Annotated in this window: 105 protein-coding genes (2 of these 105 only partly in view); 56 read left to right on the forward strand and 49 right to left on the reverse strand. The window is 70.7% G+C overall.

What is annotated here, in order from left to right; all coding sequences use genetic code 11:
• Positions 1-203, reverse strand: partial view of a patatin-like phospholipase family protein gene (locus GY170_RS16085; RefSeq protein WP_328801122.1) — the 5' end (the start) only. The gene continues 631 nt to the left of window position 1, outside the view; the window shows 203 of its 834 coding nt (coding positions 1-203); its start codon is at positions 201-203; the stop codon falls past the left edge of the window.
• A 10-nt stretch (positions 204-213) separates the two neighbouring features.
• Positions 214-1,386, reverse strand: coding sequence for an acetyl-CoA C-acetyltransferase (locus tag GY170_RS16090; protein ID WP_163895517.1), 1,173 nt, complete (start codon positions 1,384-1,386; stop codon positions 214-216).
• A 405-nt stretch (positions 1,387-1,791) separates the two neighbouring features.
• Between GY170_RS16090 and GY170_RS16095 the strand changes: the two genes are divergently transcribed.
• Entirely contained in the window at positions 1,792-2,001 is a 210-nt protein-coding gene (locus tag GY170_RS16095; protein WP_328801125.1) for a DUF1801 domain-containing protein, read from the forward strand.
• A 28-nt stretch (positions 2,002-2,029) separates the two neighbouring features.
• Here the strand turns inward: GY170_RS16095 and GY170_RS16100 are convergent, their stop codons facing one another.
• The 4 genes from GY170_RS16100 to GY170_RS16115 form a co-directional block, all read right to left on the reverse strand.
• Positions 2,030-2,509: a hypothetical protein gene (locus GY170_RS16100; RefSeq protein WP_163895519.1), complete on the reverse strand. Its 480-nt coding sequence runs from the start codon at positions 2,507-2,509 to the stop codon at positions 2,030-2,032.
• A 127-nt stretch (positions 2,510-2,636) separates the two neighbouring features.
• The gene (locus GY170_RS16105; RefSeq protein WP_163895521.1) at positions 2,637-3,587 is read right to left on the reverse strand and encodes a 1-phosphofructokinase family hexose kinase; all 951 of its coding nucleotides are present in this window, start codon (positions 3,585-3,587) and stop codon (positions 2,637-2,639) included.
• Between the two features lie 163 nt (positions 3,588-3,750).
• Complete coding sequence (locus GY170_RS16110) at positions 3,751-4,554, reverse strand: MBL fold metallo-hydrolase (protein ID WP_163895523.1); 804 nt, start codon at positions 4,552-4,554, stop codon at positions 3,751-3,753.
• Between the two features lie 455 nt (positions 4,555-5,009).
• Positions 5,010-5,402, reverse strand: coding sequence for a metallopeptidase family protein (locus tag GY170_RS16115; protein WP_163895525.1), 393 nt, complete (start codon positions 5,400-5,402; stop codon positions 5,010-5,012).
• Between the two features lie 47 nt (positions 5,403-5,449).
• Between GY170_RS16115 and gltX the strand changes: the two genes are divergently transcribed.
• Entirely contained in the window at positions 5,450-6,778 is a 1,329-nt protein-coding gene (gene gltX, locus GY170_RS16120) for a glutamate--tRNA ligase (protein WP_163895527.1), read from the forward strand.
• A gap of 382 nt (positions 6,779-7,160) precedes the next feature.
• On the opposite strand, the gene GY170_RS16125 is transcribed toward gltX, so the two are convergent.
• Positions 7,161-8,195, reverse strand: a complete 1,035-nt coding sequence (locus tag GY170_RS16125) for a sodium:calcium antiporter (protein ID WP_163895529.1) — start codon at positions 8,193-8,195, stop codon at positions 7,161-7,163.
• Between the two features lie 135 nt (positions 8,196-8,330).
• On the opposite strand from GY170_RS16125, the gene GY170_RS16130 reads away from it, so the two are divergent.
• Complete coding sequence (locus GY170_RS16130; RefSeq protein WP_163895531.1) at positions 8,331-8,666, forward strand: hypothetical protein; 336 nt, start codon at positions 8,331-8,333, stop codon at positions 8,664-8,666.
• A 138-nt stretch (positions 8,667-8,804) separates the two neighbouring features.
• Here the strand turns inward: GY170_RS16130 and GY170_RS16135 are convergent, their stop codons facing one another.
• Genes GY170_RS16135 through GY170_RS16145 form a run of 3 tightly spaced genes read right to left on the reverse strand, consistent with a single transcriptional unit; the run spans position 8,805 to position 12,564 of the window.
• Positions 8,805-9,338, reverse strand: coding sequence for a gamma-glutamylcyclotransferase family protein (locus tag GY170_RS16135; protein ID WP_163895533.1), 534 nt, complete (start codon positions 9,336-9,338; stop codon positions 8,805-8,807).
• A complete protein-coding gene (locus tag GY170_RS16140) occupies positions 9,335-11,854 on the reverse strand; it encodes an ABC transporter permease (RefSeq protein ID WP_163895535.1) in 2,520 nt (839 codons plus the stop codon). The genes GY170_RS16135 and GY170_RS16140 overlap by 4 nt, the downstream gene beginning before the upstream one ends.
• Positions 11,851-12,564, reverse strand: coding sequence for an ABC transporter ATP-binding protein (locus GY170_RS16145; RefSeq protein WP_163895537.1), 714 nt, complete (start codon positions 12,562-12,564; stop codon positions 11,851-11,853). Before GY170_RS16145 ends, GY170_RS16140 begins: the two co-directional genes overlap by 4 nt.
• A 97-nt stretch (positions 12,565-12,661) precedes the next feature.
• On the opposite strand from GY170_RS16145, the gene GY170_RS16150 reads away from it, so the two are divergent.
• Complete coding sequence (locus GY170_RS16150; RefSeq protein WP_235924228.1) at positions 12,662-13,261, forward strand: arylesterase; 600 nt, start codon at positions 12,662-12,664, stop codon at positions 13,259-13,261.
• A gap of 62 nt (positions 13,262-13,323) precedes the next feature.
• Here the strand turns inward: GY170_RS16150 and GY170_RS16155 are convergent, their stop codons facing one another.
• Both GY170_RS16155 and GY170_RS16160 read right to left on the reverse strand, forming a co-directional pair.
• Positions 13,324-13,530 (reverse strand): cold-shock protein, encoded by a 207-nt coding sequence (locus tag GY170_RS16155; protein ID WP_163895541.1) that lies wholly within the window; start codon positions 13,528-13,530, stop codon positions 13,324-13,326.
• 139 nt (positions 13,531-13,669) lie between these two features.
• On the reverse strand, positions 13,670-13,903 hold the full coding sequence (locus tag GY170_RS16160) for a hypothetical protein (protein ID WP_163895543.1): 234 nt from the start codon (positions 13,901-13,903) through the stop codon (positions 13,670-13,672).
• Positions 13,904-14,104: 201 nt separating this feature from the next.
• On the opposite strand from GY170_RS16160, the gene GY170_RS16165 reads away from it, so the two are divergent.
• Entirely contained in the window at positions 14,105-14,761 is a 657-nt protein-coding gene (locus GY170_RS16165) for a HupA family protein (protein WP_163895545.1), read from the forward strand.
• Positions 14,762-14,865: 104 nt separating this feature from the next.
• Here GY170_RS16165 and GY170_RS16170 read toward each other — a convergent pair whose 3' ends face one another.
• A complete protein-coding gene (locus tag GY170_RS16170; RefSeq protein WP_163895547.1) occupies positions 14,866-15,072 on the reverse strand; it encodes a cold-shock protein in 207 nt (68 codons plus the stop codon).
• A 522-nt stretch (positions 15,073-15,594) separates the two neighbouring features.
• On the opposite strand from GY170_RS16170, the gene GY170_RS16175 reads away from it, so the two are divergent.
• Together GY170_RS16175 and GY170_RS16180 are read left to right on the forward strand one after the other, a co-directional pair.
• Positions 15,595-16,149, forward strand: a complete 555-nt coding sequence (locus GY170_RS16175) for a Panacea domain-containing protein (protein WP_167803329.1) — start codon at positions 15,595-15,597, stop codon at positions 16,147-16,149.
• Entirely contained in the window at positions 16,146-16,481 is a 336-nt protein-coding gene (locus GY170_RS16180) for a hypothetical protein (protein WP_163895551.1), read from the forward strand. Before GY170_RS16175 ends, GY170_RS16180 begins: the two co-directional genes overlap by 4 nt.
• A gap of 246 nt (positions 16,482-16,727) precedes the next feature.
• On the opposite strand, the gene ettA is transcribed toward GY170_RS16180, so the two are convergent.
• A complete protein-coding gene (ettA, locus tag GY170_RS16185; RefSeq protein ID WP_163895553.1) occupies positions 16,728-18,383 on the reverse strand; it encodes an energy-dependent translational throttle protein EttA in 1,656 nt (551 codons plus the stop codon).
• A 61-nt stretch (positions 18,384-18,444) separates the two neighbouring features.
• Between ettA and GY170_RS16190 the strand changes: the two genes are divergently transcribed.
• Complete coding sequence (locus tag GY170_RS16190; protein WP_235924229.1) at positions 18,445-18,915, forward strand: MOSC domain-containing protein; 471 nt, start codon at positions 18,445-18,447, stop codon at positions 18,913-18,915.
• Between the two features lie 31 nt (positions 18,916-18,946).
• Here GY170_RS16190 and GY170_RS16195 read toward each other — a convergent pair whose 3' ends face one another.
• Positions 18,947-19,417: a GNAT family N-acetyltransferase gene (locus tag GY170_RS16195; protein WP_163895555.1), complete on the reverse strand. Its 471-nt coding sequence runs from the start codon at positions 19,415-19,417 to the stop codon at positions 18,947-18,949.
• Positions 19,418-20,122: 705 nt separating this feature from the next.
• Here GY170_RS16195 and GY170_RS16200 point away from each other — a divergent pair.
• The gene (locus tag GY170_RS16200) at positions 20,123-21,376 is read left to right on the forward strand and encodes an aminopeptidase (RefSeq protein ID WP_163895556.1); all 1,254 of its coding nucleotides are present in this window, start codon (positions 20,123-20,125) and stop codon (positions 21,374-21,376) included.
• A 442-nt stretch (positions 21,377-21,818) separates the two neighbouring features.
• Here GY170_RS16200 and GY170_RS16205 read toward each other — a convergent pair whose 3' ends face one another.
• Positions 21,819-22,367: a 2OG-Fe(II) oxygenase gene (locus GY170_RS16205; protein WP_163895558.1), complete on the reverse strand. Its 549-nt coding sequence runs from the start codon at positions 22,365-22,367 to the stop codon at positions 21,819-21,821.
• Between the two features lie 148 nt (positions 22,368-22,515).
• On the opposite strand from GY170_RS16205, the gene GY170_RS16210 reads away from it, so the two are divergent.
• Positions 22,516-23,004 (forward strand): cupin domain-containing protein, encoded by a 489-nt coding sequence (locus GY170_RS16210; RefSeq protein ID WP_163895560.1) that lies wholly within the window; start codon positions 22,516-22,518, stop codon positions 23,002-23,004.
• Between the two features lie 7 nt (positions 23,005-23,011).
• Here GY170_RS16210 and GY170_RS16215 read toward each other — a convergent pair whose 3' ends face one another.
• From GY170_RS16215 to GY170_RS16225, 3 genes are all read right to left on the reverse strand, one after another.
• The gene (locus GY170_RS16215; RefSeq protein WP_163895562.1) at positions 23,012-23,776 is read right to left on the reverse strand and encodes a sulfite exporter TauE/SafE family protein; all 765 of its coding nucleotides are present in this window, start codon (positions 23,774-23,776) and stop codon (positions 23,012-23,014) included.
• A gap of 553 nt (positions 23,777-24,329) precedes the next feature.
• Positions 24,330-25,766, reverse strand: a complete 1,437-nt coding sequence (locus tag GY170_RS16220) for a mannitol dehydrogenase family protein (RefSeq protein WP_163895563.1) — start codon at positions 25,764-25,766, stop codon at positions 24,330-24,332.
• 160 nt (positions 25,767-25,926) lie between these two features.
• A complete protein-coding gene (locus GY170_RS16225; RefSeq protein ID WP_163896283.1) occupies positions 25,927-26,868 on the reverse strand; it encodes a sugar kinase in 942 nt (313 codons plus the stop codon).
• 166 nt (positions 26,869-27,034) lie between these two features.
• Here GY170_RS16225 and GY170_RS16230 point away from each other — a divergent pair, with 166 nt between their 5' ends.
• From GY170_RS16230 to GY170_RS16290, 13 genes are all read left to right on the forward strand, one after another.
• Positions 27,035-27,808: a sulfite exporter TauE/SafE family protein gene (locus GY170_RS16230; RefSeq protein ID WP_163895565.1), complete on the forward strand. Its 774-nt coding sequence runs from the start codon at positions 27,035-27,037 to the stop codon at positions 27,806-27,808.
• A 260-nt stretch (positions 27,809-28,068) separates the two neighbouring features.
• Complete coding sequence (locus tag GY170_RS16235) at positions 28,069-28,854, forward strand: ThuA domain-containing protein (protein ID WP_163895567.1); 786 nt, start codon at positions 28,069-28,071, stop codon at positions 28,852-28,854.
• Positions 28,851-29,909 (forward strand): Gfo/Idh/MocA family protein, encoded by a 1,059-nt coding sequence (locus tag GY170_RS16240; protein ID WP_163895569.1) that lies wholly within the window; start codon positions 28,851-28,853, stop codon positions 29,907-29,909. The genes GY170_RS16235 and GY170_RS16240 overlap by 4 nt, the downstream gene beginning before the upstream one ends.
• 648 nt (positions 29,910-30,557) lie before the next feature.
• The gene (locus GY170_RS16245) at positions 30,558-32,219 is read left to right on the forward strand and encodes a glycosyltransferase family 4 protein (protein ID WP_163895571.1); all 1,662 of its coding nucleotides are present in this window, start codon (positions 30,558-30,560) and stop codon (positions 32,217-32,219) included.
• Between the two features lie 201 nt (positions 32,220-32,420).
• Entirely contained in the window at positions 32,421-33,206 is a 786-nt protein-coding gene (locus GY170_RS16250) for a hypothetical protein (protein WP_163895573.1), read from the forward strand.
• The gene (locus tag GY170_RS16255) at positions 33,206-34,588 is read left to right on the forward strand and encodes a tetratricopeptide repeat protein (RefSeq protein WP_163895575.1); all 1,383 of its coding nucleotides are present in this window, start codon (positions 33,206-33,208) and stop codon (positions 34,586-34,588) included. The genes GY170_RS16250 and GY170_RS16255 overlap by 1 nt, the downstream gene beginning before the upstream one ends.
• Positions 34,588-34,980 carry a DUF6165 family protein gene (locus GY170_RS16260; RefSeq protein WP_163895577.1) on the forward strand — a complete coding sequence of 131 codons (393 nt, stop codon included), beginning with the start codon at positions 34,588-34,590 and terminating at the stop codon, positions 34,978-34,980. Before GY170_RS16255 ends, GY170_RS16260 begins: the two co-directional genes overlap by 1 nt.
• A complete protein-coding gene (locus GY170_RS16265) occupies positions 34,977-35,744 on the forward strand; it encodes an FkbM family methyltransferase (protein ID WP_163895579.1) in 768 nt (255 codons plus the stop codon). Before GY170_RS16260 ends, GY170_RS16265 begins: the two co-directional genes overlap by 4 nt.
• A gap of 80 nt (positions 35,745-35,824) precedes the next feature.
• Positions 35,825-36,679 (forward strand): flagellar motor protein MotB, encoded by an 855-nt coding sequence (locus GY170_RS16270; protein WP_163895581.1) that lies wholly within the window; start codon positions 35,825-35,827, stop codon positions 36,677-36,679.
• 119 nt (positions 36,680-36,798) lie between these two features.
• Positions 36,799-38,118 (forward strand): flagellar hook protein FlgE, encoded by a 1,320-nt coding sequence (locus tag GY170_RS16275; RefSeq protein WP_163895583.1) that lies wholly within the window; start codon positions 36,799-36,801, stop codon positions 38,116-38,118.
• A 30-nt stretch (positions 38,119-38,148) separates the two neighbouring features.
• Entirely contained in the window at positions 38,149-39,597 is a 1,449-nt protein-coding gene (flgK, locus tag GY170_RS16280; protein ID WP_163895585.1) for a flagellar hook-associated protein FlgK, read from the forward strand.
• A 4-nt stretch (positions 39,598-39,601) separates the two neighbouring features.
• A complete protein-coding gene (locus GY170_RS16285) occupies positions 39,602-40,612 on the forward strand; it encodes a flagellin (protein ID WP_163895587.1) in 1,011 nt (336 codons plus the stop codon).
• Positions 40,612-41,733 (forward strand): flagellar basal body P-ring protein FlgI, encoded by a 1,122-nt coding sequence (locus GY170_RS16290; protein WP_163895589.1) that lies wholly within the window; start codon positions 40,612-40,614, stop codon positions 41,731-41,733. Before GY170_RS16285 ends, GY170_RS16290 begins: the two co-directional genes overlap by 1 nt.
• 132 nt (positions 41,734-41,865) lie before the next feature.
• Here GY170_RS16290 and fliP read toward each other — a convergent pair whose 3' ends face one another.
• The 4 genes from fliP to fliF form a co-directional block, all read right to left on the reverse strand.
• Positions 41,866-42,579: a flagellar type III secretion system pore protein FliP gene (gene fliP / locus GY170_RS16295; RefSeq protein ID WP_235937856.1), complete on the reverse strand. Its 714-nt coding sequence runs from the start codon at positions 42,577-42,579 to the stop codon at positions 41,866-41,868.
• A gap of 160 nt (positions 42,580-42,739) precedes the next feature.
• Positions 42,740-43,006 carry a FliM/FliN family flagellar motor switch protein gene (locus GY170_RS16300; RefSeq protein WP_163895593.1) on the reverse strand — a complete coding sequence of 89 codons (267 nt, stop codon included), beginning with the start codon at positions 43,004-43,006 and terminating at the stop codon, positions 42,740-42,742.
• Positions 42,999-43,586 (reverse strand): hypothetical protein, encoded by a 588-nt coding sequence (locus GY170_RS16305; protein ID WP_163895595.1) that lies wholly within the window; start codon positions 43,584-43,586, stop codon positions 42,999-43,001. Before GY170_RS16305 ends, GY170_RS16300 begins: the two co-directional genes overlap by 8 nt.
• 3 nt (positions 43,587-43,589) lie before the next feature.
• Positions 43,590-45,308, reverse strand: a complete 1,719-nt coding sequence (gene fliF, locus GY170_RS16310) for a flagellar basal-body MS-ring/collar protein FliF (RefSeq protein ID WP_163895596.1) — start codon at positions 45,306-45,308, stop codon at positions 43,590-43,592.
• 83 nt (positions 45,309-45,391) lie between these two features.
• Here fliF and GY170_RS16315 point away from each other — a divergent pair, with 83 nt between their 5' ends.
• The 10 genes from GY170_RS16315 (at position 45,392) to GY170_RS16360 (ending at position 55,378) form a co-directional block, all read left to right on the forward strand.
• The gene (locus tag GY170_RS16315) at positions 45,392-45,904 is read left to right on the forward strand and encodes a flagellar basal body-associated FliL family protein (RefSeq protein WP_163895598.1); all 513 of its coding nucleotides are present in this window, start codon (positions 45,392-45,394) and stop codon (positions 45,902-45,904) included.
• 13 nt (positions 45,905-45,917) lie between these two features.
• Positions 45,918-46,277: a hypothetical protein gene (locus GY170_RS16320; protein WP_163895600.1), complete on the forward strand. Its 360-nt coding sequence runs from the start codon at positions 45,918-45,920 to the stop codon at positions 46,275-46,277.
• On the forward strand, positions 46,274-46,966 hold the full coding sequence (locus GY170_RS16325; protein WP_235924230.1) for a MotE family protein: 693 nt from the start codon (positions 46,274-46,276) through the stop codon (positions 46,964-46,966). Before GY170_RS16320 ends, GY170_RS16325 begins: the two co-directional genes overlap by 4 nt.
• A gap of 178 nt (positions 46,967-47,144) precedes the next feature.
• Positions 47,145-48,011, forward strand: a complete 867-nt coding sequence (gene motA / locus GY170_RS16330) for a flagellar motor stator protein MotA (RefSeq protein ID WP_163895601.1) — start codon at positions 47,145-47,147, stop codon at positions 48,009-48,011.
• On the forward strand, positions 48,008-50,215 hold the full coding sequence (locus GY170_RS16335) for a hypothetical protein (RefSeq protein ID WP_163895603.1): 2,208 nt from the start codon (positions 48,008-48,010) through the stop codon (positions 50,213-50,215). Before motA ends, GY170_RS16335 begins: the two co-directional genes overlap by 4 nt.
• 120 nt (positions 50,216-50,335) lie before the next feature.
• The gene (locus GY170_RS16340; RefSeq protein ID WP_328801805.1) at positions 50,336-51,031 is read left to right on the forward strand and encodes a lysozyme family protein; all 696 of its coding nucleotides are present in this window, start codon (positions 50,336-50,338) and stop codon (positions 51,029-51,031) included.
• A 3-nt stretch (positions 51,032-51,034) separates the two neighbouring features.
• Positions 51,035-53,119 carry a flagellar biosynthesis protein FlhA gene (gene flhA / locus GY170_RS16345; RefSeq protein WP_163895605.1) on the forward strand — a complete coding sequence of 695 codons (2,085 nt, stop codon included), beginning with the start codon at positions 51,035-51,037 and terminating at the stop codon, positions 53,117-53,119.
• Entirely contained in the window at positions 53,116-53,904 is a 789-nt protein-coding gene (locus GY170_RS16350) for a flagellar biosynthetic protein FliR (RefSeq protein WP_235937857.1), read from the forward strand. Before flhA ends, GY170_RS16350 begins: the two co-directional genes overlap by 4 nt.
• Positions 53,901-54,992 carry an EscU/YscU/HrcU family type III secretion system export apparatus switch protein gene (locus GY170_RS16355; protein ID WP_163895607.1) on the forward strand — a complete coding sequence of 364 codons (1,092 nt, stop codon included), beginning with the start codon at positions 53,901-53,903 and terminating at the stop codon, positions 54,990-54,992. The genes GY170_RS16350 and GY170_RS16355 overlap by 4 nt, the downstream gene beginning before the upstream one ends.
• Positions 54,989-55,378 (forward strand): hypothetical protein, encoded by a 390-nt coding sequence (locus tag GY170_RS16360; protein WP_163895608.1) that lies wholly within the window; start codon positions 54,989-54,991, stop codon positions 55,376-55,378. Before GY170_RS16355 ends, GY170_RS16360 begins: the two co-directional genes overlap by 4 nt.
• Positions 55,379-55,419: 41 nt before the next feature.
• Here GY170_RS16360 and GY170_RS16365 read toward each other — a convergent pair whose 3' ends face one another.
• The 6 genes from GY170_RS16365 to GY170_RS16390 form a co-directional block, all read right to left on the reverse strand.
• Complete coding sequence (locus GY170_RS16365) at positions 55,420-56,223, reverse strand: DUF1217 domain-containing protein (protein ID WP_328801154.1); 804 nt, start codon at positions 56,221-56,223, stop codon at positions 55,420-55,422.
• Positions 56,223-56,684, reverse strand: coding sequence for a flagellar biosynthesis repressor FlbT (gene flbT, locus GY170_RS16370; RefSeq protein WP_163895610.1), 462 nt, complete (start codon positions 56,682-56,684; stop codon positions 56,223-56,225). The genes GY170_RS16365 and flbT overlap by 1 nt, the downstream gene beginning before the upstream one ends.
• A complete protein-coding gene (gene flaF, locus GY170_RS16375; RefSeq protein ID WP_268960268.1) occupies positions 56,681-57,106 on the reverse strand; it encodes a flagellar biosynthesis regulator FlaF in 426 nt (141 codons plus the stop codon). Before flaF ends, flbT begins: the two co-directional genes overlap by 4 nt.
• 87 nt (positions 57,107-57,193) lie before the next feature.
• Positions 57,194-58,669 carry a flagellin N-terminal helical domain-containing protein gene (locus GY170_RS16380; RefSeq protein WP_163895612.1) on the reverse strand — a complete coding sequence of 492 codons (1,476 nt, stop codon included), beginning with the start codon at positions 58,667-58,669 and terminating at the stop codon, positions 57,194-57,196.
• Between the two features lie 223 nt (positions 58,670-58,892).
• Complete coding sequence (locus GY170_RS16385) at positions 58,893-59,243, reverse strand: flagellar protein FlgN (RefSeq protein WP_163895614.1); 351 nt, start codon at positions 59,241-59,243, stop codon at positions 58,893-58,895.
• A complete protein-coding gene (locus tag GY170_RS16390; RefSeq protein WP_163895616.1) occupies positions 59,236-59,529 on the reverse strand; it encodes a rod-binding protein in 294 nt (97 codons plus the stop codon). Before GY170_RS16390 ends, GY170_RS16385 begins: the two co-directional genes overlap by 8 nt.
• Before the next feature lie 109 nt (positions 59,530-59,638).
• Between GY170_RS16390 and fliK the strand changes: the two genes are divergently transcribed.
• Positions 59,639-61,261: a flagellar hook-length control protein FliK gene (fliK, locus tag GY170_RS16395; protein ID WP_163895618.1), complete on the forward strand. Its 1,623-nt coding sequence runs from the start codon at positions 59,639-59,641 to the stop codon at positions 61,259-61,261.
• Positions 61,262-61,277: 16 nt separating this feature from the next.
• A complete protein-coding gene (locus GY170_RS16400; protein ID WP_163895620.1) occupies positions 61,278-61,955 on the forward strand; it encodes a flagellar hook capping FlgD N-terminal domain-containing protein in 678 nt (225 codons plus the stop codon).
• A gap of 222 nt (positions 61,956-62,177) precedes the next feature.
• Here GY170_RS16400 and ubiB read toward each other — a convergent pair whose 3' ends face one another.
• Together ubiB and ubiE are read right to left on the reverse strand one after the other, a co-directional pair.
• Positions 62,178-63,707 carry a 2-polyprenylphenol 6-hydroxylase gene (ubiB, locus tag GY170_RS16405; protein WP_163895622.1) on the reverse strand — a complete coding sequence of 510 codons (1,530 nt, stop codon included), beginning with the start codon at positions 63,705-63,707 and terminating at the stop codon, positions 62,178-62,180.
• Between the two features lie 2 nt (positions 63,708-63,709).
• Entirely contained in the window at positions 63,710-64,453 is a 744-nt protein-coding gene (gene ubiE / locus GY170_RS16410; RefSeq protein WP_163895625.1) for a bifunctional demethylmenaquinone methyltransferase/2-methoxy-6-polyprenyl-1,4-benzoquinol methylase UbiE, read from the reverse strand.
• A 63-nt stretch (positions 64,454-64,516) separates the two neighbouring features.
• Between ubiE and mutM the strand changes: the two genes are divergently transcribed.
• From mutM to GY170_RS16440, 6 genes are all read left to right on the forward strand, one after another.
• Positions 64,517-65,362: a bifunctional DNA-formamidopyrimidine glycosylase/DNA-(apurinic or apyrimidinic site) lyase gene (gene mutM / locus GY170_RS16415; RefSeq protein ID WP_163895627.1), complete on the forward strand. Its 846-nt coding sequence runs from the start codon at positions 64,517-64,519 to the stop codon at positions 65,360-65,362.
• A 55-nt stretch (positions 65,363-65,417) separates the two neighbouring features.
• Positions 65,418-66,194 carry an enoyl-CoA hydratase-related protein gene (locus GY170_RS16420; RefSeq protein WP_163895629.1) on the forward strand — a complete coding sequence of 259 codons (777 nt, stop codon included), beginning with the start codon at positions 65,418-65,420 and terminating at the stop codon, positions 66,192-66,194.
• 412 nt (positions 66,195-66,606) lie between these two features.
• Entirely contained in the window at positions 66,607-67,776 is a 1,170-nt protein-coding gene (locus GY170_RS16425; RefSeq protein ID WP_163895630.1) for a TIGR03862 family flavoprotein, read from the forward strand.
• A gap of 94 nt (positions 67,777-67,870) precedes the next feature.
• On the forward strand, positions 67,871-69,979 hold the full coding sequence (locus tag GY170_RS16430) for a YjbH domain-containing protein (protein ID WP_235924231.1): 2,109 nt from the start codon (positions 67,871-67,873) through the stop codon (positions 69,977-69,979).
• Positions 69,958-70,632, forward strand: coding sequence for a YjbF family lipoprotein (locus GY170_RS16435; protein ID WP_167803330.1), 675 nt, complete (start codon positions 69,958-69,960; stop codon positions 70,630-70,632). Before GY170_RS16430 ends, GY170_RS16435 begins: the two co-directional genes overlap by 22 nt.
• 100 nt (positions 70,633-70,732) lie before the next feature.
• Positions 70,733-70,963 (forward strand): hypothetical protein, encoded by a 231-nt coding sequence (locus GY170_RS16440; RefSeq protein WP_163895634.1) that lies wholly within the window; start codon positions 70,733-70,735, stop codon positions 70,961-70,963.
• A 110-nt stretch (positions 70,964-71,073) separates the two neighbouring features.
• On the opposite strand, the gene holA is transcribed toward GY170_RS16440, so the two are convergent.
• The 5 genes from holA to GY170_RS16465 all read right to left on the reverse strand — a co-directional run bounded on the left by holA (position 71,074) and on the right by GY170_RS16465 (position 76,961).
• The gene (gene holA / locus GY170_RS16445; protein WP_163895636.1) at positions 71,074-72,102 is read right to left on the reverse strand and encodes a DNA polymerase III subunit delta; all 1,029 of its coding nucleotides are present in this window, start codon (positions 72,100-72,102) and stop codon (positions 71,074-71,076) included.
• Complete coding sequence (lptE, locus tag GY170_RS16450) at positions 72,099-72,596, reverse strand: LPS assembly lipoprotein LptE (RefSeq protein ID WP_163895638.1); 498 nt, start codon at positions 72,594-72,596, stop codon at positions 72,099-72,101. Before lptE ends, holA begins: the two co-directional genes overlap by 4 nt.
• Positions 72,583-75,132: a leucine--tRNA ligase gene (gene leuS / locus GY170_RS16455; RefSeq protein WP_163895640.1), complete on the reverse strand. Its 2,550-nt coding sequence runs from the start codon at positions 75,130-75,132 to the stop codon at positions 72,583-72,585. Before leuS ends, lptE begins: the two co-directional genes overlap by 14 nt.
• Positions 75,133-75,228: 96 nt before the next feature.
• Entirely contained in the window at positions 75,229-75,654 is a 426-nt protein-coding gene (locus tag GY170_RS16460; protein WP_203531362.1) for a DUF3576 domain-containing protein, read from the reverse strand.
• Positions 75,655-75,914: 260 nt separating this feature from the next.
• Positions 75,915-76,961, reverse strand: a complete 1,047-nt coding sequence (locus GY170_RS16465; RefSeq protein ID WP_163895644.1) for a porin — start codon at positions 76,959-76,961, stop codon at positions 75,915-75,917.
• Between the two features lie 231 nt (positions 76,962-77,192).
• On the opposite strand from GY170_RS16465, the gene GY170_RS16470 reads away from it, so the two are divergent.
• Positions 77,193-77,849 (forward strand): YggS family pyridoxal phosphate-dependent enzyme, encoded by a 657-nt coding sequence (locus tag GY170_RS16470; protein WP_163895646.1) that lies wholly within the window; start codon positions 77,193-77,195, stop codon positions 77,847-77,849.
• A gap of 113 nt (positions 77,850-77,962) precedes the next feature.
• On the opposite strand, the gene GY170_RS16475 is transcribed toward GY170_RS16470, so the two are convergent.
• Entirely contained in the window at positions 77,963-78,451 is a 489-nt protein-coding gene (locus tag GY170_RS16475; protein WP_163895648.1) for a L,D-transpeptidase family protein, read from the reverse strand.
• 19 nt (positions 78,452-78,470) lie between these two features.
• A complete protein-coding gene (gene ribA, locus GY170_RS16480; protein WP_163895650.1) occupies positions 78,471-79,577 on the reverse strand; it encodes a GTP cyclohydrolase II in 1,107 nt (368 codons plus the stop codon).
• Between the two features lie 170 nt (positions 79,578-79,747).
• Between ribA and GY170_RS16485 the strand changes: the two genes are divergently transcribed.
• From GY170_RS16485 to GY170_RS16500, 4 genes are all read left to right on the forward strand, one after another.
• Positions 79,748-80,434, forward strand: a complete 687-nt coding sequence (locus GY170_RS16485) for a response regulator transcription factor (RefSeq protein ID WP_163895652.1) — start codon at positions 79,748-79,750, stop codon at positions 80,432-80,434.
• Positions 80,435-80,681: 247 nt separating this feature from the next.
• Entirely contained in the window at positions 80,682-81,011 is a 330-nt protein-coding gene (locus tag GY170_RS16490) for a hypothetical protein (RefSeq protein ID WP_163895654.1), read from the forward strand.
• Between the two features lie 154 nt (positions 81,012-81,165).
• On the forward strand, positions 81,166-81,954 hold the full coding sequence (locus GY170_RS16495) for an exodeoxyribonuclease III (RefSeq protein ID WP_163895656.1): 789 nt from the start codon (positions 81,166-81,168) through the stop codon (positions 81,952-81,954).
• Positions 81,893-82,594, forward strand: a complete 702-nt coding sequence (locus GY170_RS16500) for an RluA family pseudouridine synthase (RefSeq protein ID WP_163895658.1) — start codon at positions 81,893-81,895, stop codon at positions 82,592-82,594. Before GY170_RS16495 ends, GY170_RS16500 begins: the two co-directional genes overlap by 62 nt.
• Before the next feature lie 15 nt (positions 82,595-82,609).
• Here the strand turns inward: GY170_RS16500 and GY170_RS16505 are convergent, their stop codons facing one another.
• The 4 genes from GY170_RS16505 to GY170_RS16520 all read right to left on the reverse strand — a co-directional run bounded on the left by GY170_RS16505 (position 82,610) and on the right by GY170_RS16520 (position 86,680).
• Entirely contained in the window at positions 82,610-82,969 is a 360-nt protein-coding gene (locus tag GY170_RS16505) for a VOC family protein (protein WP_163895660.1), read from the reverse strand.
• Entirely contained in the window at positions 82,966-83,763 is a 798-nt protein-coding gene (locus GY170_RS16510) for a metallophosphoesterase (RefSeq protein ID WP_163895662.1), read from the reverse strand. The genes GY170_RS16505 and GY170_RS16510 overlap by 4 nt, the downstream gene beginning before the upstream one ends.
• A gap of 51 nt (positions 83,764-83,814) precedes the next feature.
• Positions 83,815-85,413: a phosphoglycerate dehydrogenase gene (serA, locus tag GY170_RS16515; RefSeq protein ID WP_163895664.1), complete on the reverse strand. Its 1,599-nt coding sequence runs from the start codon at positions 85,411-85,413 to the stop codon at positions 83,815-83,817.
• 112 nt (positions 85,414-85,525) lie between these two features.
• Positions 85,526-86,680, reverse strand: coding sequence for a phosphoserine transaminase (locus GY170_RS16520; protein ID WP_163895665.1), 1,155 nt, complete (start codon positions 86,678-86,680; stop codon positions 85,526-85,528).
• A 234-nt stretch (positions 86,681-86,914) separates the two neighbouring features.
• Here GY170_RS16520 and GY170_RS16525 point away from each other — a divergent pair, with 234 nt between their 5' ends.
• A complete protein-coding gene (locus GY170_RS16525) occupies positions 86,915-87,796 on the forward strand; it encodes a Stf0 family sulfotransferase (protein ID WP_167803331.1) in 882 nt (293 codons plus the stop codon).
• Positions 87,793-88,665, forward strand: a complete 873-nt coding sequence (gene serB, locus GY170_RS16530) for a phosphoserine phosphatase SerB (protein WP_163895669.1) — start codon at positions 87,793-87,795, stop codon at positions 88,663-88,665. Before GY170_RS16525 ends, serB begins: the two co-directional genes overlap by 4 nt.
• A 325-nt stretch (positions 88,666-88,990) precedes the next feature.
• Here serB and GY170_RS16535 read toward each other — a convergent pair whose 3' ends face one another.
• The 3 genes from GY170_RS16535 to GY170_RS16545 form a co-directional block, all read right to left on the reverse strand.
• Positions 88,991-89,422, reverse strand: a complete 432-nt coding sequence (locus GY170_RS16535) for an FKBP-type peptidyl-prolyl cis-trans isomerase (protein WP_163895671.1) — start codon at positions 89,420-89,422, stop codon at positions 88,991-88,993.
• Between the two features lie 173 nt (positions 89,423-89,595).
• On the reverse strand, positions 89,596-92,211 hold the full coding sequence (clpB, locus tag GY170_RS16540; protein ID WP_163895673.1) for an ATP-dependent chaperone ClpB: 2,616 nt from the start codon (positions 92,209-92,211) through the stop codon (positions 89,596-89,598).
• Between the two features lie 85 nt (positions 92,212-92,296).
• A complete protein-coding gene (locus GY170_RS16545) occupies positions 92,297-93,040 on the reverse strand; it encodes a copper homeostasis protein CutC (RefSeq protein WP_163895675.1) in 744 nt (247 codons plus the stop codon).
• A gap of 108 nt (positions 93,041-93,148) precedes the next feature.
• On the opposite strand from GY170_RS16545, the gene pyrF reads away from it, so the two are divergent.
• A complete protein-coding gene (gene pyrF / locus GY170_RS16550) occupies positions 93,149-93,862 on the forward strand; it encodes an orotidine-5'-phosphate decarboxylase (RefSeq protein ID WP_163895677.1) in 714 nt (237 codons plus the stop codon).
• A 178-nt stretch (positions 93,863-94,040) separates the two neighbouring features.
• Here the strand turns inward: pyrF and GY170_RS16555 are convergent, their stop codons facing one another.
• The 3 genes from GY170_RS16555 to GY170_RS16565 all read right to left on the reverse strand — a co-directional run bounded on the left by GY170_RS16555 (position 94,041) and on the right by GY170_RS16565 (position 96,398).
• On the reverse strand, positions 94,041-94,343 hold the full coding sequence (locus GY170_RS16555) for a YciI family protein (protein ID WP_163895678.1): 303 nt from the start codon (positions 94,341-94,343) through the stop codon (positions 94,041-94,043).
• Between the two features lie 117 nt (positions 94,344-94,460).
• Positions 94,461-96,032, reverse strand: a complete 1,572-nt coding sequence (locus GY170_RS16560) for an ammonium transporter (protein WP_235924233.1) — start codon at positions 96,030-96,032, stop codon at positions 94,461-94,463.
• A gap of 27 nt (positions 96,033-96,059) precedes the next feature.
• Positions 96,060-96,398, reverse strand: a complete 339-nt coding sequence (locus GY170_RS16565) for a P-II family nitrogen regulator (RefSeq protein WP_163895680.1) — start codon at positions 96,396-96,398, stop codon at positions 96,060-96,062.
• Between the two features lie 310 nt (positions 96,399-96,708).
• Between GY170_RS16565 and GY170_RS16570 the strand changes: the two genes are divergently transcribed.
• The 6 genes from GY170_RS16570 (at position 96,709) to GY170_RS16595 (ending at position 109,208) form a co-directional block, all read left to right on the forward strand.
• Positions 96,709-99,006, forward strand: a complete 2,298-nt coding sequence (locus tag GY170_RS16570) for a transglycosylase domain-containing protein (protein WP_163895682.1) — start codon at positions 96,709-96,711, stop codon at positions 99,004-99,006.
• Between the two features lie 146 nt (positions 99,007-99,152).
• Positions 99,153-104,585 (forward strand): alpha-2-macroglobulin family protein, encoded by a 5,433-nt coding sequence (locus GY170_RS16575; protein WP_163895684.1) that lies wholly within the window; start codon positions 99,153-99,155, stop codon positions 104,583-104,585.
• A gap of 74 nt (positions 104,586-104,659) precedes the next feature.
• Positions 104,660-106,678: a penicillin-binding protein 1C gene (gene pbpC / locus GY170_RS16580; protein ID WP_163895686.1), complete on the forward strand. Its 2,019-nt coding sequence runs from the start codon at positions 104,660-104,662 to the stop codon at positions 106,676-106,678.
• A gap of 632 nt (positions 106,679-107,310) precedes the next feature.
• Entirely contained in the window at positions 107,311-108,231 is a 921-nt protein-coding gene (locus GY170_RS16585; RefSeq protein ID WP_163895687.1) for a thioredoxin family protein, read from the forward strand.
• A 27-nt stretch (positions 108,232-108,258) separates the two neighbouring features.
• Positions 108,259-108,891: an LON peptidase substrate-binding domain-containing protein gene (locus GY170_RS16590; RefSeq protein ID WP_163895689.1), complete on the forward strand. Its 633-nt coding sequence runs from the start codon at positions 108,259-108,261 to the stop codon at positions 108,889-108,891.
• 158 nt (positions 108,892-109,049) lie between these two features.
• Positions 109,050-109,208, forward strand: coding sequence for a Trm112 family protein (locus tag GY170_RS16595; RefSeq protein WP_163896299.1), 159 nt, complete (start codon positions 109,050-109,052; stop codon positions 109,206-109,208).
• A 16-nt stretch (positions 109,209-109,224) separates the two neighbouring features.
• Here the strand turns inward: GY170_RS16595 and GY170_RS16600 are convergent, their stop codons facing one another.
• Positions 109,225-110,448, reverse strand: coding sequence for a winged helix-turn-helix domain-containing protein (locus tag GY170_RS16600; RefSeq protein WP_163895691.1), 1,224 nt, complete (start codon positions 110,446-110,448; stop codon positions 109,225-109,227).
• Positions 110,449-111,251: 803 nt separating this feature from the next.
• Between GY170_RS16600 and smpB the strand changes: the two genes are divergently transcribed.
• Positions 111,252-111,430, forward strand: partial view of an SsrA-binding protein SmpB gene (gene smpB / locus GY170_RS16605; protein WP_163895693.1) — the 5' portion only. The gene runs 292 nt beyond the window's last position; 179 of the gene's 471 nt are visible here — the first part of the coding sequence; the start codon lies at positions 111,252-111,254; its stop codon lies off the right edge, out of view.

The following is a 111,430-nucleotide window of genomic DNA, read 5'->3' on the forward strand; positions in this document are numbered from 1 at the left end:
AAGCAGGAGGCCATCTCCTCCAGCACGTCCTCCGACGCGTCGGCCATGTAGCCGACGAGCGACAGCGCCCCGCCGGAAACCCCGGAGAGGCGCCGCGGCGCCAGCTCCAGCGGGCCGCGGACGGCCTTCAGGAAGCCGCCCTGCCAGAAGCAGCGCGTGCCGCCGCCCGAGAAGACGAGCTGGTCGAAGCGGGGCAGCGACACGCCGGAGACGTCAGCGCTCGACGCACATGGCAACGCCCATGCCGCCGCCGATGCAGAGCGTCGCGAGGCCCTTCTTCGCGCCGCGGCGCTTCATCTCGAAGAGCAGGGTGTTGAGCACGCGGGCGCCCGAGGCGCCGATCGGGTGGCCGATGGCGATGGCGCCGCCGTTGACGTTCACGATGGACGGGTCCCAGCCCATGTCCTTGTTCACGGCGCAGGCCTGCGCGGCGAAGGCCTCGTTGGCCTCCACGAGGTCGAGGTCCTCCACCCGCCAGCCGGCCTTGTCGAGCGCCCGGCGCGAGGCGTGGATCGGCCCGACACCCATGATCGACGGGTCCACACCCGCCGTGGCGTAGGAGGCGATCCGCGCCAAGGGCTCGATGCCGCGCGATTCCGCCTCGCTGGCGGACATCAGCAGCACCCCGGCCGCCCCGTCGTTGATGCCGGAGGCGTTGCCGGCGGTGACGGTGCCGTCCTTGGTGAAGGCGGCGCGCAGCTTCTGCATGTTCTCGATGGTGGCGCCGTGGCGGATGTACTCGTCCTTGTCGACGGTCACCTCCGACTTGCGCGTCTTCACCGTGAAGGGCGTGATCTCGTCCTGGAAGCGGCCGGCGTTCTGCGCCGCCTCGGCCTTGTTCTGGCTGGCGAGGGCGAACTCGTCCTGCTGCTCGCGGGTGATCTGCCACTGCTCGGCGACGTTCTCGGCCGTCTGGCCCATATGGTAGCCGTTGAAGGCATCCCACAGGCCGTCCTTGATCATCGTGTCGATGAAGCTGACGTCGCCCATCTTGGTGCCGGCGCGCAGGTTCTGCGCGTGGGGCGAGAGGGTCATGTTCTCCTGCCCGCCGGCGACGACGATGCCGGCATCGCCGAGCATGATGTGCTGGGCGGCGAGCGCCACGGCGCGCAGGCCGGAGCCGCAGACCTGGTTGATGCCCCAGGCGGCGCTCTCCTGCGGCAGGCCGGCGAGGATATGCGCCTGCCGGGCCGGGTTCTGCCCCTGCGCGGCGGTGAGGACCTGGCCGAGGATCGTCTCCGACACCTCCTGCTTCTCGATCCCGGCGCGGGCGACGAGCGCCTCGATCACGGCGGCGCCGAGCTCGTGGGCGGGGGTATTGGCGAACGATCCGTTGAACGAACCCACGGCCGTCCGCGCGGCGGAGGCGATAACGACGTTGGTCATGAGGCTCCTCTCCTCTCAGCCCCGGGACATGGGTGCCCGGTGTCGCGCAGAACTTAAGGGCGCGCCGGGGGCGGCACAACGGATTTGGCCGGCGAGTTTGCCGCAGCGCGGACGCGGGGGACAGCGGCAGGGCCGGGCGGCAGACGATTTCCGCGCGGAAATCGTGACGGAATTCGCGCGAATTCCGTCCCCCGGCGGCACCGGAGCGCCATGGTCTGTCAACCGAACACCGCCTCACCCGACGCTTGGCGCCCCGGCCGCAGGCGCAGGGCGAGCGCCTGCCCGTGGGGTGGCGCTGCGACATTCCCGCTGCTCGCTTTATGCCAGCCAAAGCCCCTGCCCTCGACCCGCTGAGCACTCGGCCCCCCAAATGCACCAGCCCGCCGGGAAGGGCTCGCCACCGGCTTGGCGCCGCGCAAGGCCAATCTCGTTGTCTACATCATGCCGGGCTACGGAGATTACGGCGAGATCCTCGCCCGCCTCGGCAAGCACAGGCTCGGCAAGTCCTGCCTGTATCTCGGGGCGCTGAAGAACGTGGATACGGATGTGCCGGCCGAGCTGATCCGCTTCGGGCTGGACGATCTGAACAAGCGGTGGCCCGTGCGAGCAAACTGACAGAGCTATTAAGGCTTGTGGGCCAGCGTTAGTCGTCAGAAAAGGGTCGGTCACCCGTGATGGACGTCACGATACAATATCCCGGCCCGCCCCAGAAGCTCTCGAACTTGCCTTCGTCTTCATCCCTCAAGTCGTGAATCGAAGCAAATTCTGTTATCTCATAGAAAAAGCCATCAGTCTCGCAAAGCCGCGAAGCAGAGAATTGATCTGCGTTGCGCTCGATTCTCAGCATTTGCGTTCCGGTACCCTTCAGGCAGTCGGTGATCGCGTTCCTGCGAGCGGTTTCGCCCAATCGCAGCAGTCCATCAAGATCTGTACCGCTATCGAAAGAGCACTCCCTTCCGAACTTTCCTGTTTCGAAAAGAGACATCGCCCGATTGACCAACTCCAATTCCGCTTCGCTGGAGATGCCGAATGTCACCTGCTTTGCCCTGGTTCCCGCAAGGTACGATATCAGGCCAACAGCGACGATCGCCGCGACGAGTGATAACTTCTGGAGGATGTTCATGGTTATGACCTGAAAAATTGGAAGACGTTATTCGGCAATACTGTTGAACCACGTGCAATTGTGCTAATCTCTACGTATAGCAAGTTTCACTGGATTTTCGGCATGAGATAATCTCTTCTTCTGCACCTCAGATCTCCGCCGCCGGGCAGAGGGGCAGGAGGCGGTTGAAATCCTCCGGCTCGCAAAGCGCCGTGCCTTCGGTCATCACTGCGGCGGAGCCGGAGGCGACACCCCAGGAGAGGCAGTCGGGCAGGGCCATCCCCCGCGCGAAGGCCAGCGTGAAGGCGCCGACGAAGCTGTCGCCCGCGCCGACCTTCGAGCGGACGGGCACGTCGGCGGCGTGGGAGTGCCAGCGCCCCTCCCTGGTGGCCAGCACCGAGCCCTCGGGCCCGCGCGCGACGATGGCGATGGAGGCCACGCCGCGGCTGACGAGGGAGGAGGCGAAGCTCGCCGTTTCCTCCAGCGAGCGGAGCGGGCGGCCGGCGAGGTCGTCCGCCTCCGTCTGGTTCATGCGCAGGACGGTGGGCGGGGTGCCGTGGTCGGGCCCGGCGATGTGGTGCAGCGCCTTGCCGGAGGTGTCGACGATGGTCTCCACCCGTTTCGCCGCCAGCCGGCCGACGAGGCCCGAGATGATCTCGGCGGGGCAGCCGGGGGGGAGGGAGCCGGAGACGACGACGATGGAGCCGGGATGCGCCTCGTGCTCGATGCGCTCCACCACCTGCGGGGCGACGTCCTCCGGCCAGTCGGGGCCCGGCAGCATGAAGCGGTACTGCGCGCCGGTGAGCCGGTCGATGACGGCGAGGCTCTGGCGCGTCTCGGTGGCGCCGGAGAAGGTGATCAGGTGATGCCCCGTCTCGGTGAGGATCTGCGCCATGCGCGCCCCCGTGGCGCCGGTGAGCACGGCGAAGGTGCGCGCCTGCCCGCCGAGCAGCTGGATGGCGCGGGAGACGTTGATGCCGCCGCCGCCCGGGTCGGCCCGGGGTGCGTCGCAGCGCAGCTTCAGGCCGGGGACGACGCCGTCGACCTCCGTCGAGATGTCGAGCGCCGGGTTCAGCGTCACCGTCAGAATGTCGCGCATGGGGCCCCTCCCGGTTGTGCCGGACGAGTTAGCCGCAGCGGCGGGCGCCTGTCCATGCCGCAGGCGGCCGACCGCCGTTACCGGGCGCCGCAGCTGCGGGGCAGGCAGGGCGCCGGGGCCGGGCGGCGAGACGCGCCCGGCAGGGGAGCGGCGAGCGACCCGCTCAGAGCTGGTAGGTCACCGGGATCCAGCGAAAGCCCTCGCCCCGGCGCTCGACGAAGCCGGCGCAGGGGAAGGGCATGTGGTAGCCGATCACCGGCAGCCGCTCGTCCGCCGCCATCCCGAGGAGGCGGTGCCGCGTCGCCGCCGCGTGGTCCTTGTCGCTGTCGAAGCCGACGACCCAGTCGGGATGCGCCAGTGAGAAGACGTGGTGGTTGGCGGTATCGACCATCATCAGCAGCCGCAGCCCGCCGCTCTCCACCATGAAGGCCATGTGGCCAGGGGTGTGGCCGTGGGCCTCCAGCGCCGTGACGCCCGGCGCTACCTCCGCCCCCGGCTCGATGAAGGTGAAGGCGGCCTCCAGCGGCCGCACCTTGCCCTCGAAGGGCGCGTAATCCGCCTTCGCCCAATGGTCCCACTCGGCGCGGCCGGTGATGTAGGTGGCATGCGGGAAGGTCGGCGTGCCGTCCTCGCCCGCCAGCCCGCCGACATGGTCGCCATGCATGTGGGTGAGCACGACGACGTCGATGTCCCCCGCCGTCAGCCCCGCCTCGGAAAGCGCCGCGAGGAGCTGCTCCGGGTTCAGCCCCGTGTCGAAGAGCAGCCTCTGCCCGGCGCTGGTCACGACGACGGGGGAGAAGGAGGAGACGGAGGTATCGGCGGCCACGAAATCCGCCTGGGCCGCGGCGGCGAAGGCGTCGGCATCGACGTTCTGGCCGAAGGTCTTGTGCGGCTCGGGCGTGGGAAAGGCGGCGGCGTTGATGACGGTGACGTCGATCTCGCCGATCGTGAAGCTGCGATGGGGCATGGGGCTCCTCCTCTGGGGTGCGGGCAGTGAGAGCACTGACGGGGGCGGAGGGGAAGGGGGCGGTGCCTGGGATCGGCAGTGCGGCGGTCGTTTGGAGCCTGCCGGGCGGTGCCGGCGCCTTGTCGCGCGAGGGCGCTCGAGGGAGCCCCGTAGGGTGGGGTTCCACCCGACCGTCCCCTGCCTCCCTGCGGAGAACGACGCCCGCCAATATCCGCCCGCCACAAGCGCCCCCCTCACACGCCGGCCCGTGGGGTGGCGCCCCGACGGCGCCGCTGTGCGCTTTATGCCTGCCAAGTCCCTCCCCGCGGCCCGCTCAGCGCCAAGCTTCGACAGAGCGCCAGCCCGCCGGGACGGGCCGGCGCTCGCGCGGCGGCCTGCAGCCTTGATTCCGCGCGAGGGAAAGAGCGGCGGCGGCATCGCTGGGGGCCCCGTTGCGGACAATCCCGCGGCAGCCCCTACTCCCACCACCTGTCGATCGAGGCGATGTCGTCGTCCGACCAGCCGAAATGGTGGGCGAATTCGTGGATCGTCACGTGGGCGACCAGCGCCGCCAGCGTCACGTCTCCCCGCTCTGCCCATTCGTCGAGGATCGGGCGGCGGAAGAGCCAGACGACGTCCGGCCCCGCCGGCTGGTCGAAGGCGCTCTTCTGCGTCAGCGGGATGCCGTCGTAGAGGCCGGAGAGCTCGAAGGGCTCGGCCTCCATGTCGCGCAGGATCTCCTCCGGCGCGAAGTCCACCACCCGCAGCGCCACCTCCGCCGCCTTCGCGGCGAAGGGCGCCGGCAGCGCAGCCACCACGGCGCGGGCGTGCTCCTCGATCTCGTCGCAGCTGGGGGCGGTCCACTCCATGCCGCCGATATGGACAAGAGCGCGCCCGTATGAAAGAGCCGTCGGCCATGACAACGACCCGTTTTGCCCCCTCTCCGACCGGCTGGCTGCATATCGGCAACCTGCGCGCGGCGCTCTTCAACTACGCCATCGCGCGCCAGCAGGGCGGCACCTTCATCCTGCGCATCGACGACACCGACGCCGAGCGCTCGAAGCCGGAATTCGTCGAGGGCGTCCATGACGACCTCGCCTGGCTCGGCTTCACCTGGGACCAGGTGGAAAAGCAGTCCGCCCGGCTGGAGCGCTACGCCGCCGCCAAGGACAGGCTCATAGAGATGGGCCGCCTCTACGAGTGCTTCGAGACCCCGACGGAGCTGGACCTCAAGCGCAAGAAGCAGCTGAACATGGGGCGCCCGCCCGTCTATGACCGCGCCGCGCTGGCGCTCTCGGAGGAGGAGAAGGACCGTCTTCGCGCCGAGCGGGGCGCCTCGCACTGGCGCTTCCGGCTCGATCAGGAGCGGATCGAGTGGGAGGACGGCATCCTCGGGCCGATCTCCATCGACGCGGCTTCCGTCTCCGACCCGGTCCTCATCAAGGATTCGGGGCAGGTGCTCTACACCATGGCCTCGGTGGTGGACGATGTGGAGATGGGCGTGACGGATATCGTCCGCGGCTCCGACCACGTGACGAACACCGCGACGCAGATCCAGATCATCCGGGCGCTGGGCGGCGAGGTGCCGCGCTTCGCCCACCATTCGCTGCTCACGGGGCCGGAGGGCGAGGCGCTGTCGAAGCGGCTCGGCACCCTGAGCCTGCGCGATCTGCGGGCGGAGGGGATCGTGCCGGAGGCGGTGATCTCCCTCATGGCGCGCCTCGGCTCCTCCGAGCCGGTGGAGCTGCGCAGCTCGCTGGACGAGGTGGTGGCGGGCTTCGACCTTGCCACCTTCGGCCCGGCGCCGACGAAGTTCGACAAAGCCGATCTTGGACCGCTGACGGCCCGGGTGCTGGCGGCGAAACCCTACGAGGCGGTGGCCGAGGATGTGCAGGCCGCCGGCGTGCCGGCGGAGCAGGGCGAGGCCTTCTGGCGCGTCGTGCACGAGAACATCGCCACGATGGGTGACCTCGCCGGCTGGTGGGAGCTCTTCTCCACCGGCCGCGCCGGCCGCGCCGAGCCGGAGGACGAGGCCTTCGTCGCCGAGGCGCTGGCGCTGCTCGGCGAGCCGCCCTACGGGCCGGAGGCCTGGGGCGAGTGGACCGCCGCCGTGAAGGAGGCGACCGGGCGCAAGGGCAAGGGCCTCTTCATGCCGCTCCGCCGCGCCGTCACCGGCCGCGACCGCGGCCCGGAGATGGCCGACGTGCTGCCGCTGATGCAGGTGAAGCCGTCCCTCGCGGAGTAGGCGGGGCGGCCGGTCTTCGGGTGGCATAAAGCGCACCAGCTCGATTGCTGAAGCGCCACCCCACGGGCAGGCGCCCGCCCTGCGCCTGCGGGCGTGGCGCTTGCCCGGGAGGGTGAAGGTGGAAACCCACCCTACGGGTCGGGGCGTCCCATGTCCCCGATTGCATGACAGTGCCCGGCCGGAGCTGTTTCCCCCGCCCGGTACGCGCCAAAGGCGCAGGGCGAGCGCCTGCCCGTCCCGGCGGGCTGGCGCTCTGGCTGGGCTTGGTGCGTCGCTCGGAGCGGGGAGGGGTTTGGCTGGCATAAAGTACTGCTGCGGGAGCGTTGAAGCGCCACCCCACGGGCAGGCGCTCGCCCTGCGCCTGCAGCCGGTGAGACAACCCTCACCCCCGCGCGAAGACCTCCACGGCCACCGCGCTCGCGTAGATCACGATCATCAGCACGCTCTCCACGCCGATCCGGGCCGGGCCGCGCCGCTGGCGCATGATCAAGCCGGCGAGCAGGATGGCCGTCATCAGCATCCCCGTCGCCAGCCAGTAGAGATCGTTCATCCCGACGGCACCGTAGATCGAGCCCTCGCGGTAGGCGACGTCGGAGAAGACCATGAACAGGGTGTCGAAGGTGTTCCCCCCGATGATCCCGCCCACGGCCAGCTGCAGCGCGCCCCTCCGCACGGCGACCATCGTCGTCACCAGCTCCGGCAGCGAGGTGACGATCGCCGTCAGCAGCGCGCCGACGAGGCTCGACGACAGCGAGAAGCGGGTGATGAAGCTGCTGCCCACCTGGCTGATCACCCAGCCGCAGCCGGCCATGACGGCGACCAGCGCGAGGAAGATCAGCGCGGGCCGCAGGGCGGAGCGGTTCGCCTCCTCCGCGTCCTCCGGCTCGTCGTGGCGGGTGTCCGAGGTCTCCACCGGTTTCCACATCGGAGCCTCGCTGACGGAGGCGGAGAGCCTCACGCCCGCGAGGTAGGCGAGGAAGAGCACGACGGAGATCGGGTGGACGCCGAAATAGGCGATGTCCGGCCCGGCGATGGCGGCGACGGGCAGGCTGAGGAAGATCAGCAGAAGCACCGCCTGGAAGAGGTTGGCCGGCTCGGCGGCGGCATGCTCGAGGTTCGCGCGCTTGTAGAGCAGGTCGGCGAGGGCGAGGAACAGCGTCTGCACGGCGATGCCGCCGACGGCGTTCGACATCGCGAAGCTGGCATCGCCCGACGACGCCGCCGTCACCGAGACGACGACACCGGAGAGCGAGGTCGCCCCGCCGAGGACGATGCCGCCGGCCATTGCCTCGCCCATGCGGGTGCGGTCGGCGATGACGTCCGCCAGGCCCGTGGCCTTGATGGAGGCGGCGACGACGGCGGCGCCGGCGGCGGCGAAGATGGCCAGCAGAAGCCAGAGGGAGAGGTCGTTGAACATGTCGCCTTCCGGGTTGTGCCGGGCTGCGGGTCCGGCGCGCGCCGCTCTGGCGCACTCGGCGCTGCTGGTGCAGCATTCCACCGGGGCGGGAACGCCCCTGTCCGCCTCGCGTTCCTTGATAAAGGGAGATTGCAGATGAGCAACAAGATTACCCGCGCCCTACCGTCCCGGCGCCTTCCGGCCCCCGCTGAGCGTGATCGCTGGCTGCCCGCTGCCTATGCGGGAGGCATGCTGGCCTTCGGCGCGGCGCTGCTCGTCGCCAAGCCGAGCGTCGGCCACGTCCCCGACGCCCGCCCCTTCGGCGCCCACCCCCGCAAGGGCCGCCTGCGCCGCGCCGCCGGCTGGGCCCGCGACAGCACCCATGCGCTCGCCCCCTCCAACGTCACCGATTCCATCGGGCGCGCCCTCGTCATCGGCGGCCTCGCCCTGCTGATCACCCGCTTCCTCGACGAGCTCGCCGGCCGCGACTGAGGGGGCAGGCCGCAACTCGGCCCCCTGTCTTTGGTCCAAAAAAAATCCTGGGGGGTCGCCTTTGGTGGCGCCATTGGTCCGAGCCCCAATGGCGACGGGCAGAGCCCCAACGTACTCAAAGGCGTGCGCCGAAGGCGCTCATCCAGGAACCGGACACCCGATCTCGCGCAGAAACGCGTCGGTCAGCGCCATCAGCTCCGCTGACTGCTCGTGGGCGCGCGGGTAGATCGGTGCCTTGCGGTCGTCGAGGATCGGGCGGTCCCAGCCGTCGGTCGTCTCGAAGAAGTGGCGGGCGCCGTCTTCGCCGAACTCCTCGCGAAAGCCGTGGACGACGACGTCGAGGTAGCTCAGGAGGATCGGCTGCTGCTCGCCGGGGGGCGAGGCGTTGTCCCGCGCGACGCGGTAGAAGGTGAGGCCCTCGGCGTGCTCGTGGCGGAGGTAGGCGCCCTCGCGGGCGTCGAGCGCCTCCCACTCCGCTTCGGGGACGGTCGCGGCGAGGCCGAGGATGTGGCCGTCCCCTTCCGTCACCGAGAGGTAGGCGACCTCGCGGAGGCGCGTCCCCTGCCAGTGGCGGCGGAAGCCGGGGAGGCGGGCGGGCGCGGCCTCGGCGTAGCGGTGGGTCAGGCGGTTGACGAGGCTGCCGTAGCCGAAGATGCGGCGGACGGGACTCACTCCCGCGCCCTCAGCACCTGCGCCGGCTTGGCCGCCAGTGGGCGGAGCGCGAAGGCGAGGCCGGCGAGAAGGGAGGCGAGGGCGCCGAAGGCGACGATGAAGAGCGCGTTGCCCCAAACGGGCACGAACTCCAGATCCATCAGCTGCTCCATCACCGCCCAGCCGCCGGCCATCCCCGCCGCCAGCGCCACGATCCCGGCGCAGAGGCCGAGGAAGGTGGCACGGAGCGCGAAGCTTAGGAGGATGCGGGCGCGGCTGGCGCCCAGCGTCTTGAGCAGCGCCGCCTCCCACGCCCGCTGCCGCTCGCCGGCGGCGGCGGCGCCGATGAGGACGAGGAAGCCCGTCAGCAGCGTCACCCCGGCGCCGTAGCGGGTGGCGGCGGCGATGCCGCCCAGCAGGCGCGCCGCCTCCTCCACCGCCTCGCGGATCGAGATGGCGGTTATGTTGGGATAGGCATTGGCGAGGTCGCGCAGGATGGCTGCCTCCGCCGCTTCCTCGGCATAGACGGTGGCGATGAAGGAATGCGGCGCCCCGGCGAGGGCCGAGGGGTTCATCGACATGACGAAGCCGATGCCGGCGCTGTTGAAATCCACCTCGCGGAAGCTGGTGACAGTGCCGGAGAACTCGCGGCCGAGGATGTTCATGGAAATGACGTCGCCCAGCTCCAGCCCGAGCTCCGCGGCCTCGGCGGCGGAGAAGGAGATCTGCGGAGGGCCGTCATAGCCCGGCGGCCACCATTCGCCGGCGGTGATCCGGGCGCGCTCGGGCACCTCCTCGGAATAGGTGAGGCCGCGGTCGGAGCGGAGCACCCAGTGGGGCGGCAGCTCGGAGGCGGGGACGTCGTTGATGGCGGTGATCACGCCGCGCAGCATCGGCGCGGCATCGACGCGGGAGACGGCGGCGTCACCGTCGAGGCGGGCCATGAAGCCTTCCATCTGGTCCGGCTGGATGTCGATGAAGAAGTAGGAGGGCGCGACCTGGGGCAGCTCGCCGGTGATGGCGCGGCGCATGTTGCCGTCGATCTGCCCGACGGCGGCGAGGACGGCGAGGCCGAGGCCGAGGGCCAGCACGGTGGAGAGCGTCTCCCCCCCGCGCGCGCCGACGGCGCCGAGGGCGAGGCGGAGGGCCGGGCGCCCCCGGGCGGGCCGGGCGAGGCGCCGGGCCAGCCAGCGGAGCGCCACGGCGGAGAGGGCGAGCGCGGCGAGCGCGCCGGCGATGCCCCCCGCCGTCCACAGCGTCAGCTCGACGGAATCGGAGAGCCAGGCGGCGGAGGCGACGAGGGCCGCCAGCAGGACCGCCGTGGCGAGGAGGTAGCGGGGCCGGGGCAGGTGGCCGCCGGCGGACGCGTCGCGGAAGAGCGCGGCGGGGCCGACCTCCTCCGTCCGAGCGAGGGGCCAGAGGGTGAAGATCAGCGCCGTCAGCCCGCCGTAGAGCGCCGCCTCCGCCAAGGGCCCCGGGTAGACCGTGAAGACGGCCGGAATGGGGAGGGCGGCGCCGATGACGGGCGCGAGGAGCAGGGGCAGCACGGCGCCGAGGACGAGGCCGATGGCGATGCCTAGTAGGGAGAGGGCGCCGATCTGGATCAGGTAGGTCAGGAAGACGGTCGAGCGCGCCGCGCCGAGGGAGCGCAGCGTGGCGATGGTCGCCGTCTTGCCGGAGAGGTAGGCGCGCACAGCGGAAGAGATGCCGACGCCGCCGACGGCGAGGCCGGCGAGGCCCATGAGGATGAGGAAGGCGGCGAGCCGGTCCACGAACTCCTCCGCCCCGTCGGCGCCGCCGCGGCTGTCCTCCCACCGCACGCCGGAATCGCGGAAGCGGGCGCGGACCTCCTGCTGGAGGGCATTGAGGTCAGCCTCCGGGGGCAGGAGCAGGCGATACTTCGTCTCGAAAAGCGTGCCCTCGGAGATGAGGCCGGAGCCGGCCAGCGCCTCCGTCAGCACGAAGGTCTTGGGGCCGAAGCCGAAGCCGCCGGCGGCGTTGTCGGGGTAGCTCTCCACGATGGCGGTCAGGCGGAATTCCTGCTCGCCGAGGCGGAAGCTGTCCCCCGGGGCGAGGCCGAGGCGGTCGGCCAGCAGCGGCTCCATCACCGCGCCGGGCAGGTCGCTGCCCGCCAGCGCCTCGGCCAGCGGCATCGGGGGATCGAGCGTGACGGAGCCGATCAGGGGATAGGCGCCGTCGATCGCCTCCACCTGCGTCAGCGCGCGCTCGGAGGTCTCCCCCTCGCCGATGGTGGCGAGGGAGCGGAATTCGACGAGCTCGGACCGGGCGCGCGAGATCTCGTCCATGTAGGCGAGCTCGTCCTCGGTCGCGAAGCGGTAGGTGAAGGTCATCTCCGCATCGCCGCCGAGGAGGCGCGCGCCCTCCTGCTCCAGCCCCGCGGTGATCGCGGCGCGGACGGAGCCGAGGGCGGCGATGGCCGCGACGCCGAGGGCGAGGCAGGCGAGGAAGATGGCGAAGCCCCTCAGCCCGCCGCGCAGCTCGCGCCGGGCGAGGCGGCCGGCGATGGCGAGGCTCACGCGGGCGCCTCCACCGGCTGATCGGGGGCGACGCGGCCGTCATGCAGGCGCACCGTCCGGTCGCAGAGCGCCGCCAGCTCGGCGGCGTGGGTGACCATGACCAGCGTCGCCCCGTGGCGGTCGCGCAGGGAGAAGAGCAAGTCGATCACCTGCTGGCCGGTCTTCGTGTCCAGGTTGCCCGTCGGCTCGTCGGCCAGAAGCAGGCGGGGGCGCGGCGCGGAGGCGCGGGCGAGGGCCACGCGCTGCTGCTCGCCGCCGGAGAGCTGGCTGGGGTAATGCCCGGCGCGGCTGGCGAGGCCGACGGCCTCAAGCTCCGCTTCCGCGCGGTCGAAGGCGTCCTTGGCGCCGGCCAGTTCCAGCGGCGTGGCGACGTTTTCCAGCGCCGTCATGGTGGGGATGAGGTGGAAGGACTGGAAGACCACGCCCATATTGTCCCTGCGGAAGCGGGCCAGCGCATCCTCCCCGAGGGGCGTCAGGTCCGTTCCCAGTGCAGTGACCCGGCCCGAGGTGGCGCGTTCCAGCCCGCCCATGAGCATGAGGAGTGACGATTTGCCCGACCCGCTTGGCCCGACCAGCCCCAAGGTCTCCCCCGCTGCCACCTCCATCGAGATGCCCTTGAGGATCTCCACCCGCCCCGCATTGCCCATCAGCGAGAAGGTGACATCGCTCAGGGAGAGGGCTGCGTGTGGGGCAGGGGATGTGTCCGGCATCGGGCGGCTCCTCTCATGGGCGCGTGGCCTTGGATATGGGGGGCGAGGGGGGCTGCGCAACCTCGCCGCCGGCCTCGCGCTCCTCTGCACGCCCGCTTTGCCCGCCGCTGCCGAGGATGTGATCCTCGCCTTCGGCGATTCGCTCACCGCAGGCTACGGCCTGCCGGTTGAGGAGGGGTTCGTGCCGCAGCTGGAAGGCTGGCTGCGGGAGAACGGAGCCGAGGTGGAGGTGATCAACGGCGGCGTCTCGGGCGACACCACGGCGATGGGGCGCCAGCGCCTCGCCTGGGCGCTGGGAGATGCGCCGGACCTCGTGATCCTCGAGCTCGGCGCCAACGACATGCTCCGCGGGATGGACCCGGCGGCAGCGCAGGAGAACCTTGCCGCCATGATCGAGGAGATCGAGGACGCCGGCGCCCGGGTACTGCTCGTCGGCGTGAGGGCGGCAAGCAACTACGGCGCCGGCTACAGGACCGCCTTCGAGGGGATGTTCCCGGAGCTGGCCGAGGAATACGGCCTGACGCTCTATGAGAACTGGTTCTCCGCCGTCGAAGGGGAGGATCTGAACGCCGCCCGCGCCGCCTTCATCCAGAGCGACGGGCTGCACCCCAATGCCGAGGGCGTGGAGCGGATCGTGGACGATCTCGGCCCGGTGGTACTGGAGGAGCTGGACGCGCTGGACGCCCCGGCTGGCTGAGGAGGGGCATGGGGAAGGGCGCCGGCCCGCACCGGCGCCCTTCGCAATTGGTCAGTCCCGGCTCAGGCCAGGGACAGGTTGACGGCGCTCTCCCGGCCGTCGCGGCCGGTCTCGAGGTCGAACGTCACCTTCTGGTTGTCGGCGAGGCCGGTCAGGCCCGAGCGCTCGACGGCGGAGATGTGGACGAAGACGTCCTTCGAGCCGCCGTCAGGCGCAATGAAGCCGTAGCCCTTGGTGGTGTTGAACCATTTAACGGTACCGGTTGCCATCGTGATCTCCCTTCCCGGTGCCGCTCGCTTTAGTGCAGCGGCCTGGCGCGTCGCGTCGATCGTGCTTGGCCTTCGGTCGGAAGAGTCGGCAGATAGAAGTAACTCGCACTCCGAATATTCTTAATTTCCCCTGCGTCGATCAAGGTGATTCGCGCAGCCTCTGTGTGGTCGCCCGGGCGGCCCGGGGGGGCGCCATCGCCGGTGCCTGCTGGCGCGGCGGCAGGGCGCGCCAGACGAGAAGCCCCATGATCGCGGACCCGGGGAGCAGGTAGGCCGCGAGGGCGACAGCGACCGGCACGTCGTAGACAACGAGGCCGATTGCCGCGGCCACGAGGCCGAGCAGCGCTCCGAAGATCATCGCGGCGTTCAGCATGGCGTCCTCCGTTTTCCGTGATCGTTCGCGCTCAATGGGGCGTAAAGAAGGCGGGCCGGGGGCCGGGATTGGCAGAAGGGCAACGGCCGGGGCGTGGCGGGGGCCGCGGGTGACAACCTTTTGCAGTCCGGTCAACTTTTCGCCAAATTGCCACGGGAAGAGGAGGGCCGCATGATGATCGACCCCGAAGGAGCTACTGACATGTCTGTGCGTCCACTGCGCCCGGCGCGATGGGCCTCTGCCCCCATTCTGACACTTCCTGCCCTGGCCCTGCTGGCCGCCTGTTCCGGCGGCGGCGCGGCGGGCGGCGGCGGCTCGCCCGGCGACCCGGCGACGGGCCCCGACGGGGCGGAGAGCTACACGCTCGACCTCGAGGGCAAGGAGGAGCGGGTGGACGACATCGGCACCGTCTATGACGAGGTCTATGGCGGAAAGCCGATGCCCGGCGCCCTCGCGCCCACGACCGGCACCGCCACCTTTAACGGCGCCGTCAGCTTCGGCAGCCAGGTGAAGGACCCCGATCTCGTCGCTGCGCTGGCGGTGACGGTGGATTTCGGCACCGCCGGGGTGACGGGCTCCATGTGGGATTTCCACGACCGTGCCGGCCATGTCGCCGGCGGCAGCGTGGCGCTGACGGGAGAGGTGCCGGAGGAGTCCCCCTCCTCCGTCGTGCTCGGCGGGCAGGGCCTGCTCGACTGGGGGCCGGAGCAGATCTACCTGCGCATCGACATGACGGGCGATCTCTACGGTGCGAAGGCCGACTGGCTCTACGGCCAGGGCGTCGCGACGCTGACGACGGACGGTGTGGAGGAGACCTACACGGCCACGCTCGGCGGAGACAACGACCGGGTGGACTGAGACCGGGTGGACTGACGCCTGGCTGTTCCGGAGCCGGACAACGAAAAAGGGCGCCCCGGGGGGCGCCCTTCTTTATCTCGGCTGGGCCTTGGCGGCCCGGATCGTCAGGCCAGGGCCAGGTTGGTGGCCGACTGCCGGCCGTCACGGCCGGACTCGAGGTCGTAGGTGACCTTCTGGTTGTCGGACAGGCCGGTGAGGCCGGCGCGCTCGACGGCGGAGATGTGGACGAAGACGTCCTTGCCGCCGGAGTCAGGCGCGATGAAGCCGAAGCCTTTGGTGGTGTTGAACCATTTCACGGTGCCAGTGGCCATGTGAAGTATCCTCTGTGTTCGCTGCCCGCTGAAGTGCGGCAGCCCGGCTCGTCAGTTCAAGTTCGAGACTGCGTACCGGTGACGGGAACAGGGGATCGAAGAGAAATCGTAGCGACTCTTGTTATGGCATGTTTGAGGGGGGTGACGCAAGGGGCGTTGGATTTGACGGCAGAGTCTCACTTTAAACATAAGTGATTTTATGGCTATTAGATTGTGCGGTAGCAGGCGTTGCGCTGCGCCGCGGCTTGCCTACATCCCTTGAAAAATTCGCAGTTTGCTAACATATGTGCGCACAAAGTGTTAGTGTCTGTTCCAACGGACGACCAACCGTCGAGCCAGGAGGGCCAACATGCCAAAAGGACCGCAAGGGCAGAGGCGCCTAGCGGACGTTATCGGCAATGCTGTGCACATTGCTCACATCGCGACCGGAGAGGAACCGGAGACGAGTTTAAAGCGACCGGCCAACCGCAACAGCGGTTTGTCGGGTTCGAAGGCACGTCGGGAGGACACCACGGCGGACGAGTGGAAGGAGATCGCGCTGAAGGCGGCCAACGCGAGGTGGTGGGGATGACCAATAACCCGCCGCAACGTGTAGTTTATAAGCCAACTTGGGTCGCCAACAGCTTTCTAGTGCGCGCGAGGAATGAGGGGGTGACGGATGTTGATCCCCTAAAGATCCAAAAGCTTGTCTACAACTTGCATGGATGGAACCTTGCTGTGACGGGATCGCCCGCTGTCGGGGAGCGTTTCGAGGCGTGGCCGCATGGGCCAGTTAATTCCACCCTTTATCACAAGTTTAAAGAGTACCGTTTCAGACCTATCACCGGCTATGCGACGGACGTTGACCCAATGACAGGGGTGCCGTCTGCGACATATGTAAGCGAGGGGGATGCGGCCTTCTACGACGTTTTTGACCGTGTATGGAAGCGGTACAAAGGATATAGTGGCCAAGAGTTATCTGACATGACCCACGCGGTTGGGACCCCATGGTCATATGCGCGTGAACACGGCCTGCATTACATTCCCGACAACATGATCCGCGATCATTTTATAGAAATTGGTAAAGTTACCGCATGAAGAAGCCGAATGTGTCGGCTGACGCCATTGGCTCATCGGCTCTAGAGCAGCCGGGACCTTCAGGTCCAGTCGGCCCTGACCCAATGACCAGAGACCCAGTCTTAGACCAAAAGATGGGTGCCGTAGGCCGGTGTTTGGGTTACGGGGATGAAAAGAAGGCCAACATTGCAGGGCTGGCGGTCGCGGTTTTCACCATTGTCCTTATTGCAGTGGTTTGCGTCTATTTGCTTTCTGAAAGCGATGAAAACAGGTCGTTATTGGGTAGCCTAATCACCCCTGTGTTCGGTGTAATTACCGGCTCCATAGGGTATATTACCGGCCGCAAGGACTAACTGAACTTTTGCTTCCTAAGGGACTGCGGAGGGACGGTTCGGGGAGGTGGAAGCAGCTTGGCCCGGGTAAGGTGGGTTAAATACCACCCTACGAGGCGATCCGAAGTAGGGTGGGTATGTAACCCACCTTGCCGCCGCGGACGCGGGCTTCGACGTCCGAAGCGAGGCCGATCCGCCGCTTTTGAAGGTCGGCCGGGCAAGAGAGCCCGGCCGGGGGTAAGGTGGGCTGGACACCCACCCAACAGGCTACCGAGCGAACTTCTTGAACTTCACGCGGGTCGGCTCCAGCGAATCGACGCCGAGGCGCTTCTTCTTGTCTTCCTCGTAATCCTCGAAGTTGCCTTCGAACCACTCCACATGCGCCTCGCCCTCGAAGGCGAGGATGTGGGTGCAGATGCGGTCGAGGAAGAAGCGGTCGTGGGAGATGACCACCGCGCAGCCGGCGAAGTCGACCAGCGCGTCTTCGAGGGCCCGCAGCGTCTCCACGTCGAGGTCGTTCGTCGGCTCGTCGAGGAGGAGGACGTTGCCGCCGCTCTTCAGGAGCTTGGCCATGTGCACCCGGTTGCGCTCACCGCCGGAGAGAAGGCCGACCTTCTTCTGCTGGTCGCTCCCCTTGAAGTTGAACGAGCCGCAATAGGCGCGGGAGTTCACCTCCGCGTCGCCGAGGGAAATGAGCTCGGCGCCGCCGGAGATCTCCTCCCAGACCGTCGCGTTGTCATCGAGCGTGTCACGCGACTGGTCGACGAAGCTCAGCTGCACCGTGTCGCCGTAGTCCACGGTGCCCGCGTCGGGCTCCAGCTGGCCGGTGAGCATGCGGAAGAGCGTCGACTTGCCGGCGCCGTTGGGGCCGATGACGCCGACGATGCCGCCGGGGGGCAGGGCGAAGGAGAGATCCTCGATGAGGAGCTTGTCGCCCATCGCCTTCTTCAGCCCCTCCACCTCGATGACCTTGCCGCCGAGGCGGGGGCCGTTGGGGATGACGATCTGCGCGCGGGAGATCTTCTCGCGCTCGGACTGGCCGGCGAGCTCCTCATAGGCGTTGATCCGCGCCTTCTGCTTGGCCTGCCGGGCCTTGGCGCCCTGGCGCATCCACTCCAGCTCACGCTCCAGCGTCTTCTGGCGGGCCTTGTCCTCCCGCGCCTCCTGGCTGAGGCGCTTGGCCTTCTGCTCCAGCCAGGCGGAGTAGTTGCCCTCGTAGGGGATGCCGCGGCCGCGATCGAGCTCGAGGATCCAGCCGGTGATGTCGTCGAGGAAGTAGCGGTCGTGCGTGACGATCAGGATCGTGCCCTTGTAGGCGATCAGGTGGTTCTGCAGCCAGGCGATCGTCTCGGCATCGAGGTGGTTGGTCGGCTCGTCGAGGAGCAGCATGTCCGGCGCCTCGAGCAGCAGCTTGCACAAGGCCACGCGGCGACGCTCACCGCCGGAGAGGTTCGCCGGCATGGCATCGTCGGGCGGGCAGCGCAGGGCCTCCATCGAGACGTCGACCTGGGCGTCGAGGTCCCACAGGTCCTTGGCGTCGATCTCGTCCTGCAGCTTGGCCATCTCCTCCGCCGTCTCGTCGGAGTAGTTCATGGCCAGTTCGTTGTAGCGCTCGAGGATGGCACGCTTCTCGGCGACGCCGTCCATGACGTTCTCGCGGACGGTCTTGCCCTCGTCGAGATGCGGCTCCTGCGGGAGGTAGCCGACCTTGGCGCCCTCGGCGGACCACGCCTCGCCAGTGAAGTCCTTGTCCATCCCCGCCATGATGCGCATGAGCGAGGATTTACCGGCGCCGTTGACGCCGACGACGCCGATCTTCACGCCGGGCAGGAAGCTCAGGCGGATGTTCTCGAACACCTTCTTGCCGCCGGGGTAGGTCTTCGAGACGCCGTCCATATGGTACACGTACTGATAGGCGGCCATGGCGATGCTCCATTGCGGGGGTTTCGACGGCGCTCAATAACGGGGGCGGGGCGAAGGAGCAATGCGGGGCACATTGGCGGACATGATGGCGCGCGTGGCGCAGCCGGGGCGCGTGACGTGGATCGGGGGCCGGTCCGGCCGCCGCGAGGAGGTCGTGGCGGTGGAGCGGGTGCTCGTGAAGCCGGGCGGCCTGCAGGGCGATCACGCGAGGAAGGGCAAGCGGGCGGTGACGCTGGTCCAGGCGGAGCATCTGCTCGCCATCGGCAGCTTTCTCGGGGCAGGCCCGGTGGCGCCGGAGGTGCTGCGGCGCAACCTCGTGGTGGAGGGGATCAACCTGCTCGGGTTGAAGGAGAGGGAGGTGAGAATCGGAGGCGCGCTCCTGCGCCTGACGGTGCCCTGCCATCCCTGCAGCCGCATGGAGGAGGCGCTGGGCCCCGGAGGCTACGCAGCGATGCGCGGCCACGGGGGCTGGTGCGCCGAGGTGCTGGAGCCCGGAGAGGTGGCGCTGGGCGACCGGGTGGAGCCGGTGTGAGGGTGCCGGGGGCGGCGTCTCCCGGAGCGGGTCACGGGGCGGCGACGTCTTTCTCGAAGAAGACGTCCGGGTAGGGGTCGTCGTTGAAGCGGGGGATCTCCCGCCATCCGGCGCGGCGGTAGAGGGCGACGGCCTCGGGCAGCGCCGAGTTGGTGTCGAGACGCAGCTGCGCCATGCCGAGCCGCGCCGCCTCCGCCTCCACCGCGGCCATGAAGCGCCGGGCGAGGCCGAGGCCGCGCGCGGAGGGGGAGACCCAGAGCCGCTTCACCTCGCCCCAGTCGCCATGCCCCTTCAGGCCGCAGCAGCCGATCGCCGCGCCCTCCGCCCAGGCGACCCAGAAGGCGCCGCGGGGCGGCTCCATACTGGTCGCCTCCGGGTCGGCCGAGAGCAAGACGTCGAAGCCGCTGGAGAGGCGGGCCGCCAGTTCGGCGTAATAGGCCTGCAGGCAGGCGACGGCCTCCGGCGCGCGAGGGGAGGTGAGGCGAAGATCGGGAGCGGTCATGGCGAGAGGATTAGGGGAGGGGCTGGGGGGCTGCAAGATTGGCCGGGTGAGTCGCGGGGGCGGTGCGAGGCGGGCGCGGTGGGTGGCGACCACGCACCCTGCGCAGACCGCCCGCCGAGGTAGAGCGGGCGCCGGCCCGACAGGGGCGCCGAGGTTGCAGGCGCCGGGCGGGGGTGCAGCTCGGGCCGGGCCCTTTCGGAGAGCGCGGTGCGCGAGGCGCCCAAGCCCGTAGGGTAGGTTTTCAACCCACCGCTCCGCCCGCCTTCCGGGACCTCATCCTAGATGTTCTGGCCGAGCGCCCCGCCGTCTGGAAGGCGCTGCGATGGCGCCCATAGACGACACCGTCCACTCCCGCGCCCATCCCCGCCCGCACCCGGGCACCCCATCCGCAGGCGCAGGGGGAGCGCCGGCTCGTGGGGTGGCGCTCCTGCGGTCGAGCCGGGGTGCTTTATGGTGACACTGCCTCCCCGCGGCGGTCGGAGCACTGACATCGCCGGAGCGCCAGCCCGCGGGACGGGCCGGCGCTCGCCCTGCGCCTTTGGCGCGTACCGGGCGGGGGATCGGCTCCGGGCGGTGCGCAAAGGAGAGGAGGCGGCGGCCACGCGCCGCGGGCCGGGCTTCAGCCCGGCACCGCCTCCCCCCCCGGCTGGCCCTCGCATCGCGGCGGGCGTAGGAAGGCGGCAACTTCCGAACAGGAGACCCGACATGACCCAAGCCGAATCCGATCTGCCCTTCGACCTCGCCAAGCTCGACCGCCTCGCGGAGGTGGCCGTCAATGTCGGCCTCGGGCTGAAGGAGGGGCAGGAGCTCATCGTCACCTGCCCGTCGACCGCGCTGCCCTTCCTGCGCCGCGTCGTTGCCGCCGCCTACCGGGCCGGAGCCAGCCTCGTGACGCCGATCATCTCCGACGCCGAGATCACCCTCGCCCGCTACCGCCACGCGCCCGACGGGAGCTTCGACAAGGCCCCCGCCTGGCTCTACGCCGGCATGGCCGAGGCGTTCGAGGCCGGCGCCGCCCGAATGGCCATCGTCGCCGATGACCCGATGCTGCTCGCCGACGAGGAGCCCGGCAAGGTCTCCCGCGCGGGGCGCGCCAACTCCGCCGCCTACCAGCCGGCGCTGGCGAAGATCGCCGGCTTCGACATCAATTGGACCATCGCCGCCTTCCCCGGACAGGCCTGGGCGAAGCGCATGTTCCCGGATGTCTCCGCCGAGGAGGCGCAGGGCAAGCTGGCCGACGCGATCTTCGCCGCCAGCCGGCTGGAGAACAACGACCCCGTCGAGGCCTGGGCCAAGCACAACGCCCAGCTGCGCTCGCGCTGCGACTGGCTGAACGAGCAGCGCTTCGATGCGCTGCACTACAGCGGCCCGGGCACCGACTTCACTCTGGGCCTCGCGCAGGACCACAAGTGGAAGGGCGGCGCCTCGGAGGCGAAGAACGGCATCATCTGCAACCCCAACATCCCGACGGAGGAGGTCTTCACCACCCCCGACAGCCGCCGCGCCGACGGCACGGTGCGCGCGACGAAGCCGCTCTCCCACCAGGGCGCGATGATCGAGGGGATCGAGGTGCGCTTCGAGGGCGGCCGGATCGTCGAGGCGACCTGCACCCGCGGCGAGGAGGTCTTCCAAGAGCTGATCGCTACGGACGAAGGCGCGTCGCGGCTGGGGGAGGTGGCGCTGGTGCCGCATTCCTCGCCGATCTCCGCGAGCGGGCTGCTCTATTACAACACGCTCTTCGACGAGAACGCCTCCTGCCACATCGCGCAGGGGCAGTGCTACTCGGACTGTTTCATCGACGGGGCAAAGCTCTCGAAGGAGGAGATCGCGGAGAAGGGCGGGAACAGCTCGCTGATCCACGTGGACTGGATGATCGGCTCGGGCGAGATCGATATCGACGGCATCCGGGAGGACGGGACGCGCGTGCCGGTGATGCGCGGCGGTGAATGGGCGAGTTGAGGCGGTTCGGCGGGAGGTGGGTTGTAAACCCACCCTCGGGGCGCTCGGGTGCCACCTCCTTCGGGGGGGTGGCTGACGGAGGCGGTGCGTGGCGAGCACGCACCCTACGGATGTAGCGCCGAGCCTCACCGCCTGGGAGCGCACCATCGCCGCGGCATCCCCCGCCCGGTACGCGGCAAAGGCGCAGGGCGAGCGCCTGCGTCCCCCTCCCGCACGCTCTCGTAGCGGTAATGGTAGGAGCCGTAGCCGACTATGGACGTCCCCCAGAGTACCGGCCGCCAGCCCGTCACCTCGCGGAAGAGCTCGTCCAGCCGCTGCGCATCAGCGCGCCGGCCCGCAGGCTCGACCGCGGCGAGGTAATCCTCGACGGAGGCCTCGGTCGGCTGGGTCAGGTTCTCGGCGATGGCGCTTGCTCCTGCCCCAGCGTAACGCGGGTCAGCCCTCAGCGGAAGGCCGGGCCGTGCGCCCAGACCGTCAGCGACTGCCGCACCCCCGCCGTCACCGGCGTCACCCGGTGGAGGAGGTAGGAGGGGAAGAGCGTCGCCGCCCCCCGCCCCCGCTCGGCGGCGACGACATGGCCCGACGGCATGATCTCCAGCGCCCCGCCCTCGTATTCCTCCGGCTCGGAGAGCTGGACGACCAGCGTCAGCTTTCGCCGCGCGGCGAGGCGGCCGTCGCCGATGTCGGAATGCCAGTCGAAATGCCCCTCGCGGGCGGCGTCGTAGCGGGCGACCTGCGGGCTCTCGGAGAAATCCGTCAGGTCGAAGCCGAAGGCCTCCCGGTTGGCGCGGGCGGTGATCTCGATCAGCCGGTCCATCACCCACTCCGCCCCCGCCACCTCGTCGATCCAGACGAGATCCGCGCGGCGCATGTTGCTCTCCCGCTGGCCGACGAGGCGGGCGGCCTGCGCCGGCGCCTCGGCGACGATGAGGGCGAGATGATCGCACTCTGCCGCCGAGAAGGCGGCGGCGACGGACTGGACGTGGATCATGGGGGGCAGGCTCCGGGGTGCGGCGAGAGATGCCCTGTAGGGCCGCGGGCGCCCCGGCGCCGCGCCGGCGGCGACATGCGCAGGGTCGTTTTTGCACCGCGCCCGCCGGGGCCTGTCCGGACGCGGCGGCCGCCCTACATCCCCCGCCATGACACGCAGCATCCACATCCCCGCGAACGGTGGCATCCCCAACCATCCGCGCTTCGCCGCGCTGGTGGTCCCGGGCGCCGCGCCCGCCGATATCGACGCGGACGGCGGCAAGGCCCTCGTCCAGACCAACGGCTGGTCCGGCGCCTGGGACTGGGGGGTCTACGACTTCCACCATTTCCACCCCGCCTCGCACGAGGCGCTGCTCTGCGTCGCCGGCCGCGCCACGCTCGCCATCGGCGGGCCGGAGGGGGAGGAGATCGACGTCGGACCCGGCGACGGGCTCATCCTCCCCGCCGGCACCGGCCACCGGTGCCTCTCCGCCAGTGACGACTTCCGCGTCGTCGGCTGCTACCCGCCGGGGCAGGAGAGCCCTGACATCATCCACGCCTCCGCCGACGCGGTGGACCGCTACGGGACGAGCATCGCCGCGGTGCCGGTCCCCGAGCATGACCCGTTCACCGGCGGCGCCTTCGAGGGCTGGGCCTGAGCCCGCCCTACCCCGCCAGCGCCCGGCGGATGAGGTTGGCGCCCGCCACCAGCAGCACGACGAGGATCACCCGCCGGAAGGTCTTCTGGTCGATCCGGTCCTGCACCTGCTGGCCGAGCCGCATCGCCGCGACGGCGGGGATCGTCAGCGCGAGGCCGAAGGGCAGCGTCGCCCATGTCAGCAGGCCGGAGCCGACATGGGCCCCGAAGAGCATGATCGCCCCGACGCCGTAGATCACCCCCTGCACCTGCACGTGGTCGCGCTTCGGCAGGTCGATCGCGGTGAGGTAGAGCACCGTCGGCGGCCCCCAGACGCCGGAAAGCCCGCCCACGAAGCCCGAGAGCCCGCCGACGAGCATGGCCGGCAGCCGCGCCTGCTCCCTCAGGCGGGGCGACCAGCCGGCGAGCATGAGGAGCGCGAAGAGCAGGACAGGCCCGCCGATCATCAGGTAGAGCCACTCGGGCCGCAGCACCGAGACGAGCTGCGCGGAGATCAGCAGCATGACGAGCAGCGCCGCCATGTAGAGCCGGAAGCGCCTGAGGTTCGCCCAGGCCGCCCGTGGCCCCAGCCGCAGCGCCTGCAGCCCGTTCGTCGCCAGCGTCGGCGGGATCAGCCCGGCGAGCGCCAGCTCCGGCGGCAGGATGAGCGAGAGGCCGGAGATCATGAGCATCGGCATCGCGAAGCCCGAGATCCCCTTCACCACCCCCGCCCCGAAGGCCACGAGGCAGGCGAGGGCGAAGAGCGAGGGCGTGAGGACATCCGGCCAGAACATGGGGACGCTGTTAGCCGGGACAGGCGCGTGGCGCCAGACGAGTGGCGCCAGACGCGGGGTAGACGCTCGCCGCCGTCCCCTCGTCCCCCGCCGGGGAGAAGGCCCGGAGCCCCCCGGCGGGGTGCGCGGGCGCCGTTGGCTTCGCGCCTTGACAGGTGGCTTCCTCGGCAACGGTCGGGCGGAGCGCAGCGTCCACTCCCGCGCCCTCCGCCACCTCCACCCGGGCACGACATCCGCAGGCGCAGGGCGAGCGCCGGCACGTGGGGTGGCGCTCCAACATCTGAGCGGCAGCGCTTTATGGTGCCACTGCCTCCCCGCTCCGATCTCCGCGCTGCCGTCAACGGAGCGCCAGCCCGCGGGACGGGCCGGCGCTCGCCCTGCGCCTTTGGCGCGTACCGGGCGGGGGAAACAGCTCAAGCTTCCGGAAAAGGGGGCGCGCCTCTCGGGGCTGTTAAAGAGGGCGAGCAAAGTGAGGAGAAGCGGCCGTCCACCAGGCGCTCCCCCCCACCAACACGAACCAACCAGCCCACAGGGTCTCCCTCGCCGAGACCGCCTACCCCCGCGCAACCACCGCCCGCGCGGCCCCCTCCGGGCCCTCCGCCAGCAGCATCGTCAGCGCCTCGGTCAGGCCGGCCTGCAGCGCCGCGCGGTCGGTCCCCTCGGCGAAGACGTCCTCCAGCGCCAGGTAGCGGGCCACCACCTCCGCAGGCTCTCCCGGCCAGCAGGCGGCGAGGCGCTCGGCCAGCGGGTCGCGCACGTCGATGGGCGCGCCGGAAAGGTCGCGGCCCGAGGTGTAGGCCATCCACGCCGCGATCGCGAGGTAGAGGCCCTTCGGCTCGCGCCCCGCCGCGAGAGTCTCCGCCACCGTGCCGAGGATGCGCTGCGGCAGCTTCTGCGAGCCGTCCATGGCGATCTGCCAGGTGCGGTGGCGGATGGCCGGGTTGGCGTAGCGGGCGAAGAGCGCCTCGGCGTAATCCTCCAGCGAGGTGCCGGGCGGCGCCGTCAGGACGGGGAGGATCTCCTCGGCCCACAGGTGGCGCACGTAGGCCGCGAGCGGCTGCCTCGCCACGGTGTCGGCGATGGTCTCCGCCCCGGCGAGGTAGCCGAGATAGGCGAGGGCGGAGTGGGTGCCATTGAGGCAGCGCAGCTTCATGTGCTCGAAGGGGGTCACGTCCTCGACCAGCTCCACCCCCACGGCGCCGAGATCGGGGCGCGGGCCGACGAAGCTCTCCTCCACCACCCACTGGCGGAAGGGCTCGTGCATCACCGGGGCAGCGTCGTGGCGGCCGGTGAGCTCTTCGACCTTGGCGATGTCGTCCTCCGTCGTCGCCGGCACGATCCGGTCGACCATGGAGGAGGGGAAGGCGCCCTCCGCCGCGATCCACTCGGCGAGGCCGGGCTCGACCATCTCCGCCAGCTCCAGCACGAGGCCGCGCAGCAGGCGGCCGTTCTCGGGGATGTTGTCGCAGGAGAGCACCGTGAACGGCGCCCGGCCCTCCGCCCGCCGCGCCGCGAGGGCGCGGACGAGGTAGCCGATGGCGGAGGCGGGGGCCTCCGGCTGCTCGAGATCCCGGCGGATATCGGGGTGTTCGCGGTTGAGGCGCCCGGTGGCGGGGACGTGGCAATAGCCCTTCTCCGTCACCGTCAGCGTCACCAGCTCCGCCCCCGCCATGGCGGCGAGGACGGCGCCGGGATCCTCCGGCGCCACCAGCACCTCGCCGACGATGCCGACGGGGCGCGCCGTCTCCCCCTCCGGCCCGAGCTCGACGGCGGTATAGGCGCCGCCCTGCGGGGCCAGCCGGTCTCGCTGGGTGGGGGATTTCAGCGAAACGCCGGTGATCCCCCAGTCTCCCCCGGAGAGGGCCATCGCCTCCTCGATGTAGATCGCCCCGTGGGCGCGGAAGAAGGCGCCGAGGCCGAGATGGACGATGCCGGCTTTCGGAGCGGCGCCGAGGCCGGCGGTGTCACGGGTGAGGCGGGGGGCAGTCATGGGGCGATCCTTGGCTGGGGAGTGGGGCACCCGGCGGACGGAGCGCCGGCGCGGGAGGAGAGCCCCGGGGCTCTGCCCCGGACCCCGCGGTATTTCTGGCCAGATGAATGGGCGGCGGCGGGCGCAGGAGGGACCGGGGGCACAAGGACGGCGCGTCTGGTCACGCGGGCACCGCGCCCGGCGGCGTGATGGCGGTCAGCGCACCGCGGGCCATGACGACCTGCGCGGCGACATGGTGGCCGGCGGCGATGGCGGCTGCGGGGGCGGCGCCCTGCAGGCGGGCGGCAAGGTAGCCGGCGTTGAAGCTGTCCCCCGCGCCGGTGGTATCGACGGGGACGACGGGGGCGTGGCCTTGCGCGCAGCCCTCCTCCCCCTCCGCCTGCCAGTGGATCGGCCCGCCGCCGGCCTTGACCACGACCTCCGGCACGCCCAGCGCCGCGTAGCGGGCGCGGGTCGCCTCGGGGGAGGTGTCGCCGAAGGCCGCAGCCTCGTCATCGGCGCTGGGCAGCAGGATCGCGGCGGCGCGGGAGGCGCGGTGCACCCAGTCGCGGGCGACGTCCATGCTCTCCCACAGGCGGGGGCGGATGTTGGGATCGAAGGCGAAGGGCACGCCGCTCTGCGCCAGCACCTCCAGCAGCGCCTCGCGGCGCCCCGGCTCGAGGATCGCCAGCGTGATGCCCGAGAGGTAGGCGAGCCGCGCCCCCTCCAGGGCCTCCGCGACCTTGCCGGGATCGTCCGCGAGGCGCCGGGCGGCGGACTGGCCCCGCCAGTAGGTGAAGCTCCGCTCCCCCTCCTTCAGCGAGATCGCGTAGAGCCCCGGCCCCCGCTCGGCATCGCGCTGGACATGCGCCACCTCCAGCCCGGCCTCCTGCAGGAAGGCGAGGATGCGGGCGGAGAACTCCTCCTCCCCCACCCGGGTCACGTAGCCGACGCGCCAGGCCTCGGGCAGCAGGCGGCGCAGGTACCACGCGGTGTTCAGCGTGTCGCCGGCGATGCCCATCGACCAGAGCCCGCCCTGCCCGGCCTCCGACAGCTCGATCATGCATTCGCCGATGGAGACGATCCGCGCCACGCCATTCCCCCTGATGCCGGGCCCCTCCATGCGGGGCACGGGATGTTTGGCCGGCAGGGGGAAAAGATGCAAGCCGCCCTCCCCCGGCTCCTTCCCCGTCCACTCCGGGCGCGCGGGGTGGGTGGGCGGGGGCGGGCCCGGCGCGGGCGGGCCTCTCCACTGGCGCCCGCCCCCGGGCGGGGGTAACACGCCGGCCATGGACGGTTTTCTCCTCCTCGACCCGCAGGTGCTGGTGGCGGCGCTCGTCGCCGTCTTCCTCGTCGGCCTCGCCAAGGGCGGGCTCGGCGGCGCGCTCGGCATCCTCGGCGTGCCGATCCTCAGCCTCGTCATGAGCCCCGTGCAGGCCGCCGGCATCATGCTGCCCATCCTCATCGTGATGGACTGGGTGAGCCTGTGGTCCTGGTGGGGGGAGTGGGACAAGGAGACGCTGTGGATGCTGCTGCCCGGCGGCCTCCTCGGCATCGCCATCGGCTGGGCGACGGCGGCGCTCGTCTCCGAATCCGCCGTCAAGCTGATCGTCGGCGTCATCGCCCTCGTCTTCGCGCTCAACTGGCTCCGCGGGCAGCTGCGCCGCACCCAGCCGGAGCCTCGCCCCCACAGCCGCGTCCGCGGCACCTTCTGGGGGACGATCGCCGGCTACACCTCCTTCGTGGCCCATGCCGGCGGGCCGCCCTACCAGGTCTATGCCCTGCCGCTGAAGCAGTCGCCCCGGGTCTATACGTCGACCTCGGTGCTGTTCTTCGCCATCGTCAACGCGGTGAAGCTGATCCCCTTCTTCGCGCTGGGGCAGATCGACGTGCCGAACCTCGAGATCTCCGCCGCCCTGCTGCCCGTCGGCGCTCTGGCGACCTTCCTCGGCGCGCGCATCGTCAAGCGGCTGAATGCCGAGGTCTTCTACCCGATCATGTATTCCATGGTCGCCCTCGTCGCGCTCAAGCTCATCTACGACGGCTGGGTGGAACTCTTCTGAGCCTCCCTTAGCGCGCCCTTAACCATCCCCTGCGATAGTTTGGCGCACCGGCCTGTCCGGGCCGGGCTGCCCACACCCATCACCGACGCGGAGCGCCCGTTTCCCGGGCGGTGCGCGAACCCCGGCCGCGGCCCCCGCCGCCGCTTTGCCGCAAGATCAAGGCGTTCTGGCCCTGCCCCATTGCGCCCGGCGCCGCACGGCGCCAATCTCCCGCCCCAAATGCCGGGACAGCCCCGGCGCGACCAGCCATGGAGTCACCAATGCCCACCAGAGTCATCGTCTGGGGCGAGAACGTTCACGAGCAGAAGAACGCCGTGGTCCGCAAGCTCTACCCGGACGGCATGCATGCCACCATCGCCGCCGCCCTCAACGCCGCCGAGGGGATCGAGGCGACCACCGCCACCCTGCAGGAGCCCGAGCATGGCCTGCCGAAGGGCCGGCTGGAGGAGACGGACGTGCTCTTCTGGTGGGGCCACGCCGCCCATGGCGACGTCTCCGACGAGGTGGCCGAGCGCGTGCAGGAGGCGGTCTGGTCCGGCATGGGCCTCGTCGTCCTGCACTCCGGGCACTTCTCCAAGCCGTTCAAGCGGCTGATGGGCACGCCCTGCAACCTCACCTGGCGCGAGGCGGGGGAGCGGGAGCGCCTGTGGCTCACCGCCCGCAACCACCCCATCGCCGCCGGCCTGCCCGACCATTTCGAGCTGGAGAACGAGGAGATGTATGGCGAGCCCTTCGGCATCCCCGAGCCGGAGCAGACCGTCTTCGTCAGCTGGTTCCAGGGGGGCGAGGTCTTCCGCTCCGGCGCCTGCTGGACGCGGGGGGCCGGCCGCGTCTTCTACTTCCGCCCGGGCCACGAGACCTACCCGACCTACCATGACGACAACATCCACAAGGTGCTGGTGAACGCCGCCCGCTGGGCCCACAACCCGGCCCCCCGCGTGGCGGACCCGAACGCCGCCCCCAACGTGCCCGTCTCCGCGGCGCTCGAGCCCATCGAGCAGCGCGGAGAGACGCTGCACGAAGAGGGCGAGGAGGGGTTCCGTTGACGACGCATCGCCTTCTCGTCCTCGGCACCGGCGGCATGGCCGGCGCGCATGTCGCCGGCTTCCGCAACTGCCCGAATATCGAGGTCGTCGCGGGGGTGGATCGCAACCCGGCGCAGCTCGCCAAATTCTGCGCCGAGCACCACATCCCCCATGCCTTCACCGACCTCGACGAGGCGCTGGCCTGGGACGGGTTCGATTGCGTCACCAACGTCACGCCCGACAATGTCCACTACGCGACGACCCTGCCGCTGATCGCCGCCGGCAAGCATGTCATGTGCGAGAAGCCCCTCGCCCCCCGCCACGCAGATGCCCGCGAGATGGCGGAGGCGGCGCAGGCGGCCGGCATCGTCAACGGCGTCAACCTCACCTACCGCCGCTCGGCCGAGCTGGCCGAGGCGGCGCGCCTCGTCGCCGAGGGCGCCATCGGCGAGCTGCGACATTTCGAGGCGAGCTACCTGCAAAGCTGGCTGACGCAGGACGCCTGGGGCGACTGGCGGACCGATCCCAAGTGGCTCTGGCGGCTCAGCCAGAGCCACGGCTCCACCGGCTGCCTCGGTGACATCGGGGTGCATATCCTCGATTTCGCCAGCCACGCCGCGGGGCAGAGCATCAGCCACATCTCCTGCCGCCTCGCCACCTTCGAGAAGGCGGAGGGCAACATGATCGGCGACTACGTTTTGGACGCCAATGACAGCTTCACGATGCAGGTCCGCATGGAGAACGGCGCGCTCGGGGTCATCCACGGCTCCCGCTTCGCCAGCGGCTACCACAACGACCTGTTCCTGAAGCTCTGGGGCACCGAGGGCGCCATCGAGCTGACCTTCGACTTCCAAGAATGCACGATGCGCACCTGCATCGGCAAGGAGGCGCTGCGCACGAAGGACTGGCACGAGGTGAAGCCGACGCCGGTGCCCACCAACTACGAGCGCTTCGCCCACGCCCTCGACAGCGGCGAGGGGATGGATCCTGACTTCGCCCGCGGCGCCGAGCTGCAGCGCGTCCTCGACAGCGCCGCCGCCAGCCACGTCGCCGGCGGCGCGGAGCTGGCCGTCTAGGGTGGCCGCCGGGGAGACGGAAATCGCACGATTTCCGTGCACGAATTCCGCGCGGAATTCGTGGCCCCCGGCGCCCCCGTCCGTCCTGTCTTCGCTCGCCCCGTCTCCGCCGGCCCTGTCGCCGCTAACCCCGCTGCGGCCGGCCCTCGGGCGCAGCTCGTCCTCCATCGCCTCCCCGCCGCCCCTGTCTCCTCCTGACCCCTGCAGGCCCGCCCGATCTCGGCGGGTCCTGCAGCGGCCGCCCCGTGGGCGCAGCTCGTCCCCCGCCGCCTCCTCGCCGCCCCTGTCTCCTCCTGCCCCCTGTCGGCCCGCCCGATCTCGGCGGGCCCGGCAGCGGCCGACCCATGGGCGCGGGTCGTCCTCCACCGCCGCCCCGCGGGCCCTGTCTCCTCCCGCCTCCTGTCGGCCCGCCCAATCTCGGCAGGTACTGCAGCGGCCGGCCCATGGGCGCGGGTCGTCCTCCACCGCCTCCCCGCGGGCCCTGCCTCTTCCTGCCCCATCTCCGCCTTGTCGGTCTCTGCCGACGCACCGGCGGACCTCGTCCCACACCAGCCCCCGGAGCTCCGCCCGCCTCGTCCCGGCGGTGCACGCCCGGTGCACGCGCGGTGCACGCCCGGTGCCACCCCCTCTCCCGCCGGGATGTGCCCCGTGACCTCCCCCGCCGCCCTCTACTTTCACCCCGACCAGATCGAGGGCGAGGGCCGCGATCTCGTCGGCCGCCGCTCCGCCGGCGAGGGCTTCCTGAAGGCCTGGGTCCGCCACGGCCCCACCGGCGAGCTGGGTGTCCTGACGGAGACGCCCACCCACGCCGCCGCGCTCGAAAAAGCCTTGTCCGCCCGTGACATGCCCCGCGCTCTCCGCTCTCACGCCCTCTCCTCCGGCGGCGATCTTTCGGCCCTCGGCACGATCTTCTTCCCCACGCCCGGCTATTCCTCGGCCCCCTGGGCGCGCCTGCGCCACGGCCCCGCCAGCGCCTCCTTCGTCGGCCTGACACACACCGTCTCGACCCGCCGCATCGTGGAAAGCCTCCACGATCTCCTCACCCAGCCGGTCGAACCCTGGGACGCCGTCATCTGCACCAGCCGAGCCGTCAAGTCCGTGATGGAAAAGCATTTTCAGGCCGAGGCCGACTACCTCCGCCACCGCTACGGCGCGGCCCGCGTCCCCCTCCCGCAGCTCCCCGTCATCCCCCTCGGCATCCACACGGAGGACTTCGCCCCCCGCCCCGGCGCCCGCGAAGAGATGCGCGCCCGCCACGCCGCCCCCGACGGCGCCATCGTCGTGCTGACGATGGGCCGCCTCTCCATCGCCGAGAAGGCCAACCCCCTCCCGCTCTTCCTCGCCCTGCAGCGCCTCGCCGAGGCGGGCCATGACGTCCACCTCTGGCTCACCGGCTGGACGGATCGCGAGGCGCAGGAGGCCCTCCACCGCGAGGGTGCCGCCGCCCTCGCCCCCGGCGTCACCACCACCCTCGTCGACGGGCGTAACCCTCAGATTCGCCGCGATATCTGGGCGGGGGCGGACATCTTCACCCTCCCCGCCGATTCGATCCAGGAGACCTTTGGCCTCGTCCCGGTGGAGGCGATGGCCGCCGGCCTCCCCGTCGTCATGCCCGACTGGGACGGCTTCCGCGACACCGTCGTCCATGGCGAGACCGGCCTCCTCGTCGCCACCCGCATGGCGCCCCCCGGGGCCGGCGCGGCGCTCGGCCGCCGCTTCGCCGAAGGCCGCGATCAGTATCTGCAACACCTCAGCCTCGTGCAGGCGCAGGTGCAGATCGACGTGCCCGCCTATGCCGAGGCGCTCGCCGCCCTCGCCGCCGACCCCGCCCTGCGCGCCCGCATGGGCGCCGCCGCCCGCGCCCATGCCGCGGCCAACCTCGACTGGCGCGCCATCATCCCCCGCTATCTCGCGCTGGCGGACGAACTGGGGGACCGCCGCGCCGCCGCCGGCCCTCAGCCCCCCCGGCCCTCACCGCTGGAAGGCGACCCCTTCGCCCTCTACGCCGGCTATCCCTCCACGACCCTGCGCCCGGAGACCCTCGTCACCCCCAACGGCACCCCGACGGAGGCCCAGCTGGAGGAGATCGACCGCCTCTCCGCCCGCCTCCTCTACCGCCGCCAGACGCTCCCCCCGGCCCGCATCGCCGCGCTCTGCGCCACCCTCTCCGCCGAGGGCCCCATGACCGTCGAGGCCCTCTCCCGCGCCTGCGACCTCGCCCTCCGCCCGACGATCGCCGCCGTCCTGCAGCTCGCCAAGGCCGATCTCGTCCGCCTCCCCCGCCCCCCCCTGCGGGACGCCGGCGACTGACCGCCCCTTCATCTGGTCAAAAATACCCTCGGGGGGCTCCGGGGGGCTGGCCCCCCGGTCCCTCACGCCCCACCCAGCGCGCCGCCCGCCCAGCAGCGCCGGGCGCGCCGGGGTGGGTGGGCGGGAGGCCACCCGGCGCTGCGCCGGTTTGACTTAGGCGCCGCCTTCCGCCTTTCTATGCCCAAACGAGCGAGGCCGGGCATGCAGCTTTCCGTCAGTTTCGAAAATACCGAGGGCTCGTCCCGCGGCTCCGGCCCCGTCACCGTCGGCTGGCTGCTGACGGAGCAGAAGGGCGGCATCATCTATGCCCCGCCGGAGCGGGTCCGCTCGGTCGATGTCGACCGGCGCCACGCCAAGAGCGCCTCGCGCTGCCCGGCGGTCATCAACCTCGAGAGCCGCTATTTCCTCATCCGCTGCCCCTTCGACATCCACATCGGCTTCACGCGCGATGACAAGGGCAAGGCGGCGCTGCGCAACCTCGCGGGGGAGACGAGCTCCATCCGGCCCTCCAAGCTCGGCGAGAAGCTGCACCTGACCAACGAGGCGGAGTGGCGGCGCCCCGGCGTGCCGACGCTGCAGCTGTCGCTGCCTTACGTCTTCATCGCCGACGAGCCGGTCTACATGAGCCAGGTGCCGCCCTTCATGCACTACCGCCGCGAGGCGCTGCCGGGCACGCTCTTCCCCGGCCGCTTCCCCATCAATGTCTGGCCCCGCCCGCTGATGTGGGCCTTCGAATGGCACGAGCCGGAGAAACCGGTGAAGATCGCCCGCGGCGAGCCGCTCTTCTACGCCGGGTTCGAGACGCTCGGCCCCGAACGCTCCGTGCAGGTGGTGGAGGCCGAGAAGACGGAGGAGCTGATCGCCTACATGGATCTGATCTCGGGCGCCGTGAACTACGTCAACCAGACCTTCTCGCTCTTCGAGGCGGCGGAGGAGCGGCGGCCGGAGAGCCTCGTCACCCCGGTGAAGCGCAAGGGCCGCCCCTGATGGCCGAGGCGGCGTCCGCGCCCCAGCCGGCCCAGGCCGACCTGCGCGCCCGCGCCCTCGCCGCCCATCGGGCCGGCCAGCTGGCGGAGGCGCGGGAGGCCTATGCAGCCTGGCTCGCCCGGCACCCCGGCGATGCCGGCTTCTGGTCGAACCTCGGCGCGCTGCTGCGCAGCGAGGGACAGCTCTCGCTGGCCCTTCACGCCCAGCGCCGCGCCGCCGCGCTGGAGCCGGAGGGGCGCGGCATCCGCAACAACCTCGCCAATATCCTCCACGATACCGGGGCCTTCGACGAGGCGCTCCCCCTCCGCCAGGCGCTGGCCGAGGCGCACCCGGAGGAGGCGGAGCCGCGCGCCATGCTCGGCAAGACGCTCCGCTCCATGGGCCGGCTGGAGGAGAGCATCGCCGTCCTCAAGTCCGGCGTCGCCCGCTTCCCCGGCCATGCCGAGACGCGGCTGCAGCTCTCCCTCTCCCAGCTTGCCGCCGGCGCCTATGCCGAGGGCTTCGCAAATTATGCCATCCGCTGGGAGACGGGGGAGCTGACGCCCCGCCGCATCGGCCGCCCGAAGTGGGAGGGGGAGAGCCTCGCCGGCAAGCGCATCCTTGTCCTGCCCGAGCAGGGCTTCGGCGATGCCATCGCCTTCCTGCGCTTCCTGCCCGTGCTGCGGCAGTTCTCGCCGGCCGAGGTGATCCTCTCCGCCGAGGGGCCCGTGCACCGGCTCATCGAGGGGATCGACGGCGCGGGGAGCATCGTGCGCGGCGTGCCGGAGGAGGCGGAGTTCGACGTCTGGGCCAACGTGATGGACCTGCCGGCCCTGCATTTCGCCCTGACGGACGAGGTGCCGGGCCCCGCCGCGCTGACCCTCCCCGAGGAGGCCACCCGCCGCGCCCGAGCCATGACGGCCCCGCACCGGGGCGCCTTCCGCGTCGGCGTCGTCTGGACAGGCTCGCTCACCTATCGCGGCAACGCCCAGCGCTCCTTCCCGCATGAGCGGCTGCATGACCTGCTGGATGTCCCCGGCCTGCGGATGTTCAGCCTCTACAAGGGGCCGAAGCTCAAGGAGTTCCGGGAAGACGGCACCGCCGCCCTGATCCCCGATTTCGGCGGGTCGGAGAGGGATTTCGCCGACAATGCCGCGATGATGAAGGAGATGGACCTGATCCTGACCTCCGACACCGCGACCGCCCATGTCGCCGGCTCGCTGGGCGTGCCCGTCTGGCTGCTGCTGCACACCGATCCCTTCTGGCTCTGGCGGCCGAGCGGGGAGCGGACGCCGTGGTATCCCTCCATGCGCCTCGTCCGCCAGTCCGCCCCCGGTGACTGGGCGGAGGTCTTCGCGCGCCTGAAGCCTGAGCTGGCGGCGCTCGCGGCGGAGAAGGCCTGATGGAGCTGCTCGTCCCCACCTCCGCCGGAGAGCTGATCGACAAGATCACCATCCTCGCCCTGAAGGCGGAGAAGATCGCCGATCCGGAGCGGCTCGCCAATGTCCGCCACGAGGCGGCGCGGCTGGAAGAGGTCGAGGCGGGGCTGCCGGCGCACCCGGAGCTGGCCGCGATGAAGGCCGAGCTGGCGGAGATCAACGCCCGCCTCTGGCAGATCGAGGACGATATCCGCGCCCGCGAGGCGGCCGGCGACTTCGGCGCCGATTTCATCGCCCTCGCCCGCGCCGTCTATCGCACCAACGACCTGCGCGCCGCGGTCAAGAAGCGCATCAACCTCGCCCTCGGCTCCGCCATCGTCGAGGAGAAGTCCTACACCGATCCGGGGCCGGCATGACGCCCGAGGCCCGGCTGGAGGCCGCCCGCGCCGAGGTCCGGCAGGCCCTGAGGGAGGCGGGCGCGGCGCTGAAGGGCGAGCGCGGGCGCCGGAGGGGCGCGCTCAACCGCACCATCCACGAGGCGCGCGGGATGCTGGAGCCCGGCTACCCCTACCGCAGCCAGGCGGGGCAGGATGCGGTGGTGGATGCCATCTTCGGCCGCAAGCAGGGCGGCACCTTCCTCGATATCGGCGGCTATGACGGCGTCACCGGCTCCAACACCCTGTTCCTCGAACGCCACCGCGGCTGGCGCGGCGCGCTGGTGGAGCCGGTGCCGGCGCAGCTGGAGAAAGCGAAGGCCGCCCGCCGCTGCCCCTGCCTGCGCTACGCCGTCGCCGCCGAGGCGGGGGAGGCGGAGTTCATCGAGATCGCCGAGGGCTACACGCAGATGTCCGGCCTCTCGGGCAGCTACGACGAGGGGCTGCTGCGCAAGGTCCGCGCCGATCCCCGCCACCGCGAGGCGGTGATCCGGGTGGAGACGCGCACGCTCTCCGGCCTTCTGGAGGAGACGGGGCTGGAGCACCCCGATTTCATCTCGCTCGACATCGAGGGCGGCGAGGTGGCGGCGCTGGCGGCCTTCCCCTTCGCGCGCCACCGCGTCGGCCTCTGGGCGATCGAGAACAACAGCGGCACCGGCGAGATCGGCCGCATCATGCGCGCCGCCGGCTACGCGCTGGCGGAGTTCTGCGGGCCGGATGAAATATGGCGGCTTCCCGACCTTTGAGGCGGATTTTAACGGGTAACCGCCCCTCAACAACCTTCCCTTAAACCTCTCCCCCGGGTGCTACCGAGGGGTGAGTGGACATGGACGGATCGAACGCGCCGATCATCATCAAGCGCAAGAAGGTCATTGCCGGCGGCGGCCATCACGGCGGGGCCTGGAAGGTCGCCTACGCGGATTTCGTGACCGCGATGATGGCGTTCTTCCTGCTGATGTGGCTGCTCAACGCCACGACGGAGCAGCAGCGCAAGGGCATCGCCGACTACTTCTCGCCGACCATCCCGCTCTCCCGCGTCTCCGGCGGGGGCGACGGTGTCTTCGCGGGGGATTCCACCTTCGCCAACGACAGCTTCGCCGAGGACGGCACCGGTGTCCTCGAGCACACCCCGGACGCGGACCCGGAGAGCCAGGGCCTCGGCGCGCCGACGACCATTGCCGAGGCGCAGGCGGAGGAGGCCGACCGCGCCGAGACGGCGGCGCTGCAGGAGATCGAGGAGATGCTAAACGCCGCCTCGGGCGAGAGCGACCTGACGGATCTCGCCCGCCGCCACGTGGTGACGCGGCTGACGGACGAGGGGCTGGTCATCGAGATCTTCGCCCTGCCCGGCACGCCCATCTTCGATGCCGGCACGGCGCAGATGCGGCCGGTCACGGCGGAGATCGTGGGCATGGTGGCGCGGCTGGCGAGCCTCGTGACCAACGAGGTGGCCATCGACGCGCACCTTGCCACCCGCTCCCTCGTGCTGGCCGACAACCCGGTCTGGGATCTCTCCGCCGCCCGCGCCGGCACGGTGCGCACGGCGCTGGAGGCCGGCGGGCTCGACCCCGAGCGTGTCGCCCGCCTCACCGGCCATGCCGACCGCGACCCGGCGGTGCCGGAGCAGGCGGCGCCCCGCAACGACCGGGTGGAGATCGTGCTGCTGCGCAGCCAGGGCTGAGGGGGCGGGCCGTGCCTGAACGGCGCACCCGCCTTCCGCACGCACAGGGGGCGGCATTAGCCAAACCTTAGCCCCGCTCGACTAGAGAGAGGACGTCCTGCAAACCAGAAAGGTCGTCCATGACGCTCTCGTCCTCTCTCAACGCTTCGGTGGCCGGGCTTTCGGCCAATGCCAGCAACCTGGCGACCATCTCCGACAATATCGCCAACTCCGAGACCGCGGGGTACAAGCGGGCCACGACCGAGTTCCACTCGATGGTCATCGACAGCGGCGGCAGCCTCTATTCCGCCGGCGGCGTCCGCGTCTCCAGCCACCGTCTGATCGACGAGCGGGGGCCGCTGCTCTCCACCAACAACCCGACGGATCTGGCCGTGCGGGGCCGGGGCTTCCTGCCCGTCGCCGCCCACCCCGACCTCGTGACGGAGGGGGATGCGCTGCAGATGGAGCTGGTGACCACCGGCTCCTTCCGGCTCGATGCCGAGGGCTATCTGACGACCACTGACGGCGCCGTGCTGATGGGCTGGCCGGCGGATGCCGAGGGCAACATCCCCGACCTGCCGCGCGATTCCGCCAACGGGCTGGAACCGATCCAGATCAGCGATTCGCAGTTCGCCTCCTCGCCGACGAGCGAGATCCAGATGGGCGTGAACCTGCCCGCCACCGCCACCGAGGCGGGGGCCGACGGTGACCCCAACAACGTGACGATCGAGTATTTCGACAACCTCGGCAAACCGCAGACGCTGACCGTCACCTTCACGCCCACCGTCCCCGCCAACGGCGCCTCCAACGAGTGGACGATGACGATCACCGACGACGGCTCGGCCGGCGCGGTGATGGGCGAGTACACGCTGACCTTCGACGACACCGCGGGCCAGGGCGGCACGCTCGCCTCCGTCACCCCGTCGGCGGCCTACCCCGGCAGCCCGGCCTATGACCCGGACACCGGCTCCTTCGACATCGACGTCGCCGGCGGCACGCAGACGATCAACGTCGGCATCGGCGAGATCAACGATCCCGGCGGCATGACCCAGCTCTCCGACGTCTTCGCCCCCAGCGCCGTCACCAAGAACGGCGCCCCTCCGGGCACGCTGACGAGCGTGGAGGTGGACGCGAACGGCTATGTCCGCGCCTATTTCGACACCGGCATCAACCGCGTCATGTACCAGGTGCCGCTGGCGGATGTGCCCAACCCCAACGCGCTCGAGGTGGGCGACAACCAGCGCTACTCGGTCAGCAACGAGAGTGGCGCCTTCTACCTGTGGACGGCCGGCTCCGGCCCCGTGGGGGAGATCCTCGGCTTCGCGCAGGAGGAGGCGACCGTCGACGTCGCCGGCGAGCTGACCAACCTGATCCAGACGCAGCGCGCCTACTCGTCGAACGCCAAGGTCATCCAGACCGTCGACGAGATGCTGCAGGAAACCACCAACATGAAGCGGTAACGCCGGCTTTCCGCCGGATGGAGGTGACAGATGAGTTTCTCACATGCGCTGAACAATGCCCTGTCGGGGCTCACGGCGACCTCCCGCATGGCGGAGGTGACGTCGGACAATATCTCCAACGCGATGACGGACGGGTTTGGCCGGCGGGAGATTCAGCTCTCCTCCACCAGCCTCGGCGGTCAGGGCGGCGGTGTCCGCGTCACCGGGGTGGAGAGGATGGTCGACCGCGGCATCCTCTCCGACCGGCGGGCCGCCGGCTCCGCCATGGCCTACCAGCAGACGATCGCCGACGCCTTCCGCATGCTCGAATTCGAGACGGGCAGCATCGACGATCCGCATTCCATCGGCCAGCGGATGGCCTCCTTCGAGGCGGCGCTGACAGCCAGCGCCGCCGACCCGTCCAGCGAGCAGCGACTCGCCAACGTGTTCAGCTCGATGACCGCCGTCGCCGGCGCCATCAAGCAGGATGCCGATGCCATCCAGGTGCAGCGCGCCGAGGCGGACGCGCTGATCGCCTCCCATGTCGACACGCTCAACACCTCGCTGGAGCAGGTCTACGAGCTCAACAATTCCATCCAGCAGATGATCAACAGCGGCGGTGACCCCAACGCGCTGGTCGACGAGCGGCAGCGCGTGATCGACAGGATCTCCGAGATCGTGCCGGTGCGGGAGATCGACCGCCAGCAGGGCAAGGTCGCCCTCGTCACCCAGAGCGGCGAGGTGCTGCTCGACGGCCGGCCGGCGCAATACGAGTTCCAGCCGCGCGCCATCGTCACCGCCGACATGACGCTCGCCTCCGGCGGGCTGGACCCGGTGATGAAGAATGGCCAGCCGATGGGCGACGACGGCGTCGGCAAGCTTTCCGGCGGCGCGCTGGAGGCGGCCTTCAAGCTGCGCGACGATGCCCTGCCGGCCGCCGCCGACGCGCTGGACGAGATCGCCGCCGACCTGATCGGCCGCTTCGAGGATCCGTCCTTCGATCCGACCCGCGCCCCCGGCACGCCCGGTCTCTTCACCGATGGCGGGGCGGAGCTGGGCACGGGCGACATCACCGGCCTCGCCAGCCGCATCGCGGTGAACGATGCGGTGGACCCGGCGGAGGGCGGCGCGCTCTGGCGCCTGCGCGCCGGCGTCGGCGCCGCCGGTCCGGTGAACGCCGGCGATGCCAGCCAGCTGTCGCTCTACGCCGACGCGCTGGCCGACAAGCGCGCCCTGCCCGCCACCGGCGGCGCCGTTGCTTCCGCCGCCACCCATGCCGGCGGCTGGGTGGCCGATGTCAGCACCGGGCGCGTCAACGCCGAGGAGGCGCTCGGCTTCGCCCATGCCCGCTACGACACGATGAAGGCCGCCGAATACGAGGGCGGCGTCGACACCGATTACGAGATGCAGCAGCTTCTGATCATCGAGCAGGCCTACGCGGCCAATGCCCGCGTCGTGCAGACGATCGACCAGATGATGCGCCAGCTCCTGGAGATCTGAGCCCATGCCCATGACCCTCGGCGACAGCGCCCAGAACTACTTTCTGAAGACGACGAATTTCGAGCTGAAGGAAAAGCTCAACCGCCTGACGGAGGAGCTTTCCTCCGGCCGCCATGCCGACCTGCCCGCCCAGCTCGGCGCCACGCAGAACCGGCTGGTGGAGGTGAATTCCCGCTTGACGATGGTGGACACGGAGCTCTCCGCGGCGACGGACCTCGCCAACGTGCTTTCCACCACCCAGTTCGCCCTCTCCCGCGCCGACGACGTGCGCGACCTGCTCGTCGGCCCGCTCATGGCGATCTCGCCGGAGCCGGGGCAGGCGGAGCTCTCCGCCGCCGCGCAGAACGGGGAGTTGACCTTTGGCGACATGGTCTCGGCGCTCGGCACCCGCTACGGCGGCCAGGCGCTCTTCGCCGGCACCGACACCGAGGGCACGGCGCTGGCCCCGGCGGAGGATATCCTCGCCGACCTGCGCGCCAGCCTCGCCGCCTCCGCCCCGGCGGACGGCGCGGCGCTGGCGGCGCAGGTGCAGGCCTGGTTCGAGCCGGGGGGCGGCTTCGACACCTCCGGCTACCTTGGCGACACGGGCGCGCTCGCCACCCGCCGCCTCGGCCCGGGCGGGCCGAGCGTGACGATGTCGGCGCGGGCCGACGACCCGGCCATCCGCGAGGCGCTGGCCGGCGCCGCCCTCGCCGCCGTGGCGATGGATGGCGTGCCCCCGATGACGGAGCCGGAGGTGGCGGACGTGATGCACAAGGCCGGCGAGGTGCTGATCTCCGCCGGCAATGCCATGGCGCACCTGCAGGGCCGGCTCGGCCTGAGCGAGCAGCGCATCGAGGAGGCGCGCGTGCGGCTGGGGGCCGAGCAGACCTCCCTCTCGATCCTGCGCAACGACATGGTCAACGCCGATCCCTACTCGACGGCGGCGGCGCTGCAGGAGGTGCAGGTGCAACTGGAGATGCACTACACGATCACCGCCCGCATGTCGGAGATGACGCTGACGAGGTACATCTGATGCGGGGCCTCCTCTCCGCCTCCGCCCTCGCCCTGAGCCTCGCGCTGTCGCCCGCCGGCTGGGTCGCCCCCGCCGAGGCGGCGCCCGTGCGGCTGAAGGATCTGGTGGAATTCGACGGCGTGCGCGCCAACGACCTGCTCGGCTACGGGCTGGTCGTCGGGCTCAACGGCACCGGCGACGGGCTGCGCAACGCGCCCTTCACCGAGGAGATCATGGCCAACATCCTCGAGCGCCTCGGCGTCAACGTCACGGGGGAGCAGTTCCGCCCCCGCAACGTCGCCGCGGTGCTGGTGACGGCCGAGCTGCCGCCCTTCGCGCGCGCCGGATCCCCCATCGACGTGACCGTCTCGGCCATCGGCGATGCCTCCTCGCTCCTGGGCGGGACGCTGGTGATGACGCCGCTCAACGCGGCGGACGGGCAGATATACGCGGTGGCGCAGGGCACCATCATCGCCGGCGGCATCACGGCCGAAGGGGAGGCGGCACAGGTGACGCAGGGCGTGCCGACGGCGGGGGTCATCCCCGCCGGGGCGACGGTGGAGCGGGAGGTCGCCTTCGACTTTGCCGCCCTCGATTCCATGCGCCTGGCGCTGCGGACGCCGGATTTCACCACGGCGGCGCGGATAGAGAGCGCCATCAACGGCAATTTCGGCCGGCCGGTGGCGCTGATGCTGGATGCCGGCACGGTGGAGATCGACATCGACGGTACCGGCGCGCCGAGCCCGGCGCATGCCATCGGGCGGATCGAGAACATCCTCGTCGAGCCGGAGATCCGCGCCCGCGTGGTGGTCGACCAGCGCTCGGGGACGATCGTCATGGGCGAGGACGTGCGCATCAGCCGCGTCGCGGTGAGCCAGGGCAATCTGACGCTGCGCATCGAGGAGGCGCCGATGGTCGTCCAGCCCAACCCCTTCTCCCCGGGAGAGACCATCGTGGTGCCACGCACCAATGTCGGGATCGAGGAAGAGGGGACGGGGCTGGCCGAGGTGGACGGCGGCACCTCCCTCTCGGAGGTCGTGGCGGGGCTGAATGCCCTCGGCGTGGCGCCGAACGACATGATCGACATTCTCAAATCCATTCGCGCCGCCGGCGCGCTGCACGCGGACTTCATCGTCCGCTGAGGAAATGGCGGTTGGGTGAAAGAGAGGCCCGCCCCTGCCGGGGGGGCCTTTCATGTTGCGCCGGGCCGGGGCCCGGCGCCGGGGGGGGCGCGCTTCGCGCGCGCCGGCGCCGCTGCGCGGCGCAAGACTAGCTCAGAGGTAGGAGCGGACGAGGCTTTCGGAGAGCAGCGTCCAGCCGTCGGCGACGACGAAGAAGGCCAGCTTGAAGGGCAGCGCCACCACCGCCGGGGGGACCATCATCATGCCCATGGACATCAGCACCGCCGCGACGACGAGATCGATGATGAGGAAGGGCAGGAAGATCAGGAAGCCGACCTGGAAGGCTCGGGCCACCTCCGACAGCAGGAAGGAGGGGACGAGGACGGAGAGCGGGGAGCCGGGCGTCGGCGGCTCCACCGGCACGTCGGGGCGCAGGGCGGCGAGGGAGAGGTATGTCTCCGGGTCCATCCGGCCGGTCATGAAGGTGCGGAAGGGGGAGAGCGTGGCGTCGACGGCGGCGGGGGCGTCGATGGCGCCGTCGAGGAAGGGGGCGACGCCGGCCTCCCACGCGGCGGTGAAGACCGGCTCCATCACGAACCAGGTGAGGAAGAGGGCGAGGCTGACGATCAGCATGTTGGGTGGCGATTGCTGCAGGCCCAGCCCCTGGCGGAGGATAGAGAGCACCGTCACCACGAAGGGGAAACAGGTGAGCATGATGGCGAGGCCGGGCACGAGGCTCAGCACCGTCAGCAGCAGGAAGAGCTGGATGGTGGTGGAGGAGAGCGAGCCGCCCTCGCCCAGATCCAGCGTCACGCTCTGCGCCGCGGCCGGGGCGGCGAGGAGCGCCAGTGTCAGCGTCAGCGCCACGGCGAGAAGAGGCAGGGCCAGCCTGCCCGGCGCCGGGGTTTTCCACAGCGCCGGGAGTTTGGCCGGGGATTTGGCCGGAGGTCTGGCCGGGGGCCGGGCTTTGCCCGGCGGGGTGGCCCGACTGGGTCTCGGCCATTCTGGCCTGAGCTGTCGGGCCATCCTATTCGTCCGCGCCGCCGATGGAGACGACCTCGGTGAGGCGCACGGCGAGCTGGCCGGTCTCGTCGCCCTCCATCTCCTGCAGCTCGCCCCGGGCGATCAGCCGGTCGCCGATGAAGAGCTCGACGGGGTCGTCGATGCGCTTGTCGAGCGGCAGGACGGCGTTCTCCCCCATCTCCAGGAGGTCGCGCACCAGAGGGCGGGCGCGGCCGACGGAGACGAGGATCTCCAGGGGCAGGGCGTGCAGCGGGTTGCCTTTGTCATCCATGCTCGGTCCTCAGGGCTGGCTCGTGGGTCAGGGCGGAGAGGGTCTGACGCAGTTCGTCCAGGTAATCCGCGTAGTCGAGGGCGGTCCCCCGCCCCTCCGGCGTCATCAGGAGCGCCCGGCCGTCGGGCAGGTCCGCATCGGCCACCACCTCAAGCGGAGGGCCGGCGGGGAGCGGGAGTTGCGGGGCGAGCGCCTCATGCAGGGCGGGAGAGATCGTCAGGCGGAGGGGGGCACGGGCATCCTCCTCCGCGGCGGCCATGACGAGCTCGATCAGGGCCGGCACGCGGGCGGCCTCGGCAAGGCCGGGCAGCAGGCCCTCCGCCATCTCCGAGACGAGCGGGCGGAGGGAAGCGAGCACATGAGCGCGCGCCTCGACGAAGGTAAACTCCATCGCCTCCAGCACCTGCGCCAGCTCGGCGGCGGCGGCATCGCGGCGGGAGGCGGCCTCCGCCTCCGCCTCTGCCCGGCCGGCGGCATGGCCCTCCAGCCAGTCGGCGCTGGGGCCCGCCGGCTCCGGCGGGGGTGGCTCGGGCGCCGGGGCGCGCGTGTCGAAATCTTCCAGCAAGGCAGGTCGGGCCATGGGTTACACCTCCGGCTCGGGGTCTTCGATCCAGCTTTGCAGGATCTGGATGGTTTCGTCCTGGCGCTCCTCGATGAGCTTGCGCAGGCGGGTCACGGGGTCTCCGCCGGCATCGTCGCCGCCGCCGAGGGGCGGCAGGCCGCCACCGTCGGCGCCGAAGCCGTTGCCCATGGCGGGGAAGCCGCCGGGCAGACCGCCGCCATCCCCTTCACCGCCGGGCGGCGGGGCGAGGGCGTTGCCCATCGTCGGGAAGCCGCCGCCGAAGCCGCCGGCGTCTCCCATCGGCGCGGGCAGGGCGCCCACGGAGTCTTCGCCCTCCGGCAGGGCGGCGGCGGCGCGGCGGCCGGTGAGAATCGGGCGGACGACGAAGAGACCCAGCACCAGCGCCACCAGCGCCAGCACGGCGAGCTGGATGATCTGCATCATGTCGAGCACGCTGCCCGAGGGCAGCCCCTCGGCGCCTTCCGTCAGCATCGGCGTCGGCTGGAAGGCCATCGCGCGCACCGTCAGCTCGTCCCCCCGGCTCTCGTCGAGGCCGACGGCGGAGGCGACGAGGGCGCCCAGCGCCTCCAGCTCCTCGGCACTGCGCGGCTCCGTCACCGCCTCGCCCGTCTCCGGGCCCGTCACGGCGAGCTCGTTGACGAGGACAGCCACGGTCAGCCGGCGGATGGCGCCGGGGCCACGCAGCACCTCCCGCGAGGTCTCGGAGAAGTCGTAATTTGTCAGCTCCCGCGATTCGGAGTTCTCGGAGGAGCCACCGCCGCCGCCCTCGCCGTTCGCCGCGCCATCGGGGAGGTTGGAGGCCACCGTCACCCGCCCCTCGCCGGCATTCTGCGACGAGCCGGAGGAGGAGGAGACCTCCTCCGAGACGGCGACGCGGCTGTCGGGATCGACGCGGCGCTCGGTGATCTGCTCGCTTTCCGTCACCGTCTCGACTGAGACTTCGACGATGGCGTTGCCGTAGCCCACGCGCGCCTCCAGCAGCCGCTCGGCGCGGGCGCGCAGCTCCTCGGCGCGGGAGGCTTCGGAGCCGGCGCCCTCCTCCTCTGCCGTGACGAGGCCCGTCTCACCGTCGATCACGGCGACATCCTCGGCGCTGAGCCCGGGCACGGCGGAGGCGACGAGGTAGCGCAGCGCCTTGGCGAAGCCGCTGGCAAGGGCGCCGTCCGCCGTCGTCACCGTGACGGCCGCGGTCGGCCGCTCCTCCCGCGCGAAGGGGCGCGAGGAGGGGGCCGAGATGTGCACGCGCACGGCACGGATATGCGGAGAGGAGAGGATGGTGCGCGCCAGCTCCCCCTCCTTCGCGCGCCAGTAGGCGGCGTCGAACATCTGCGAGGTGGTGCCGAAGCCGGAGAGCGAATCGAGCAGCTCGTAGCCTTGGGCGGAGTTGGCGGGCAGCCCCTCTGCCGCGAGGGACATGCGCAGCGCGTCCCGCTCCGCCATCGGCACGTAGATGGCGCCCGAGCGCACCTCGTAGGCGACGCCCTGCCCCTCCAGCGCCGCCAGCACGTCGCCCGCGGCCTGAGCCTCCAGCCCGCCATAGAGAAGGGCCATCTGCGGATTGCCGGCGCCGCGGGCGAGGCCGAGGACGGCGGCGAACACGGCGAGGGCGGCCCCGATGGCGACAATGCGGCGGCGCGAATCGAGGCTGGACCAGACGTTGGTGAGGCTCTGCAAGGCGGCGTCTCCAGATTCCACGGGCTTCTGCCCGACCGTCGCCATGGATGCCCCAGCAGACTTAAAGTTCGGTTAGCCAATCCCGGCCTATCAACGCCCCCGATGCATCGCCGCAGAAAGGGCCACGCATGACGGACGCGACCGCCGCCGATGTCGACGCCGCCGAGGAGGAGGCGCCGAAGAAGAAGAAATCGAAGCTGCCGCTGATTCTCGGCCTCGTGCTGGCGATTGCTGGCGGCGCGGGCGGCTTTTTCGCCGTGCGCGCCGGGCTGATCGGCGGCGGCGACTCCGCCGCCGAGGCGGAGGCGCCGGAGGATCTGCTGGAGGTGCCGGATCTGGCGCCCGCCACCTTCCTGCCGCTGGAGACGATCGTGGTGAACCTGCCCGCCGGCAGCGCCCACACGCATCTGCGCTTCACGGCGCAGCTGGAGGTGGCCCCCGCCTACGAGGGCGACGTGCAGGCGGTGATGCCGCGCATCACCGACGTGCTGAACACCTACCTGCGCGCCATCGACCTCGGCGAGATGTCCGGCGGCGCGGCGCTGACGAACCTGCGGGCACAGATGCTGCGCCGGGTGCAGGTCATCACCGGCGAGGGCCGCGTGCGCGACCTGCTGATCATGGAATTCGTGCTGGATTGAGAAGGAGGCGGAGATGGCCCTGATCGCGGACATTCTGCTCATGGCCGGCGCGCTCGGCGCCGGCTTCTACTGCTTCGTGCTGGCCAGCCGGCTGAAGCGCTTCACCGATCTGGAGACGGGGGTGGGCGGCGCCGTCGCCGTCCTCTCCGCGCAGGTCGACGATCTGGGAAGGGCGCTGGCGAAGGCGCAGGGCTCGGCCGGCGGCTCCGTCGCCCGGCTCGGCGAGGCGACGGAGCGGGCGGAGGCGGCAGCCAAGCAGCTGGAGCTGCTGGTCGCCTCCCTTCACGACCTGCCCGAATCGCAGGAGGAGGAGCCCGCCGCGCCGCCGGTGAACCCCTTCTTCCAGCGCCGCAAGGAGGGGGCTGACGTATGACCGGCCAGCCCCCCGCCTCACCCCGGCGCCCGGCCCCGCCTAAGCGCCCCGCCACCGCCAGGGCGCCCGCCCGGCCGGGCGCCCCCCCGCGCCGCGCCGCTCCGCGCCGCCGGCGCGTCGGCCGGGGCACCCTCGGCGTCATCGCCGCCCTGCTCCTCTGCTCGGGCCTGCTACGCGCCGCGACGGGCGCCGACGGCGCCATCGCCTCCGCCATCACCTCTGCGCCCGGCGGCCTCCTCCCCGTCACGGCCCAGGCGGAGGCCGGCCCCTGCGAGGGCACCCCGGCGACGGAGGAGCTGCTCGCCGCCTTCCAGCTGCGCGAAGACCGGCTTGAGGCGCGCGAGGCGCAGGTGGCCGACCGCATGCAGGCGCTCCGGCTGGCCGAGGACGAGGTGGCCGAGAAGCTCGCCGCCCTGCAGGAGGCGCAATCCTCCCTCGAGGCCACCCTCGCCCTCGCCGCCACGGCGGCGGAGGACGATATCGCCCGGCTCACGGCGGTCTACGAGAACATGAAGGCCGAGGAGGCCGCCGCGCTCTTCGAGCAGATGGCGCCCGAGTTCGCCGCCGGCTTCCTCGCCCGGATGAACGCGCCCGCCGCGGCCGCGGTCATGTCGAGTCTCGAGCCGGAGACGGCCCATTCCCTCTCGGTCGTCATCGCCGGGCGCAACGCCGCCGCCCCGCGTGAGTAGCGGGCAGGGCGTCCGGCTGGCCCCTGCCCCCCTTGTCTTTGGTCTCCAAAAATCCTTGGGGGGTCCGGGGGGCAGACAACCGCCCGGTCCTGCCTCCTCCCCTACCGCCATCGACCCGATGTTAACCCCGCTCAGCCTATCGTCCGGCTCTGGAACACATGGCGCTCGGGGGCGGGACATGATCGGCATCATCGGAATCGTCATCATCTTCGCGATGGTCTTCGGCGGCTACATCCTCGCCGGTGGAAAGATGGGCATTATCCTGAAGTCCCTGCCGTTCGAGATGATGATGATCGGCGGCGCCGCCGTCGGCGCCTTCGCCATCTCCAACGACGGCGCGGCCGTGAAGCACACGCTGAAAGACCTCGGCAAGGTCTTCAAGGGCCCGAAGTGGAAGCACGACGATTACCGCGACCTGCTCTGCCTCCTGTTCGAGCTGATCCGCATCGCCCGCTCCAACCCGGTGACGCTGGAGGAGCATATCGAGAACCCGACGGAGAGCGACATCTTCTCCAAGTATCCCCGCATCCAGGCGGACAGCACGGCCGTCGCGCTGATCTGCGACACGCTGCGCACCGGCACCATGAACTACGACGATCCCCACCAGGTGGAGGAGGTGCTGGAGAAGCGGCTGGAGGAATATGCCCATCACGTCGGCCACACGCCCCATGCCCTCCAGGCGGTGGCGGATGCCCTGCCGGCGCTCGGCATCGTCGCCGCCGTGCTCGGCGTGATCAAGACGATGGGCTCGATCGACCAGCCGCCGGAGATCCTTGGCAAGATGATCGGCGGCGCGCTGGTCGGCACCTTCCTCGGCGTGTTCCTCGCCTACGGCTTCTTCGGCCCCTTCGCCGCCCGCCTGACCACCGTGATCGACGAGGAGCTGCACTTCTACAAGCTCATCCGCGAGGTGCTGGTGGCCAACCTGCACCGCCATGCGCCGAACATCTGCATCGAGGTCGGCCGCCAGAACACCCCGGGCCATTGCCGGCCCTCCTTCTCCGATCTGGAGGAGGCGCTGAAGGCCACGAAGGGGGCGGCATGATCGGCCGGCTCCTCCTCGCCCTCGCACTCGCGCTCTGCGCCGGCCCGCTCGCCGCGCAGAGCGTCACCATGCGCTCGGGCGAGCACCCGACCTTCACGCGGCTGGTGCTCGCCGTGCCCCCGGGGCGCGACTGGCGGCTCGGCCGGAGCGACGAGGGCTACCTGCTCGATCTGGGGCGCGGCGTGAGCTTCGATTCCAGCGGTGTCTTCGAACGCATTCCCCGCGACCGCCTCGCGGCGCTGGAGGATCGCGGCAACGGCGTGCTGGAGCTGGAGCTGGCCTGCGAGACATGCCACGCCACCCTCTTCCGCTGGCGCGAGGATCGCCTCGTCCTCGACATCCGCGACGGCCCAGCCCCCGCGGGCAGCCCCGCCGAGCGGCCGCTGACCCTCGCCGGCACGCCCCCGCCGCCGCCCGTGGAGGAGGAGGAGGAGGCCGCGCCCGACGCCACCCTCCCTATCGTCGTCCCCCCGGCAGAGGAGGAGGAGCCGCTCCTGCCCTTCGCCCCCGCGATGACGGATCCGGACATGACCCGCGTGGCGGAGATGGAGGCGGATATCCTGCAAAGCCTCTCCCGCGCCGCCACCCTCGGCCTCATCGAGCTGCAGCCGGGGCTGGAGGATGTGCCCGAGCCGGTGCTCGCCCCCTCCGACCCGCCGGAGGATGCGCCCGAGGGCATGGTCCCGGGAGAGCCGGGCGTCGACTTCCGCACCTCGCTCGACCGGGATCGCGCCGTCGCGCCGCCGCACGATTCCTGCCTGCCCGACAGCTACTTCGACATGGCCAGCTGGGTCCCGGAGGAGGCGGAGTTCGCCACGGAGATCGGCCCGCGCCGCGTGGCGCTGACGGGCGAGTTCGACAGGGTGACCCCCGGCGCGGCGGAGGATCTGGCGCGCGGCTACCTCTACTACGGCTTCGGGGCGGAGGCTCGCGACGCGCTGGCGCTGGACTCCGACCCGTCGGTGGAGCATCGCGTGCTCACCGCGCTCGCCGCCATCGTCGACGGCCTGGCCCCGCCCTCCGGCATCCTGAACGGGCAGCAGGGCTGCAACGCCCGCGTCTCGCTCTGGGCGGCGCTGGCCGCCGGTTCGGTCGAGGGGCTCGGCGAGGAGGGGCGCAGTGCCGTCATGCTCGCCTACCGCACCCTGCCGCCGCCCCTGCAGGGCCACCTCGGCGCCCGGCTGGCACAGCTCTTCATCGAGGCGGAGGACAGCTACACCGCCGAATCGCTCATCAACCTGTCCCGCCCCGCCGTCACCGGCGACACCCCCGAAAGCCGCCTGACGGAGACGGAGGTGACCCGCGTGACGGACGGGCCGGAGGCGGCCCTCGCCGAGCTCGACTACCTGCTGGACGACAGCACCACGCTCAACACCGAGACGCTGCTGCGCGCCATCGAGCTGACGCTGGAGCTGGGCCGTGTCCCGGGGGATCGCGAGATCTCGCTGGCCCGCGCCCTGCGCTTCGAGCGGCGCGGCACCGAGGACGAGCTGCGCCTCGCAGACGCCGAGATCCGCGCCCTCACCGCCGCCGGCCGGCAGGAGGCGGCGCTGGAGCTGGCGGCGGACGACCGCCACCCCCTCTCCTATGCCCGCCGCGGCGAGCTGAACGACGCGGCCGTGGCCTCCATCGCCGAGGCGGCAGAGGACAGCCGCTTCCTCGAACAGGCCATGGCGCCCCTGCCCCACGGCCTGATGGCGCCGACGGAGAACGCCATCGCCGCCCGCCTCCTCTCCCTCGGCTTCCCCGAGCGGGCGGAGGAGCTGCTGGCGGGGGAGGCGAGCGGCGCCTCCATGCGCGAGCGGCGCTACCTGCGCGCCGAGGCGGCTCTGCTGCGGGGCGACCCCGACGGCGTGGTGACGGCGCTCGCCGGCATGCGTGACCCGCGCGCGCAGGCCCTCATCGCCCGCGCCGAGGCGGAGGCGGGGGACTATGCCGCCGCCCTCGCCGCCCAGGCGGAGCCGGAGGCGGAGACGCTCTGGCGCGCCGGCGCCTGGGATCAGCTGGCCGGCCAGGCGGAGGACCCGCTGCTGGCCGAGGCCGCCGCCGGCGCGCTCACCCCCTCTGCCCTGCCGGAGGATACCACGCCCCTCGCCGGCCGCGCGGCCCTGCTCGCCGAGGCGGAGGAGACGCGCGCCATGGTGGAGGAGCTGCTCGGCCGCTTCCCGGTGGCGGAGGAGGACGGGGCCCCCGCCGCCGACTAGGCCCGCGAGCCCGCCCGTCAGGGCGGGCCGAGCCGCCGCCGTCCTTACCCAATATCAACCAAGCCGCCTTAGCCTGACCGCCAACCGGACGGCAGCAGAAAGCGGCGTTTCACGATCATGATGGCAGGCAGATGGGCGCCGTGGCTGCGCCGGGTTCTCTTGGTGCCACTTCTCGGCGCGTGGCCGCTCTGGCCGGGGGAGGCGCAGGCGCTCGCCGCCATGCCGCCGGACCAGATCTGCGATGCCGCCGCGGCCCGCGCTGCCGAATCGACCGGCGTCCCCCTCGCCGTCCTGCGCACCATCACGCGGACGGAGACGGGCCGCGGCCGGGGGGGCACGCTTCAGCCCTGGCCATGGACGGTCAACGCCGCGGGCGAGGGCCGCTGGTTCGACAGCCGCGCCGAGGCGCTCGCCTGGGCCCGTTCCAAGGCCGAGGCCGGGGCGCGCAACTTCGATGTCGGCTGCTTCCAGATCAACTATCGCTGGCACGGGCAGAACTTCCCCTCCATCGACGCCATGTTCGACCCGGCGGAGAACGCCCTCTACGCGGCCCGCTTCCTCGCCGGCCTGCATGGCGAGCTGGGGGACTGGACGGCCGCCGCCGGCGCCTTCCACTCCCGCACGGAGACGCATGCCAGCCGCTACCGCGCCCGCTTCACCGAGATTCGCGCGGCCCTGCCCCCGATGGACACTGCCCCGCCTGTCCTCGCCTCGCGCGCAGGCAGCCCGGCCCTCCCGCGCCAGAACGCCTTCCCGCTCCTTCAGAGTGGCGGCGCCGGCGCGCTCGGCTCCCTCGTGCCGCTGGGGGGGAGCTGAGCCATGCCGCAGAGCTCCCGCATCTTCCAGCCGACGATCCTCCTCGCCCTCGCGCTGATGGCGATCATCACCATGATGATCCTGCCGATGCCCGCCTGGGTGCTCGATCTCGGCCTCGCGGCGAGCTTCGGCCTCGCCATCCTGATCTTCACGGTGACGCTCTTCATCCAGCGGCCGCTCGATTTCTCCAGCTTTCCCACCGTGCTGCTGGCCTCGCTGATGCTGCGCCTCAGCCTCAACGTCAGCTCCACCAAGCTGATCATCGGGCAGGGCCATACCGGCACCGCCGCCGCAGGCCACGTCATCGAGGGCTTCGCGGATTTCGTCATGGGCGGCTCGGTGATGCTCGGCCTGGTCGTCTTCGGCGTGCTGCTGATCGTCAACTTCGTCGTCATCAACAAGGGCGCCGCCCGCATGGCCGAAGTGGGCGCCCGCTTCGCGCTCGACGCGATGCCCGGCAAGCAGCTCGCCATCGATGCCGACATGTCCGCCGGCGCCATCGACCATGCCCAGGCGAAGGAGCGGCGCGAGCGCGAGCAGCAGGAGACGACCTTCTTCGGCTCCCTCGACGGGGCGTCGAAATTCGTGAAGGGCGATGCCGTCGCCGGCCTGCTGATCACCGCGCTGAACCTGATCGTCGGGCTGATCGCCGGCACCGTCATCCATGACATGCCGCTCAGCCGCGCCTTCGAGACCTACTCGATCCTCACCGTCGGCGACGGGCTGGTCAGCCAGATCCCGGCCGTCATCATCTCCGTCGCCTCGGCGCTGCTGCTCGCCCGCGGCGGCGCCACCGGCGCGACGGACATGGCGCTCCTCTCCCAGCTCGGCAGGCACCCCGCCGCACTCGGCACCGTCGCCGTCCTGATGCTGCTCTTCGCGTTGGTGCCGGGCCTGCCCTTCACGCCCTTCGTCGTCGGCGCCGGCCTCCTCGGCGGCACCGCCTGGGCTGTCGCCCGCCGGCAGGCGGCGGAGGCGGCCGAGGCGGCGAAGACGCCGGATCAGCCGAAGGAGGCGCCGAAGGAAAGCTCGATGGGGGACCTGCTCGACCTCGACGACATCCATGTCGAGTTCGCGCCCGACCTCGTGGACATGGTGCTCGACCCGGCCACGGGGCTGGATGCGCGCATCTCCAACATGCGCGCCCATGTGGTCACCGCCTTCGGCGTCATCCTCCCCGAGATGCGGCTGACAGACAACGCCGCCCTGCCGCCGGGCACCTATGTCATCCGCATCCAGGGGGTGGAGCAGGTGCGCGAGATCCTGCGCCCCGATCGCTACCTCGCCCTCCTCTCCGGCCCCGACGCCGATGCGCTGGCGGGCGAGGACGTGAAGGAGCCTGTCTACGGCGCCCCCGCCCGCTGGATCGTCAAGGCCGACCAGGAGCAGGCGCAGCTCGCCGGGATGACCACCGTCTCCCCGCCCGAGGTGCTGGCGACGCACCTGCTGGAGATCATCAAGCGCAACTTCCCCCGCCTGCTCACCCACAAGGCGCTGCGCCGGCTGCTGGACGAGCTGGTCAGCCTCTCCGACGCCTCCCGCGCGCAGGCCAACAAGCGGCTGATCGACGAGCTCATCCCCGAGAAGCTGCCCGTCGACACGCTACTCTCCGTCCTCCGCCTGCTGCTGGAGGAGCGGGTGTCGATCCGCAACCTGCCGCTGATCATCGAGGCGGCTGCGGAGGGGCGGCAGATCCATTCCGCGCCCGATCAGATCTCCGAGCATGTGCGCCAGCGCCTCGGCTTCCAGCTCGTCGCCGAGCTGCGGCGCGAGGACGGGACGATCCCGCTCGTGCAGCTGGCCCCGGAATGGGAGGAGTGCTTCTCCGCCTACCAGATCCCCGGGGATCGGGGCGCCGCCGACGTGGCGCTGCCGCCGGAGGAGTTCAACAAGCTTGCCAACGGCATCGCCGAGCGCATCGCCCGGGCGGGGGAGACGGGCGCCTACCCGGCCCTCGTCACCTCCGCCCGGCGGCGGCGGTTCCTGAAGACGGTGATGATGGCCAAGGGCATCCCCAACCCCGTGCTCTCCTTCGACGAGATCGGTGTGGATGCGCGGCCGGCGCTCGTCGGGCTGGTGGCGGCGTGACACTGGGCGGGGCGGAGCTGGAGGCGCTCTTCGGCCTCGCCCGGGGCTGGCTGCCCATCGCGGTGCTGGTCTTCCTGCGCGTCGGCGCCGCGATGTGGCTGATGCCGGCCTTCGGCGAGCAATCGGTGCCGATGCGGGTGAAGACGGCACTGGCCTTCGCCTTCACCGCCATCTGCCTGCCCGCCGTCGCCGGGCTCTACGGCCCCGGCCCGGCCGGCGCCGCCGGCTGGGTGCGGGCGGCGGGGGCGGAGGTGGCGGCGGGGCTGATCTTCGGCTTCGGCCTGCGCTTCTTCACCTTCGCGCTGCAGATCGCCGGCACCATCGCCGCACAATCGGTCTCGCTCAGCCAGATCTTCGGCGCCGGCGCCGGTGAGCCGCAGCCGGTCATCGGGCACATCTTCACCATCTCCGCCCTTGCGCTGGCGGCCATCCTGGGGCTGCACGTGCAGCTGGCCGCCTACCTGATCCTGTCGTGGGAGATGATGCCGCCCGGCGCCCTGCCCGGCGGCGCCTTGGTGGCGCAGATCGGGCTGCAGGAGGCGGGGCGCATGATGGCGACGGCCTTCTCGCTCTCCGCCCCCTTCGTGCTGGCGGGGCTGGCCTACCAGGTTGTGCTCGGCGTCATCAACCGGGCCATGCCGCAGCTCATGGTCACCTTCGTCGGCGCGCCGGCCGCCACCGCCGGCGGGCTGATCCTGCTCTTCGCCGTCTCGCCCCTGCTCCTCTCCCTCTGGGCCGATGCGCTCTTCACCTTCCTCGGTGACCCGTTCGGGGGCGCGCCGTGAGCGGGGAAGACGATCAGTCGGGCGAGAAGGAGTTCGACGCCTCTCAGCGCAAGCTCGACGAGGCGCGCCGCAAGGGCGACATCCCCAAGTCGAACGACCTGAACACCGCCGCGGGCTATGGCGGCATCCTGCTCGCCGCCTCCGCCTTCGGCGCCACGACGCTGCCCGCCCTCGGCACCGCCCTCGCCGCCACGCTGGGCCGCGCCGCCGAGATCGCGGAGCTGGTCTTCGACGGCGCGCCGCAGGCGCCGCTGCGCGGCCTCGCGCTGGCGACGGCGCAGAGCATCGCGCCCTGGTTCCTCCTGCCCGCGGCGCTGGTGCTGCTGACGCTGCTGGCGCAGCAGGCGCTCGTCTTCTCCGGCCAGAAGCTGCAGTCAAAGCTGAACCGGATCTCCCCCTTGCAGTCGATGAAGCAGAAGTTCGGCCGCGCGGGGCTCTTCGAGTTCCTCAAGAGCTTCCTCAAGCTCGTGCTCTACTCGCTGATCCTCGGCTTCTACGTCTGGGCGGAGCTACCGCGGATGATGGAGGCGATGGCGCTGGCGCCGGGGCAGATCGCGGTGGAGCTGGGGCGGTTTCTCACCGGCATCATGCTGATCGTGCTGCTGGTGGCGCTGAGCCTCGGCGTCTTCGACTACCTGTTCCAGCGGGCGGAGCACCTGCGCAAGCTGCGCATGACGCGCAAGGAGATGACCGACGAGATGAAGGAGAGCGAGGGCGACCCCTACATCAAGCAGCAGCGGCGGCAGAAGGCGGTGTCCCTCGCGCTCAATCAGATGCTGGCGGAGGTGCCGAGGGCGGACGTGGTAATCGTCAACCCGACCCACTACGCGGTGGCGCTGCGATGGGATCGCGCCTCGGGGCGCGCGCCTGTCTGCGTCGCGAAGGGGGTGGACGAGATCGCCGCCCGCATCCGCGAGGCGGCGGCCGAGAACGGGGTGCCGATCCACAGCGATCCGCCGACGGCGCGGGCGCTTCACGCGACGGTGGAGATCGGCGACGAGATCCAGCGCGACCAGTACAAGGCCGTGGCCGCGGCCATCCGCTTCGCCGAGCGGATGCGCAAGGCGGCCCGGGCGCGCGGCTGGTGAGCCGAGCGCAGCAGATGGCGGCGCTGGCGGAGCTGGCCGACGCCCGCTTCCGCGCCGAGCAGGGGAAGCTCGCCGCGATCCGCCGGCGCATGGGCGAGGTTGAGACCCAGCTGGCGGAGCTGGCGCGCGCCCGCTCCGGCCGACCGGCGCTGGCGCCCAACGATCCGGCGGCCCGTGCTGGCGCCGATCTGAAGTGGCAGAGCTGGATCGAGACGCGGCTGAAGGCGCTGAACATGGAGCTGGCGCGGCTGCGGGCACAGGAGGCGGAGGAGCGGGCGCGGCTGGCGAAGCTCTTCGGGCAGTCGGTCGCCGCCCAGCGCCTGAGCGAGCGGCTGGCGGAGGAGGATGAGCGGCAGGGGGAGGCGCGGGCGGAGCGGCAGTGGTGAGCGGCTCGCCACTCCCTTGCGGGCGCGTCTCGCGGGGCGGGTCAGCGGTAGAGGGAGCCGGCGTTCGACAGCAGCGTCAGCGCGGCGCTGGCGCCGGAGACACCGAGGGAGACGTTGCCGATCTCGTTGCGGGCGAGGAAGATACGCACGATCTTCTCGCGCGCCTCAGGCTCGGCCAGTTCGGCGACGTCGGAGGTGCCGAAGACGCTCTCCGCCCGCTCCTTGAACTGCACCAGCTGCTGGTCGAGATCCACCGCGCCGAAGCCGGGCGGGAAGCCCAGCGCCGTCTCGAAGACGCTGCGCAGCGGCGGCGAGCCCATGACGGAGAACCAGCGCGCATCAGTGCCCTCGGAGCCCTTCACCACGTCGTTCAGCCCGCGCTCGAGGTTCATCGCCTGGCGCATCGCGTCGTCCTGTTCGCCGACGGCGATCTCGAAGCTGCGCTCCTCGTAGCGGGCGATGATCTTGTCGGCGAAGCCGGAGGTGCCCGTCAGCCCGCCGAGATCGGCGAAGCCGAAGGCGCGGGAGAACTGGGCATAGGTCTTGTCGGCCAGCCGGTTGGCCAGCGCATCCTCCTTCAGCGTGCCATCCTCCAGCACCTGCCGGATGAAGGCCTTGTGGTCGATGTCGTCCTCCAGCCCGTAGGCGCCGAGGGCGATGGTGAGCAGCCGGCGGTCGTTGACCAGATCCTCGGCGCTCTTCACCTCCGCGATATGCTCGCGGAAGTAATCCGTCTCCCGCTGCAGGACGGGGGAGGAGGAGAAGGCCTCCATCTGCGTCTCGCGGGTCCGCTGCAGGAAGGTCCAGCCGGTGTAGCCGCTGGCGGGGACGACGGGCTGGAACATCAGGCCCGTCCCGCCGCCATGCGCACCGGCTCGCCCGACCGGGACGGCTCCGTCTCTCGCCGGGGCGCGGTTGCCAGCAGCCGCTCCTCGCGGGGGAGGAGGGCGCGAAGCCGCTTGAGCGCGCGGTAGGTGTCGCCGCTGCCGATCGCCTCCGTCGCGTCGGAGAGGAGGCGTCGGCTGTCTTCATCGGTCAGCGCCTGGGAGAGCTGTTCGATGCCGCGCAGGAGCTGGATATGCGCCTCGGCCGGCTCCGCATCGCCCGAGAGGACAAGCTGGGCGATGTAGCAGACGCGGCGGACGGGCGTGTTCACCTCGTCGGGCCGGATGGCATCGCGCAGGCGCAGGATATTGGCGTTGGGCGTCAGGATCGCCAGCCGCGCCCGGCGGTCGCCATTCTCGATGACGGCGCCGTTGACGAGCACCCGTTCCTTCGGCCCGAGCTTGAGGACGAGGCCGGTCATCGGACCGTCTCCCGTCCGCGGTCGGCGGGCTGCGGCTGCGAGGCGGCATCCGGAGCGGCGCCGCTGTTGCCGGAGAGACCGCGCATGACGGCGGTGTTGATGTCGAGGAGGGCGGCCACGTCGGCCTCGCCCTTCAGGACGGCGCGGGTGTGATGTTCCGTGAATTCCGCGAGGTAGAAGATCTGCGCGCGCAGCGTCGACGGCAGCTCATTGGCGGAATCGGCGACCTCGGCGGCGAGATGCGTCCACACGCGGCGGTTCTGGAACAGGGCCTCGGCGATCTCGGCGAAGCGGCCGGACTTCTGGGCGGCCCTGAGGCGGGCTGTTGTCTGGGAGAAGAGTTTCAGTTCGGTGGCACGGCCCGTCATGACGGGGGAATTCACCGGGGCGTAGGCTCTTTGAGCCTGCTGAATGGCATTCACGGCGTGATCCTCTCGGAGCGTTTTGCTTCGGCCTTCTGGGAGGAGGGCAGACGGGGGGCCTCATTGGCCCCCCGCCCAGGTTCCGTCTTAGCGGAACAGCGACAGGATCGACTGCGGCGCCTGGTTGGCCATGGAGAGCGACTGCACGCCAAGCTGCTGCTGGACCTGCAGCGCCTGCAGACGTGCCGACGTCTCTTCCATGTTCGCGTCGACCATCGAGCCGATGCCGGACTTCAGCGAGTCGCTCAGCTTGCCGATGAACTCCGACTGGATCGAGATGCGGCCTTCGACGGAGCCGAAGGCGGCGGAGGCGTCGATCGCCGTGTCGATGAAGGTCTCGATGTTGGCCAGAGCGGCCGCGGCACCCTCATCCGTCGTCACGTCGATATCGCCGAGACCTGCCAGACCACCCGTCGCCTCACCATCGGACCGGCCGGTGGCCGCGAAGGCGAGAGAGGCACCGGCATTGTCCACCTGCAGCTGCCAGGCGCCGTTGGCGTCCTGCGTCACGTTGGTGGAGATGTCGGAAAGGCCAGCGCCGTCGATGGCGATCTTCAGGCCCTTGGCGACATCCTCCATCGTCTCGCCCTGACCGGCGACATAGTCGAAGTCGGTCGAGCCGATGGACACACGGTAGCCGTCGCCCTCGTTGACACCGGCGGTGCCGGAGAAGGTCACGGTTTCCGCCCGGGCCTCGAGCGCGGCATCGGTGCCGTAGGCGCCGGTGGTGGCGCCCGTCGAGGTGAAGGTGAGATCCGTATCCTCGAAGGCGACGGTGGAGGTCAGCGTGATCGTGTCGGTGGCGACAGTGGCAGTGATCCCCTCGATGCCGGCGGCGTTGATTGCAGCGGACAGACCGGCGGCCGCGTTGTTGAGGTCGGTGTCGGCCGAGGTGTAGGCAACGCTGGTGTCCCCGATCTGCAGGCGCAGCACGTCGTTGGCGGCGACGCTGGTGGCGAGCTGCAGCGTCTCCGTGATGCCGGTGTTGACGACAGCAGTGTCGGAGGCGGTGACGTTGCCGGACAGGTCGGTGCCGGAGGCGTTGTAGACGCCGGCATCCATCGTCAGATCCTGCCGGTTGACGGAGATCGACGAGGAGGCCACCGCGCCATCCGACGACCGGTCGAGGGAGGAGAGAACCTCCACCGTCTCGGAGCCGGAGACGAGGTTGAGACCGTTGAACTGGGCCGCGCCGATCACCGACGCGATCTGGTCGGTCAGGGCCGTGATGTCGGCCTGGATCTTGCCCCGGTCGACGTTGGACTCCTGGGCGTTGACGATCTTGCCCTTCATCTCGGTCATGAGGTCGGCGACCGTCTCGGAGGCCTGGCGGGCCACGGCGACGGTGGATTCACCGAGGGCCAGCGAGTCGGAGATCGACTTGAAGCCCTTCACGTCGGATTCCATCACCTTCGAGATGGCCCAGACGGCGGAGTTGTCCTTGGCGTTGCCGACTTCCTTACCGGTGGAAATGGCGTTCTGAACGTTGCCGAGGTCCTTGTTGATGGAGTTGAGGGTCTGGAGCGCCACCATGGCGCCGTTGTTCGTCAGAATGCTCGACATGTGAGAGTATTCCCATTGGTTGCGGCGCTTTTTGCGCCAAGCGTTCACGATCCGCCGCCGATCGCGGCGGCGGGAGGACAGGCCATTCTGACATCTGCGCATCGGGCCGTTCCGGGCCGGGCGCGCCATCCTGCTGGATGCCCCTGTTGTATGCGGCGGGGAGCCTTAACGCGGGTCTAAGCCGCCTCGTCTGGATAGGTCGAATTCGACTCAATCGCGGCGATCATGCCCGCCGTTCCATGCCCGGGCGGGCACGGCCGACGGAGGCCCGGGTGCCCGTGGCCGTGTAGGTCGTGAAACCTGCATCCGCCTTGTGGAGGATGGAGACACGCGCCTCCGCCTCACGGATGCCGGCGATGGCGGCTGCGAGCAGCCGCTGGTTGCGCTTGAGCTGCGGACCGAGGCGCGCCAGCTCCTCACGGGCCGCCCTCTCGCGCAGCTGCTCGAACATCTCGGCCTTGCGGCGCCCCGTCTCCTCCAGCGCGGCGAAGTCGCCGGCCAGGATGCAGCGGCGCTCTTCGGCGAGCAGCTCTTCGAAGGCGGGCGCGCTCGCCCCTGCGGCGACGTCAGCCATCGGCCTGCTCCGCGAGGCTGCGGAAGATGTGCTCCGCCAGCCCGATACCGCCGCCGGCCACCATGGCGCGGGCCTGCTCGGTCCGCAGGAGGGAGGCGAAATGCTCCTCCCCCGCGCCACCGCCGAATTCCGACGGCATCTGCCCGAGCCCGGCGGACTTGAGCATCTCGGCGAGGAAGGTCGCCTCGAGTTCCTCAGCCGCGGCGCGCAGGCGGGAGAGATTCGCCCCGGGGGGCGGGCTTGGCGGCGCGGAAGTGGCCAGGGGAAGGGGGGCATCGATTCGCATGCGAAGCTCCGTTGCGGCGACTTTTCCGGACGATGCCGCATCCCGGTTAAAAAGCCGGTAAGCCTGTTCGCCTATCGTCCCGGCGATGCTTCTCGAGCCGGATTCGCCGATGACCTTCCTTCTCGTCCAGAATGGACCCTCCCGCCCCGCCGACGCGCCCGAGGCCCCGGCCCGAAACCGCGGCGATTCGGCCCGCGCGGCTGAGAGCGACACCGGCAGCGCCCGTGACCGCGCGGGCGAGCCCCGGACCGACGGCGGGAGCAAGGCGGAGGAAGCAGCCGGCTTCTCCGGCATCTATGACAGGACCGGCCGGGAGAGGGCTGCCGAGGACAAGGCGCGCGGCGACAGGGAAGGAGAGCGTCGGCCGCGCGAGACGGACGTTTCTCCGGAGACGCTCCTGCCAGAAGCTCTGCCAAAGAGTGCCGAAGGTGCCGTGCAGCCAATCGCCCGAGACGGGACGTCCTCGCAGGGGAAGATGGAGGAGCTGCCGCTCGTCATGGCCCCCACCGGCGCAGGCGAGAAAGGCGAGGTTACGCTGCCGGCCGAAGCTGACGGCGCTGCTGACAGGCTCGGCGTCGGCCCGCGTGGCACCTCCGCCCTCGGCACGATCCTCACCGCCCTCGCCAGCCGCGAGTCGACCGACGACTCTCCCCGCCTCCTCCATGCTGCCGCCCAGGCCAGCCCGGATGGCCAGCCGGCGCCCCCGCAACCGGAGGCACCGGCCACCCGGCTCGCCCGGGCGGATGCGATTCGCGCGGCGCTCTCCGGCCAGCCGGACACCGCTCCGGCGCCGGCTCCGGCCGCGACGCCGGCCCCGGCTGGCCAACTGCCCGGCGCGCAGCTTGCTCAGCCCCCGATCCCCGGCGCCGCCTCCCTCTCGCCCGAGATGGCTGGGGCCGGCGCGTCCCTCCGCGCCACGCCTTCCGAAGTCATCCCCGCGACGCCAGCCGCAGCCGCGGCCGCCATCGGGATGGCAGCGAGCCGCTCGGCCGATTCTCCGTCCAAAGCCGCGAATGCCTCGGCGGACGGGCCCGGCCTATCTCAGCTCTTGCAAGACGGGGATGCGCCTCGCGAGCCGCGTCTCTCGGCCGATCCTGCCGCTCGCACCGCGCAGGAAACCGCTGCACCCACGGCCTCTGCCCGAGCTGCGCAGACAGCCGCGGCGCCGCCGCCGGCCGTGCCCGCGTCAAGCAGCCTGCCCGAACCGCCGCTGCCACTGGCCCCCTCCGGCGCCGAGCCCGCGCCCGCCCCGTTCGCCGCCGTCGATGGCGGCACCGGCGCTCCCGGCTCCTCCCATGCGGCGACAGGACCCGCCGCCGCGCCTCAGGCAACGCCCGCCGCTGCGCGAGAGACGCTGGTGCAGGTCAGCGCCGCGCTGCCGCAGACGCCGGGCGAGCGGGTGGAGATCCGCCTCTCGCCGGAGGAGCTCGGCTCGCTGCGCATGGTCCTGCACAGCCACGAGGGGTCGCTCGTGCTGCAGATCAGCGCCGACCGGCAGGACACGGCCGACCTGCTGCGCCGCCACGCCGCCGACCTCGCCCGCGAGATGCAGGAGCTCGGCTACGACGAGGTGGCGCTCGACTTCACAACCACCGGCGAGGAGGCCGGCGACAGCCAGGCCGGTGGCGGGGAGGGCACCCCCACCACAGCCGCCCCGGCCGATCCCCTCCCGGCCCCCGCCGCGCCCCCGCCCACCGCCGCCGCGACCGGCGGGCTCGACCTGCGGCTTTGACGACAAAGGACCTGACATGGACATCTCCCCCGGCACCACAGCGCCCCCCTCCACCCCAGCCGGCATGCCTGTCGCCGCCGGCCAGTCGGACGGGCAGGCGGTCATCGCCTCCGATTTCAAGACGTTCCTCAACATGCTGACCACCCAGCTGCAGAACCAGGATCCGCTGGACCCGGTGGATGCCGACGACTTCGCCATGCAACTCGCCACCTTCTCCGGGGTCGAGCAGCAGGTGCTCACCAATGACCTGCTGACAGCGATGTCCGGCCAGCTGGCTCTCACCTCGATGGCTGACATGGCCGGCTGGGTCGGCGAGGAGGTGCGCGTCGCCGCCCCCGCCTGGTTCGACGGCGCGCCCATCACCGTCGCCCCCAACCCCGCCCTCGCGGCCGACCGGGTGGAGCTCGTGGTGACCGACGCCGAGGGCACGGAAGTGCAGCGGATGGAGATCCCCGTCTCCGCCGAGCCGGTCGAATGGGCCGGGGTCGACGAGACCGGCCAGCCCTTCCCGCCCGGCCAGTACAGCTTCGCGACAGTCTCCTACTCCGAGGGCGAGGTGCTGCTCTCCGAGATGGCGGAGGCCTATATCGAGGTGACAGAGGTGCGCGCCGAGGGCGGCGACATCCTGCTGCTCTTCGAAGGCGGCGCCGCCGCCCCCGCAAGCTCCGTCACCGGCCTGCGCGCCGCCACCTGATCTGGCCGGTAGCAGCGCCAGCCTCCCGCGCAGGGCAGCCTTGCTGCTCCCGTGGCTATCGCTGCTAATTGCTTATGACAAGTGCATCCGGGGTCGCTGCAGTCGGGGGCAGCGCCCCCTCTCCGCTCTACACCGCGACCCTCTCCGACATTCCAAAAGGATCGCCGGCGCGCCGGTAGGCGGTCGCCGTCGGCGATCCGTCCGTAGGGGCCGAACCACCGGTCAGACCATCCAGATCACCCAGACGGCCAGCGCGGTCACGCCGCCGCCGAGCAGGGCCCAGGCGAGGCGCTGGACGGAGTTCAGCGTTTCCGCCTCCTTCTCCGCCTTGCGGGTCCGGGCCAGAGCCTCCTCGGCGAGCTGAGGCAGGCGTGGGCCGAAGCGGGCGAGGACGCGGGCCGTCGCAGCCATGTCGCGCAGGAAGGCTTTCGGGCCGATGTTGTCCTTGATGTACTCCTCGACCACGGGCTTGGAGACCTGCCAGATGTTGATGTGCGGATCGAGCGAGCGCGTCACCCCCTCCACCACAACCATCGTCCGCTGCAGCAGGATAAGCTCCGTCCGCGTCTGCATGCCGAAGCGCTCGGTGACCTCGAAGAGGTAGGCCAGCAGGCGCCCCATGGAGATGTGGGAGGCGTCCATCCCGAAGATCGGCTCGCCGACGGCACGCAGCGCGCGGGCGAACTCGTCCACGTCGCGGTCGGGCGGCACGTAGCCGGCCTCGAAATGCACCTCCGCCACGCGGCGGTAGTCGCGCCGGATGAAGCCGAAGAGGATCTCCGCGTAGACCCGGCGGGTGTACTCGTCGATCCGCCCCATGATGCCGAAGTCGAAGGCGATCAGCGTGCCGTCCAGCGCCACCTTCAGGTTGCCCTGGTGCATGTCGCCGTGGAAGTAGCCGTCCCTCAGCGCGTGCAGGAGGAAGAGCTGCAGCACCCGCTGCGCCAGCTCGCGCCGGTCGATGCCCGCCGCGTCGAGCGCGTCGATATCGGCGGCGCCGATCCCCTCGGCCCAGCCCATCGTCATCACCCGGCGGCCCGAGGCATCCCACTTCACGTGGGGGATGCGGAACTTCGGGTCCTCCTCAGTATTGGCGGAGAACTCCGCCGCCGCGGCGCTTTCCAGCCGCAGGTCGAGCTCGGCGAAGAGCACGCTCTCGAAGTGATCGACCACGTCGGTCGGCCGCAGGCGGCGCACGCCCGGCATCAGGGCCTGGATCACCCGGGCGGCGAAGTGGAAGGCGTCAGTATCCTTGCGGCAGGCCCGCTCGATGCCGGGGCGCAGCACCTTGACCGCCACCTGCTCGCCCGTGCCGGCCATCCTCGCCTTGTGCACCTGCGCCAGAGAGGCCGCGGCGACGGGCTCGGAGAATTCGGAGAAGAGCTCCTCCACCGGGCGACCGATCTCCCGGGCGACGGCGGCGCGGGCCTGCGAGGTCGGGAAGGGGGGCAGCTTGTCCTGCAGGACACGCAGCTGGTAGGCGAGATCCTCCCCCACCACGTCGGGCCGGGTGGAGAGAATCTGCCCGAACTTGATGTAGGCCGGCCCCAAAACCGTCAGCGCCTGCGGCACCGGCGGCAGCGAGGGGTCGCCCTTGTAGCCGAGCCAGCGGAAGGGCCAGGCCAGCACGCGCAGGATCACGGCCACATGGGGCGGCGCCTGCACGGCCTGCAGCACCTCGGCCATCGCCCCCGAACGCTCCATCGTCGCGCCGGTGCGGATCAGCCGCAGGATGTTGTGCGGTCCCCGCACCCTCAGAGCTTCCAGCCGGAATGAAGCGCGGCGATCCCCATCGAGAGGTTGCGGTAGCGCGCCTGCTCGAAGCCGGCCGCCTCGACCATGCCGAGGAAGGTCTCCTGATCGGGGAAGCGACGGATCGATTCGACGAGGTACTGGTAGGAGGCGCGGTCCCCCGTCACCATCTGGCCCATGGGCGGGATGACGTTGAAGGAATAGGCATCATAGGCCTTCTGCGCCATCGGCACGGGGAGCTGGCTGAACTCCAGCACCATCAGCCGACCGCCGGGCTTCAGCACGCGGAAGGCCTCGTTGAGCGCCACCTGCGGATCGGTCACGTTCCGGATCCCGAAGGAGATCGTGTAGACGTCGAAGCTGGAATCCTCGAAGGGCAGCGCCATCGCGTCGCCCACCACCCAGTCGAGGCTGGCGGCCATCGCCTCCGCCTCGGCGCGGGTCTTGCCGGCCTCCAGCATCTCCGCGGTCATGTCGCAGACGACGGCGGTCGCCTGCGGCGCGCGCCCCAGGAAGCGGAAGGCGACGTCGCCCGTCCCCCCCGCCACGTCGAGCAGCCGCTGACCGTTCCGCGGGGCGAGCCAGTCCATCATCGCGGCCTTCCAGACACGGTGGATGCCGCCGCTCATCAGGTCGTTCATCAGGTCATAGCGGGAGGCGACGCTCTCGAAGACGCCGCGCACGCGCGCGGCCTTCTCCCCCTCGGGGATGTCCTCGTAGCCGAAATGGGTCTGCTTGTCGGTCATGTCCGGGGCCCTTCCGCTTCAACCATCTGGGGCTTACACCTGCACCTTCCAAGGAGAAAGGCCATGCCAGAACTGCCGGAAGTGGAGACGGTGCGCCGCGGCCTCGCCCCCGCGATGGAGGGGCAGCGGATCGCCGAGGCGCAGGTGCGCCGCGAGGGGCTGCGCTGGCCCTTCCCCGAACGGCTGGCCGAGAGGCTCGCCGGGCGGCGCGTGGAGCTGCTGGGACGGCGCTCGAAGTACATTCTCGCCGGGCTCGAGGGCGGGGAGACGATGATCCTGCATCTGGGCATGTCGGGGCGGATGACCATCTCCGGGCAGGCGCCGGGGAGCTTTCACCACGAGCGGGCGACGCCCGAGACCCACGACCATGTGATCCTCGACATGGAGAACGGCGCCCGCGTCGCGCTCAACGATGCCCGCCGCTTCGGAGCGCTCGACCTCTGGCCGACGGAGATGATCGAGACGCATCGGCTGCTCGCCGGCCTAGGGCCCGAGCCTTTGGGCAACGGGTTCGACGCCGCCTACCTCGCCGGTCGGCTGGAGGGCCGGAAGCTGCCGATCAAGGCGGCACTGATGGATCAAAAGATCGTCGCCGGCCTCGGCAACATCTATGTCTGCGAGGCGCTGCACCGCGCCCGGATTTCTCCCAAGCGCCCCTCCGGCGGCCTCTCCCGCGCCGCGGTCGACCGGCTGGTCACCGCCATCCGCGCCGTGCTGGTGGAGGCGATCGAGGCGGGCGGCTCCTCCATTTCCGACCACCGGCAGACGAGCGGAGAGCTCGGCTACTTCCAGCATACTTTCCGCGTCTACGGGCGGGAGGGGGAGCCCTGCCCGACCTGCGGGCGGCAGGTGCAGCGGCTGGTGCAATCGGGCCGCTCGACCTTCTGGTGCCCCGGCTGCCAGCATTGACACGGGCAGGCGCGGCCCGTCTGTGTCCACCAAAGCGAGAGAGGGGAGCCCCTGCATGGCCTACAAGCTGATCAAGGTCGACACGTCCGACGAGATCACCACCATCACCCTCAACCGGCCGGAGGCGATGAACGCCCTCTCCCGCGCCCTGCTGACCGAGCTCGGGCAGGCGCTGGAGGCGGCCGACAAGGCCGAGGACGTGCGGGTGATCATCGTCACCGGCTCCGAGAAGGCCTTCGCGGCCGGCGCCGACGTGGCCGAGATGGCGGAGATGGACTTCGCCGAGGCCTGGCTGGCCGATCTCTACGGGCCGGAGGCGCAGCGGCTGGCGCGCATCCGCAAGCCGGTGATCGCGGCGGTGGCCGGCTATTGCCTCGGCGGCGGCTGCGAGCTGGCGATGCTCTGCGACACGGTGATCGCGGCGGACACGGCGAAGTTCGGCCAGCCGGAGATCAACCTCGGCATCATCGCGGGAATGGGCGGCACCCAGCGCATGGCCCGCGCCATCGGCAAGGCCAAGACGATGGACCTGCACCTGACCGGCCGCATGATGGACGCCGAGGAGGCGGAGCGGGCCGGCCTCGTCTCCCGCGTCGTGCCGGCGCGAGAGCTGCTGGAGAAGGCCCGGGAGATGGCCGACAAGATCGCCGAGAAGTCGCAGATCTCCGCAATGGCGGCGAAGGAGGCGGTCAACGCCGCCTTCGAGACCTCCCTCGCCGAGGGGCTCCGGGTGGAGCGCAAGCTCTTCCTCTCCCTCTTCGCGACGGAGGATCAGGCGGAGGGGATGGAGGCCTTCCGCCAGAAGCGCGAGCCGCAGTTCCGCGACCGCTAGCGCGGGCTGATGCCGGGCGCGGAAACCATATGGTTTCCGTCTCCGATTTCCATATGGAAATCGGCCCCAGCGGGTCCGGGAAGAACAGCACAAGCCGATCGACCCGTAGGGTGGGTTTCCAACCCACCTTCCCCCTCTCCACTCCGCGCTCAGCCCGCAGGCGCAGGGCGAGCGCCGGCCCGTGGGGTGGCGCCCCGACGGTGCCGCTGTGCGCTTTATGCCAGCCAACCCCCTCCCCACTCCGAGCGAGGCACCAAGCCCAGCCAGAGCGCCAGCCCGCGGGACGGGCCGGCGCTCGCCCTGCGCCTTTGGCGCGCACCGGGCGGGGGAAAAGCTCCGGGCCGCGCCCCTGCCACCTTGGCTCCGCCCCCCGAACGCCCCATACACCCCCCGCACAACCGGGGCGAGGGCGATGGCGGAGGAGATCGAGGCACTGGTGGTCGGCGCCGGGCCGGCCGGGCTGATGGCGGCGGAGGAGCTGGCGGCGGCCGGGCTCTCCGTCACCGTTGCCGAGGCCATGCCCTCCCCCGCCCGCAAGCTGCTGATGGCCGGCAAATCCGGGCTGAACCTCACCAAGGACGAACCGGAGGAGGCCTTCCGCGCCGCCTACGGCCCCCTGCCCCCGGCCCTCTCCGCCGCCCTTTCCGCCTTCGGCCCGGCCGAAGCGATGGCCTGGGCGGAGGGGCTGGGGCAGCCGCTCTTCACCGGCTCCACCGGACGCGTCTTCCCGACCGCCATGAAAGCCTCGCCCCTCCTGCGCGCTTGGCTCGCCCGCCTCTCGGGCGCCGGGGTGACCCTCCGCCGCCGCTGGCGCTGGACCGGCTTCGACGGCCCGGCGCTCACCTTCAACACGCCGGAGGGCCCGGCACGCCTCGCCCCCCGCGTCACCGTTCTGGCGCTCGGCGGCGCCTCCTGGCGGCGGCTCGGCTCCGACGGGGCCTGGGCGTCCCGCTTCGATACCGACGTCGCGCCCTTCGCTCCCGCCAACGCAGGGCTGCGCGTCCACTGGTCCTCCCACATGGCGCCGCACTTCGGGCGGCCGGTGAAGGGGCTGCGCTTGACCGCCGGCGCGCTGGAGAGCCGGGGGGAGATCGTCCTCTCCGCCCAAGGCATCGAGGGCGGCGGCATCTACCCGCTCACCCCGGCCCTCCGCGCCGGTGCGCCCCTCCGTGTGGACCTGCTGCCGGACCTCGCGGAGGAGGAGATCCGCGCTCGGCTCGCCCGCCAGCCGCGCAAGCTGAGCACGCCCAACCGGCTCCGCCGCGCCCTTTCGCTGCCGCCGGAGAAGTTGGCGCTGCTCATGGAGTTCGCCCGCCCTTTGCCGGCAGACCTCGCGCCCCGCCTCAAGGCCCTGCCGCTGCGCCATTCGGGCCTCTGCCCGCTCGACGAGGCGATCTCCACCGCCGGCGGCCTGCGCTTCGCCGCGCTGGACGAGGGGCTGATGCTGCGCTCCCGGCCCGGCACCTTCGCCGCCGGCGAGATGCTCGACTGGGAGGCGCCGACGGGCGGCTACCTCATCACCGCCTGCCTCGCCACCGGCCGCCACGCGGGGCGCGCCGCCGCGGCCTTCGCCCGGCGCTGAGCCGCCCGCGCCGCCCGCCTGCACGCGTTGTTGCTTTCCAACCAGTCGCCGGATCGGTTAGGAGATGTAAAACACCTGGGGAGGCCCCGAGCACATGACCATGACTGGCCGCCTGCTGGCCGCCGCGAGCCTCGCCGCGCTCGGCGCCGCCTCCGGCCCCGCACAGGCAGACGAGGGGATCAGCTGGGCCCTCTACGGCACGCCCGGCATCATCGACACGCCCGTCGCCGCCATGCCGTCGTCCGGCACCATCTCGGGCACCTTTACCGGCTTTTCGGGGCAGATCCGCACGAATTTCAGCTTTCAGGTGGAAGACCGACTGAGCGTCGGCCTGCGCTACTCGACCTTCTTCGACTACTACACCAACCTCGATCAGAATAACCTCTACGACCGCAGCTTCGACATCGCCTACCAGCTGGTGCAGGAGAGCGAGTATGTCCCCGCCGTCACCGTCGGCCTGCGCGACTTCCTCGGCACCGGCATCCTCTCCAGCGAGTACGTCGTCGCCTCGAAGACCTTCGGCACGTCGGTCCGCGCCTCGGCCGGCCTCGGCTGGGGGCGGCTGGCGAGCGAGGGGGGCTTCGACAACCCGCTCGGCATCTTCGGCGACGACTTCGACACCCGGCCCCAGCAGGAGATCGGCCAGGGCGGCACCCTCTCCTACGAATCCTGGTTCCGGGGCCCGGCGGCGATCTTCGGCGGCGTGGAATGGGCGGCGACGGAAAAGCTGACCTTCAAGGCGGAGTATTCCTCCGACGGGTACGACCTGGAGCGCAGCCGCAACGAGTTCGGCTACAGCACGCCGCTGAACGTGGGCGTCGTCTGGTTCCCGCGGCCTGGCATCCAGCTGGCCTTCAACTACTTGCACGGCAACGAGCTGGCGCTGGCGGCGACGGTGCTGCTCAACGTCGAGGAGCGCCCGCTCCCCAGCGGCTTCGACTCGCCGCCGCCGCCGGTGCGGGTGCGCGGCGCCGATGCCGCCGCCTCCTGGCAGGGCGCCGTCACGCAGACGGAGCTGACGCCCCGGCTCAGCGCCGCCCTCGCAGAGGAGGGGCTGGAGCTGCGCGGGGTGGAGCTGGCGGGCGACAGGCTGCGCGTGCGTTACCACAACCCGCGCTACCGCGCCGAGGCGCAGGCCCTGGGACGCGTCGCCCGCATCCTCACCCGTGAGGCGCCGCCGCAGGTGGAGACCTTCGAGCTGGAGCCGGAATATTCCGGCATCGCCGTCTCCGGCGTCACCCTCTCCCGCTCCGACATCGAGGCGCTGGAGAATCGCGTCGGCGGGACGGATGCGATCTTCCAGCGCGGCACGCTCGGCCCTGCCGGGCCCAACGCCGGCCTGACGGAGGTGGAGGACCCCTCCCCCGCCTTCACCTGGGGCCTCGGCCCCTATGCTGGCTTCGTGCTCTTCGACAACGACGAGCCGCTGCAGGTGGAGCTCGGCCTGCAGGCCAAGGCCCGCTACGAGATCACGCCCAGCCTCGTCGCCTCCGGCGCCATGCGGCTGGCGCTGACGCCTTACCGCGAGGATCCAAAGCCGTCCGACTCCGTGCTGCCGCACGTGCGCTCCGACGGAGAGCTTTATGCCAATACCGGCAACCCGGGGATCGAGTATCTCACCCTCGCGTGGTACGGGCGCCCGGCGCCCGCGATCTACTCCCGCGTGACGCTCGGCTATCTCGAGCCGATGTTCGGCGGCGTCTCGGGCGAGCTGCTCTACGCGCCGCCCGACCAGCGCTGGGCCTTGGGCGCCGAGGTGAACTACGCCGTGCAGCGCGAGTACGAGCAGCTCTTCGGCTTCCGGGACTATGACATCGTCACGGGGCACGTCTCGGCCTATTACGATTTCGACTTCGGCTATCACGCCCAGGTCGATGCCGGCCGCTACCTCGCCGGCGACTGGGGGGCGACCTTCTCGCTCGACCGGGAATTCGAGAACGGCTGGAAGATCGGCGGTTACTTCACCTTCACCGATGTCTCCTTCGAGGAGTTCGGCGAAGGCTCCTTCGACAAGGGCGTGCGCATCACGGTGCCGCTCGACTACTTCACGGGCACGCCGACGCGCCAGACGCTCGACGCCAACATCGTCTCGCTCTCGCGCGACGGGGGCGCCAAGCTGGATATCGACGGGCGGCTCTACGAAACGGTGCGCGACGGGCACCTGAGCGACCTGCAAGACGGATGGGGACGGTTCTGGAGATGATGCGCAAGGCCCTGATCGCCGCCGCCCTGATGGCCCTGTCGTCCTGCGGGACGACGGGACAGCAGAGCCCTGTCCTCACCCTCGCCCGCGCCGCGATACCCGCGCTCGGCGCCGGCCCGCCGGGCGACCCCTCGGCGGCGCCCCCCGGCTTCAGCCCGCAGGAGGTGGCGGCGAACCCCGGCGCCTACTCGCTGATCACCATCCACGGGCTCTACCCCGCGGGCCTCGCGCGAATCGTCGAGGCCAGCGACGGGCGGGTGACCTACGAGAGCCAGTACCGCTTCTCGGCCGCCTATCGCGACGGGATCCTCGTCGGCACGCGCGGCCTCGCGGATGACCTGATGGCGGCCGACCCGGGCAACCTGCTGGCCGCGATTCGCGCCGGAGGTGGCACCACGCGCCGCGTTCACGAGACACTTTCGCCCCTCGATGAGATCGAGCGCACCAGCTTCGACTGCACTATCGGCGGAGGAGCGCTCGAGACGGTGAACCTCGGGCTCAAAGAAGTTCCCGCCCGCGGGTGGGAAGAAGAATGCCTGGGCGGCGGCCTGCAGTTCAAGAACAAGTACTGGCTTGATTCTGCTGGGGAAATCGTCGCGAGCCGTCAGTTCGTCTCCGAGACTGTTGCATATTTGCGCGAGAACTCGCTCTGATTTGCGGCCGGGCCTCCCGCTGGAGAGATGCGGGTTGAGTTTCAAGGTGCAGGCCGATATAGGGAATGTAACGCCTTGTTTATCAACTGGAGAAGTTAACATGCGCCTCAACAAGATCCTCGCTGCCGCTGCCATCGCGTCGACGGCTGCCGGGTCGGCCATGGCCGGCGGCTTTGCCCCCGTCGTGGAAGTTCCGGAAGTTGTCGTCATCGAAGAAGATGTCGCTGTCGGCGGCGGCTTCTCGCTCCCCGTCTGGGTCATCCCGGCCGCCGTGCTGACCGCGCTCGTCGCGATCGCCGCTGCCTCCGAGTCCGACGGCGAGTCCGACTAATCGACTTTCCCCAACGCGGGACAGTTACTGGAAACCGGCGGGCCCATGGCTCGCCGGTTTTCATTTGTGGGGTCCGCATCTGTGCGCTTTCGCTGGGCGCATGACGCGCCTCAGGCGCGGTCGCGCCCCATCATCGCAAGGCGGATGAGCAGCCGCTCGAAGAGGGACATGCCCGGCGCGCGGCTCGAAGAGCGGAGCGTCATGTCCGCCTCGATGAGCAGGCCGATGGCCGTCTCCAGCCGCACCTTCCCCCAGCGCCCGGCATAGCGGATCATCGCATCGCGCCGCGGCCCCCAGATGGGCGGCTTCGCCCGCCCGATGCCCTTGGCCGGCCCCTCCGGATCGCTCGCGGCCGCATGGAGCTGGCGGAAGTGGCGGAGCGCGGCGATGGAGAGGGCGACAGCACCGGTGCCCTGCGCCTCCAGCCGGCTGACGAGGCCCGGCACCGCCTCCGCCCGCCCCTCGCTCACCGCGGCCAGCAGCTCGTCGAGATCGGCCTCGGCGGAGAGGGGGGCGACGGCGGTGATGTCCTCCGGGCTGACGGGCGCCGAATCGCCGAACTTGTAGAGGCCGAGCTTCTCCATCGTCTGGCGAAAGTCCCCCGGCTCCAGCGCGCGGGCGAGATCGGCCAGATCGGCGCGCGCTTCGGGCGTCACATCGCGCAGGCCCGCCGCGGCGAGCATCTCGGAAATCTCCTCCGGCCCCGGCGGGTCGTCGTAGAGGGCGATGCAGGCGGCCGTTTTGGAGCCTTCGAAGAGCTTGCGGAGCGCCGAGCGGGCGGTGAGCTGGCCGGCGGTGACGACGATATGCGCGTCCCCCTCCGCCCGCGCCTCCAGCGCTGCCTTCACGACCGGGGCGAGGCCGTCGCCCGCCTCCTCCACCAGCGCCACGCGGGGGCCGGGAAAGAAGCCCTGCGAGCGCATGGCATCGTCGAGCATCGCGCCGTCCTTGCGCAGCTCGGCGGCCTGGATGCGGGTGAGGCGCATTTCCGCCTCCCCCTCCGGGCCGATGAGGGCGGCGACGAGGCGTTGGCGGGCATCGGCGACACGCATCGGGTCCGCCCCGTAGATCAGCGCGCCGGCGGTGCGGGGATCGGGCCGGGCGAGCCAGCCCCGTGCATCGCGGGTGGAGAGCTTCATGCCCCCTCGGGGCCGAGGCCCGGCAGGGCGATGGCCTCCGTCACGATCAGGTCGGCGAGCTGGCGGGAGAGGCGGGCGCGCGCATCCTCCTCCGCCGTGCGCACGGCGATGGTGGAGCCGCTGGAGGGCCAGGAGGTGAAGGTGGAGACGGTGCCGCCGCCGAGGCTCTCCCCCGAAGCATCCGTCAGCGCCCAGTCCGCCTCGCCCCGCAGGGCGCGGCGCACCACGTCACCGCCGGGCGACAGGGCCGCCTCGCGCGGGGTGAGGGCGAGCGTGACGGTGAGGCGGTAGCGGGGCGAATCGGCGAGGCCGAGTCGCTCCTGCAGGCGGGCGCGGAGGCGGTAGCCCTCGGGCGTCGCCGGGACCTCGTAGGCGGTCGCCGCAAAGAGCGCAGCGCCGGCGCCGCCGGGCGCGAAGGCGGGGGTGAAGCCGCAGCCCGCGAGGGCGGCGGCAGCCGGCAGGGCGAGAAGGAGGCCCCGCCTAGACCACGACATTGACGATGCGCCCCGGCACCACGATCAGCTTCTTCGGCGCGCCGCCGTTCAGCTGCTTCTGGACGGCCTCATGCGCCAGCACCAGCGCCTCGATCTCCGCCTTGGCCATCTCCTTCGGCACGGTGATCTCGGCCCGGCGCTTGCCGTTGACCTGGATGGGCAGGGTGACGCTGTCATCAACCAGCAGGCTCTCGTCCACCTGAGGCCAGGGCGCGCCGGTGACGAGGCCCTCGCCGCCGAGCTCGGCCCAGATCTCCTCCGCCAGGTGCGGGGTGAGGGGCGACATGAGCTGCGCCAGAGCGCGGCACGCCTCCGTCTTCGCCCCGCGGGAGGCTGGGCTTTTCGCGAGCGTGGCGGTGAAGCCGTAGAGCTTGGCGATGGCGGCGTTGAAGCCGAAACTCTCGAAGCCCATCGTCACGTCGTGGATGGTGCGGTGGAGCGCCTTGGCCAGCTCCTCGTCGGCCCCTTGCGGCGCCGCCTCGGGCGCCTCGCCCAGCTCGGAGACGATGCGCCAGACGCGTGCGAGGTGCTTCTGCGCCGCCTCGGCGCCCGAGGCCGTCCACTCCACGTCACGCTCGGGCGGGCTGTCGGAGAGGACGAACCAGCGGGCGGTGTCGGCGCCGTAGCGGGCGACGATATCGTCCGGGTCCACCACGTTGCGCTTCGACTTCGACATCTTGGCGGAGGGGACGACCTCCACCTCCTGCCCCGTCTCGCGCAGCACGGCACGCTCGCCTTGCGTCTCCACCTCCTCGGGGAAGTGGTAGACGGCGCGGCCATCGGCGCCGGCGCTCTTGTAGATGGCGTGGGTGACCATGCCTTGCGTGAAGAGGGCGTTGAACGGCTCGATGGCGCTGGCCGGCAGGTGGCCGGTCTTGTGCATCGCCCGGGCGAAGAAGCGCGAGTAGAGCAGGTGCAGGATCGCGTGCTCGATGCCGCCGATATACTGGTCGACGTTCATCCAGTAGGCGGCTGCGTCCAGATCCGTCGGCGTCTCCGCGCGGGGTGCGGTGAAGCGGGCGTAGTACCAGGACGAATCGACGAAGGTGTCCATCGTGTCCGTCTCGCGCCGCGCCGGGGCGCCGCAGCTTGGGCAGGCGCAGTCGCGCCACGTGGGGTGCCGGTCGAGCGGGTTGCCGGGCACGTCGAAGCTCACGTCATCCGGCAGGCGGATGGGCAGGTTCTCCTTGCGCTCCGGCACGACACCGCAGCTCTCGCAATGGACGACCGGGATCGGGCAGCCCCAGTAGCGCTGGCGGGAGAGGCCCCAGTCGCGCAGGCGGTACTGGGTGACGCCTTTCCCCCAGCCACCCTGCTCGGCGACGGCGATGGTGGCGTCTATGGCCTCCTGCCCCGTTGCGACATCGAGGCCGGCGAAGTGCTTCACCCATTTGACCGGCTCTGTCTTGGGCGGCACGTAGGCCTCGTCCGTCACCGGGGCGTGGCCCTCCAGCGCGGTGAAGGTCTCCACCACCGGCAGGTCGTACTTGCGGCAGAAGTCGAGGTCGCGCTGGTCATGAGCGGGGCAGCCGAAGATGGCGCCGGTGCCGTAATCCATCAGGATGAAGTTGGCGATCCAGACCGGCAGCTGCCAGTCCGGGTCCAAGGGATGCGTCACCGTGAGGCCGGTGTCGAAGCCCAGCTTTTCCCCCGTCTCCAGCGCCTCTTCCGTCGTGCCGCCCTTTCTGGCCTCGGCGCAGAAGGCGGCGACCTCCGGCCGGGCCTCCGCCAGCTGCTTGGCCAGCGGATGGTCCGGCGAGATGCCGACGAAGCTGGCGCCCATCAGCGTGTCCGGCCGGGTGGTGTAGACCTCGATCTGCCCCTGCCCGTCCGTCCGCTGAAAGCCCATGCGCAGGCCGCGGCTCTTGCCGATCCAGTTGGCCTGCATCAGCTTCACCTTGGCGGGCCAGTCGTCGAGGCTGTCGATCGCGTCCAGCAGCTCTTCCGAATAGGCGGAGATCTTGAAGAACCACTGCGTCAGCTCGCGCCGCTCGACCTCGGCGCCCGAGCGCCAGCCGCGCCCGTTCTCCACCTGCTCGTTGGCGAGCACGGTCATGTCGACCGGGTCCCAGTTCACCACGGCGTTCTTGCGGTAGACGAGGCCGGCCTCGAGCATGTCGAGGAAGAGCGCCTGCTGCTGGCCGTAATACTCCGGGTCGCAGGTGGCGAACTCGCGGGACCAGTCCAGCGACCAGCCGAGCGGCTTCATCTGCGCCTTCATGTCTGCGATGTTCTGGTAGGTCCATTCCTTGGGGTGCCCGCCGGAGGCCATGGCGGCGTTCTCCGCCGGCATTCCGAAGGCGTCCCAGCCCATCGGGTGCAGAACGTTGAAGCCGCGCGCCATCTTGTAGCGCGCGATGACGTCGCCCATCGTGTAGTTGCGCACGTGGCCCATGTGGATGCGCCCCGAGGGGTAGGGGAACATCTCGAGCACGTAGTACTTCGGCTGTTCCGACCGTTCGGCGCGGAAGGTACCGGCCTCGTCCCAGGCGGCCTGCCATTTCGGCTCGATCTCACTCGGCGCATAGCGCGACATCGGCATGTCCTCTTCGGTCCCGCGGGCGGGTCTTGTGGTGCTAGCGTCTTAGCGGGGTTCCGCTGCCGGGGCCAGAGCGGCCCTCGGAGGGCGCCGTCAGAGAGCGCCGTCGGCGACGCGGAGCTGGCGGGCGCGGGTGAGGATGGCATCCTCGATGGCCACCTGCGTCTCCGCCGCGACCGGGCCGGAGCTCGTGGCCAGCGCGACGTTGAGCGAGCGCGCGTCGAGCGCCGGGTCCTGGATATGGACGGTCGCCCGGTAGGCGGTGCTGCCGCCGGGGGGAACGCCGTAGCCGAAGACGATGACGCCGGTGAAGGGATCGACGCTCTCGATCGGCAGGAAGGACAGGACGTCGAGCGACGCGGACCAGAGGTAGCGGTTGACGGCGACACGCTCCGCCCCCGGCGTCCGCACGGCCTGGGTGACCGCAGCCGGCTGCCCGCCGGAGCCGCCGAACAGCGCACAGCCGGAGAGGGTGAGCGCCGCCGCAAGCAGCGCTGCCGCTTTCGCGCCTGCACTCATGCCCGCCTTCAAGGATGCCGCCCCGCTCATACTGCCCCAAGCCTGCCGTTTTCTTTCGCGATTTGTCTACCGAAGCGCTGCCGGTGTCACAAGAACCAATGGCCGGCACGCCCTGCGGCGGAGCGGCCCCTCGCCGACGTCGTCTCAGTGGCGGATGCCGGCAGAGGCACAAAACGGCAAACGGGCCGGCCTGATGATCAGGCCGGCCCGTCTTTGTCTTAGCTGTCGGATGCAGGGGCCGTGGGGCCCCTGCCGCCGGATCAGAATTCGAAGGAAGCTTCGACCGTGAGGCCTTCCTGGAACTCGGGATCGCCGATTTCGTCTTCGGCAGAGCTGTCCGGGTCTTCGGCGTAGGAAACCTGGAGGATCACGCCGTCCATGTCCCACGTCGCGCCGACGTAGTAGTCGATGTCGTCGGAGGCCAGGTCGATCGCGCCGGCGTAGAACTCGATGCCGGAGCCGAAGTCGTAGGAGCCTTCGATGCCGTAATCGTCGTTCTCGTCTTCGTCGGTGTCGTAGTAGGCGGACACCATGATCGGGCCGTTGGTGTAGTCGACGGACACACCGTAGGCGTCAGCCGCCGGATCGTTCGCAGCGTAGTAGCCGCCAACGACGACCGGGCCGAACGGGTAGGAGGCTTCGATGCCGATGGAGTCGGCGTCGTTGGTCTGGTCGCTGGTGTAGCCCAGCGTCACGTCGGCGGCGCCGAACGTGGTGCCGACGGACACACCGAAGACTTCCGTGCCGGAGTCGCCCTGATCGTCCTGATAGGCACCGATGATGTCGAAGTTGCCGAAGGTGCCGGCCAGAACCGTCTGAACGCCTTCCAGACCGCCGTCAGCGAAGATGCTGTAGGAGGTGTAGGTGGAGAACAGGCCGAAGGTGAACTCGCCACGGATAACCGCGTCGGAGTCTTCGGTCGGGTCGCCGTCGAAGCCGACGTCCATGCCGTCAGCGGAGGAGAAGTACTCGTCAGCGGCAAGAGCGGTGTCGCCGACGAACACGGCGGCCATGTCGGTGGAGACGAACAGCTCGTAGCCGTCGAGCATGAAATCCGTACCCAGGTCGTCGTCAACCAGGTCGCCGCCGATGGTGAAGCCAACGGTCAGGCCGTTGTCGAGCGCGTTCTCGGCGAACAGGTCGAGGTCGGCATTCCAGTAGAAGCCAAAGGGATCGTCGTCGACGATCGTGTCATCGACGTTCGTGTCGTTGTAGCCGACGGTGGCTTCGGCAGTGAAGGAGACCTCAGCGGCCGCCGCGCCCGCGAAGGCGAAGAGAGAGGCCGAGGCGAGGAGGATGCTTTTCATGTGTTTCCCTCGTGTTTGCATTCTCAGAATGCCAGTCCTGCTAGCATTGAGGATGCTTTTGCGTGGAAGCGGCCTTCATCTCAAGTGAATCCGCCCCCGCCTCCGGCCGGCCCCGGGAAATGATGCATCTGTGACACACAGATGGCCAAGGCGCCCCGGATGTGGCAGCTTTCCACCCTGGGGCCCCGTCGGCGGAGCCCCGAAGAACCCGCGGGAAATCAAGGAGCTACCATGCAGCTGGAGGCGATCCGGAGCAGAATCGACGCCGCATCGGCCCGAGCCGGCCGGCCGGAGGGGAGCGTGCGGCTGATCGCCGTCTCCAAGCAGCAGCCGGCCGACAGGATCGAGGCGGTGCTGGAGGCGGGGCACCGAGTCTTCGGTGAGAATCGCGTGCAGGAGGCCGCCGGCCGCTGGCCGGAGCTGCGTGAGCGCTACCAGGGCGTGGCGCTGCACCTCCTCGGCCCGCTGCAGACCAACAAGGCCCGGCAGGCGATGGAGCTGGCCGATTCCATCCACTCCCTCGACCGCCCGAAGCTCGCGGGCACCCTCGCCCGGCTGGCGCAGGAGCAGGGCAGCTGCCCCGACCTCTTCGTGCAGGTGAACACCGGGGAGGAGCCGCAGAAGGCCGGCGTCCTGCCGGGCGAGGCGGAGGCCTTCGTGCGCGACTGCCGCGAGATGGACCTGCCCGTCATCGGCCTGATGTGCATCCCGCCGGTGGAGGAGGACGCCCGCGCCCACTTCCGCATGCTGCGCCAGATGGCGGAGGATCTGGGCCTGCCGGAACTCTCCATGGGCATGAGCGGGGACTTCGAGGTCGCCGTGGAGGAAGGGGCGACGCTGGTGCGCGTCGGCTCGGCGATCTTCGGGGAGCGGCCGCCGAGGGAGTGAGCCGGGGCAAGCGCCGCGCGAGTTGAGGGTGAGGGACCGGGGGGCCAGCCCCCCGGAACCCCCCGAGGGTATTTTTGGCCAGATGAAAAGGGCGGCCCGGAGGGGCGAGCGCGTCAGACGATCAGCGGGGTGCCGGGGGTCAGCTGACGGGCGAGCGCGTGGAGGGCCGGGCGCGACAGGGCGATGCAGCCGGCTGTCGGGAAGCCGGGCCGGCGCCACTGGTGCAGGAAGATTGCCGAGCCGGCGCCGGGGCGGCCCTCGGCGTTCCAGTCCATCACCAGCACGAGATCATAGAGCGGGTCGGCGCGGCGCAGCGCCTCGTGGGAGAGGGGGTGCGGGGCGCGGACGAGGCTGTTGTAGGCGGCGTCGTCAGGATCGTCGGACCACAGGTCGCCGGGGCGGATCGCGCGGGCCCAGGGGGCCGGGGGCGCGATGCGGTCGGGGCGGTAGAGCATCGCGGTGATGCGGTGGCGGCCGCGGGGCGTGGCACCGTCGCCCTCCTGCTTGGCGGAGGTCAGGCCGCCGCGTCCGATGCTGCAGGGGAGGAGGCGGCCGGCGAAGAGCAGGCCGCGGGGCGTGAGGCGGAGCGAGTCGCGGGTCATCGGGGCGGGCGCCTTGTGATCACAGGACGTGGCCGGACTTCTTTGCCTTGGTGTCGAGGTAGTGGGTGTTGAGCGGGTTGCGGCCCACCTGCAGGGGCACCCGCTCCGTCACCGTCAGCCCGCTCTCCTCCATCCGCGCCACCTTGGCCGGGTTGTTGGTCATCAGCCGCACGGCGCCGAAGCCGAGCTGGCGGAGGATCTCCGCCCCCAGCCGGAAGTCACGCTCGTCATCCTCGAAGCCGAGGCGGTGGTTCGCCTCCACCGTGTCGAAGCCCTGATCCTGCAGGGCATAGGCGCGCATCTTGTTGGCAAGGCCGATCCCCCGCCCCTCCTGGTTGAGGTAGAGCAGCACGCCCGCGCCTTCCGCCCCCATCTGGGCGATGGCGGCGCGCAGCTGCGGGCCGCAGTCGCACTTGAGGCTCCCCAGCAGGTCGCCGGTGAAGCAGGCCGAATGCAGGCGGGCCAGCACCGGCGCATCGCGGGAGGGGGTGCCGACCTCGACCGCGTAGTGCTCCTCTCCGCCATCGGCCGGGCGGAAGATGTGCAGGCGCGTACTCTCCGCCCCGAGGAGCGGCACGATCGCCCGCGAGACGGGCCGCAGCGCCGGCATCTCGGTGGAGAGCAGCGTCGCCGCCGGCAGGAGCGTCAGGCGCTCCGCCTCCGCCAGCGCGCGCACCTCCTCCGCCGGCCGCTCGAGCACGAGGGCGGCGGGGAGGAGACGTGCCTCCTTGGCGAGGCGGATCGCGGCGCGGGAGAGGGTGGCGCCGCCGCCGCGGGCGGAGCGGAGGGGGCCGCGCAGCGGCGCGGCGAGATCCCCCGCCGGGTCGGCGAGGCTGGCGATCCACTTGGGGCCGGCGTCCTCGGGCAGCAGAATGCGGGCGACGTCGCCATCGTAGACATGGGCGCGCAGCGTCTCCGCCCGGCGGCGGGTGAGAGCGAGGTGCGGCGCGCCGCCGAGGGCGCGCAGATCGGCCAGCCGCTCGGCGGTGACGACCTCGGCCGCCAGCACCAGCGCGCCGGTCGCGCCGGAGCCCTCCTGCCCATCGCAGATCGCCACCGGCAGGCCGATGCGCAGATCGGCCCGGGCTCGGGCCTTCAGCTCCTGGATATCGGGTGTCAGGCTCATCGCCGCCTCAGCTTCTGCCGGCTCTCGCCGCCCCCGCCAGATAGTGGCTTTCGCCGGGAATTGAAACATATCCTCCCGTAGCGACACGTCGGCGTGAGGGACTGACAGAAACCTTGGCGCATCTCGTGTCTGTTACCAAGTGAAGCCCAAGGTTTCGTCAGGAGGACATCATGGCTCAACTTCGGAAAATCCTTCTCGTGGATGATGACGAGGATCTGCGCGAGGCGCTGAGCGAGCAGCTCGTCATGACGGAGGATTTCGACGTCTTCGAGGCGGGCAGCGGCGCCGACGCGATGACGAAGGCCAAGGAAGGCCACTACGATCTCGTCATCCTCGATGTCGGTCTGCCGGATACGGATGGCCGCGAGCTGTGCAAGCTGATGCGCAAGCAGGGGGTGAAATGCCCCATCGTCATGCTCACCGGGCATGATAGCGACAGCGACACGATCCTCGGGCTCGACGCGGGGGCGAACGACTATGTCGTGAAGCCCTTCAAGTTCCCCGTGCTGCTGGCCCGCATCCGCGCCCAGCTGCGCAGCCACGAGCAGAGCGAGGACGCGATCTTCACGCTCGGCCCCTACACGTTCAAGCCGGCGCAGAAGCTGCTGATGACGGAAGACGACAAGAAGGTGCGTCTGACGGAGAAGGAGACGAACATCCTCAAGTTCCTCTACCGCGCCTCCGAGGGCGTGGTGCCGCGCGACGTTCTGCTGCACGAGGTTTGGGGCTACAATGCCGGCGTGACGACCCACACGCTGGAGACGCATATCTACCGCCTCCGCCAGAAGATCGAGCCGGATCCGTCGAACGCCCGGCTGCTGGTGACGGAAGCCGGCGGCTACCGCCTGGTGGCGTGACCGCCGGTTCCCACCGGATGGATCGAGAGACGCGAGGGCGGCCCAATGGGTCGCCCTTTTGCATGTGAGGCGCGGGGTTCGAAGGCGGGCTCTTTGCCCCGCATGGAGCCCAGGGAGCTGCACTGCAGCGACCGGGAATCGGCTAAGGCCCCGATTTGCCGGCAGGATTTCGTTGCCATGCCACTCCCCTCCCCCTTACTCTGGGTCACGCCGTACTGCGGCGTGTTCAATTCAAGGGAATCGATCAGTGTCTTTGATCAAGAATATTCTGCCCGTCGCCACCCTGCTGGTGGCCCTGCTCTCCAGCCTCCCGGCCATGGCCGACAGCCTGACCATCCGCATTCAGAACATGTCCGGCGTGACGCTTTACCGTCTCCACGCCACCCCGCGCAGCTTCCCCGATTACGACCAGGACCTGCTCGGCAACCGGGTACTGAACGACCGCAGCATCATGCCGCTGACCTTCGAGAACGTGCAGGAATGCCTCTACGATTTCCGGTTCGAGTTCATCGAGGGCTCCGTGATCTACGACGCCGTCGATCTGTGCACCGTCGGCACCTACACGATCATGCCCTGACGGGTCTGACGGGGCGGCGCGGCGCCGCCCCTGCCGGGCCTGACGCTCCCCAACAAGACAGCTCTCCTCGCACCTGCCCCCGGCACGTCGCCGCGCCGGGTTGAGGCGCCCTGCGAGGGGCACTAGGGTCGCCGCCGCGCCAACGGAGACCCCCATGACCTTCACCCTCGCCACCTGGAACATCAACTCCGTCCGCCTGCGGGAGGGGCTGGTGGCGCGCGTGATGGAGGAGGAGACGCCGGACGTGCTCTGCCTGCAGGAGTGCAAGTCGCCGGTGGAGAAGATCCCGCTCGAGATCTTCGCGGGCCTCGGCTACCGGCACTGGGTCGCGCGCGGGCAGAAGGGCTACAACGGCGTCGCCATCTTCTCCAAGCTGCCGATGGAGGAAGTCGGCGCGCATGATTTCGCCCGCCTCGGCCATGCCCGCCATGTCGCGGCGCGGCTGGAGAACGGCGTCACCATCCACAACGTCTATGCCCCCGCCGGCGGCGACGTGCCGGACCGGGAGGCCAACGTGAAGTTCGGGCAGAAGCTCGATTTCTTCACCCACATGCGCGAGCATTTCGGCGCGGAGCGGCCGCGGCGCGAGATCCTCGTCGGCGATCTCAACATCGCGCCGCGGGAGGATGACGTGTGGAGCCACAAGCAGCTCCTCAAGGTCGTCTCCCACACGCCCATCGAGGTGGAACACTTCGAGGCGGCGCGCGAGGCGGGGGGCTGGGTGGATGTCACCCGGGCCGACATCCCGCGCGGCAACCTCTATTCCTGGTGGTCCTACCGGGCGCCGGACTGGAACGCCGCCGACAAGGGCCGGCGGCTCGATCACATCTGGGCCTCGGGGGACATCGCCGCCGCCGCCCATTCCAGCCGCATCCTCCGCGATGCCCGCGGATGGGAGAAGCCGTCGGATCACGTGCCGGTCTTTGCCTCCTTTGACCTCTGACTACGCCCCTCCCGACACGCCGCTGAGCGTGCTGCACGAGGACCACGAGATCGTGGTCGTCGACAAGCCGTCCGGCCTCCTCTCCGTCCCCGGCAAGGGGGAGCATCTGGCCGACTGCCTCATGGCCCGCGTCGCCCTCGCCTTCCCCACCGCGCTGCTGGTGCACCGGCTGGACCGCGACACCTCCGGCGTCATGGTCTTCGCGCTGACGCCCCACGCCCAGCGCCACCTCGGCCTGCAGTTCGAGAAACGGCAGATCAAGAAGGACTACGTGGCGCGTGTCTGGGGCGAGATGGCGGAGGATTCGGGGACCGTCGACCTGCCGCTGATCGTCGACTGGCCGAACCGGCCGCGGCAGATGGTCGACCATGAGAACGGCCGTGCCGCGGTGACGGAGTGGAAGGTGGCCAAGCGCGGCGGTGGGGAGACGCGGGTGCGGCTCTTCCCGCAGACGGGTCGCTCGCACCAGCTGCGGGTGCACATGCGGGAGATCGGCCACCCGATCCTCGGCGATCCCTTCTACGCGGAGGGCGAGGCGCTGGCGGCGGCGGACAGGCTGATGCTGCATTCCGAACGGCTGCGCCTGCGCCACCCCGATGGCGGCAAGGGGCTCACCTTCCGGGCGCCGCCGCCCTTCTGAGGGCCATTGCCGGGCTCAGGCCTCGGCCATGAACTCCACGCGGTTGCCGAAGGGGTCGTCGGTGAAGAAGCGCCGCCGCCCGGCAATCTCGCTATCCCAGCGGACGGTATGGCCCGCCGCCTCCAGAGCCTCGGCCAGGGTATCGAGGCCCGGCACCGCGAAACAGGGATGCGCCTTGGTGGCGGGGGCGAAGGGCTCTGCCACGCCGAGGTGCAACTCCACCGCGCCCTTGCGCAGCCAGAGCCCGCCCCTGCCGGCGAGGCCGGCGGGCTTCTCCACCTCCGTCATGCCCAGAACATCGACCCAGAAGGCGCGGCACGCATCCTCGCCGCCTGCCGGCATGGCGAGCTGCACGTGATCGAGCCGCCAGCTCACAGGTAGCTCCCCGCCGGTTTGAGCGGCTCGCTCCCCTCCCACGTCAGCAGCGTCCACTCGCCGTCATCGCCCAGCATCGCCGGGTAGAGCGGCCGGCCGTAGGCGGCGCCGCCGTCGAGATCGAGCCGATTGCCGAAATGCGTCGCGTGCTCCAGCGCCGTGTGGCCGTGGACGATGAGCTTGCCGTGGTCGGTGTCGTCCTCGAGGAAGCCGTCGCGGATCCAGATGAGATCTTCCTCCACCTGATCCTCCATCGGCACGCCGGGGCGGATGCCGGCGTGGACGAAGATGCAGCCGTCCTCCTCGTGCCAGAGCGGGCGGGCAGCGAGGAAGTCGAGGTGGCTCTGCGGCACTTTCGCCCGCGCCCCTTCCAGCAGCGCCGCCTTCAGATCGGGGGCCACCGGATCGACCCCCATGGAGGCGATCATCTCCATCCCGCCGCCGAGCGGGTGCCGGATGGCGGGCGGGTTCATGTAGGAATAGAGCGTCGCGCCGCCGCCCAGCGCCCGGTCGAGCCAGCCCTTGCCGGACTTGATGGCCTCGTCATGCAGCTCGCCCTCCACCACGAAGCGGTGGAACATCCGGTCGTGGTTGCCCTTCAGGCAGACCCAGTTGCGCCCCTCGGCCAGCCCGGAGGAGAGCCGCTCCAGCACACCCTTCGAGTCGGGGCCGCGGTCGGAGTAGTCGCCGAGGAAGATGATGCGTGCATCCGGGCCCGCCTCCGCCTCGATACGGGCGAGGGCCTGCTCGAGCTGGGCGAGCTGGCCGTGAATGTCGCCGATGGCGAAGAGCATGGGCGCCTCCTTGAAAAGCCTGGGGCGGCCGAAGCCGCCCCTGCCGTCAGATCATTCCGCGATGTCGAATTCCAGTACCTTCACCTGCTGGAACAGCCCCGTCTGGCGCAGCTTGTCGAGCACCGGCTCCGGCACCTGCTCGTCGACATAGAGAATGGCGATGGCCTCGCCCTTCTTGGTCGAGCGGCCAAGGGTGAAGTTGGCGATGTTGACGCCGTTCTGCCCCATCGTGTTGCCCAGCGCGCCGATGATGCCCGGCTCGTCCTGGTTGGTCGTGTAGACCATGTGGCGCCCGATCTCGGCGTCGATGTTGATGCCCTTGATCTGGATGAAGCGCGGCTTGCCGTCGGAGAAGATCGTCCCGGCCACCGAGCGCTCGCGCTTGTCGGTGACGGCGGTCACCTTGATGTAGCCTTCGAACATGCCCGACTGGTCCTGCCGGGTGGTGGAGACCTTCACCCCCCGCTCCTTCATCATGACGGGGGCGGAGACCATGTTCACCTCCGGGTTGCCGCGACGCAGGATGCCGGCGATGACGGCGGAGTTGAGCGCCGCGGCGTTCATGCCGGAGACCTGGCCGTCGTAGAGGATGTTGATGGCCTTCAGCGGCTCGTCGGTCATCTGGCCGACGAAGTTGCCGAGGTGCCCGGCGAGAGCGATCCACGGGCCCATGACCTTCGCCTCTTCGGCGCTGATCGAGGGCATGTTGATGGCATTCGTCACCGCGCCGGTCAGCAGGTAGTCCGACATCTGCTCGGCGACCTGCAGGGCGACATTCTCCTGCGCCTCCGAGGTCGCGGCGCCGAGGTGGGGCGTTACGACGACATTGGGCAGGCCGAACAGCGGGTTCTCCTTGGCGGGCTCTTCGGCGAAGACGTCGAAGGCGGCGCCGGCGACCCGGCCCTCCTTGATCGCCTCGGCCAGCGCCGCCTCGTCGACCAGGCCGCCGCGGGCGCAGTTGACGATGCGCACGCCGGGCTTGAGCTGCGCGATGCGCTCGGCGGAGAGGATGTTCTTGGTCGCTTCCGTGAAGGGCACGTGCAGGGTGATGAAATCGGCGCGCTTCGCCAGCTCATCCAGCTCGACCTTCTCGACCCCGATCTCCGTCGCCCGCTCTTCCGACAGGAAGGGATCGTAGGCGATGACCTTCATCTTCAGGCCCAGCGCGCGGGAGCAGACGATCGAGCCGATGTTGCCGGCGCCGATGACGCCCAGCGTCTTGCCGGTGATCTCGGTGCCCATGAAGCGGGATTTCTCCCACTTGCCGGCATGGGTGGAGGCGTTGGCCTCGGGGATCTGCCGGGCCACCGACATCAGCATCGCGATGGCATGCTCGGCGGTGGTGATCGAGTTGCCGAAGGGCGTGTTCATCACGATGATGCCCTTCTTCGACGCGGCCGGAATGTCGACATTGTCGACGCCGATGCCGGCGCGGCCGATGACCTTGAGGTTGGTCGCCGCCTCGATCACCTTCTCCGTCGCCTTGGTGGCGGAGCGGATGGCGAGGCCGTCATACTGGCCGATGACCTCGAGGAGCTTGTCCTTGTCCTTGCCGAGGTCGGGCTGGAAGTCGACGTCGATGCCGCGATCCTTGAAGATCTGCACGGCGGCGTCGGAGAGTTTGTCGGAGATGAGAACGCGGGGGGCCATTAGGGTGGTCCTTGAATTGGATGGGTCGGGGGGGTGCGTGGCGAGCACGCACCCTACGAATTGCGGGATCGGCAGGCGCGGTAGGGTGCGTGCTCGTCACGCACCGCCACCATCACGCAGCTTCGGAGAGCGCCTCGATCTCGGCCTGATAGGCCCAGTCGAGCCAGGGCAGCATCGCCTCGATATTCGCCGTCTCCACCGTGGCGCCGCACCAGATGCGCAGGCCCGCCGGGGCGTCGCGATAGGCGCCCACGTCGAGCGCCACGCCCTCCGCCTCCAGCCGCTTCGCCACGGCCTTGGCGAAGGTGGCGCCATCGGTGATGCGCTCATCGGTGAACTTCAGGCAGACCGAGGTGGTCGAGCGCGTCGCCTCATCCTCGGCGAGGTTGGCGATCCAGTCGCGCTCGCCGCAGAAATCCCAGATCGCCTGCGCATTGGCCTGGCTGCGGGCAATGAGGCCCTCCAGCCCGCCGATGCTCTTCGCCCAATCCAGCGAGAACAGGTAATCCTCCACGCAGAGCATCGAGGGCGTGTTGATCGTCTCGCCCTTGAAGATGCCCTCGATCAGCTTGCCGCCCTTCGTCATGCGAAAGATCTTCGGCAGCGGCCAGGCGGGGGTGTAGTTCTCCAGCCGCTCCACCGCGCGGGGGGAGAGGATGAGCACACCATGCGCCGCCTCGCCGCCCAGCACCTTCTGCCAGGAGAAGGTGGTGACATCGAGCTTGTCCCACGGCAGCTCCATCGCGAAAGCGGCGGAGGTGGCGTCGCAGATGGTCAGGCCCGCGCGGTCCGCCGGGATGGCGTCGCCGTTCGGCAGGCGCACGCCCGAGGTGGTGCCGTTCCAGGTGAAGACGACATCCTTTTCGAAATCGACCTGCGCGAAATCCACGATCTGGCCGTAATCGGCGGTCTTCACCTCGGCCTCGATCTTCAGCTGCTTGACGACATCCGTCACCCAGCCCGCGCCGAAGCTCTCCCACGCGATCATCTCCGCCGGGCGCTCGCCGAGGAGCGACCACAGCGCCATCTCCACCGCGCCGGTGTCGGAGGCGGGGACGATCCCGATGCGGTAATCCTCGGGCACGCCGAGGATCTCGCGGGTCTGCTGGATGGCGGCGGCGAGCTTGTCCTTGCCCACCTTGGCGCGGTGCGAGCGGCCGAGCGGTGCATCGCTCAGCGCTTCGGGCGTCCATGTCGGGGGCTTGGCACAGGGGCCGGAGGAGAAGCGCGGATTGGCCGGGCGCTGGGCCGGCTTGTCGGTCATCATTGCTGATACCCTCTCAGATATTCGCCCTTCGTTGGGGAAGGGTGTCCCGCCGCCGCAGATACGCCCCGCCCTGCCGCCCTACAAGCGGCAAAAACCTGCTGGGGCGGGCTTTCGCCGTGCGCAGGCCGACGCCCCGTCCATCATAGGAAACTTCGTGAAACCTTCCCTACCTCCGCCGGCCCTGCTACCCCCGCCGCGCGCAGGAAAACCGGAGACGCCGCCTTGTCCGCCCCCTTGTCCATCGCCAGAGAGTCTCTCGTCGGGCCGAGCCTGACCCTGGGCCGGCTGGCGAGGTTCGGCCTCGCCCGAACCTACCGCGACGTTCCGGAGCGGGCGGCCTACCACGCGCAGCTGGCCGCGAAGGGGATGCCGGTGCGGCGCTTCGCGCTGCTCTTCACGCCTCGCAGCGGCTCCTCCCGCATCACCGATCTGGCGACGCAGACCGGCGGGCTCGGCTACCCGGGCGAACTCTTCAACCCGCGCTTCACGCCGAAGATCGCCCGCCACTACGGCGCCCGCTCCCGGGAGGAGCTGGTCCGCCTGACACTGCTTGACCGGCAGGTGGACGGCATCTTCAGCTGCAAGGTAACCTACGCCCACCTGCTGGAGACGTTCGGCGGCCCGCGCCGCTTCTTCGCCGAGGTCGCCCCCGATGCCTGCATCTGGCTGATCCGCGAGGATATCCTCGGCCAGGCCCTCTCCCTCGCCCGGATGCGCCAGACCGGCTACGCCCACAGCACCGAGGTGAAGGCGGGGGCGGAGGCCGCCGCGCCGATCACCTACGACGCCGCCGCCATCCGCCACGCCCTGCGCGTCCTGCGCCACCTTGAGCGGCGGACGGAAGCGATATTTGCCGCCCGCCGCCTGACTCCCCTGCGCCTGAGCTACGAACAGACGATCGCCATGCCCGAGGCGGCGCTACTGGGGCGCATCGCCGCCCACGTCGGCATCCCGGCGCCCGAGACGACGGGGATCGAATCGCGCCTGCAAAAGCTCGCCGACGACAAGAGCCTCTCCTTCGCCGAGCGCTTCCGCGCCGAGCACGGCCGCTGGCTAGCCCGGCTGGAGGCAGCGCGGCAGCCCATGCTGGACCGCCTCCACCAGGACAATACATGACCCAGACCGCCATCCTCATCGCCGCCCCCGGGCAGCTCCACCCCACCCTCGCCGAAGCGCTCCGCTCCGCCTGGGGCGGCGCGCCGCTGCGCTGGCTGGCGCCCGGCGAGGCGGCGGAGTTCGATCTGCCGGAGGTGCCGGGCAACGCCGGGGACGTCTGGCGCGACCTGCAGGGACAGGGCATCGACCTCGCGGTGGTGCCGGCCGAGAACCGCCGCAAGCGGCTGCTGCTGGCGGACATGGACAGCACCATGATCGGGCAGGAATGCATCGACGAGCTGGCGGACGAGGCCGGCGTCGGCGCCGAGGTCTCCGCCATTACCGCCCGCGCCATGAACGGCGAGCTGGATTTCGAGGGCGCTCTCCTCGCCCGCGTCGCCCTGCTGCAGGGGCTGCCGGAGGGCATCTTGGCCGAGGTGCTGGAGCGGCGCATCACGCTCATGCCGGGCGGTCCTGCGCTCGTCGCGACGATGAAGGCCCACGGCGCCCATGCCGCTCTCGTCTCCGGCGGCTTCACCGCCTTCGCCGGGCCCATCGCGGCGCGGCTGGGCTTCAACGAATCCCGCGCTAACGTCCTGCTGGCGGAGAACGGAGCGCTGGCGGGGGACGTCGCCCGCCCGATCCTCGGGCGCGAAGCGAAGGTGGCGGCGCTGGAGGAGCTGGTGGCCCGTCTCGGCATCGCGGAGGCGGACGTGCTGGCAGTGGGCGACGGGGCGAACGACCTCGGCATGCTCACCCGCGCCGGCATGGGCGTGGCGCTGCATGCCAAGCCCGCGGTTCAGGCGGAGGCGCGGCTGAAGGTGAACCACGGCGACCTGACGGCGCTGCTCTACCTGCAGGGGTATGAGAAGGAAGCGTTCGCGGCGTAGGCGAGCGTCCTGGGGGCGCTGCCCCCAGACCCCCGAGGTATTTTTGGCCAGATGAAAGGGGATCCGGGTGGCGCTTTGGGGCGCGGGACGGCCCCTTGCCGGGACGTCGACGCCGCCCTCAGCCGGACAAGCAAAGAGGCGCCGGCGGGCCCAAGTGCCTGCCGAACGCCTCTGGGTCGTCTTGCCGCTCGCCACTCGCGCGCCCGGTCGAGCCTCTCGAGAGGCAGGCCCTGGCGCGCGGAGTGGGTGGCCGGGAGCGCGGCAGGGCCTGCCGCGCTCCGATGCCTGGCCGTCCGACCCCGATCAGGGCCGGCCGGCAGAAAGCTCAGGTGGACTGAACGTCGACCACTTCGATCTGGAACGTCAGGTCCTTGCCCGCGAGCGGGTGGTTGGCGTCGAGCGTCACTTCGCTCTCCGTCACCTCGGCCACCGTCACCGGCACGGCCTGGCCCTGCGGCGTCTGCATCTGCAGGCGGGTGCCGGGCTCCAGCGGGATGTTGTCGGGGATCTGCGCGCGCGCGACCGTCTGCTTGGCGGACGGGTCCGTCTCGCCATAGGCCTCGGTCGCGGGGACCGTCACCGTCTTGCTCTCGCCGACTTCCATGCCGGGGATCGCGGCGTCGAGGCCGGGGATGATCTGGCCGGACCCGACCTGGAATTGCAGCGGCTCGCGGCCTTCACTGGAATCAAAGGTCTGGCCCTCGGTGGTGCCGGTGTAATGAATGGACACGGTATCGCCCTGCTTGACTTGCGTCATGAGCTTCTCCTGTTCTGCTAATTTCGGTGAATTGCGGAGGCCGCGGCTTAAGCGGGTGCTCCGAATGATCTCGCTCTCCTAGCTAGCCCGGGTGCCCGCGGTTTCAACGGATCTGGGGCCATTTATGTGCCAAAAGCGCGAAAAGGCGGGGTTCTCCCCGCCTTTTCCATGCGTCAGTGAACCACCGCGCCCTCAGGCCGCGGCCGGCCGGAGCCGCCCACCCGGTTGCCGAGGATCAGCCCCTCGGACCCGGCGGAGACGGGCAGCGTGTCGCCGTCCTTCACCTCGCCGGCGAGGATCATCTCGGCCAGCGGGTCTTGCAGCGCCCGCTGGATGACGCGCTTGAGGGGCCGGGCACCGAAGACCGGGTCATACCCTTCCTCGGCCAGCCACTGCCTGGCCCCATCGTCCAGCGACAGGGTGATCCCCCGGCTGACCAGCCGCTTGGCCAGAAGTCCGAGCTGGATATCGACGATACCGCCCATGTCGCCCCGGCCCAGCCGGTCGAAGATGACGATCTCGTCCAGCCGGTTGATGAACTCGGGGCGGAAGTGCGCCCGCACCGCATCCATCACGTCGCGCTTGGCGGAGGAAGCATCGGCCCCGTCCGGCAGCTGGCTGAGCGCCTGCGCACCGAGGTTGGAGGTCAGCACGATCAGCGTCTGCTTGAAGTCCACCGTCCGGCCCTGACCATCGGTCAGCACGCCGTCGTCGAGCACCTGCAGGAGCACGTTGAAGACATCCGGATGCGCCTTCTCGACCTCGTCGAAGAGGACGACCTGGTAGGGCCGCCGGCGCACCGCTTCCGTCAGCACGCCACCCTCGTCGTAACCGACGTAGCCCGGCGGGGCACCGATGAGACGGGCCACGGAGTGCTTCTCCATGAACTCGCTCATGTCGATGCGCACCATCGCGCTGTCGTCGTCGAAGAGGAACTCCGCAACGGCCTTCGTCAGCTCCGTCTTGCCGACGCCGGTGGGGCCGAGGAAGAGGAACGAACCGAGCGGCCGGTTCTCGTCGTTCAGCCCGGCGCGAGCGCGGCGGACGGAGTTGGCCACGGCGCGCACGGCGGCGTTCTGGCCGATGACACGGCGGTGCAGGCCGTCTTCCATGCGCAAGAGCTTGTCGCGCTCGCCCTCCAGCATCCGGCTGGTGGGGATGCCCGTCCAGCGCTCGACCACCTCGGCGATCTGCTCGGGGCCTACGGCCTCCTCCACCATGACGTCGCCGTCGTCGCCATCGGCCTCGGCCAGCTTGCGCTCGAGGTCGGGGATGATGCCGTAGGAGAGCTCGCCGGCCTTGCCGAGGTTGCCCTCGCGCTTGGCGATCTCCAGATCGGCGCGGGCGCGGTCGAGCTTCTCCTTCAGCTCACGGCCGGATTCCAGACGGTCACGCTCCGACTGCCACTTGGCAGTCAGCGCCGAGGATTTCTCCTCCAGCCCCGCCAGCTCGCCTTCCAGCTTCTCCAGCCGGGATTTGGAGGCCTCGTCGCTCTCGTGGCGCAGGGCCTCCGCCTCGATCTGCAGCTGCAGGATCTGCCGGTCGAGCGCGTCGAGCTCCTCGGGCTTGGAATCCACCTCCATCCGCAGCCGCGACGCCGCCTCGTCCATCAGGTCGATGGCCTTGTCGGGCAGGAAGCGGTCGGTGATGTAGCGGTTGGAGAGCTGGGCGGCGGCTACGAGAGCGGAATCGCTGATCCGCACGCCGTGGTGCAGCTCGTACTTCTCCTTGATGCCGCGCAGGATCGAGATGGTGTCGACCACCGTCGGCTCTTCCACCATCAGCGGCTGGAAGCGCCGGGCGAGGGCCGCGTCCTTCTCGACATACTTGCGGTACTCGTCGAGCGTCGTGGCGCCGACGCAGTGCAGCTCACCGCGCGCCAGCGCCGGCTTGATGAGGTTGGCGGCGTCCATCGCGCCTTCCGACTTCCCGGCGCCGACGAGCGTGTGCATCTCGTCGATGAAGAGGATCACCTCGCCGGCGGCGGCGGTGATCTCGTTCAGGACAGCCTTCAGACGCTCCTCGAACTCGCCGCGATACTTCGCGCCGGCGATGAGCGCGCCCATGTCGAGGGCGAGGAGCTTCTTATGGCGCAAGGACTCCGGCACGTCACCGTTGACGATGCGCAGCGCGAGGCCCTCGGCGATGGCGGTCTTGCCGGTGCCCGGCTCGCCGATCAGGACGGGGTTGTTCTTGGTGCGGCGGGAGAGGACCTGCATCGCGCGGCGGATTTCTTCGTCGCGACCGATGATCGGGTCGATCTTGCCCTCTTCGGCGGCCTTGGTGAGGTCGCGGGCGTACTTCTCCAGCGCTTCGAAGTTGCTCTCGGCACTAGCGCTGTCGGCCGTGCGGCCCTTGCGCAGGTCGTTGATGGCGGCGTTGAGCTTCTGGGCGGTCACGCTGCCCGCTTCCAGCGCCTCACGCGAGCGGCCGGAATGCATGGCCAGCGCCGTGAGCAGGCGCTCGACGGTGACGTAGGAATCGCCGGCCTTCTTGGCGATCTTCTCCGACTCGTCGAGGACGCGGACGGTGGAATTGTCCATGTAGACCTGCGCGGCGTCGCCCGTCACCTTCGGCTCCTTCGCGAGCGCGGTGTCGGTGGCCTGGCGGACGGCGGCTGCGTTGCCCCCGGCGCGGTCGATGAGGCCGGCGGCCATGCCTTCCTCGTCGTCCATCAGGGCCTTGAGGATGTGCAGCGGCTTCAGGCGCTGGTGGTTCTCGCGGGCGGCAATCGTCTGGGCGGCCTGAAGGAAGCCGCGCGCCCGCTCGGTGAACTTCTCCAAGTTCATGAGTCTTCTCCTTTTCAAGCACCCCGGGGAACGGTCGGAATCGATGCCCGCTCGGCGGCACATCGGAGGGTCGGGGCCTTGACGCCTATCTGGGGTGGGGCGTGACCTGTTGCAAGTCTGCCATAGCTCTTTTCAGCCGCCGGATCTCCTCCGCCGAGGTCACCCGCAGGCCGGGAGTGGCGAAGCCCAGCTCCAGCAGACGCGCCTGCGGATCGGCCGGCTCGGCGCAGGAGGCATGCAGGTCGCAGCCCGGCAGCGCGGTGAGCAGCTGCGCCGCGGTCTCCGCCCGCACGCCGCCGCCCGGCATGAGCGCCGGCGAGCCGGCGGAGAGGCGCAGCGCTTCGCGCAGGCGCGGCAGCCCGTCCACCGCGCGGGGGGCGCCGCCGGAGGTGAGGATGCGGGTGATGCCGAGGCGGCGGCAGAGGGCGATGGCTTCCGCCTGGTCGGGGACGAGGTCGAAGGCGCGGTGGAGCGCCACCTCCATCCCCTCCGCCGCCTCGACGAGCCGCGCCAGCACCGCGGCATCGAGCCGGCCATCGGCCAGCGAGGCGCCGATGACGACGCCGGCCAGCCCCGCCTCGCGGGCGGAGGCGATGTCAGCCAGCGCGGCGCCCTCCTCGTCGAGGCCCAGCTCGAAGCTGCCGGGCGCGGGGCGGATGAGCGCCATCACCGGGACGGGCGACTCGGCGGCCAGCACCATCATCCCGGCGGAGGCGGTGAGCCCGCCGATCTCCAGCGCCGCGCAGAGCTCGATCCGGTCCGCCCCGCCCTGAATGGCGGCGGCGAGTCCGGCGGGCGAGTCGACGGCGATCTCAAGCTGGCTGTTCATGCGCCGCAGCTAGCGCCGCTTCGCGCCGGACGGCAAGGCTTCGCATCGTCCCGGGCCTTGACCGGCGGGGCCTCGCGCCGCATCACGGCGAAAATCCCGGAGAGCCCCATGGACGACCGACTGATCGTAGCCCTCGACGTGCCCAACGCCGTCGCCGGACTGAAACTGGTGGAGGCGCTCGGCCCCGCCGCCAACTTCTACAAGATCGGCCTCGGCATGCTCACCGGCGGCGGCCTCGCGCTGGCCAACGAGCTGAAGGAGGCGCACGGCAAGCGCATTTTCCTCGACATGAAGCTCTTCGACATCGGCGCGACAGTGGAGGCGGCGGTGCGCGGCCTCGCCCAGTTCGACCTCGATTTCCTCACCGTCCACGGCGACCCCCACGTGGTGCGCGCCGCCAAGGAGGGCGCCGGCGGCTCGGGGATGAAGATCCTCGCGGTGACGGTGCTGACCTCGCTTGAGCGGTCTGACCTCGACGAGGGGATGATGCAGGCCGGCGACGTGCCGGAGATCGTCGCCGGGCGCGCGGCGCGGGCGCTGGAGGCGGGGGCCGACGGCGTGATCTGCTCGCCGCAGGAGGCGCATCTCGTGCGGGCGCTGAGCGAGGCGGAGGGGAGGCTGATCGTCACCCCCGGCGTGCGCCCGGTGGGCAGCGCCCTCGGGGACCAGAAGCGTGTGATGACCCCGGCGGAGGCCGTCGCGGCGGGCGCCGATCACGTCGTCGTCGGCCGCCCCGTCTGGCAGGCCCCGAGCCCGCGCGCGGCAGCGGAGGCGATCCAGGCGGAGCTGAGCTCCAGCCGGGCGTTGATGCCGAACCGGTGAGGGGGCGGCGTTTCGCGGGCTGTGACTGTTGCTCAGCGGAGCGCCTGCGGCGCACGCCTTTTGGGTTAAGGGGGGCTGTCTGCCCCCCTCTGCCTGCGGCAGATCCCCCCGAGGATTTTCGGGACCAAAGACAGGGGGCCGGGTGGCCGCCGTGTCGCGAGGAGGCCGGCGGGCCGCTTCAGTCCATCTGCACGATTTCGGCGACCATGATGGTGCCGCCCATGTCGAGGAAGGGGCAGCCGTCGGCGAGGGTGCCGGCCTCTGCAGCCGAGGCAGCCTCAATGACGCTGTAGCCCATCATCGGGGTGATCTCGTCCTTGCCGGGGCCGACGAACTCCGGCGCCTTGAGCGGGTTGTTCGGCTCCACGGCCCTGTCGCCGAGGTCCTTCATCCAGTCCATCCAGCGCTGCCGGCCGTCGGTGACCTCCTCTTGCGTCATGTCGTGGCGTCCGCCGTGATAGGTGAAGATGAAGCGCGGCATGCAGGTCTCCTTTTTGGTGCATTCCCCCTTTCATGTGCCCCGCGCCGGCGCCGGGGCAACAAAAAACCCGGGCGCGAGCGCCCGGGCAGGTGGTGACAGGACTGACTGGAAGGAGGGTCAGCCCTTGGAGAACTCCGGGTAGGCCTCCATGCCGAGCTCGGAGAGGTCGAGACCGGCGATCTCTTCCTCTTCGCTCACCCGGATGCCCATGATCATCTTGAGGATGAACCAGACGATGGCGGAGACCACGAAGACGAACACACCGACGATGATGATCGAGATCAGCTGGCCGCCGATGGTGGCCGCATCATTGGTGAAGACCACCGCGATGGTGCCCCAGATGCCGCAGAACAGGTGCACCGGGATGGCGCCGACGACGTCGTCCACCTTCACCTTGTCGAGCAGCGGGATGGCGAAGACGACGATCACGCCGCCCACGGCCCCGATCAGGGTCGCCGCGCCGAGCGTCGGCGTCAGCGGCTCAGCGGTGATGGAGACGAGGCCCGCGAGAGCGCCGTTCAGCACCATCGTCAGATCGACCTTCTTGTAGAGGATCTGCGTCAGGATCAGCGCGGCCACCGAACCGCCGGCCGCGGCCGTGTTGGTGTTGGCGAAGATCCGGGAGACGTCAGCCACATCGCCGACCGTGCCCATGGCGAGCTGCGAGCCGCCGTTGAAGCCGAACCAGCCCAGCCACAGGATGAACGTGCCAAGCGTGGCAAGGGCGAGGTTGGAGCCCGGGAACGGGTTCACGCGGCCGGCGGTGTACTTGCCGATGCGCGGCCCGAGGATCAGCGCCCCGGCGAGAGCCGCCCAGCCGCCGACGGAGTGCACGACGGTCGAGCCCGCGAAGTCCTGGAAGCCGTACTGGCTGTCGAGGAAGCCGCCGCCCCATTTCCAGGAGGCCTGGATCGGGTAGATGATGCCGGTCAGGACGATCGTGAAGATCAGGAACGGCCACAGCTTGATCCGCTCGGCGAGCGCACCGGAGACGATGGAGGCCGTCGCGGCGCAGAACATCAGCTGGAAGAAGAAGTCCGAGCCGGTGGAGGCATAGCCGTAGTCGTCGGCCGCATCGCGGGCCACGCCCACGCCTTCCAGAACCGCAACGCCAAAGGCGCCGAGGTAGCCGCCCGTCTCATCCGCGCCGATCGACCAGCTGCCCAGCGGGTACATCAGGTTGTAGCCGATCAGGTAGTAGAAGATCCCTGCGAGCGAGAAGAGCGCGACGTTCTTCGTCAGCTGCATCGCCACGTTCTTGGAACGCACGAGGCCCGCTTCGAGCATCGCGAAGCCGGCGGCCATGAACATGACGAGAAAGCCGCCGATCAGGAACAGCAGCGAGTTGAAGATGAAGATGCTGTCCGTCGAGGCGGCAACACCCACGTCGGAGATGGTCTCGTCCGCGGTCAGCGCGTCCTCGACATCCTCGGCCGTCGCCTCGATGGCGTCGCCCGTGGCCTCGGCGGCATCGCCGATCGCCTCGCCCGTATCCTCGATCGCCTCGCCCGTATCCTCTACGGCCTCTTCGGCCACGTCGTCGATCAGCAGGTCGTCACCGTCGACCGTGATCGTGTCCTCGTCTTCGACGACGGCATCCTGCGCCCAGCCTGTATCGGGCACGGCCGACACGCCGATGGACAGGAACGCCATCAGCAGCGCCACCATCCAGAGTTTGAAAACCTTCATTGTCCCTTTTCTCCCGTTGTCCGTCGCTTACAGCGCGTCGTCGTTGATCTCGCCGGTGCGCACGCGCAGGGCGCTGGCCACGTCGAGCACGAAGATCTTGCCGTCGCCGATCTTGTCGGTCTTCGCCGTGGTGGCGATCGTGGAGACCACCTGGTCGGCGAGCCCGTCGGGCACGACGATCTCGAGTTTGACCTTGGGCACGAAGTTCACGGCGTATTCGGCGCCGCGATAGATCTCTGTGTGACCGGACTGGGAGCCGAAGCCCTTGATCTCGGTCACCATCATGCCGCGCACGCCCACGGAGGTGAGTGCTTCGCGCACCTCCTCGAGCTTGAACGGCTTGATCGTCGCGATGATGAGTTTCACGTCTGTCCCCTTGCAATTAGCTCCCGGGTGGAGGGCCTGCCCGCGCCGTGCCCGGGTGACCGCCTTGGCAAACCAAGCCTTTACGCGGCGGGCGGAACAAGAAAACGAGAGCCGCCTGGGCGGGCTTTCGGGGCGAAATCGCACAATTATTGCACAATCTGGCGGCAAAGACGCTTTTTTGAGCGGAATGAAAACTGTGCGCACCGAGACTCAGGGTGCTCAACATTTCCTCCGGATGCGGTTATGCTCGCCGCAAAAGACGGCCCAGAAGGCCGGGATCCCCCCGAGACGAGCAGCTCAAGGGCAACCGATGGCAAACAATTCGAAGCGGCCGCCGCTGGTGGCCGACCGGCGCTATCCGGGCAAGAGCGCGGAGAAGAAGGCCGAACGCGGCAGGCAGGGCGGCAAGCCCGGGCCCAAGGCCGCGAGCAGTTCCGGCGGCGGCCGGAAGGGCCGCGCGCCCAAGGCCGCGCGCCAGGCGCCGCGCCGGCGGCGCGGGCCGGTCGGCTGGGTTCTCGGCTTTTTCGCTTTCATCGGCCGCCTGCTCTGGGGTGTCGGCTGGCGCGTCGGCGTGGCCTTCGGCCTCTTCCTCGGCGGCGCCGTGCTCATCTACGCCGCCGGCCTGCCGGACGTGGACGAGCTGGTCGACGGCCGCGCCCGCGGCTCCGTCACGCTGACGGATCGCGACGGCGCCACCTACGCGTGGCGGGGCGAGCAATACGGCGGCATGATCACTGCCGACACCGTCTCCCGCCACCTCAAGAACGCGGTGGTGGCGACGGAAGACCGGCGCTTCTACCGCCACTTCGGCATCTCGCCCCGCGGCATGCTCGGCGCCGTGCGCATCAACATGAGCGAGGGGCGTGGCCCACTGGAGGGGCATGGCGGCTCCACCATCACCCAGCAGACGGCCAAGCTGCTCTGCCTCGGCCGGCCCTTCGACCCGGCGGAATGGGAGAGCGAGGCCGAGTACGAGGCCGATTGCCGCCGCACCACGCTGTGGCGCAAGGCGGTGGAGGCCGTCTACGCGATGGCGATGGAGGCGAAGTACACCAAGGACGAGATCCTCACCATCTACCTCAACCGCGCCTATCTCGGCGCCGGCGCCCGCGGCTTCGAGGCCGCCGCTCAGCTCTACTTCGGCCATTCCGCGGCGGAGGTGACGCCGGCGGAGGGGGCGATGCTTGCCGGCCTCCTCAAGGCGCCCTCCTCCTACGCCCCCACCAACTCGCTCACCCGTGCGCAGGATCGCGCCAACCTCGTCGTCGGCCTGATGGAGGAGCAGGGGTACCTCTCGCAGAGCGCCGCCGCCGAGGCGCGCGCCAACCCAGCCACCCTCAGCCAGGCGGCGGCGGAGCAGCGGGGCGGCTACTTCGCCGACTGGGTGATGGATTCGGGGCCCGAGTTCTTCACCCGGGACACGACGGAGGACGTGATCATCCGCACCACGCTGGAGCCGCGAATCCAGCGGGCGGCGGAGGATGCGATCACCACGATCTTCGAGACCAAGGTCGCCGACAGCTCCAACGCGCAGGCGGCCATTGTGGTGATGAGCGCGGACGGCGCCGTGCGCGCCATGGTCGGCGGGCGGGATGTCGGCGCCTCCTTCGCCTTCAACCGCGCCACGCAGGCGCTGCGGCAGACCGGCTCCACCTTCAAGCCGTTCAGCTACGCGGCGGCGCTCGATCTCGGCGCCTCGCCGATGGACATGATCGAGGACACGCCGATCACCATCGACGTCCCCGGCTCCGGCCCGTGGAGCCCGTCGAACTACGACCACGAGTTCGAGGGCTCCATCACGCTGCTGCAGGCCCTGCGGGAGAGCCGCAACGTGCCGGCCGTGCGCGTCGCCATGCGCGCGGGGCTGGAGAACGTGCGCCTCGTCGCCCACGGCTTCGGGATCGACCGCGATCTCGCCGACGGCCCGGCGCTGGCGCTCGGAGCCTCGGAGGCGACGCTGCTGGAGATGACGGGCGCCTATGCCGGCATCCTCAACGGCGGCTCCTCGGTGACGCCCTACGGCATCGTCGATCTGCGCTTCCAGGGGAACCCCGAGCCCCTGATGACCACCCGCTCCGGCATCGGCGAGCGGGTGATCCGCGAATCCGCCGCCCGGCAGCTCACCTACATGATGCACGACGTGGTCGAGAACGGCACCGGCGGCCGCGCCCGCGTCGACGGCTGGGAGCTGGCGGGCAAGACAGGCACCACCTCGGCGGCGCGCGACGCGTGGTTCATCGGCTTCTCCGCCGATTACGTGGTGGGGGTCTGGATGGGCTACGATGACAACACGCCGCTCACCGGCGTCACCGGTTCCGGCCTGCCGGCGGAGATCTGGCACGAGGCCATGGCCCGCATCCTCGCCCCGCTGACACCGACGCCCCTGCCGATGGACGCCCCCATCGCCGCGCGCGACCAGTCCGCCGCGGCGGTGGAAGGCACGCTGGACAACATCCTCGGCGGCGGCGGCAGCAACGCGGCGGCGCCCGCCAACCCCGGCGCGACCGCCTCCAGCGACAATGCCGGCTTCGCCCCGGCGACGCCGGCGCCGCAGGAAAGCTCCGGCTCCATCCGCGACGCGCTCAACGCGATCCTCGGCGGCGGCTGACCCGCCGCCGGGGGCCGTCGTTCCCTCTCGCCCTGCGGTTGCGCCACGCCGGAAATGGCGGAAATCCCCACCGCCCGTGCACGGGCCGGCGCTTGTCCGACTCGGGCTGGCCGTGCGACCGTCACCGGGAATACCGGAGGGTCCCCATGTCGCGCCTGTTGTCTGCCCTGTGCCTCGTTCTCGCCGCCCTCCTCCCCCTGGCCAGCCCCGCGCAGGAGGCGATGCCCGAGCGGCACCCGGCCATCTCGCGCAATGTGGATTTCTACGGCGCCGACCTGCAGCAGATCTTCGACACCACGCTCGATGCCTGCCAGGCGGCCTGCCTCGATAACGGCCTCTGCCAGGCCTTCACCTTCAACACGCGCAACAATTCCTGCTTCCTCAAGGGCGGCGTGACCAGCCAGACGCCCTACGAGGGCGCCATCTCGGCCGACATCGTCGCGGCCACGCCCGATGCCCTCCTCCGCGCCGAGACCCGCGCCGCCGATCTCTTCTTCCTCGATGCCGGCACGCTGGCGGCGGCGCGGGAGCTGGCGCTGATGATCGGCCGCCACCACGCGGCCGACGGGCTCACCGCGGCCGAGCTCCTCTCCGCCGCAGATGCCCAGCCTGCCGGCCTCGCGCGCTGGCGGCTGACGGGGGCGGCGCTCTCCCTCAGCGACCGGGCGGATCTCTGGATGGCCTACGGCAACCTCGCCCGCACGCTGGACGACGGCGAACCGGCGCAGGTGGAGACGGCCCGCGGCCGCGCCGTGCCCGCCCTCGTCAACGCCTACCTCCGCGCCGGATCGCCCGAGCTGCAGGCGACGATCCTCTCCGATCTCGCCGCCGCGCTGGAAGAAGCGAGCCGGGGGCAGGAGATGATTCCCGCCCTCCGCCTCGCCCAGAGCATCCAGCCGCGGCGCGACACCGAGGCGGCGCTGGAGCGCGCCATCGGCCTCTACGGCTTCCGCATCGTGAACACGGATGTGGAGAGTGACAGCGCCCGCCCCCGCATCTGCGCCGAGTTCTCCGAAGATCTCGTGCAGGCCGGCGTCGATTACGCGCCCTACGTCCAGCTGCCCGACCAGTCCCTGACGGTGGAGGTGGACGGCCGGCAGCTCTGCGTCGACGGCGTGACCCACGGCAGCCGCTACCGGCTGATCTTCCGCCCCGGCCTGCCCGCCGCCTCGGGCGAGGAGCTGCCCTCCCCGGTGGAGATCGCCCAGTACGTGCGCGACCGCTCCCCCGGCGTGCACTTCCCCTCGCGCGCCTACGTGCTGCCGGCGAGGGGCGACGTGGCCCTGCCGGTAGAGAGCGTGAACCTCGATGGCATCGACCTGACGCTCTACGCGGTGTCGGATCGCAACATCATCCGCGCCATGCAGGAGGATGTCTTCTCCTCCACCCTCCCCCCGTGGACGCGCGACTACTTCGCCGACGAGATCGGGACGGAAATCTGGGAGGGCACGGCAGAGCTGGAGGCGCCGCTCAACGAGGATGTCACCACCCGCCTGCCGATGGACGAGGCGCTGGAAGGGCGAAACGCCGGCCTCTATGTCCTCACCGCCGCCGTGCCGGGGGCGGACCCCTATGACGAGCCGCCCGCCGCGCAATGGTTCATCCTCTCCGATCTCGGCATCACCACGATGGAAGGGGCGGACGGGCTGACCGTCGCCATCCGCTCGCTCGGCACGGCCCGGCCGGTGGAGGGGGCGGAGGTGGAGCTGCTCTCCCGCGCCAATGCCGTGCTGGGCACGGCGGTGACTGGGCCGCGGGGTTTCGCCACCTTCGACGCCGGCCTCGTGCGCGGCCTCGGGGCCGCGGCGCCCGGGCTGGTCACAGTGCGCTCCGGCGAGGCGGACATGGCCTTCCTGTCGCTGACGGACCCGGCCTTCGACCTCTCCGACCGGGGCGTCGAGGGGCGCGAGGCGGCCGGGCCGATCGACGTGTTCCTCACCACCGATCGCGGCGCGTACCATGCCGGGGAGACGATCTGGGCCACGGCCCTGATGCGCGCAGGCGAGGTGGAGGCCCTGCCCGGCGTGCCGCTGACGGCGATCCTCTACCGCCCCGACGGCGTGGAATACGCCCGCCAGACCAGCGCCGATGGCGTCCTCGGCGGCCATGTCTTCGCCCTGCCGGTGGCGGAGACCGCCCCCCGCGGCACGTGGCGGATCGAGATGAAGACGGACATGGAGACGCCGCCGCTGGCCACCACCACCGTGCTGGTGGAGGATTTCCTGCCCGAGCGCCTCGATTTCGACCTGTCGCTGCCGGAGGTCATCGCCCTCGGCGACGTTCCCCGCCTCGCCCTGCAGGCCGACTACCTCTTCGGCGCCCCCGCCGCCGCCCTGCCGGTGGAGGGCGAGCTGGTGCTGCGCGCCCGACGGCAGATCGACGCCTATCCCGGCTACCGCTTCGGCCTTTACGACGCGCCGGTCGAGCCGCGCGCAGCCAGCTTCGGCGGCGAGGAGACGGCGGCGGACGGCGCGGCTGACATCGCGCTGGCCCTGCCTGAGGCCTCCGGCCTCTCCCAGCCCCTGGAGCTGACCGTTAAGGCCCGCGTGGCGGAGCTCTCCGGCCGCCCGGTGGAGCGGCGCACCAGCACGACCGTCCTGCCTGATCAGCCGATGATCGGCATCCGCCCCGCCTTCGGCGACGAGGTGATCGCCGAGAACAGCGCCGCCGCCTTCTCCCTCATCGCGCTCGCGCCGGACCTCTCGCCGCAGCGGATGGACGTCCAGTGGACGGTCAACCGCGTCGAGACCCGCTACCAATGGTACCGACTCGCCGGCGCGTGGAACTGGGAGCCGGTGACCACCCGCACCCGCGTCGCCCAAGGCGAGGCCACGCTCGGCGCCGAGCCGGTGGAGGTCTCGGCCGATGTCGACTGGGGGCAGTACGAGATCGTCGTCGAGCGCCATGGCGGCGCCTATGTCGCGTCGTCGGTGGAGTTCTACGCCGGCTGGTACGTCCCCGAGGGCGCCGCCGACACGCCCGACGTGCTGGACGCCTCGCTGGATGCCGAGAGCTACGCCCCCGGCGACACCGCCACCTTGCGCATCGTGCCCCGCTTCGCCGGCACGGCGCTCGTCACCGTGCTGACGAACCGCGTCGTCCATATCGAGGCGGTCGAGGTCTCCGAAGGGGAGAACCTGATACCGCTGGAGGTGACGGAGGAATGGGGCGCCGGCGCCTATGTCTCCGCCTCCGTCCTGCGGCCCATGGATGTGGAGGCCGGCCACAACCCCGCTCGCGCCCTAGGCATCGCCTATGCGCAGGTGGCGCCGGGCGAGCGCCAGCTCTCCGTCAGCCTCGATGTGCCGGAGGAGGTGCGCCCCCGCGAGCGCCTGACCACCGGCATCGAGATCGCCGGCCTCGCGCCGGGCGAGGAGGTCTATGTCACCCTCGCCGCGGTGGATGTCGGCATCCTCAACCTGACCGCCTTCGAGGCGCCCGACCCGTCGGAACATTACTTCGGCCAGCGCCGCCTCGGGGTGGAGATCCGTGACCTCTACGGCCGGCTGATCGACGGGCTGCAGGGCGCGATGGGCACCGTCCGCTCCGGCGGTGACGGCGCCGCCGCGATGGCCGCCGAGGCGCCGCCGCCCACCGAGGAGCTGGTCGCCCTCTTCGCCGGCCCCGTGCGCGTCGGCCCAGATGGCCGGGCGGAGATCGGCTTCGAGCTGCCGGCCTTCAATGGCACGGTGAAGCTGATGGCGGTCGCGTGGAGCGCCACGGGCGTCGGGCAGGCGAGCGAGGATGTCGTCGTGCGCGACCCCGTTGTCCTCTCCGCGACCCTCCCCCGCTTCCTCGCCCCCGGCGACACGTCGCGGCTGCTGCTGGAGCTGACCCATGCCGACGGGCCGACCGGCGCGGCCGAGGTGGAGATCGCCGCCAGAGGCGTCACGCTCGACGCCCCCGCAACGCTGACGGCGGAGCTGGAGGAGGGCGGGCGCTGGGTGCGTGCCCTCGGCATCACCGCCGGTGACGCCGGCGTCGCGGAGATCGACATCCGCATCACCACGCCCGGCGGCGAGGTGCTGGAGAAGTCCCTCCGGCTCGGCATCGAGGTCAATGACCCCGAGGTCATGCGCATCTCCCGCTTCGATCTCGGCCCGGGGGAGACGTTCACTTTCAACGACCAGGTCTTCGCCGGCTTCCTCCCCGGCACCGGCGAGGCGACCCTCTCCGTCGGCCCGCTGGCGCGCTTCGACGCGCCCGGCCTCCTCGCCGCGCTCGACCGCTACCCCTACGGCTGCACCGAGCAGATCGCCGCCACGGCGCTGCCGCTGCTCTACCTCTCCGACGTCGCCGAGGCGATGGAGCTGGCGAGCGCGCCGCAGGTGGCCGCCCGCGTCAACGACGCCATCCGCGAGGTGCTTGGCAACCAGGCCGCGAACGGCGCCTTCGGCCTCTGGGGGCCCTACTCGGGCGACCTCTGGCTCGATGCCTTCGTGACCGACTTCCTCTCCCGCGCGCGGCAGGCCGGCTACGCCGTGCCCGACCTCGCCTTCGAGCGGGCGATGGACAACCTGCGCAACCGGGTGAACTACGCGCCTGACTTCGAGGAGGGCGGGCAGGAGATCGCCTATGCGCTGATGGTCCTCGCCCGCGAGGGCGCCGCGGCGGTGGGAGACCTGCGCTACTTCGCCGACGAGCGCGCCGCGGCCTTCACGACGCCCATGGCCGCCGCCCAGCTCGGCGCGGCGCTCGCCTTCTACGGCGATCAGCGCCGGGCCGATGCGATGGTCGCCCGCGCGCAGGGACTGATCGAGACGCTGCCGCCGGAGCCCGATTCCTCCGTCTGGCGCATCGACTACGGCACCCAGCGGCGCGACATCGCCGCCGTGCTGGCGCTGGCCGTGGAGGCCGGCAGCTACGCGGTGGACCGGGCGGGACTCTCCCGCCGTCTCTCCGCCGCGCTGGCCGCCGGCGAGCCCTCGACGCAGGAGGCGGCATGGTCCCTCCTCGCCGCCGACGCGCTGATCGACGACCTGCGCGAGACGGGGGTGACGGTGAACGGCGCCCCGCCGGACGGCCCCGTGGTGCGCCTGCGCGAGCAGAGCGCGGGGGCGGCGCCGGTGGAGGTCACCAATGGCGGGGAGGCGACGGAGCTGACGGTCACCGCCTTCGGCGTCCCCGAGGTGCCGGAGGCGGCGGGCGGCAACGGCTATGCCATCCAGCGGGCCTACTACACGATGGAGGGCGCGCCGGTGGAGCTCACCTCCGTCGCCGCCGGCACGCGGCTCGTGACGGTGCTGACCGTCACGCCCTTCGGCCGGCAGGAGGCGCGGCTGATGGTGGAGGACCCGCTGCCCGCGGGCTTCGAGATCGACAACCCGAACCTCCTCGCGGCGGGCGACATCTCGGCGCTGGACTGGCTCGACCCGGCCTATGCCGAGAGCGCCCAGTTCCGAGCCGACCGCTTCCTCGCCGCCGTCGACTGGCGCTCCGACGGGCCCTTCCGCCTCGCCTACATCGCCCGCGCCGTCTCCCCCGGCAGCTACCACCACCCTGCGGCCCACGTGGAAGACATGTACCGCCCGCAGATGCGTGCCCGGACGGATCCGGGACAGGTGGTGGTGACAGAGTGAGGAGGCGGCGCCGGAAGCCGGAATTCGCGCGAATTCCGAAGACGAATTCCGCGCGGAATTCGTCTGCTTCGGCGGTGGGGCTCGTCGCCCTGGCCGCCCTCCTCTGGCTGGCCGCCTTCGGGCACGACCGGGTCTCCGCCTGGATCGCGGCGACCGACCTGCCGCCGCTGGCCGTCACCCACTCCCCCGAGGTGGTCGACCGCGAGGGCCGGCTCCTGCGCGCCTACACCGTGGCCGACGGGCGGTGGCGGCTGGCGGTGAGCCTCGACGCGGTGGACCCGGACTACATCGAGATGCTCATCCGCTACGAGGACAAGCGCTTCCGCGAGCATGGCGGCGTGGACGCCGTCGCGATGGCCCGCGTGGCGTGGCAAGCGCTCCGCTACCAGCGCTTCGTCGCCGGCGGCTCGACGCTGACAATGCAGGTCGCCCGCCTGCTGGAGGACGGCCCGACCGGCACGCTGGACGGCAAGCTGAGGCAGATCCGCGTGGCGCTGGCGCTGGAACAGCGGCTGAGCAAGGACGAGATCCTGCAGATCTACCTCGGCCGCGCCCCCTTCGGCGGCAATATCGAGGGCGTGCGCGCGGCCTCCTACGCGTGGTTCGGCAAGCCGCCGCACCGGCTGACGGCGGCGGAATCGGCCCTGCTCGTCGCACTGCCGCAATCGCCGGAGGGCCGCCGCCCCGACCGTCACCCCGAGGCCGCCCGCGCCGCCCGCGACCGGGTGCTGGCGCGCATGGACGGCGCCGGCGTCATCACCGAGGAGGCCCGGCTGGCAGCGATGACGGAGCCGAGCCCCACCGGCCGCCGCGCCTTCCCCCTCCTCGCCGCGCATCTGGCGGATCGCGCCCGCGCCGCCGACCCGCTGGCGGAGGTGATCCAGACGACGCTCGACGCCGGCCTACAAGTGCGGATCGAGTCGCTCGCCGCCCGCGCCGCGCGAGAGGCGGGCCAGCGCCAGCAGGTCGCCATCGTGGTGGCCGATCACCGCACGGGGGAGATCCTCGCCTCCGTCGGCTCGGCCGGCTACTCGGCGGACAGCCGCGAGGGCTTCCTCGACATGACGCGCGCGCCCCGCTCCCCCGGCTCGACGCTCAAGCCGCTGATCTACGGCCTCGCCTTCGACCGGGGGCTGGCGCATCCGGAGACGATCCTCTCCGACCGCCCGATGGATTTCGCCGGCTACCGCCCGCAGAACTTCGACGGCCTGTTCCGGGGTGACATCCGCGCCCGGGAGGCGCTGCAGCTCTCGCTCAACCTGCCCGCCGTGGCGCTGCTGGACGCGATGGGTCCGCAGCACCTCTACTCCGCGCTGCTGCGCGCCGGCGCCTCGCCGCAGCTCCCCGACGCGCAGGCCCCCGGGCTGGCCATCGCGCTCGGCGGGCTGGGGCTGTCGCTGACGGATCTGACGGCGGTCTACGCGGCGCTGGCGCATGGCGGGACGCGGGTGGACCTGCGGTTCACCCCCGGCCCGACGCCCGGCTTCCGCCCGACGAAGCTGATGGGCCGCGCCGCCGCATGGCAGGTGGCCGACATCCTGTCGGAGACGCCCCGCCCCCTAGGCATCCGCGAGGCGGAGGTCGCCTACAAGACGGGCACCTCCTACGGCCACCGCGACGCGCTGTCGGTCGGCTTCGACGGGGCACATGTCGTGGCGGTCTGGATGGGGCGGGCGGATGGCACGCCGGTGCCCGGCGTCTTCGGCGGGGCCGAGGCGGCGCCGGTGATGTTCGCCGCCTTCGAGCGCATCGAGGGCCGCCGGGTGCCCCTGCCCCCGCCGCCGCCGGAGACGCTGATCCTCGCCGGGGCGGCCTTGCCGGCGCCGCTCCAGCGCTTCGCCCCGGCGGGAGCGGCGGCGGAGGACCCGGGGCCGCGAATCGCCTTCCCGCCCGACGGCGCCCTGGTGGAGGGCGACGCGCTGGTCGCCCGCGTCTCCGACGGGGCGGGGCCGTTCACGTGGCTGGCGAACGGCGCCGTGGTGGCGCAAAGCCACCGGCGGGACGTGCCGCTGGCGCTGGGCGCCGGCTTCTCCTCGCTGACGGTGATCGACGCGGAGGGGCGGTCGGCCTCGGCGCATGTGGAGATGCGGTAGAGGGTGGGGGAGGCGGTGGGGTGGACCCCCGCCCTGCGGGTCGCCAAGGCGGTCCCGCCGCCGCTTTTTTCCCTCCCGCGGAATCAAAGCCGTGGGCCGCCGCGCGACCGCCGGCCCGTCCCCACGGGCCGGCGTGAGAGGGCGGCGCATATGGCGGGCTAGGGATGGTGGGTTGGAAACCCACCCTACGGGGCTCGCTCAGGGCAAGGGCTCTGGGAGGCGCGGCCTCCGCTCATTTCCCCGCGCGGAATCAAGCCGCAGGCGCCGCGCGAGCGCCGGCCCGTCCCGGCGGGCTGGCGCTCTGCCTGAGCTTGGTGCTCAGCTGTGGGCGGGGAGGGGCTTGGCTGGCATAAAGTGCGCGGCAGCGCTGTTGCTGCGCCATCCCACGGGCCGGCGTGCGAGGTCAGGGCCCGGCTGAGAGCGGCGCCTGCCCCGACCGGGCCCTCAGCGAAACCCGAGGGCAACCCCAGCTGCAGGCGTGCCGGGCTGAAGCCCGGCTTACATGCCGCCCTCCACCCTCCGGCCACCGCTCCGACCTGCCCCCATTCCCGCTCCCACGCCGCCTTTCCGCTTGGAACGCGGCGCCGGCATGCACATATAGGGGCAAACCCGATTTCGTGAGGGAGCCAGACATGCTGGGCATGGGCGACAGCCAGAAACCCGCCACCGACAGCGTCGTTGTCGAGGGGACGGACGAGAACTTCATTGCCGAGGTCATCGAGGCCTCGCAGCAGCAGCCGGTCATCGTCGACTTCTGGGCGACGTGGTGCGGCCCCTGCCGCCAGCTCGGACCGGCCATCGAGGCCGCCGTCGCCAAGACCAAAGGCAAGGTGAAGCTCGTCAAGATCGACGTCGACAAGCACCCCGGCTACGCCGGCCAGCTGCGTGTCCAGTCCATCCCCACCGTCTATGCCTTCTTCCAGGGCCAGCCGGTCGACGGCTTCCAGGGTGCGCTGCCGCCCAGCCAGGTGGACGAGTTCGTCTCCAAGCTCGCCGCCATGGCCGGCGACGGGGCGGAGGATGACGGCGGCCTCGAGGAGGCCCTCGCCGCCGCCGAGCAGATGCTCGAGCAGGGCGCCGTCACCGACGCGGCGGAGACCTTCTCCGCCATCCTCGGCGAGGCGCCGGAGAACGCCGCCGCCTATGGCGGACTGATCCGCTGCCACGTCGCCCTCGGCCAGATCGACCAGGCGGAGGCCGTCCTCAACGGCGCCCCCGCCGCCATCCACGCCGCGCCGGAGATCGAGGCCGCCCGCGCCCAGATCGCCCTCGCCCGCCAGGCGGAGAATGCCGGCCCCGTCGCCGACCTCCGCGCCAAAGTTGAGGCCGACCCGACCGACCACCAGGCCCGGCTCGACCTCGCCACCGCCCTCCATGCCTCCGGGCAGACGCAGGAGGCGGTCGACCAGCTGCTGGAGCTCTTCCGCCGCGACCGGGAGTGGAACGACGGCGCTGCCAAGACGCAGCTCCTCACCATCTTCGAGGCGCTCTCCCCGAAGGACCCGGTGGTGCTGACGGGGCGGCGGCGGCTCTCCTCCATGATCTTTGCCTGATCGCCGGGGCGCGCTAGCTTGGCTGCCATGAGCCGCACCGCAGACCTGCCCGAGACCATCGCCCTCTTCCCCTTGCCGGGGGCGGTGCTCCTCCCCCGCGCCCGCCTGCCGCTGCAGATCTTCGAGCCGCGCTACCTCGCGATGATGGATGACGTCCTGAAGACGCCGGAGCGGCTGATCGGGATGATCCAGCCCACGCGCGACGACAGCGGGCTGCACAGCGTCGGCTGCGCCGGCCGCGTCACCAGCTTCAACGAGACTGATGACGGCCGCTACATGATCACCCTCATGGGCCGCTCGCGCTTTCGTCTCGTGGAGGAGGTGGAGGGCTTCACGCCCTACCGCCGCGCCAAGGTCGACTGGGCGGAGTTCCGCGCCGATCGCGGCCCGGCGGAGACCGATGCCGCGCTCGACCGCACGGCCTTCCTCGGCCTGCTCAAGCGCTTCTTCGATTCCGAGGGACTCTCGACGGACTGGGATGCGCTGGAGGCGGCGGAGGACGAGATCATGATCAACGCCCTCTCGATGCTCTGCCCCTTCGAGCCGGAGGACAAGCAGGCCCTCCTCGAAGCGCCGGCCCTGACCAAGCGCCGGGAGGTGCTCGAGGCGCTGATCGAGTATTCCCTCCGCGGCGGCCATGGCGAGGAGCGGATGCAGTGACCGGCGAGGGGCCGAAGGACGCACCGGAGAAAGACGAGGCACCGCTCGCAGACGGGGCGCCCGGACCGGGCGACGCGCCGGAGCTGCCCCCCGAGGCCACGCCCGCCGATGCGCCGGAGGGCGCGGCCGCCCGCCGCCCCGCCGCCTTCGACCCGCGGATGCTGGAGGCGCTGGTCTGCCCCGAGACGCGCGGCCCGCTGACCTACGACAAGTCCCGGCAGGAGCTGATCTCCCACGCCATCGGCCTCGCCTACCCGATCCGCAGCGGCATCCCCGTGATGCTCACCGAAGAGGCGCGCAATCTGAAGGAAGATTGACGGCAGGGGCCGCCCCTCACGCCCTGAGCCAGCCCTCCGCGAAGCGCACCTCCTCCAGCCCGGCGAAGCGGCAAAGCCGCTCCAGCTCCGCCATGAAGGCCGCCTGCCGGCCCCTGCCCCAGCGCACGCCCGGCTCGGGCCAGAGGGCGCGGACCTCCAGCGCCCCCTCCGCCGCTCCGGGCTTCTCGCGGCTGGCCTTCATGTCCACCCGGCCGACCAGCCGCTCGCCCTGCAGGAGCGGGAAGACGTAGTAGCCCCATTGCCGCTTCTCGGCCGGCACGAAGATCTCGATCCGGTAGAAGAAGCCGAAGAGCCGCTCCGCCCGCGCCCTGTCCCGCAGCATCGGATCGAAGGGGGAGAGGGCGCGCATCCGCCCGCCCGCCTCCGGCAGCGCCGCCGCCTCCTCCGAGAGGCCGGGGAAGGCGATGGAGCGGCGCAGGCGTCCGTCGGCCTGTTCCACCGCGATCTCCTCCACCTCGCCCCGGCCCAGCGCGCCGGCGACCCAGCGTTTCGCGTCCTCCGGCGGCACCATCCGCTTGCCCCAGAAACCGGCCAGCTCGCCGGAGGTGGCGAAGCCCAGCCGCGCCAGCGCCTCCCGACAGGCCCAGTCGAGGCTCTCCTCGCCGCTCGGCCGGGGGGAGAGATGCTCCGGTGGGATCACGCGCTCGGTGAGGTCGTAGACCTTCCGGAAGTTGTCACGCCGGGCGACGGTAATCTCGCCCGTGTGCCAAAGCCATTCCAGCGCCGCCTTGGAGGGATGCCATTCCCACCAGCCGCCGGGGCCGCCCCTCGGCTCCTCCGGCGCAAGCTCGCCGGAGGTGATGGGGCCGCGGGCGACATGGGCGCGCACGTCATCCAACTGGTCGAGGAAGCCCTCTCCCTGCCAGCGCGTCCACTTCTCCCGCATCCCGGCCTCGAAGCGGGCGAAGACGTGGCGCCAGTGTGGGAAGAACTCCACGGGGATGACGGCGGCGTCATGCGTCCAGTGCTCGAAGAGCGCCCGCTCGCGGCTCATCAGCCGGCCCAGCGCCGGGGGCCGGTAGGCGCCCATGCGGGAGAAGAGGATCAGGTCATGCGCCCGGGCGAGCGTGTTGACGCTGTCGAGCTGTACGAAGCCGAGCCGCCCGATCAGCGCCCGGAGGTCCGCCCCCCGCCCCGAGCCCCCGGGCGGCGCCAGCAGCAGGTGCCGCGCCATGAACAGACGCCGGGCGAGCGGGTTGGACAGGACGGGCAGGCTCATGGCGCCACGCTAGCGGGGGCAGGGGGTGAAGGGAACGACTGGTGGGGGGTGGGGCCGGTCTGACGCCGGCGCTTGGGGGCGGGGCCCGCGTTAGCTGAGCGTGAGCCGGTGCATGGCGAGCCGGTGCATGGCGAGGGGCGAGAGCGGACCCCGTAGGGTGGGGTTCCACCCCACCTTCCCCCGCATCCAAGCAGGGTGAGACATCCGCCCCATGCCGCCTTCCAAAAGCGCAACCCTCGCACGCCGGCCCGTGGGATGGCGCTGCAACGGTCCCGCTGCACGCTTTATGCCGGCCAATCCCCTCCCCGCCCTGAGCGAAGCCCCAAGCCCAGCCAGAGCGCCAGCCCGCCGGGACGGGCCGGCGCTCGCGCGGCGGCCTGCGGCCTTGATTCCGCGCGGGGGAAGGAGCGGCGGCGGGGGCTCCGGAGCCCTCGTTCCGAGCGGGTCTCGTAGGGTGGGTTTCCAACCCACCATCCTTGGCCCGCGATATGCACCAACCTCGCACGCCGGCCCGTGGGGCGGCGCTCCAACGGCTGAGCAATGCGCTTTATGCCCGCCAAGCCCCTCCTCGCTCACCGCGAAGCACTCAGCCCCACCAGAGCGCCAGCCCGCGGGGACGGGCCGGCGCTCGCGCGGCGGCCTGCGGCCTTGATTCCGCGCGAGGGGAAGCAGCGGCGGCGTCCGAGCAGGGCCCCACGGCGCCATCGCCCCCCGCCCCGGGGAAGCCGCTCCCACCGCCCGATCCCCTCCACCAGCACCGCCGAACTGGACAGATGCCCCCCGAGCGCCTATCTCGGCGGGCCATGGCCAAGGACAGCGACAACTACAAGGTGATCTCCGAGAACCGCCGCGCGCGGTTCGATTACGCCATCGAGGATGACCTCGAGGTCGGCATCGTGCTGACCGGCTCGGAGGTCAAATCCCTGCGCGTCGGCCAGTCCAACATCGCCGAGAGCTATGCCTCTGTGGAAAACGGCGAGCT

The organism is Pseudoroseicyclus tamaricis, assembly GCF_012070395.1.
In the GTDB taxonomy this organism is placed as follows: Bacteria; Pseudomonadota; Alphaproteobacteria; order Rhodobacterales; family Rhodobacteraceae; genus Pseudoroseicyclus_A; species Pseudoroseicyclus_A tamaricis.

What these genes read in the sequence shown, in the direction of transcription:
- GY170_RS16090 (WP_163895517.1), bottom strand. Translation starts at nt 1,386, where the DNA reads ATGACCAACGTCGTTATCGCCTCCGCCGCGCGGACGGCCGTGGGTTCG.
- GY170_RS16100 (WP_163895519.1), bottom strand. Translation starts at nt 2,509, where the DNA reads ATGAACATCCTCCAGAAGTTATCACTCGTCGCGGCGATCGTCGCTGTT.
- GY170_RS16105 (WP_163895521.1), bottom strand. Translation starts at nt 3,587, where the DNA reads ATGCGCGACATTCTGACGGTGACGCTGAACCCGGCGCTCGACATCTCG.
- GY170_RS16110 (WP_163895523.1), bottom strand. Translation starts at nt 4,554, where the DNA reads ATGCCCCATCGCAGCTTCACGATCGGCGAGATCGACGTCACCGTCATC.
- GY170_RS16115 (WP_163895525.1), bottom strand. Translation starts at nt 5,402, where the DNA reads ATGGAGTGGACCGCCCCCAGCTGCGACGAGATCGAGGAGCACGCCCGC.
- gltX (WP_163895527.1), top strand. Translation starts at nt 5,450, where the DNA reads ATGACAACGACCCGTTTTGCCCCCTCTCCGACCGGCTGGCTGCATATC.
- GY170_RS16125 (WP_163895529.1), bottom strand. Translation starts at nt 8,195, where the DNA reads ATGTTCAACGACCTCTCCCTCTGGCTTCTGCTGGCCATCTTCGCCGCC.
- GY170_RS16130 (WP_163895531.1), top strand. Translation starts at nt 8,331, where the DNA reads ATGAGCAACAAGATTACCCGCGCCCTACCGTCCCGGCGCCTTCCGGCC.
- GY170_RS16145 (WP_163895537.1), bottom strand. Translation starts at nt 12,564, where the DNA reads ATGCCGGACACATCCCCTGCCCCACACGCAGCCCTCTCCCTGAGCGAT.
- GY170_RS16155 (WP_163895541.1), bottom strand. Translation starts at nt 13,530, where the DNA reads ATGGCAACCGGTACCGTTAAATGGTTCAACACCACCAAGGGCTACGGC.
- GY170_RS16160 (WP_163895543.1), bottom strand. Translation starts at nt 13,903, where the DNA reads ATGCTGAACGCCGCGATGATCTTCGGAGCGCTGCTCGGCCTCGTGGCC.
- GY170_RS16165 (WP_163895545.1), top strand. Translation starts at nt 14,105, where the DNA reads ATGTCTGTGCGTCCACTGCGCCCGGCGCGATGGGCCTCTGCCCCCATT.
- GY170_RS16170 (WP_163895547.1), bottom strand. Translation starts at nt 15,072, where the DNA reads ATGGCCACTGGCACCGTGAAATGGTTCAACACCACCAAAGGCTTCGGC.
- GY170_RS16180 (WP_163895551.1), top strand. Translation starts at nt 16,146, where the DNA reads ATGAAGAAGCCGAATGTGTCGGCTGACGCCATTGGCTCATCGGCTCTA.
- ettA (WP_163895553.1), bottom strand. Translation starts at nt 18,383, where the DNA reads ATGGCCGCCTATCAGTACGTGTACCATATGGACGGCGTCTCGAAGACC.
- GY170_RS16190 (WP_235924229.1), top strand. Translation starts at nt 18,445, where the DNA reads ATGCGGGGCACATTGGCGGACATGATGGCGCGCGTGGCGCAGCCGGGG.
- GY170_RS16195 (WP_163895555.1), bottom strand. Translation starts at nt 19,417, where the DNA reads ATGACCGCTCCCGATCTTCGCCTCACCTCCCCTCGCGCGCCGGAGGCC.
- GY170_RS16200 (WP_163895556.1), top strand. Translation starts at nt 20,123, where the DNA reads ATGACCCAAGCCGAATCCGATCTGCCCTTCGACCTCGCCAAGCTCGAC.
- GY170_RS16205 (WP_163895558.1), bottom strand. Translation starts at nt 22,367, where the DNA reads ATGATCCACGTCCAGTCCGTCGCCGCCGCCTTCTCGGCGGCAGAGTGC.
- GY170_RS16210 (WP_163895560.1), top strand. Translation starts at nt 22,516, where the DNA reads ATGACACGCAGCATCCACATCCCCGCGAACGGTGGCATCCCCAACCAT.
- GY170_RS16215 (WP_163895562.1), bottom strand. Translation starts at nt 23,776, where the DNA reads ATGTTCTGGCCGGATGTCCTCACGCCCTCGCTCTTCGCCCTCGCCTGC.
- GY170_RS16220 (WP_163895563.1), bottom strand. Translation starts at nt 25,766, where the DNA reads ATGACTGCCCCCCGCCTCACCCGTGACACCGCCGGCCTCGGCGCCGCT.
- GY170_RS16225 (WP_163896283.1), bottom strand. Translation starts at nt 26,868, where the DNA reads ATGGAGGGGCCCGGCATCAGGGGGAATGGCGTGGCGCGGATCGTCTCC.
- GY170_RS16230 (WP_163895565.1), top strand. Translation starts at nt 27,035, where the DNA reads ATGGACGGTTTTCTCCTCCTCGACCCGCAGGTGCTGGTGGCGGCGCTC.
- GY170_RS16235 (WP_163895567.1), top strand. Translation starts at nt 28,069, where the DNA reads ATGCCCACCAGAGTCATCGTCTGGGGCGAGAACGTTCACGAGCAGAAG.
- GY170_RS16250 (WP_163895573.1), top strand. Translation starts at nt 32,421, where the DNA reads ATGCAGCTTTCCGTCAGTTTCGAAAATACCGAGGGCTCGTCCCGCGGC.
- GY170_RS16255 (WP_163895575.1), top strand. Translation starts at nt 33,206, where the DNA reads ATGGCCGAGGCGGCGTCCGCGCCCCAGCCGGCCCAGGCCGACCTGCGC.
- GY170_RS16260 (WP_163895577.1), top strand. Translation starts at nt 34,588, where the DNA reads ATGGAGCTGCTCGTCCCCACCTCCGCCGGAGAGCTGATCGACAAGATC.
- GY170_RS16265 (WP_163895579.1), top strand. Translation starts at nt 34,977, where the DNA reads ATGACGCCCGAGGCCCGGCTGGAGGCCGCCCGCGCCGAGGTCCGGCAG.
- GY170_RS16270 (WP_163895581.1), top strand. Translation starts at nt 35,825, where the DNA reads ATGGACGGATCGAACGCGCCGATCATCATCAAGCGCAAGAAGGTCATT.
- GY170_RS16275 (WP_163895583.1), top strand. Translation starts at nt 36,799, where the DNA reads ATGACGCTCTCGTCCTCTCTCAACGCTTCGGTGGCCGGGCTTTCGGCC.
- flgK (WP_163895585.1), top strand. Translation starts at nt 38,149, where the DNA reads ATGAGTTTCTCACATGCGCTGAACAATGCCCTGTCGGGGCTCACGGCG.
- GY170_RS16285 (WP_163895587.1), top strand. Translation starts at nt 39,602, where the DNA reads ATGCCCATGACCCTCGGCGACAGCGCCCAGAACTACTTTCTGAAGACG.
- GY170_RS16290 (WP_163895589.1), top strand. Translation starts at nt 40,612, where the DNA reads ATGCGGGGCCTCCTCTCCGCCTCCGCCCTCGCCCTGAGCCTCGCGCTG.
- GY170_RS16300 (WP_163895593.1), bottom strand. Translation starts at nt 43,006, where the DNA reads ATGGATGACAAAGGCAACCCGCTGCACGCCCTGCCCCTGGAGATCCTC.
- GY170_RS16305 (WP_163895595.1), bottom strand. Translation starts at nt 43,586, where the DNA reads ATGGCCCGACCTGCCTTGCTGGAAGATTTCGACACGCGCGCCCCGGCG.
- fliF (WP_163895596.1), bottom strand. Translation starts at nt 45,308, where the DNA reads ATGGCGACGGTCGGGCAGAAGCCCGTGGAATCTGGAGACGCCGCCTTG.
- GY170_RS16315 (WP_163895598.1), top strand. Translation starts at nt 45,392, where the DNA reads ATGACGGACGCGACCGCCGCCGATGTCGACGCCGCCGAGGAGGAGGCG.
- GY170_RS16320 (WP_163895600.1), top strand. Translation starts at nt 45,918, where the DNA reads ATGGCCCTGATCGCGGACATTCTGCTCATGGCCGGCGCGCTCGGCGCC.
- GY170_RS16325 (WP_235924230.1), top strand. Translation starts at nt 46,274, where the DNA reads ATGACCGGCCAGCCCCCCGCCTCACCCCGGCGCCCGGCCCCGCCTAAG.
- motA (WP_163895601.1), top strand. Translation starts at nt 47,145, where the DNA reads ATGATCGGCATCATCGGAATCGTCATCATCTTCGCGATGGTCTTCGGC.
- GY170_RS16335 (WP_163895603.1), top strand. Translation starts at nt 48,008, where the DNA reads ATGATCGGCCGGCTCCTCCTCGCCCTCGCACTCGCGCTCTGCGCCGGC.
- GY170_RS16340 (WP_328801805.1), top strand. Translation starts at nt 50,336, where the DNA reads ATGGCAGGCAGATGGGCGCCGTGGCTGCGCCGGGTTCTCTTGGTGCCA.
- flhA (WP_163895605.1), top strand. Translation starts at nt 51,035, where the DNA reads ATGCCGCAGAGCTCCCGCATCTTCCAGCCGACGATCCTCCTCGCCCTC.
- GY170_RS16365 (WP_328801154.1), bottom strand. Translation starts at nt 56,223, where the DNA reads ATGTTCCAGCCCGTCGTCCCCGCCAGCGGCTACACCGGCTGGACCTTC.
- flbT (WP_163895610.1), bottom strand. Translation starts at nt 56,684, where the DNA reads ATGACCGGCCTCGTCCTCAAGCTCGGGCCGAAGGAACGGGTGCTCGTC.
- GY170_RS16380 (WP_163895612.1), bottom strand. Translation starts at nt 58,669, where the DNA reads ATGTCGAGCATTCTGACGAACAACGGCGCCATGGTGGCGCTCCAGACC.
- GY170_RS16385 (WP_163895614.1), bottom strand. Translation starts at nt 59,243, where the DNA reads ATGGCTGACGTCGCCGCAGGGGCGAGCGCGCCCGCCTTCGAAGAGCTG.
- GY170_RS16390 (WP_163895616.1), bottom strand. Translation starts at nt 59,529, where the DNA reads ATGCGAATCGATGCCCCCCTTCCCCTGGCCACTTCCGCGCCGCCAAGC.
- fliK (WP_163895618.1), top strand. Translation starts at nt 59,639, where the DNA reads ATGACCTTCCTTCTCGTCCAGAATGGACCCTCCCGCCCCGCCGACGCG.
- GY170_RS16400 (WP_163895620.1), top strand. Translation starts at nt 61,278, where the DNA reads ATGGACATCTCCCCCGGCACCACAGCGCCCCCCTCCACCCCAGCCGGC.
- ubiE (WP_163895625.1), bottom strand. Translation starts at nt 64,453, where the DNA reads ATGACCGACAAGCAGACCCATTTCGGCTACGAGGACATCCCCGAGGGG.
- mutM (WP_163895627.1), top strand. Translation starts at nt 64,517, where the DNA reads ATGCCAGAACTGCCGGAAGTGGAGACGGTGCGCCGCGGCCTCGCCCCC.
- GY170_RS16420 (WP_163895629.1), top strand. Translation starts at nt 65,418, where the DNA reads ATGGCCTACAAGCTGATCAAGGTCGACACGTCCGACGAGATCACCACC.
- GY170_RS16425 (WP_163895630.1), top strand. Translation starts at nt 66,607, where the DNA reads ATGGCGGAGGAGATCGAGGCACTGGTGGTCGGCGCCGGGCCGGCCGGG.
- GY170_RS16430 (WP_235924231.1), top strand. Translation starts at nt 67,871, where the DNA reads ATGACCATGACTGGCCGCCTGCTGGCCGCCGCGAGCCTCGCCGCGCTC.
- GY170_RS16435 (WP_167803330.1), top strand. Translation starts at nt 69,958, where the DNA reads ATGGGGACGGTTCTGGAGATGATGCGCAAGGCCCTGATCGCCGCCGCC.
- GY170_RS16440 (WP_163895634.1), top strand. Translation starts at nt 70,733, where the DNA reads ATGCGCCTCAACAAGATCCTCGCTGCCGCTGCCATCGCGTCGACGGCT.
- holA (WP_163895636.1), bottom strand. Translation starts at nt 72,102, where the DNA reads ATGAAGCTCTCCACCCGCGATGCACGGGGCTGGCTCGCCCGGCCCGAT.
- lptE (WP_163895638.1), bottom strand. Translation starts at nt 72,596, where the DNA reads ATGTCGTGGTCTAGGCGGGGCCTCCTTCTCGCCCTGCCGGCTGCCGCC.
- leuS (WP_163895640.1), bottom strand. Translation starts at nt 75,132, where the DNA reads ATGTCGCGCTATGCGCCGAGTGAGATCGAGCCGAAATGGCAGGCCGCC.
- GY170_RS16460 (WP_203531362.1), bottom strand. Translation starts at nt 75,654, where the DNA reads ATGAGTGCAGGCGCGAAAGCGGCAGCGCTGCTTGCGGCGGCGCTCACC.
- GY170_RS16465 (WP_163895644.1), bottom strand. Translation starts at nt 76,961, where the DNA reads ATGAAAAGCATCCTCCTCGCCTCGGCCTCTCTCTTCGCCTTCGCGGGC.
- GY170_RS16470 (WP_163895646.1), top strand. Translation starts at nt 77,193, where the DNA reads ATGCAGCTGGAGGCGATCCGGAGCAGAATCGACGCCGCATCGGCCCGA.
- GY170_RS16475 (WP_163895648.1), bottom strand. Translation starts at nt 78,451, where the DNA reads ATGACCCGCGACTCGCTCCGCCTCACGCCCCGCGGCCTGCTCTTCGCC.
- ribA (WP_163895650.1), bottom strand. Translation starts at nt 79,577, where the DNA reads ATGAGCCTGACACCCGATATCCAGGAGCTGAAGGCCCGAGCCCGGGCC.
- GY170_RS16485 (WP_163895652.1), top strand. Translation starts at nt 79,748, where the DNA reads ATGGCTCAACTTCGGAAAATCCTTCTCGTGGATGATGACGAGGATCTG.
- GY170_RS16495 (WP_163895656.1), top strand. Translation starts at nt 81,166, where the DNA reads ATGACCTTCACCCTCGCCACCTGGAACATCAACTCCGTCCGCCTGCGG.
- GY170_RS16500 (WP_163895658.1), top strand. Translation starts at nt 81,893, where the DNA reads ATGCCCGCGGATGGGAGAAGCCGTCGGATCACGTGCCGGTCTTTGCCT.
- GY170_RS16510 (WP_163895662.1), bottom strand. Translation starts at nt 83,763, where the DNA reads ATGCTCTTCGCCATCGGCGACATTCACGGCCAGCTCGCCCAGCTCGAG.
- serA (WP_163895664.1), bottom strand. Translation starts at nt 85,413, where the DNA reads ATGGCCCCCCGCGTTCTCATCTCCGACAAACTCTCCGACGCCGCCGTG.
- GY170_RS16520 (WP_163895665.1), bottom strand. Translation starts at nt 86,680, where the DNA reads ATGATGACCGACAAGCCGGCCCAGCGCCCGGCCAATCCGCGCTTCTCC.
- serB (WP_163895669.1), top strand. Translation starts at nt 87,793, where the DNA reads ATGACCCAGACCGCCATCCTCATCGCCGCCCCCGGGCAGCTCCACCCC.
- GY170_RS16535 (WP_163895671.1), bottom strand. Translation starts at nt 89,422, where the DNA reads ATGACGCAAGTCAAGCAGGGCGATACCGTGTCCATTCATTACACCGGC.
- clpB (WP_163895673.1), bottom strand. Translation starts at nt 92,211, where the DNA reads ATGAACTTGGAGAAGTTCACCGAGCGGGCGCGCGGCTTCCTTCAGGCC.
- GY170_RS16545 (WP_163895675.1), bottom strand. Translation starts at nt 93,040, where the DNA reads ATGAACAGCCAGCTTGAGATCGCCGTCGACTCGCCCGCCGGACTCGCC.
- pyrF (WP_163895677.1), top strand. Translation starts at nt 93,149, where the DNA reads ATGGACGACCGACTGATCGTAGCCCTCGACGTGCCCAACGCCGTCGCC.
- GY170_RS16555 (WP_163895678.1), bottom strand. Translation starts at nt 94,343, where the DNA reads ATGCCGCGCTTCATCTTCACCTATCACGGCGGACGCCACGACATGACG.
- GY170_RS16560 (WP_235924233.1), bottom strand. Translation starts at nt 96,032, where the DNA reads ATGAAGGTTTTCAAACTCTGGATGGTGGCGCTGCTGATGGCGTTCCTG.
- GY170_RS16570 (WP_163895682.1), top strand. Translation starts at nt 96,709, where the DNA reads ATGGCAAACAATTCGAAGCGGCCGCCGCTGGTGGCCGACCGGCGCTAT.
- GY170_RS16575 (WP_163895684.1), top strand. Translation starts at nt 99,153, where the DNA reads ATGTCGCGCCTGTTGTCTGCCCTGTGCCTCGTTCTCGCCGCCCTCCTC.
- GY170_RS16585 (WP_163895687.1), top strand. Translation starts at nt 107,311, where the DNA reads ATGCTGGGCATGGGCGACAGCCAGAAACCCGCCACCGACAGCGTCGTT.
- GY170_RS16590 (WP_163895689.1), top strand. Translation starts at nt 108,259, where the DNA reads ATGAGCCGCACCGCAGACCTGCCCGAGACCATCGCCCTCTTCCCCTTG.
- GY170_RS16595 (WP_163896299.1), top strand. Translation starts at nt 109,050, where the DNA reads ATGCTGGAGGCGCTGGTCTGCCCCGAGACGCGCGGCCCGCTGACCTAC.
- GY170_RS16600 (WP_163895691.1), bottom strand. Translation starts at nt 110,448, where the DNA reads ATGAGCCTGCCCGTCCTGTCCAACCCGCTCGCCCGGCGTCTGTTCATG.